This window comes from Stenotrophomonas sp. 82F1, from assembly GCF_056861525.1.
In genome coordinates this window covers 315,257-427,999 of record NZ_JBSPUD010000002.1, presented here as the reverse complement: position 1 = coordinate 427,999, position 112,743 = coordinate 315,257, and the positions used below count along the sequence as shown (strand labels likewise).

The 112,743-nt window shown below is 66.8% G+C and carries 102 protein-coding genes (2 of these 102 only partly in view); 65 read left to right on the top strand and 37 right to left on the bottom strand.

The annotated features are described in order from the left end of the window. Window positions 1–2,103 carry the 5' portion of a TonB-dependent receptor plug domain-containing protein gene (locus AC13GI_RS04315; RefSeq protein ID WP_482995600.1) on the bottom strand. 57 nt of this gene lie to the left of the window's left edge, so the window shows 2,103 of its 2,160 coding nt (coding positions 1–2,103); the start codon lies at window positions 2,101–2,103; its stop codon lies off the left edge, out of view. A 196-nt stretch (window positions 2,104–2,299) separates the two neighbouring features. Beyond that, complete coding sequence (gene fabR, locus AC13GI_RS04310; RefSeq protein WP_033831321.1) at window positions 2,300–2,956, bottom strand: HTH-type transcriptional repressor FabR; 657 nt, start codon at window positions 2,954–2,956, stop codon at window positions 2,300–2,302. 92 nt (window positions 2,957–3,048) lie between these two features. Between fabR and AC13GI_RS04305 the strand changes: the two genes are divergently transcribed. Beyond that, window positions 3,049–4,119, top strand: a complete 1,071-nt coding sequence (locus AC13GI_RS04305; RefSeq protein WP_482995599.1) for a ferredoxin reductase — start codon at window positions 3,049–3,051, stop codon at window positions 4,117–4,119. A gap of 13 nt (window positions 4,120–4,132) precedes the next feature. After that, window positions 4,133–5,281: a fatty acid desaturase family protein gene (locus AC13GI_RS04300; protein WP_100552731.1), complete on the top strand. Its 1,149-nt coding sequence runs from the start codon at window positions 4,133–4,135 to the stop codon at window positions 5,279–5,281. 3 nt (window positions 5,282–5,284) lie between these two features. Here AC13GI_RS04300 and AC13GI_RS04295 read toward each other — a convergent pair whose 3' ends face one another. From AC13GI_RS04295 to AC13GI_RS04275, 5 genes are all read right to left on the bottom strand, one after another. Further along, window positions 5,285–5,623 (bottom strand): tetratricopeptide repeat protein, encoded by a 339-nt coding sequence (locus tag AC13GI_RS04295; RefSeq protein WP_482995598.1) that lies wholly within the window; start codon window positions 5,621–5,623, stop codon window positions 5,285–5,287. Then, entirely contained in the window at window positions 5,623–6,198 is a 576-nt protein-coding gene (locus tag AC13GI_RS04290) for a flavin reductase family protein (protein ID WP_099818708.1), read from the bottom strand. The genes AC13GI_RS04295 and AC13GI_RS04290 overlap by 1 nt, the downstream gene beginning before the upstream one ends. After that, entirely contained in the window at window positions 6,195–6,824 is a 630-nt protein-coding gene (locus AC13GI_RS04285) for a superoxide dismutase (protein ID WP_482995597.1), read from the bottom strand. Before AC13GI_RS04285 ends, AC13GI_RS04290 begins: the two co-directional genes overlap by 4 nt. Window positions 6,825–7,045: 221 nt before the next feature. After that, window positions 7,046–8,569 carry a thioredoxin family protein gene (locus tag AC13GI_RS04280; RefSeq protein WP_482995596.1) on the bottom strand — a complete coding sequence of 508 codons (1,524 nt, stop codon included), beginning with the start codon at window positions 8,567–8,569 and terminating at the stop codon, window positions 7,046–7,048. 99 nt (window positions 8,570–8,668) lie between these two features. Then, window positions 8,669–9,148 (bottom strand): GNAT family N-acetyltransferase, encoded by a 480-nt coding sequence (locus AC13GI_RS04275; RefSeq protein WP_482995595.1) that lies wholly within the window; start codon window positions 9,146–9,148, stop codon window positions 8,669–8,671. 54 nt (window positions 9,149–9,202) lie between these two features. Between AC13GI_RS04275 and AC13GI_RS04270 the strand changes: the two genes are divergently transcribed. From AC13GI_RS04270 to AC13GI_RS04230, 9 genes are all read left to right on the top strand, one after another. After that, window positions 9,203–10,138: a TIGR03571 family LLM class oxidoreductase gene (locus tag AC13GI_RS04270; RefSeq protein WP_482995594.1), complete on the top strand. Its 936-nt coding sequence runs from the start codon at window positions 9,203–9,205 to the stop codon at window positions 10,136–10,138. 134 nt (window positions 10,139–10,272) lie between these two features. After that, window positions 10,273–10,602 carry a DUF3817 domain-containing protein gene (locus tag AC13GI_RS04265; protein ID WP_265953239.1) on the top strand — a complete coding sequence of 110 codons (330 nt, stop codon included), beginning with the start codon at window positions 10,273–10,275 and terminating at the stop codon, window positions 10,600–10,602. Between the two features lie 152 nt (window positions 10,603–10,754). Next, window positions 10,755–11,951 carry an MFS transporter gene (locus tag AC13GI_RS04260; protein WP_482995593.1) on the top strand — a complete coding sequence of 399 codons (1,197 nt, stop codon included), beginning with the start codon at window positions 10,755–10,757 and terminating at the stop codon, window positions 11,949–11,951. Then, the gene (locus AC13GI_RS04255) at window positions 11,948–13,141 is read left to right on the top strand and encodes an isochorismate synthase (RefSeq protein ID WP_482995592.1); all 1,194 of its coding nucleotides are present in this window, start codon (window positions 11,948–11,950) and stop codon (window positions 13,139–13,141) included. Before AC13GI_RS04260 ends, AC13GI_RS04255 begins: the two co-directional genes overlap by 4 nt. Next, the gene (locus tag AC13GI_RS04250; RefSeq protein WP_482995591.1) at window positions 13,138–14,790 is read left to right on the top strand and encodes a (2,3-dihydroxybenzoyl)adenylate synthase; all 1,653 of its coding nucleotides are present in this window, start codon (window positions 13,138–13,140) and stop codon (window positions 14,788–14,790) included. Before AC13GI_RS04255 ends, AC13GI_RS04250 begins: the two co-directional genes overlap by 4 nt. Beyond that, on the top strand, window positions 14,790–15,422 hold the full coding sequence (locus AC13GI_RS04245) for an isochorismatase family protein (RefSeq protein ID WP_482995590.1): 633 nt from the start codon (window positions 14,790–14,792) through the stop codon (window positions 15,420–15,422). The genes AC13GI_RS04250 and AC13GI_RS04245 overlap by 1 nt, the downstream gene beginning before the upstream one ends. Continuing rightward, window positions 15,422–15,679 (top strand): phosphopantetheine-binding protein, encoded by a 258-nt coding sequence (locus AC13GI_RS04240; RefSeq protein ID WP_099818699.1) that lies wholly within the window; start codon window positions 15,422–15,424, stop codon window positions 15,677–15,679. Before AC13GI_RS04245 ends, AC13GI_RS04240 begins: the two co-directional genes overlap by 1 nt. Next, window positions 15,676–19,554: an amino acid adenylation domain-containing protein gene (locus tag AC13GI_RS04235; RefSeq protein ID WP_482995589.1), complete on the top strand. Its 3,879-nt coding sequence runs from the start codon at window positions 15,676–15,678 to the stop codon at window positions 19,552–19,554. Before AC13GI_RS04240 ends, AC13GI_RS04235 begins: the two co-directional genes overlap by 4 nt. Then, entirely contained in the window at window positions 19,545–20,309 is a 765-nt protein-coding gene (locus AC13GI_RS04230; protein ID WP_099818697.1) for a 2,3-dihydro-2,3-dihydroxybenzoate dehydrogenase, read from the top strand. Before AC13GI_RS04235 ends, AC13GI_RS04230 begins: the two co-directional genes overlap by 10 nt. A 97-nt stretch (window positions 20,310–20,406) precedes the next feature. Here AC13GI_RS04230 and AC13GI_RS04225 read toward each other — a convergent pair whose 3' ends face one another. From AC13GI_RS04225 to AC13GI_RS04195, 7 genes are all read right to left on the bottom strand, one after another. Then, window positions 20,407–21,891, bottom strand: a complete 1,485-nt coding sequence (locus AC13GI_RS04225; protein ID WP_482995588.1) for an esterase-like activity of phytase family protein — start codon at window positions 21,889–21,891, stop codon at window positions 20,407–20,409. Window positions 21,892–21,913: 22 nt separating this feature from the next. Beyond that, complete coding sequence (locus AC13GI_RS04220) at window positions 21,914–24,232, bottom strand: TonB-dependent receptor (protein ID WP_482995587.1); 2,319 nt, start codon at window positions 24,230–24,232, stop codon at window positions 21,914–21,916. A 306-nt stretch (window positions 24,233–24,538) separates the two neighbouring features. Next, complete coding sequence (locus AC13GI_RS04215; protein ID WP_482995586.1) at window positions 24,539–25,063, bottom strand: YrhA family protein; 525 nt, start codon at window positions 25,061–25,063, stop codon at window positions 24,539–24,541. Window positions 25,064–25,255: 192 nt separating this feature from the next. Further along, window positions 25,256–25,705, bottom strand: coding sequence for a DUF2894 domain-containing protein (locus AC13GI_RS04210; protein WP_243379834.1), 450 nt, complete (start codon window positions 25,703–25,705; stop codon window positions 25,256–25,258). Next, a complete protein-coding gene (locus tag AC13GI_RS04205; RefSeq protein WP_482995585.1) occupies window positions 25,623–26,261 on the bottom strand; it encodes an OmpA family protein in 639 nt (212 codons plus the stop codon). Before AC13GI_RS04205 ends, AC13GI_RS04210 begins: the two co-directional genes overlap by 83 nt. Further along, on the bottom strand, window positions 26,258–28,522 hold the full coding sequence (locus tag AC13GI_RS04200; protein ID WP_482995584.1) for a DUF802 domain-containing protein: 2,265 nt from the start codon (window positions 28,520–28,522) through the stop codon (window positions 26,258–26,260). The genes AC13GI_RS04205 and AC13GI_RS04200 overlap by 4 nt, the downstream gene beginning before the upstream one ends. 10 nt (window positions 28,523–28,532) lie before the next feature. Then, on the bottom strand, window positions 28,533–29,186 hold the full coding sequence (locus AC13GI_RS04195) for a DUF3348 family protein (RefSeq protein WP_482995583.1): 654 nt from the start codon (window positions 29,184–29,186) through the stop codon (window positions 28,533–28,535). Between the two features lie 144 nt (window positions 29,187–29,330). On the opposite strand from AC13GI_RS04195, the gene AC13GI_RS04190 reads away from it, so the two are divergent. After that, entirely contained in the window at window positions 29,331–30,248 is a 918-nt protein-coding gene (locus AC13GI_RS04190) for a M14 family metallopeptidase (protein WP_482995582.1), read from the top strand. A gap of 124 nt (window positions 30,249–30,372) precedes the next feature. Here the strand turns inward: AC13GI_RS04190 and AC13GI_RS04185 are convergent, their stop codons facing one another. Further along, the gene (locus AC13GI_RS04185; protein ID WP_482995581.1) at window positions 30,373–35,313 is read right to left on the bottom strand and encodes a putative Ig domain-containing protein; all 4,941 of its coding nucleotides are present in this window, start codon (window positions 35,311–35,313) and stop codon (window positions 30,373–30,375) included. Between the two features lie 421 nt (window positions 35,314–35,734). Here AC13GI_RS04185 and AC13GI_RS04180 point away from each other — a divergent pair, with 421 nt between their 5' ends. Genes AC13GI_RS04180 through AC13GI_RS04165 form a run of 4 tightly spaced genes read left to right on the top strand, consistent with a single transcriptional unit; the run spans window position 35,735 to window position 37,943 of the window. Then, the gene (locus AC13GI_RS04180) at window positions 35,735–36,259 is read left to right on the top strand and encodes a phage tail protein (RefSeq protein WP_482995580.1); all 525 of its coding nucleotides are present in this window, start codon (window positions 35,735–35,737) and stop codon (window positions 36,257–36,259) included. A 29-nt stretch (window positions 36,260–36,288) separates the two neighbouring features. Next, window positions 36,289–36,819, top strand: coding sequence for a phage tail protein (locus tag AC13GI_RS04175; protein WP_482995579.1), 531 nt, complete (start codon window positions 36,289–36,291; stop codon window positions 36,817–36,819). Window positions 36,820–36,856: 37 nt separating this feature from the next. Continuing rightward, window positions 36,857–37,390 carry a phage tail protein gene (locus tag AC13GI_RS04170; RefSeq protein WP_482995578.1) on the top strand — a complete coding sequence of 178 codons (534 nt, stop codon included), beginning with the start codon at window positions 36,857–36,859 and terminating at the stop codon, window positions 37,388–37,390. A 4-nt stretch (window positions 37,391–37,394) separates the two neighbouring features. Further along, the gene (locus AC13GI_RS04165) at window positions 37,395–37,943 is read left to right on the top strand and encodes a GNAT family N-acetyltransferase (protein ID WP_165787232.1); all 549 of its coding nucleotides are present in this window, start codon (window positions 37,395–37,397) and stop codon (window positions 37,941–37,943) included. 43 nt (window positions 37,944–37,986) lie between these two features. On the opposite strand, the gene AC13GI_RS04160 is transcribed toward AC13GI_RS04165, so the two are convergent. From AC13GI_RS04160 to AC13GI_RS04140, 5 genes are all read right to left on the bottom strand, one after another. Continuing rightward, a complete protein-coding gene (locus tag AC13GI_RS04160; RefSeq protein WP_099818684.1) occupies window positions 37,987–38,283 on the bottom strand; it encodes a DUF6916 family protein in 297 nt (98 codons plus the stop codon). Window positions 38,284–38,393: 110 nt separating this feature from the next. Further along, window positions 38,394–39,842, bottom strand: coding sequence for an efflux transporter outer membrane subunit (locus AC13GI_RS04155; protein ID WP_243379832.1), 1,449 nt, complete (start codon window positions 39,840–39,842; stop codon window positions 38,394–38,396). Further along, a complete protein-coding gene (locus AC13GI_RS04150; protein ID WP_099818683.1) occupies window positions 39,839–40,723 on the bottom strand; it encodes an HlyD family secretion protein in 885 nt (294 codons plus the stop codon). Before AC13GI_RS04150 ends, AC13GI_RS04155 begins: the two co-directional genes overlap by 4 nt. After that, complete coding sequence (locus AC13GI_RS04145) at window positions 40,720–40,935, bottom strand: DUF1656 domain-containing protein (protein WP_099818682.1); 216 nt, start codon at window positions 40,933–40,935, stop codon at window positions 40,720–40,722. Before AC13GI_RS04145 ends, AC13GI_RS04150 begins: the two co-directional genes overlap by 4 nt. Before the next feature lie 4 nt (window positions 40,936–40,939). Next, on the bottom strand, window positions 40,940–42,880 hold the full coding sequence (locus AC13GI_RS04140; protein WP_099818681.1) for an FUSC family protein: 1,941 nt from the start codon (window positions 42,878–42,880) through the stop codon (window positions 40,940–40,942). 77 nt (window positions 42,881–42,957) lie between these two features. On the opposite strand from AC13GI_RS04140, the gene AC13GI_RS04135 reads away from it, so the two are divergent. Next, the gene (locus AC13GI_RS04135) at window positions 42,958–43,773 is read left to right on the top strand and encodes an AraC family transcriptional regulator (protein WP_099818680.1); all 816 of its coding nucleotides are present in this window, start codon (window positions 42,958–42,960) and stop codon (window positions 43,771–43,773) included. A gap of 23 nt (window positions 43,774–43,796) precedes the next feature. On the opposite strand, the gene AC13GI_RS04130 is transcribed toward AC13GI_RS04135, so the two are convergent. From AC13GI_RS04130 to AC13GI_RS04120, 3 genes are all read right to left on the bottom strand, one after another. Then, window positions 43,797–44,327, bottom strand: coding sequence for a hypothetical protein (locus AC13GI_RS04130; RefSeq protein WP_099818790.1), 531 nt, complete (start codon window positions 44,325–44,327; stop codon window positions 43,797–43,799). A 38-nt stretch (window positions 44,328–44,365) separates the two neighbouring features. Further along, window positions 44,366–44,734, bottom strand: a complete 369-nt coding sequence (locus tag AC13GI_RS04125) for a YbbD-related protein (protein ID WP_243379830.1) — start codon at window positions 44,732–44,734, stop codon at window positions 44,366–44,368. Between the two features lie 117 nt (window positions 44,735–44,851). Beyond that, entirely contained in the window at window positions 44,852–45,472 is a 621-nt protein-coding gene (locus tag AC13GI_RS04120) for a hypothetical protein (RefSeq protein WP_243379827.1), read from the bottom strand. A 770-nt stretch (window positions 45,473–46,242) separates the two neighbouring features. Between AC13GI_RS04120 and AC13GI_RS04115 the strand changes: the two genes are divergently transcribed. After that, window positions 46,243–46,563: a hypothetical protein gene (locus AC13GI_RS04115; RefSeq protein ID WP_099818678.1), complete on the top strand. Its 321-nt coding sequence runs from the start codon at window positions 46,243–46,245 to the stop codon at window positions 46,561–46,563. A 183-nt stretch (window positions 46,564–46,746) separates the two neighbouring features. After that, window positions 46,747–46,881 (top strand): DUF6984 family protein, encoded by a 135-nt coding sequence (locus AC13GI_RS04110; protein WP_482995577.1) that lies wholly within the window; start codon window positions 46,747–46,749, stop codon window positions 46,879–46,881. A gap of 45 nt (window positions 46,882–46,926) precedes the next feature. Here the strand turns inward: AC13GI_RS04110 and AC13GI_RS04105 are convergent, their stop codons facing one another. The 3 genes from AC13GI_RS04105 to AC13GI_RS04095 form a co-directional block, all read right to left on the bottom strand. Beyond that, window positions 46,927–47,742, bottom strand: a complete 816-nt coding sequence (locus tag AC13GI_RS04105; RefSeq protein ID WP_099818677.1) for a hypothetical protein — start codon at window positions 47,740–47,742, stop codon at window positions 46,927–46,929. Further along, window positions 47,739–48,239, bottom strand: coding sequence for a hypothetical protein (locus tag AC13GI_RS04100; protein WP_099818676.1), 501 nt, complete (start codon window positions 48,237–48,239; stop codon window positions 47,739–47,741). The genes AC13GI_RS04105 and AC13GI_RS04100 overlap by 4 nt, the downstream gene beginning before the upstream one ends. Before the next feature lie 211 nt (window positions 48,240–48,450). Beyond that, a complete protein-coding gene (locus AC13GI_RS04095; protein ID WP_099818675.1) occupies window positions 48,451–48,825 on the bottom strand; it encodes a hypothetical protein in 375 nt (124 codons plus the stop codon). 558 nt (window positions 48,826–49,383) lie between these two features. Here AC13GI_RS04095 and AC13GI_RS04090 point away from each other — a divergent pair. After that, window positions 49,384–49,713, top strand: a complete 330-nt coding sequence (locus AC13GI_RS04090) for a hypothetical protein (RefSeq protein WP_099818674.1) — start codon at window positions 49,384–49,386, stop codon at window positions 49,711–49,713. On the opposite strand, the gene AC13GI_RS04085 is transcribed toward AC13GI_RS04090, so the two are convergent. Beyond that, a complete protein-coding gene (locus AC13GI_RS04085) occupies window positions 49,707–50,111 on the bottom strand; it encodes a ribonucleotide reductase subunit alpha (RefSeq protein ID WP_099818673.1) in 405 nt (134 codons plus the stop codon). The genes AC13GI_RS04090 and AC13GI_RS04085 overlap by 7 nt on opposite strands. 194 nt (window positions 50,112–50,305) lie before the next feature. Here AC13GI_RS04085 and moaA point away from each other — a divergent pair, with 194 nt between their 5' ends. From moaA to AC13GI_RS03990, 19 genes are all read left to right on the top strand, one after another. Beyond that, the gene (moaA, locus tag AC13GI_RS04080; RefSeq protein WP_099818672.1) at window positions 50,306–51,286 is read left to right on the top strand and encodes a GTP 3',8-cyclase MoaA; all 981 of its coding nucleotides are present in this window, start codon (window positions 50,306–50,308) and stop codon (window positions 51,284–51,286) included. An 8-nt stretch (window positions 51,287–51,294) separates the two neighbouring features. Further along, the gene (moaCB, locus tag AC13GI_RS04075; protein WP_482995576.1) at window positions 51,295–52,293 is read left to right on the top strand and encodes a bifunctional molybdenum cofactor biosynthesis protein MoaC/MoaB; all 999 of its coding nucleotides are present in this window, start codon (window positions 51,295–51,297) and stop codon (window positions 52,291–52,293) included. Continuing rightward, the gene (locus tag AC13GI_RS04070) at window positions 52,290–53,543 is read left to right on the top strand and encodes a molybdopterin molybdotransferase MoeA (protein ID WP_099818670.1); all 1,254 of its coding nucleotides are present in this window, start codon (window positions 52,290–52,292) and stop codon (window positions 53,541–53,543) included. Before moaCB ends, AC13GI_RS04070 begins: the two co-directional genes overlap by 4 nt. Further along, the gene (locus tag AC13GI_RS04065) at window positions 53,543–53,803 is read left to right on the top strand and encodes a MoaD/ThiS family protein (RefSeq protein ID WP_049463966.1); all 261 of its coding nucleotides are present in this window, start codon (window positions 53,543–53,545) and stop codon (window positions 53,801–53,803) included. Before AC13GI_RS04070 ends, AC13GI_RS04065 begins: the two co-directional genes overlap by 1 nt. Before the next feature lie 3 nt (window positions 53,804–53,806). Further along, a complete protein-coding gene (locus tag AC13GI_RS04060) occupies window positions 53,807–54,286 on the top strand; it encodes a molybdenum cofactor biosynthesis protein MoaE (RefSeq protein ID WP_099818669.1) in 480 nt (159 codons plus the stop codon). A gap of 93 nt (window positions 54,287–54,379) precedes the next feature. Beyond that, window positions 54,380–54,928 carry a molybdenum cofactor guanylyltransferase gene (gene mobA, locus AC13GI_RS04055; RefSeq protein ID WP_279324030.1) on the top strand — a complete coding sequence of 183 codons (549 nt, stop codon included), beginning with the start codon at window positions 54,380–54,382 and terminating at the stop codon, window positions 54,926–54,928. Further along, on the top strand, window positions 54,925–55,290 hold the full coding sequence (locus tag AC13GI_RS04050) for a hypothetical protein (RefSeq protein WP_099818667.1): 366 nt from the start codon (window positions 54,925–54,927) through the stop codon (window positions 55,288–55,290). The genes mobA and AC13GI_RS04050 overlap by 4 nt, the downstream gene beginning before the upstream one ends. Before the next feature lie 144 nt (window positions 55,291–55,434). After that, on the top strand, window positions 55,435–56,853 hold the full coding sequence (locus AC13GI_RS04045) for a NarK family nitrate/nitrite MFS transporter (RefSeq protein WP_099818666.1): 1,419 nt from the start codon (window positions 55,435–55,437) through the stop codon (window positions 56,851–56,853). A gap of 69 nt (window positions 56,854–56,922) precedes the next feature. Further along, on the top strand, window positions 56,923–60,666 hold the full coding sequence (locus tag AC13GI_RS04040) for a nitrate reductase subunit alpha (RefSeq protein WP_482995575.1): 3,744 nt from the start codon (window positions 56,923–56,925) through the stop codon (window positions 60,664–60,666). Beyond that, window positions 60,666–62,210, top strand: a complete 1,545-nt coding sequence (gene narH / locus AC13GI_RS04035) for a nitrate reductase subunit beta (RefSeq protein WP_099818664.1) — start codon at window positions 60,666–60,668, stop codon at window positions 62,208–62,210. The genes AC13GI_RS04040 and narH overlap by 1 nt, the downstream gene beginning before the upstream one ends. Further along, the gene (gene narJ / locus AC13GI_RS04030) at window positions 62,210–62,890 is read left to right on the top strand and encodes a nitrate reductase molybdenum cofactor assembly chaperone (RefSeq protein WP_099818663.1); all 681 of its coding nucleotides are present in this window, start codon (window positions 62,210–62,212) and stop codon (window positions 62,888–62,890) included. Before narH ends, narJ begins: the two co-directional genes overlap by 1 nt. Next, complete coding sequence (gene narI / locus AC13GI_RS04025; protein ID WP_089235844.1) at window positions 62,887–63,594, top strand: respiratory nitrate reductase subunit gamma; 708 nt, start codon at window positions 62,887–62,889, stop codon at window positions 63,592–63,594. Before narJ ends, narI begins: the two co-directional genes overlap by 4 nt. Window positions 63,595–63,597: 3 nt before the next feature. Then, window positions 63,598–64,497: a peptidylprolyl isomerase gene (locus tag AC13GI_RS04020; protein ID WP_482995574.1), complete on the top strand. Its 900-nt coding sequence runs from the start codon at window positions 63,598–63,600 to the stop codon at window positions 64,495–64,497. A gap of 24 nt (window positions 64,498–64,521) precedes the next feature. After that, window positions 64,522–65,853: an MFS transporter gene (locus tag AC13GI_RS04015; protein ID WP_089235842.1), complete on the top strand. Its 1,332-nt coding sequence runs from the start codon at window positions 64,522–64,524 to the stop codon at window positions 65,851–65,853. Window positions 65,854–65,950: 97 nt separating this feature from the next. Beyond that, a complete protein-coding gene (locus tag AC13GI_RS04010) occupies window positions 65,951–67,165 on the top strand; it encodes a coproporphyrinogen III oxidase (protein ID WP_482995573.1) in 1,215 nt (404 codons plus the stop codon). A gap of 11 nt (window positions 67,166–67,176) precedes the next feature. Further along, window positions 67,177–67,953 carry a helix-turn-helix domain-containing protein gene (locus AC13GI_RS04005; RefSeq protein ID WP_482995572.1) on the top strand — a complete coding sequence of 259 codons (777 nt, stop codon included), beginning with the start codon at window positions 67,177–67,179 and terminating at the stop codon, window positions 67,951–67,953. Between the two features lie 35 nt (window positions 67,954–67,988). Next, a complete protein-coding gene (gene modA, locus AC13GI_RS04000) occupies window positions 67,989–68,717 on the top strand; it encodes a molybdate ABC transporter substrate-binding protein (RefSeq protein ID WP_482995571.1) in 729 nt (242 codons plus the stop codon). A gap of 3 nt (window positions 68,718–68,720) precedes the next feature. Next, window positions 68,721–69,404, top strand: a complete 684-nt coding sequence (gene modB, locus AC13GI_RS03995; RefSeq protein WP_208083345.1) for a molybdate ABC transporter permease subunit — start codon at window positions 68,721–68,723, stop codon at window positions 69,402–69,404. After that, window positions 69,394–70,062 (top strand): ATP-binding cassette domain-containing protein, encoded by a 669-nt coding sequence (locus tag AC13GI_RS03990; protein WP_482995570.1) that lies wholly within the window; start codon window positions 69,394–69,396, stop codon window positions 70,060–70,062. The genes modB and AC13GI_RS03990 overlap by 11 nt, the downstream gene beginning before the upstream one ends. 151 nt (window positions 70,063–70,213) lie before the next feature. On the opposite strand, the gene AC13GI_RS03985 is transcribed toward AC13GI_RS03990, so the two are convergent. From AC13GI_RS03985 to AC13GI_RS03970, 4 genes are all read right to left on the bottom strand, one after another. Continuing rightward, entirely contained in the window at window positions 70,214–71,749 is a 1,536-nt protein-coding gene (locus tag AC13GI_RS03985) for a diflavin oxidoreductase (protein WP_482995569.1), read from the bottom strand. Further along, window positions 71,746–72,174, bottom strand: coding sequence for a PAS domain-containing protein (locus AC13GI_RS03980; protein ID WP_032128130.1), 429 nt, complete (start codon window positions 72,172–72,174; stop codon window positions 71,746–71,748). The genes AC13GI_RS03985 and AC13GI_RS03980 overlap by 4 nt, the downstream gene beginning before the upstream one ends. A gap of 187 nt (window positions 72,175–72,361) precedes the next feature. Then, window positions 72,362–72,676 carry an AzlD family protein gene (locus AC13GI_RS03975; protein WP_033831264.1) on the bottom strand — a complete coding sequence of 105 codons (315 nt, stop codon included), beginning with the start codon at window positions 72,674–72,676 and terminating at the stop codon, window positions 72,362–72,364. Continuing rightward, a complete protein-coding gene (locus tag AC13GI_RS03970; protein ID WP_482995568.1) occupies window positions 72,673–73,407 on the bottom strand; it encodes an AzlC family ABC transporter permease in 735 nt (244 codons plus the stop codon). Before AC13GI_RS03970 ends, AC13GI_RS03975 begins: the two co-directional genes overlap by 4 nt. Window positions 73,408–73,531: 124 nt before the next feature. Between AC13GI_RS03970 and AC13GI_RS03965 the strand changes: the two genes are divergently transcribed. The 15 genes from AC13GI_RS03965 (at window position 73,532) to AC13GI_RS03895 (ending at window position 99,853) form a co-directional block, all read left to right on the top strand. Next, window positions 73,532–73,996 (top strand): Lrp/AsnC family transcriptional regulator, encoded by a 465-nt coding sequence (locus AC13GI_RS03965; protein ID WP_482995567.1) that lies wholly within the window; start codon window positions 73,532–73,534, stop codon window positions 73,994–73,996. A 149-nt stretch (window positions 73,997–74,145) separates the two neighbouring features. Next, window positions 74,146–74,826 (top strand): STN domain-containing protein, encoded by a 681-nt coding sequence (locus AC13GI_RS03960; protein ID WP_482995611.1) that lies wholly within the window; start codon window positions 74,146–74,148, stop codon window positions 74,824–74,826. Between the two features lie 16 nt (window positions 74,827–74,842). Beyond that, window positions 74,843–75,373 carry an RNA polymerase sigma factor gene (locus AC13GI_RS03955; RefSeq protein WP_089237960.1) on the top strand — a complete coding sequence of 177 codons (531 nt, stop codon included), beginning with the start codon at window positions 74,843–74,845 and terminating at the stop codon, window positions 75,371–75,373. 69 nt (window positions 75,374–75,442) lie between these two features. Then, window positions 75,443–76,423 carry a FecR family protein gene (locus tag AC13GI_RS03950; protein WP_099818654.1) on the top strand — a complete coding sequence of 327 codons (981 nt, stop codon included), beginning with the start codon at window positions 75,443–75,445 and terminating at the stop codon, window positions 76,421–76,423. 53 nt (window positions 76,424–76,476) lie between these two features. Continuing rightward, window positions 76,477–77,028: a hypothetical protein gene (locus tag AC13GI_RS03945; RefSeq protein WP_482995566.1), complete on the top strand. Its 552-nt coding sequence runs from the start codon at window positions 76,477–76,479 to the stop codon at window positions 77,026–77,028. Between the two features lie 119 nt (window positions 77,029–77,147). Beyond that, window positions 77,148–77,732, top strand: coding sequence for a hypothetical protein (locus AC13GI_RS03940; RefSeq protein ID WP_482995565.1), 585 nt, complete (start codon window positions 77,148–77,150; stop codon window positions 77,730–77,732). 57 nt (window positions 77,733–77,789) lie between these two features. Further along, window positions 77,790–78,227, top strand: a complete 438-nt coding sequence (gene gspG / locus AC13GI_RS03935) for a type II secretion system major pseudopilin GspG (RefSeq protein ID WP_089235831.1) — start codon at window positions 77,790–77,792, stop codon at window positions 78,225–78,227. Between the two features lie 54 nt (window positions 78,228–78,281). Further along, on the top strand, window positions 78,282–79,142 hold the full coding sequence (gene gspK / locus AC13GI_RS03930) for a type II secretion system minor pseudopilin GspK (protein ID WP_482995610.1): 861 nt from the start codon (window positions 78,282–78,284) through the stop codon (window positions 79,140–79,142). Then, window positions 79,139–80,305 carry a type II secretion system protein GspL gene (gene gspL, locus AC13GI_RS03925; RefSeq protein ID WP_482995564.1) on the top strand — a complete coding sequence of 389 codons (1,167 nt, stop codon included), beginning with the start codon at window positions 79,139–79,141 and terminating at the stop codon, window positions 80,303–80,305. Before gspK ends, gspL begins: the two co-directional genes overlap by 4 nt. Next, on the top strand, window positions 80,302–80,829 hold the full coding sequence (gspM, locus tag AC13GI_RS03920) for a type II secretion system protein GspM (RefSeq protein WP_482995563.1): 528 nt from the start codon (window positions 80,302–80,304) through the stop codon (window positions 80,827–80,829). The genes gspL and gspM overlap by 4 nt, the downstream gene beginning before the upstream one ends. Further along, a complete protein-coding gene (gene gspD, locus AC13GI_RS03915; RefSeq protein WP_482995562.1) occupies window positions 80,826–83,201 on the top strand; it encodes a type II secretion system secretin GspD in 2,376 nt (791 codons plus the stop codon). Before gspM ends, gspD begins: the two co-directional genes overlap by 4 nt. Then, complete coding sequence (gene gspE / locus AC13GI_RS03910; RefSeq protein WP_380653331.1) at window positions 83,198–84,640, top strand: type II secretion system ATPase GspE; 1,443 nt, start codon at window positions 83,198–83,200, stop codon at window positions 84,638–84,640. Before gspD ends, gspE begins: the two co-directional genes overlap by 4 nt. A gap of 7 nt (window positions 84,641–84,647) precedes the next feature. Further along, the gene (gene gspF / locus AC13GI_RS03905; protein WP_380653328.1) at window positions 84,648–85,847 is read left to right on the top strand and encodes a type II secretion system inner membrane protein GspF; all 1,200 of its coding nucleotides are present in this window, start codon (window positions 84,648–84,650) and stop codon (window positions 85,845–85,847) included. Between the two features lie 227 nt (window positions 85,848–86,074). Next, window positions 86,075–87,265: a substrate-binding domain-containing protein gene (locus AC13GI_RS03900; RefSeq protein ID WP_380653325.1), complete on the top strand. Its 1,191-nt coding sequence runs from the start codon at window positions 86,075–86,077 to the stop codon at window positions 87,263–87,265. 201 nt (window positions 87,266–87,466) lie between these two features. Further along, a complete protein-coding gene (locus AC13GI_RS03895; RefSeq protein WP_482995561.1) occupies window positions 87,467–99,853 on the top strand; it encodes a filamentous haemagglutinin family protein in 12,387 nt (4,128 codons plus the stop codon). Between the two features lie 321 nt (window positions 99,854–100,174). On the opposite strand, the gene AC13GI_RS03890 is transcribed toward AC13GI_RS03895, so the two are convergent. From AC13GI_RS03890 to gspH, 3 genes are read right to left on the bottom strand one after another with little or no spacing between them, the layout of a single operon-like run. After that, window positions 100,175–100,789: a prepilin-type N-terminal cleavage/methylation domain-containing protein gene (locus tag AC13GI_RS03890; RefSeq protein ID WP_482995560.1), complete on the bottom strand. Its 615-nt coding sequence runs from the start codon at window positions 100,787–100,789 to the stop codon at window positions 100,175–100,177. Next, window positions 100,786–101,148, bottom strand: coding sequence for a type II secretion system minor pseudopilin GspI (gene gspI, locus AC13GI_RS03885; RefSeq protein ID WP_099818639.1), 363 nt, complete (start codon window positions 101,146–101,148; stop codon window positions 100,786–100,788). Before gspI ends, AC13GI_RS03890 begins: the two co-directional genes overlap by 4 nt. Next, window positions 101,145–101,591 carry a type II secretion system minor pseudopilin GspH gene (gene gspH / locus AC13GI_RS03880; protein ID WP_099818638.1) on the bottom strand — a complete coding sequence of 149 codons (447 nt, stop codon included), beginning with the start codon at window positions 101,589–101,591 and terminating at the stop codon, window positions 101,145–101,147. The genes gspI and gspH overlap by 4 nt, the downstream gene beginning before the upstream one ends. A gap of 116 nt (window positions 101,592–101,707) precedes the next feature. Between gspH and AC13GI_RS03875 the strand changes: the two genes are divergently transcribed. Beyond that, on the top strand, window positions 101,708–102,166 hold the full coding sequence (locus AC13GI_RS03875; protein ID WP_099818636.1) for a general secretion pathway protein: 459 nt from the start codon (window positions 101,708–101,710) through the stop codon (window positions 102,164–102,166). A gap of 7 nt (window positions 102,167–102,173) precedes the next feature. Here the strand turns inward: AC13GI_RS03875 and AC13GI_RS03870 are convergent, their stop codons facing one another. After that, window positions 102,174–102,515, bottom strand: coding sequence for a hypothetical protein (locus AC13GI_RS03870; RefSeq protein WP_099818635.1), 342 nt, complete (start codon window positions 102,513–102,515; stop codon window positions 102,174–102,176). A gap of 201 nt (window positions 102,516–102,716) precedes the next feature. On the opposite strand from AC13GI_RS03870, the gene AC13GI_RS03865 reads away from it, so the two are divergent. The 6 genes from AC13GI_RS03865 to AC13GI_RS03840 all read left to right on the top strand — a co-directional run bounded on the left by AC13GI_RS03865 (window position 102,717) and on the right by AC13GI_RS03840 (window position 109,490). Then, window positions 102,717–104,333 (top strand): ShlB/FhaC/HecB family hemolysin secretion/activation protein, encoded by a 1,617-nt coding sequence (locus tag AC13GI_RS03865; RefSeq protein ID WP_099818634.1) that lies wholly within the window; start codon window positions 102,717–102,719, stop codon window positions 104,331–104,333. 37 nt (window positions 104,334–104,370) lie between these two features. After that, on the top strand, window positions 104,371–106,155 hold the full coding sequence (locus AC13GI_RS03860) for a DUF2341 domain-containing protein (RefSeq protein ID WP_482995559.1): 1,785 nt from the start codon (window positions 104,371–104,373) through the stop codon (window positions 106,153–106,155). A 10-nt stretch (window positions 106,156–106,165) separates the two neighbouring features. After that, entirely contained in the window at window positions 106,166–106,579 is a 414-nt protein-coding gene (locus AC13GI_RS03855; RefSeq protein WP_089235818.1) for an ExbD/TolR family protein, read from the top strand. Window positions 106,580–106,582: 3 nt separating this feature from the next. After that, on the top strand, window positions 106,583–107,281 hold the full coding sequence (gene tolA / locus AC13GI_RS03850) for a cell envelope integrity protein TolA (protein WP_099818631.1): 699 nt from the start codon (window positions 106,583–106,585) through the stop codon (window positions 107,279–107,281). Window positions 107,282–107,323: 42 nt separating this feature from the next. Beyond that, complete coding sequence (locus AC13GI_RS03845; protein ID WP_099818629.1) at window positions 107,324–109,063, top strand: putative porin; 1,740 nt, start codon at window positions 107,324–107,326, stop codon at window positions 109,061–109,063. A 97-nt stretch (window positions 109,064–109,160) separates the two neighbouring features. Next, a complete protein-coding gene (locus tag AC13GI_RS03840) occupies window positions 109,161–109,490 on the top strand; it encodes a hypothetical protein (protein ID WP_482995558.1) in 330 nt (109 codons plus the stop codon). Window positions 109,491–109,563: 73 nt separating this feature from the next. Here the strand turns inward: AC13GI_RS03840 and AC13GI_RS03835 are convergent, their stop codons facing one another. Next, complete coding sequence (locus tag AC13GI_RS03835; RefSeq protein ID WP_205407013.1) at window positions 109,564–109,962, bottom strand: OsmC family protein; 399 nt, start codon at window positions 109,960–109,962, stop codon at window positions 109,564–109,566. A 339-nt stretch (window positions 109,963–110,301) separates the two neighbouring features. On the opposite strand from AC13GI_RS03835, the gene AC13GI_RS03830 reads away from it, so the two are divergent. Genes AC13GI_RS03830 through AC13GI_RS03815 form a run of 4 tightly spaced genes read left to right on the top strand, consistent with a single transcriptional unit; the run spans window position 110,302 to window position 112,594 of the window. Beyond that, entirely contained in the window at window positions 110,302–110,643 is a 342-nt protein-coding gene (locus AC13GI_RS03830; RefSeq protein WP_099818625.1) for a type II toxin-antitoxin system prevent-host-death family antitoxin, read from the top strand. Window positions 110,644–110,646: 3 nt separating this feature from the next. After that, window positions 110,647–111,300 (top strand): ATPase, encoded by a 654-nt coding sequence (locus tag AC13GI_RS03825; protein WP_099818624.1) that lies wholly within the window; start codon window positions 110,647–110,649, stop codon window positions 111,298–111,300. Window positions 111,301–111,335: 35 nt separating this feature from the next. After that, complete coding sequence (locus AC13GI_RS03820; protein ID WP_482995557.1) at window positions 111,336–111,956, top strand: hypothetical protein; 621 nt, start codon at window positions 111,336–111,338, stop codon at window positions 111,954–111,956. 38 nt (window positions 111,957–111,994) lie between these two features. Further along, a complete protein-coding gene (locus AC13GI_RS03815; protein WP_099818620.1) occupies window positions 111,995–112,594 on the top strand; it encodes a hypothetical protein in 600 nt (199 codons plus the stop codon). A gap of 49 nt (window positions 112,595–112,643) precedes the next feature. On the opposite strand, the gene proP is transcribed toward AC13GI_RS03815, so the two are convergent. Beyond that, window positions 112,644–112,743, bottom strand: partial view of a glycine betaine/L-proline transporter ProP gene (gene proP, locus AC13GI_RS03810; RefSeq protein WP_482995556.1) — the 3' portion only. The gene runs 1,388 nt beyond the window's last position; 100 of the gene's 1,488 nt are visible here — the last part of the coding sequence; the start codon falls outside the window, past its right edge; it ends in the stop codon at window positions 112,644–112,646.

The following is a 112,743-nucleotide window of genomic DNA, read 5'->3' as shown; positions in this document are numbered from 1 at the left end:
GTAGTCGCTGTCGCGCAGCGCGCCGCTTTCCAGATCCTTCTGCCGCTGGTCGAACACGTTCTTGACCCCGGCCGCCACCGACACTTCCTGCTGTGCCTGCGCGCCCAGGTGGCGATGCCAGCGCGCGCCGAGATCGGTGACCAGGAAGGCGCGGGTGCGGTGCAGCTCGCCCAGCCGGTTGTTGAGCACCGGCATCGATCCGGTGTGGCGCAGCGCCAGGAACGTCTCCCAGGGTTCGGCCGGCATCCAGCTGAGCTGGGCCACGCCGGTCCAGCGCGGCGTCTTCAGGTAGTCGCGGCTGTCGATCACCGTATCGCCGCCGTCGGCGGTGTCATCGAAGATGCGTTGCGGCTCGCGGAACCGCGAGCGGTACCACGACGCACCGGCCGTCAGCCGCCATTGCGGAGAGGGCTGCCAGCCGACGTTGGTTTCCATGCCCAGTACGTTCGAGCCGGACGCGTTGTAGCGCAGCTGTGTCAGCTGGCCATCATCGCCACGCTGGATCTCGCCCAGCGCAAAGGTATCGCGGATGCGTGCGTAGGACACGGTGGCATCCCAGCTCCATACCGGGTCGGCCGGGTCCGAGCGCCAGTCGAACCCGAACAGCGTGGTCAGTGCGCGCTCCTCCTTCAAGCCACTGGTGTTGCGCACGCGCACCTGCTCGCCACCGAGGGTATCGACGTGGACATCCTCGACGAAGATTTCCGGCGCACGGAAGCCGGTGGCGATGCCCGCACGCCATTTCAGCCGGGGAGTCGCCTGCCAGGCGAGGGCGATACGCGGTGAGAACACGGCGCTGTCCAGTTCCGAACTTTTGTCCACGCGCGCACCCAGCACCAGGTCGACGTCATCGCGTACGCTCCATTCGTCCTGCACGAACGCGCCGAGGTTGTGGAAGGTTGCATCCTCGAGCACGGCCAGGCGCTGGCCGGCGCCATCGCGGTTGTCGTCACGCAGGCCCTCATGCTTGTACTGCACGCCGAACGCAAGCGTGTGTGCACCCAGCCGCCAGTTCAACTGGCTGTCGATGTAGTGCAGCGGGTTGTGGGTGCGCCCGTACTGGCGCCACGAGCGTGATGCGGCACTGCCGGGCACGCTCGGGTCCAGCTGCGAAGGGTCGTAGCCGGGCGCCGATGGATCGGTGACCACATCGCCAAGACCGCCATAGAAGCTGTCGCGGTCGATGTCGGCGAAGGCGTAGGCCAGACGGAAGTCGACGTCGCTGTTCACTTCCTGGTCCCAGGACAGGCTGCCGCGACGGTAGTTCGTATCCAGCGATTCGGCGATGTTGGCCAGGTGTTCGGGCTGGTCGAGACGATTGCCACCGCGACGGCTCTCATCGGTCACCTGCAGGTCCAGCCGCAGGCGCGTGCCCGGATTCGGTGCATACCAGGCCTGCAGGCCACCCACCTTGAGGTTCTTGCGGGTGATCTCGGTATAACCGTCGCCGTTGTAGTCGATGCCGCTGTTCCAGTTGCGCTGGGCGATCACCGACAGTCCGGCATCGGCTTCGCTGGCGACCAGATCCAGACGCACGTCGGCGTTTTTCTGCGGCGTGCCCTTCAGCACATCCACGCCGGCCTGTATATGGCCACCGCTGCGTGCAGGCAGTGGCGGAATCAGATTGATGACACCGGCCACCGCGCCCGGCCCGTACAGCGACGAACCACCGCCCTTGACCACTTCGATGCGGTCGACGAAGCCGGCGGGAATCTGTTCCAGCCCGTACACGCTGCCCAGCGTGGACAGCAGTGGAATGCCATCGAACAGCAGCTGGTTGTAGGCACCGGGAAGGCCCAGCAGCTGCACCTCGCTGGTGTTGCAGTTCTGGCAGTTGCTTTCCACGCGCAGGCCGTTGATCAGCTCCACCGCGCGGGAGAAATCGGTGGCCGCGCGCAGGGCGATGTCTTCCTTGCGCAGTACTTCGGTGCGGATCGGTACGTCCGACAGCAGGCGTTCGCTGCGGGTGGCCGTGCTGACTTTCACCTGCACCCGGTCCAACTCGGTGGGTGAGGGCGGTGCAGCGACTGCGGCCAATGGCAGCGCGGCGGCGATACCGGCAGCCAGCGGCAGCCGACGAAGAAGGGAGGCAGCAATGCGCATGAGGGCGTCGTCCTTGGGGAGGGAGGGCGGCGAGGGCGACCTGGCTGGCGCACAGGAAAGCAGAAGCTCATCAACATAGCAATTGCTATATTGCCGTTTCAGCTTCCGGCGGGACCGGGGTCTTTACTCGAATTCGAGTGTTATAACATTACACAATGCGCACAAAAGCGTGCCGGTGGTCATGCACCGGAAGGGGTCAGCCGCGGCGGAAGGCGGCGGGAGTGCGCGCGCCGACGATGATCATGCGGATCATCGTGGAGATCTGTTCGACCAGTTCCGGGTCGTTCTCCGGGGGCTGGTCCATGGCCGAAGCGCCCATCGCAAACACCAGCCGGGTGATCGCCATCGACACCAGCTCCGGCTTGTACAACACCGCGCCATCCAGTGCGGCCAGGCGCACCAGGTCGTGCTGCAGCTCTTCTTCGAAGTAGTGCAGTTCGCGTTCGACCGCGTGCTTGAAATCATCCGAGCCGACCGCGCCTTCGCGCAACAGCACGTGCAGCAGCTTGTCGTCGGCGCGCAGCTGTTCCATGAAGGTTTCCACCGACACGCGCACCACGCTGGTGGCGCTGGACGTAGCGCGCTGGCGGGCCTCGCCGATGATGGTGCGCAGTGAGCGCCCGGCGACGTCGATCAGGGCGACGGCCAGTTCGTCCATGTCGCGGAACTGGCGATAGAAGCTGTTGGGTGCGATGCCGGCCTCGCGGGCGACTTCGCGCAGGCTGAGGGTGGACAGGCTGCGATGCGGGCCGATCAGTTTCAACGCGGCGGCCAACAGATCCTCGCGGCTCACCGTACGGCGGGCCGGGCTGTTGGCATCTTCAGGCGGAGACAGAACGGTGGCGGCGGCCATGGCACTTCCGGAGGGGCAAGGCTGAATCATACCCAATCCGGTGCAATATACACATGTATACACAGCTGTGTGTGCGGCCGTATAGTGCGCCCATGAGCGCTGTCGTCCGACCTTCCCTGCTTTCTCCGTACCGCTGGCTGTCGCCGTCGCTGTTCGACTTCTGGGCGGGCCAGCTGAATCCGTTGTGGACCCTGCGTGAGCCGATGGCCAGCCTGGTGCGGCGCGAGCCGGCCGGCGAGGGCGCCGCGACCCTGGTCCTGCGCTGCAACCGGCACTGGGCCGGGATGCGCGCCGGCCAGCACGTCACCCTCGGCGTTGAGCTTGAGGGGCGTGTATTGCGCCGCAGCTACAGCCCGACCCGCCTCGGCCGCCGCGAGCTGGCCATTACCGTCAAGGCGGTGGAAGGCGGCAAGGTCAGCCAGCATCTGGTCGCACATGCCAAGCCGGGCGACCTGTTCCGGCTGGACGCGGCCTTCGGTGATTTCCACATGCCTGCTGCCGCGCCGGTATTGCTGCTGGCAGCCGGTAGCGGCATCACGCCCATGCGCAGCCTGCTGCGCGACGCCTGCCAGCGCCCGCTGGCGGCGCCGGTCGATCTGTTCTACTGGGAGCGCAGCACCGCGGCGTTCCAGTTCCGCGATGAACTGCTGGCCCTGGCTGCGGCGCATCCGAACCTGCGCGTGCACCTGCTGGCCACCCGCGAAGGCGATGTGCCGGCTGCGCGTATCGACAGCCACACGCTGGCCGTACCCGGTGACGACACCCCGCTGGCGCAGCGCCATGTGCTGACCTGTGGCCCGGACGGTTTTGTTGCCGCCGCGCGCACGCGGCTGGCCCAGCACGTGGCCGGCTTCCAGGCGGAAGCCTTTACCCCACCGGCAGCACTCAGTGATGCCGACAGCCTGGGCGAGGTCGCATTGACCCTGGCCCGCAGCGGCCGGCGGCTGATCGTGCCGCGTGGCCGCTCGCTGCTGGAAAGCCTGGAGGCGCAGGGCATCGCGCCCAAGCACGGCTGCCGCATGGGCATCTGCAACAGCTGCACCTGTGAACGCGTCAGTGGCACCACCCGCCACCTGCGCACCGGCGACACCCAGTTCGAAACGGCCGTGCCGGTGCGGATCTGCGTGAGCGCGCCGACCACCGACCTGACCCTGGATCTCTGAGGACCCCGCTGCCATGACCCGCGCTACCGACCGTGCCCTGAGCCCTGCCGAGATGCAGACGTTTGGTGAGGAACTCGATGCGATCCGCGACCGTGTGATCGGCAGCCTCGGCGCGTCCGACACCCGCTACATCCGGCGCGTCGCAGCGGCTGTGCGCTGGTCGGGCGTGCTTGGCCGCAGCCTGCTGTTCCTGGGCGCGTTCTCGCCGTTGTTCTGGGCGCCGCTGCTGTGGCCGGCCTGCATCGCCGGCACCCTGCTGCTGGCGCTGGCCAAGATCCTGGAAAACATGGAGCTGGGCCACAACGTCATGCACGGCCAGTACGACTGGACCGGCGACCCCAAGCTCAACGGCAACACCTACGAATGGGACATCGTTGCCACTGCCGACAACTGGCGCAAGACCCATAATTTCCGCCACCACACCTACACCAACGTGCGTGGCATGGACGATGACATCGGTTATGGCCTGCTGCGCATCTTCCCGGAACAGCGCTGGAAGCCGTTCTACCTGCTGCAGCCGATCATCGCACCGATCTTCGCGCTGCTGTTCCAGTGGGGCGTGGCTGCGCAGGATCTGCGCCTGGGCCGCTGGTTCAAGGGCCGCATCAGCAGCCGCGCGATGTGGCTGCAGACCCGTCCGGTGGCACGCAAGATGATCCGCCAGGTGCTGAAGGACTACGTGTTCTTCCCGCTGCTGGCCGGTCCGTTCTTCCTGCCGGTGTTGCTGGGCAACATGGTGGCCAACGGCCTGCGCAACATCTGGACCTACGTGATCATCTTCTGTGGGCACTTCACTGCCGAATCGGAAACGTTCCCGAAGGAATGCCTGCGCAATGAATCGCGCGGCCACTGGTACCTGCGCCAGCTGCGCGGTTCGTCCAACATCAGCGGTGGTTTCGTGATCAACGTGCTGTCGGGCAACCTCAGCCACCAGATCGAGCACCACTTCTATCCGGATCTGCCGGCCAACCGCTATGCGGCGATCGCCAAGGAAGTGAAGGACATCTGCCGTCGTTACGGCCAGCACTACAACAACGGCTCGCTGCCGCGGCAGTTCACCCAGGTGGTCTGGCGCATCCTGCGCCACGCGTTCCCGAGCAAGCCGCGCCGCCTGCCGATGCCGGACATCATGCCGGCACCGGCGTCGGCCAACGCCGGCTGAGTTTCAGCCGGCCTTCGCCAACAGCGCAGGCGACTCGCGGTCCAGCCTGCGCAGGAACACCTGCATTTCCTTGCGGGCCTGCTGGTCGCCCTTGCTGCCGGCCACGCTGAGCCCGCGCTGCCACGCCTCGCGCGCCGCCTGCGGCTGGCCACCGGCCAGCCATGCCCTTCCCAGCAGTTTCCACGCTGCCGAATAATCCGGGTCCAGCACCACGCAGCGCCCCAGATGGGTGGCTGCGCGCACCGGATCGCCGGCGTCCAGCCAGCTTTTGCCCAGGCCGAAGCGCAGCAGCGCGCTGTCCTTGCCAGCGGCGAGCATGTTTTCCAGCGTGTCGATGTCCATCACCGCACCTCCACCAGGGTTTCCACCGGACCGGCCTGGAAGCGGCCGCGATGAAACAGCAGCGGTGCGCCGCCTTCTTCCTGCACATCGACGATGCGCCCGGCCAGCAACAGGTGATCACCGACCGGCCACTGCGCGTGGCGGGTGCAGGTGAGGTGGACGACGGCACCGGCGATCCGCGGTGGCGCGTCCTCGCCGTCGTCCAGCAAGGGCACATCGGTGAATCGATGGCGCACCTGCGGGTCGGCAAAACGGCGCGCCAGCGCTTCCTGTCCGGCGCCAAGCACGCTGATCGCGAACTGGGTGGCGCGCTGGAACGTGGACAGGCTCTGCGCATGCAGGGCCAGGTTCCACAGCACCAGTGGCGGCTGCAGCGAGATCGGCACGAACGAATTGATGGTCAGGCCCTGCGGCTTTCCCTGTGCATCACGCGCGCACACGATCGCCACACCGGTAGGGAAATGGCCGAGCAACCGGCGCAGCGCACGCGGCGGCAGGCTGACCGACGGCACCGGTGCCGGAGCGGGGAAGACCCCTGCCCACGGCCCGGCGTATGCGCCAGAGTCCGCGTTCATGCGGCCCTGGCCTGGCGGTAGCGCCGGCCGACTTCGGCCCAGTTGATGAGGTTGAAGAACGCGCCGATGTATTCCGGGCGGCGGTTCTGGTAGTGCAGGTAGTAGGCGTGCTCCCACACATCCAGGGCAAGGATCGGGGTATTGCCGGAGGCACCCGCCGCGGCGCCCATCAGGGGGCTGTCCTGGTTGGCGCTGCTTTCGACCTGCAGGCGGCCGTCGCGATCGACGGTCAACCACGCCCAGCCACTGCCGAAGCGGGTCTGCGCGGCCTTGCTGAAGGTCTCTTTGAAGGCGTCGTAGCCGCCGAGGTCGCGATCGATGGCGGCGGTAAGCTCGTCATCGGCGGTGCCGCCAGTGGCGCTGAGCACGGTCCAGAACAGGCTGTGGTTGGCGTGGCCACCGCCGTTGTTGCGCACCGCGCCGCGGATCGATTCGGGCAGGGCATCCAGATCGGCGATCAGGGTCTCCACCGGCTGCGCCGGCAGACCCGCCTGTTCCAGCGCAGCATTGAGGTTGTTGACGTAGGTCTGGTGGTGCTTGCTGTGGTGGATTTCCATCATGCGCGCATCGAAGTGCGGTTCGAGGGCGTCGTAGGCATAGGGGAGGGCGGGAAGCGAGTACGACATCGAGACAGTCTCCGTGGGGAAGGCCAGGGGTGTGGCCATGGGGAGACTGTTATCGCACCTCAACATTGGTTGAGGTCAAGCAGCAACGAAGCTTCAGTCGCGCCCGCCCAGGGCGGGCCGCTCCATACACTCCGAGCTGCCAGCCATGGGCTGGCACTACTGAACCCGCTTTTGGAACCCTCACCGGCACTACCTGTATCCGTCGAATCCTGCGTCTGGCGTCAGCTCAACCAATCCTTGCAGGCGCTATCAACCTGATCACCACAGGCGATCTGCATCCGCTGCTGCAACCGTGCCAGCGTCTCCGCACCCTTGTGCTTCGCGCTCCACGCCTGCAGTTGTCCGGCCAGTCGTTCGAAGCGCTGACGCGTGCGCTGGTGGTAGCCGGACGGCTGCTTGTCCAGCTCGGCGATCAACGCCTCGGTGGCCTGCTCGATGCGCGGTGCATCATCGGGCGCCAGCCGCAGCAGGCCTTCCACGTACAGCACGCCCCATTGCACGCGCGTGGCAGGCCCCTGCGCGCCTTCGTAGGCACGCTTCAACCACTCCAGGGCGCCGGCAGTATCACCGCGCTGCTCGGCCAGTTCGGCCAGCTCCGGCATGTAGTAGTAAGGCTGCTCGCTACGCTTCAGCTCGGCCAGCAGCAAGGCCTCGGCGCCCGCATCGTCATCGACCTGTCGCAGCGCGTAGACGGCACTGCTGATGGTGGCCTGGCGCGAATGCGCGTCGGTGGCGGCGGCATCGGCGGCGGCCACGCGCTGCTTTACCCGCTCAACCAGGGCTGCCGGCAGCGCGCCTTCGGGCTGCTGCTGGCGGGCCAGCGCCAGCTCGGTCAGCGCGCGTGACAAGGCATCGTCAGCGCGATCGCCGCGCGCGGCATCGGCGCGTTCCAGCGCGGCCAGCAGCTGCTGGCCGAGGGCATTGCTGCTGGCCGGACCGGCGCTGGCCTGCTTGACCAGCCCGGCGCCGGTATACCCCAGCAGCTCGCGGTTGCGACGTACTTCCGCCGGTTGCGCCAGCACGGCCTGCAACAGCTCGCGTACCTGGGTGGGCGCTGTCGTCGGTTTCCCGGCTGTAGCCAAGGCGAGCAGCGCGAAGCGACGCTGCAGCGCAGGTTCGGGTGCGGCCTTGGCCAGCTGCTGCAGCACATCCTGCGTGCTGCGCTTGCCGGCCAGGCGGTTGGCATCGACCTCCCAGCCGTAGTCACCCAGCACTTGCCAGTCTTCGGCGCCAAGCTTGGCCGGCGTGGCCAGCGCGGTCGCGAGCGTTTCAGCAACGGCGCTGCGGCGGCTGGCGGCGACGGTCAGCGCCCGCGTCAGTTCGGCTGCGTCGTTGCCGCCGGCCACGCGGGTGATTTCGTTGCGCTGCGGGTCGAGCACGATCAGGGTCGGATAGCCGCGCACGCCGAAGCGCTCGCCCCACGCCTGCGCGCCTTCCTCGTCGCCGTCCAGGTACACCGGCACGAATTTGCCGGTCAGGGCGATGAAGGCCGGATCCTTGAACAGCCCGGCCTTGAGCTGGTTGCACGGCGGGCACCACACCGCGCCCCAGTACAGCAGCACCGGCTTGCCACTCTCGGCGGCTTCGTTGAAGGCATCATCCACATCGCCCTGGCGCCAGGCGATGGCAGAGGCCGGGGCAGTGGCTGCCGCCTGCGCCGTCGGTACCGGAGCGGAAGCGGGAGAGCAGGCGCTCAGGGCCGAGGCCAGCAGCAGCATGGAAAGCGCGACACGCATCGGCAGCATCTCGAAGGACAGGGTAGTGGGCCATTGTAGGAACGGTCGGGGTGCTGGCTGATGCAGTTTGCTTATGTCGCACGAGCAGCAAGGCATGTGGGCTGGAGATCAGTGCGGACCAAGGTGCGCACCCATCGAAGCGGGCACCGTCAACACCAGTGGTTGGTAGATCAGGCCGTTGAACTGGCCGACGTCACCATCCAGCACGAATCCATAGTGTTCGTAGGCGGGCACCGCGTTGAGCGAGGCGCGCACGGTCATCTGCGGGCCACGCACCTGCGGCAGCACCGCCTGCAGCAGGGCACGACCAATGCCTTGCCCCTGCAGTTCCGGCGCGACGAACAGCATTGCCAGATGCTGGCCGGCCTTCAGTTCCACCACGCCGACCACCCGGCCTTCCTGTTCGGCCACGAGGATGTGGTTGTCGCCCTGCAGGCGTTCGGCGAACGCGGAGGCGGCAGCCACCGTGCCGAATGTGGCGATGCCCTCGGCGGTGAGCATGGGCGCAACGGCCGCAGTGAAGGCGGCCATGCACACCGCGCTGATCGCGGGCAGGTCATCGACATGGGCGGGGCGGATCCTGGTCATGCGCGGTACTTCCTGTGGCGGGACGACATCAAGGCCCCACGCTAAGCTGGCGGCATGACTGATTTCAATCCCGCCCATGCCCGCCTGTTTCCAGCGCAGGGCCTCAGCCTTGGCGTGATGACGCCGGTGGCCGCACACGGCCTGGCCGATCCACATGAGGCACGACGCATCGCGCGGCTGGCCGACGATCTGGGTTTCGCCGCGCTGTGGACCCGCGATGTGCCGTTGATGGTGCCGCAGGGGCCGGATGCGACTGCCAGTGCGCTGGATGATCCGTTCCTGTGGCTGGGCATGCTGGCCGCGGCGACCGAACGTATCGTGATCGGCACGGCGGCCATCGTGCTGCCGTTGCGGCAACCGCTGCAGGTGGCGAAGTCGGCACTGACGCTGGACCGGATCAGCGGTGGACGCTTCGTGCTGGGCCTGGGCTCGGGTGATCGACCGGAGGAGTTCGCGGCATTCGGCGAGGATCTGCAAAGCAGGGCAGCGACCTTCCGCGAACGCTGGTCGCTGCTGCGTGCGGCGCTGTCGCCCGTATTGTCCGAGCGTGCGCCGGTGTTGCAGGCAACCGGTGGATACGACGTACTTCCCGCGCCGGCCAGGCGCATTCCGATGCTGGTGGTCGGTACTGCACGGCAGAGCCTGCAGTGGATCGCGCGCGAAGCCGAAGGCTGGGCGACCTATCACCGCGAAGAGACCGCGCAGGAAGGGCGCATTGGTCTGTGGCAGCAGGCCCAGGCCCAGCGTGGCGACGCGCCCAAACCGTTCGTGCAGTCGATGCTGCTGGACCTTCAGACCGACCCTGCTGCGCCGGCAGAGCCGCTGTCGCTGGGCCTGAAGGTGGGCCGCGATGGCCTGCGCGACTACTTGTTGCGGGTGCACGCGCAGGGCGTGGCGCATGTGATGTTCAACCTGGTCGACAACGGCCGGCCGATGGAAGAGGTGCTGCGTGAGATCGGCGAGCAGATCCTGCCGGATACGCCTCGGTAGGTGTCCACCTTGGTGGACACAGCTCTAACGTTCGCCTCTACCGTTCGCCGGGCTTGGCCCGGCGCTACCCTCGGTGTCCGGAATGTTCGCATCTGCGTATCATTCGCATTTGATATCCACTGCTGGAGCCCTGCGTGACCCACCGCAACCCGCTGCATCCGACCGGACGCCTGTTCGCGATCGTCGCCTTCATCGAGGCCATCACCTGGGCCGGTTTGCTGGCCGGCATGTGGCTCAAGTACGGCCCGCAGGCCAACGTGGCGCTGGTGAAGCTGTTCGGGCCGCTGCATGGCGTGGCGTTCATGGTCTATGTGGCGGTGACCCTGTTTGCGGCCCTGCGCCTGCGCTGGCCGTGGTGGGCAACGGGGCTGGCCTTGCTGGCCGCGGTTCCGCCGCTGGTGACCCTGCCGCTGGAGTGGTGGTTCAAGCGTCGCGGCCTGCTGTCGGTACGCGCAGGGCAGTGATGCACCTGCGGGTGCATGCCCGTTAAGCGAATGGGTATCAAATGCAAATGCGAGCCGTTATCATTTAAGGGTGGCGTCGCCGCCTGACAGGGCGACGTCGCGCGGGGTGCGGAAGCGCCCGGCGTCCCCTCCTTGGTTACGGTTGGTGTTCCATGCATGCACGTCCCGTGGTTCCCGGCTTGCCGGCGCTGGTGTTGGCTGCCCTGATCGGCACCATGGCGATGATGTCCTTCGTCGCCGTCATCGGCCCGGTGGTGCGCCTGCTGGGCCTGTCTGAATGGCATGCCGGTCTGTCGGTCACGGCCGCGGGTGTGTTGTGGATGCTGGCCGCTCGCCCCTGGGGCCAGTTCAGCGACCGCATCGGCCGCAAGCGCGTGCTGGTGCTGGCGATGAGTGCCTACACCGTGGTCTACATCGCGTTGGCGGTGTTCATCGATGTCGCGCTGCAGACGATACCGCCGGTGCTGGTCTCGGTGCTGGTGCTGGTCGGCGCGCGCGGGCTGGTGGGCCTGTTCTATGCGGCCGTGCCGCCAACCGCCGCTGCGCTGATCGCAGACCAGGCCCCACCGGGCCAGCGCACCAAGTTCCTGGCACGGCTGGGCAGCGCCAATGCGCTGGGCATGGTGCTGGGCCCGGCGGCGGCTGGTTGGCTGGCTTACAAGAACCTGCCGTTGGCGCTGTACGTGGCGGCGCTGTTGCCGCTGCTCGCGCTGGGCCTGCTGGCCTGGCGCCTGCCGGCCACGCCCCCGGTGGCTGCCGCACAGAACCGCAAGCGCATACCACTGTCGCGCCTCGACCCGCGCCTGCGCCTGCCGCAGATGGCCGCGTTCGTGGCGATGGTGTCGGTGACCATCGCGCAGGTCACGGTGGGCTTCTTCGCCATCGATCGCTTCGGCCTGGATGCAGCCGAAGGCGCGCGCATGGCCGGCATCGCCCTGACTGCAGTGGGTGTGGGCCTGATCCTCGCGCAGGGGCTGGTGATGAAGCTGGACGTGCATCCCCGGCGCTGGATCATCCTCGGCGCACTGATCGCTGGCATCGGTTTCGCCTCGGTGGCCGCGGTGCAGCAGACCTGGCAGTTGCCGGCGGCCTACGCGCTCGCGGCGTTCGGCATGGGCTTCGTGTTTCCCTCGTTCCAGGCGTTGGCCGCCGATGCGGTGCAGGCGCACGAACAGGGTGCGGCGGCCGGCACGGTCGCGGCGGCACAGGGCCTGGGCATGGTGGCCGGGCCGATGCTCGGCACCCTGTTGTATCGCGGTGGCGCCAGCCTGCCTTACCTGTTGGTCGGTGTATTGCTGCTGATGCTGTGCGTGCTGGCCGCAGCGTATCGGATGAAGGAGACCCCATGAACGATTCCCTGATGCAGGGCGCGTGGCCGGAGGCTGCGTCGATGCTGCCGGAGCCCACCGCCGAAGCGTCGCTGTTCCTGCTGCGGCAGGCCGATCAGCAGATGCACGCGCGGGGCTGCCGCGCACCCTTGCCGGCGGGCGCGCTGGCCACCCTGGCCGAGCGCGTGGCGACGTTCTTCGCGCAGCAGCGCGGTGGGCCGGGCCTGTTGGTCGGCGCGGTGCCGTTCGAGCCGCGTGCCGATGATGCGTTGTACCAGCCCGAGCGGCTGCTGCCAGCATTGCCTGTGCAGTCACAGGCAGCGCCAGCGCTGTCCGGAGCGCTGACCGCCGAGCCATCCGCGCAGGACTATGCAGTGGCAGTGGCCGACGCGGTCAGCGCGATGCGCACACCCAACCCCGCGCTGCACAAGGTGGTGCTGGCGCGCAGCCTGTTGGCGCACACGCAGCAGGTGCTGTCGCCGGAAATGCTGCTGGCCCGCCTGGGCACCGATCCTTCGGTGGCGACCTACGCCGTGCCGTTGCCGGTGGACGTCGGCCAGGCGCCGGCGTGGCTGGTGGGGGCGACGCCGGAGCTGCTGCTGCGCAAGCGCGGTGCGCAGGTACTGTCGCATCCGCTTGCCGGTTCGGCCCGGCGCAGTGCCGATCCGGTCGCCGACGAGCGCGCCGCGCAGGCATTGCTGGGATCGGCGAAGGATCACGACGAACACCGCCATGTGGTGGAGGCCATCGTCGATGGCCTGTCGCCCTGGTGCAGCCACATCGAGGCGCAGCCGCGCCCGGTGCTGCACGCTACCGCCAGCATGTGGCATCTGGGAACGCGCATCCACGCCACGCTGAAGGACGCTGCTACGTCGGCGGCGACCCTGCTGGCCGAGCTGCATCCCACCCCAGCCGTCTGCGGTACCCCGCGGATGGAAGCACTGCAGCGCATCCGTGCGCTGGAACCGGTGCCGCGCGGCTTCTATGCCGGTGCCGTGGGCTGGCTGGATGCACAGGGTGACGGCGACTGGTACGTGGCGATCCGCTGCGCGCGGCTGCAGGGCACTCAGCTGCGCCTGTATGCCGGCGCCGGCATCGTCGCCGACTCGCAGCCCGCCGCCGAGGTCGCCGAGACCGCCGCCAAGTTCGCTGCGCTGTTGAACGCACTGGGCGTGCAGGACCCGCTGCCCCTGATCGAGGTATACGCATGACGCCGTCCGCCGTTGACTCCCGCCTGCCGCTGCAGCAGCAATGGCCCGAAGCGCTGGTCGCGCGCTATCGGGCTGCCGGCCATTGGCGCGGCGAGACCTTCCCCGGTTTCCTGCGCGAACGCGCCGAGCGTCATGCCGATGACATCGCGGTGGTGGCTGGCGATGTGCGCTTGAGCTATGCGCAGCTCTGGCATGAGGCCGGGCGCATCGGTGCCGGCCTGCTGGCGCTGGGCCTGCAACCCGGTGAGCGCGTGCTGGTGCAGCTGGGCAACACCGCCAGTTTCATCAGCACCATCTGCGGGCTGTTCCGCGCCGGGCTGGTGCCGGTGTACGCGCTGCCGGCGCACCGCATTACCGAGTTGGCGCACTTCGCCCGCAAGGCCGAGGCCAGTGCCTATATCAGTACCGATGTACATGAGGGTTTCGACCATCGTGGCCTGGCGCGTGCGCTGCAGGTGGAGGTGCCGGCGGTGCGCCACGTGTTGATCGATGGCGACGCAGCCGAATTTGTTGCGCTGGACTCGCTGCAGGGCGACCGCAGCCAGCTGCCGGCCGATCCTGACCCGCAGTCGGTGGCGTTCCTGCAGATCTCCGGTGGCAGCACCGGGCTGTCAAAGCTGATTCCGCGCACGCATGACGATTACATCTACTCGTTCCGCGCCAGCAACGAAATCTGCGGCATCGACCGCGACAGCGTGTACCTGGTCGCGCTGCCGGCGGCACACAACTTCCCGATGAGTTCACCGGGTTTCTTCGGTGCGCTGTACGCCGGCGCCCGCGTGGTGCTCAGCCCGGGCCCCGGCCCGGATGCGGCATTCCCGTTGATCGCGCGCGAGAAGGTGACCTGCTGTGGTCTGGTACCACCGCTGGCACTGCTGTGGGCGCAGGCGGCGGCCACCAGCAAGCACGATCTGTCCAGCCTGCAGGTCCTGCAGGTTGGTGGCGCCAAGCTGGTGCCGGAAGCCGCGCGGCGGGTCATCGATGGCCTCGGTTGCACGTTGCAGCAGGTGTTCGGCATGGCCGAAGGCCTGGTCAACTACACCCGGCTGGATGATCCGCAGGAACTGATCGTCGCGTGCCAGGGCCGGCCGATCAGCGCCGATGACGAAGTACGCGTGGTCGATGACCATGACCAGCCTGTTGCCGAAGGCGAGGTCGGCCATCTGCTCACGCGTGGCCCGTACACCATCCGCGGTTACCACAATGATGCGGCGGCGAATGCCCGCTCGTTCACCGACGATGGTTTCTATCGCACCGGCGACCGCGTGCAGCAGCTGCCCGGGGGTCACCTGGTGGTGCAGGGCCGTGCCGGCGACCACATCAACCGGGCCGGCGAGAAGATTTCCGCCGAGGAGATCGAAGACCATCTGCTGGCCCATGCCAGTGTGTTCGATGCCGCCGTGGTCTCCATTCCGGACGACTATCTGGGGGAGCGCAGCTGTGCCTTCGTGATCCAGCAGGGCGAGGCGATCAAGGCGCCGGCGCTGAAGGCGTGGATGCGTGGACGTGGCCTGGCCGCGTTCAAGGTGCCCGACCAGATTGTTTTCGTGGACAGTTTCGATACCACGGCGGTTGGCAAGATCAGCCGCCGTGAACTGCGCGCGCAGCTGCGTGCGCGTCATCTGCAACAGACAGGAGGAACGCGCTGATGGCGCTGCCCCGTATTGCCCCGTATTCCCTGCCGACCGCCGCGGAACTGCCGCAGGCGCGTGGTGCCTGGCGTCCCCAGCGTGATCGTGTTGCCTTGCTGGTGCACGACATGCAGCGCTATTTCCTCGCCGCCTTTGATGCGGGAAGCGCGCCGCTGCGGCCGGCAGTGGACAACATCACGCGACTGCTGGGACATTGCCGTACGCACGGCATTCCGGTGTTCTACACCGCCCAGCATGGCGATCAGGACCGCCGTGACCGCGGCCTGCAGGCAGACCTGTGGGGTCCCGGCATGGGCCGTCGTGCCGACCACGAGCCGATCATCGACGCACTGGCACCAGCGCCGGGCGAGCATGTACTGGTCAAGCATCGCTACAGCGCGTTCCAGCGCAGCAATCTGGAAACGCTGATGCGCGTGCGTGGCCGCGATCAGCTGCTGATCACCGGCGTGTACGCGCACATTGGATGCACCGCCACGGCGGTGGAGGCGTTCCAGCGCGACATCGAAACCTTCATCGCTGCCGATGCCGTGGCTGATTTCTCGCGTGCCGACCACGATCAGGCGCTGCACTGGATTGCCCGCACCTGCGGCGTACCGATGACCACCGACAAGCTGCTGGAAGCATTGTGATGAACGCGACGACCGAAACCTTGACGTTGGAACGCATGCGCGCCGACGTCGCCCGCGTACTGGACTGCCAGGCGGCCGACATCGGTGACGATGACAACCTGATCGATCTGGACCTGGATTCGATGCGCATGCTGGGGCTGGTGCTGGCCTGGGGCAACACCGGGCTGCCACTGGAATTTTCGCAGCTGGCCGAACACACCACGCTGCGCCAGTGGTGGGCAGTGGTGCAGCAGCTGCAGGCTTCGCAGACGGCATGAACGGATCGCCGCTGCCGCTGACCGAGGCGCAGGCCGGGCTGTGGTTTGCCCAGCGGCTGGCACCGGAAAACCCTGCATTCAATACCGCGCATGCGGTGTGGATCGAGGGTCCGTTGGATGTAGTGGCGTTCACTGCCGCCGCCAATCAGGCCGCGGCCGAGGCCGAGGCGCTGGCCTTGCGTTTCGCCGAGGCCGAGGACGGCCAGCCGGTGCAATGGCATGAATCCACGCGGGTGCCATCACTGCAGCTGCGCGATGTTGCTGCTGCGGCCGATCCGCAGCAGACGGCACGCGCCGCGATGCAGGCCGATCGCTCCAGCGTAGTTGATCCGACCCGCGATCGACTGAGCCAGCAGGTGCTGTTCAACCTGGGCGGCCAGCGCTGGGCCTGGTACCTGCGCGTGCATCACCTGGCCACCGATGGCTATGGCATGGCGCTGTTTACTGACCGTGTATGCGCACTGTATGCGGGCCGCACCGGTAGCGCGTTGCCAGCGCTGGCGGGCGTGCTGGCCGACGATGCCAGCTACCGCAGCGATGCGCGCCGCGACGCCGACAGGCAGTGGTGGCTGCAGGCACTGCAGGGCGCGCCGGCCTCCACCGGCCTGGCCGGAACCGCCGCTGCCAGTGACGATGCCGTGCGTTGGGTGCAGCCGGTGGACCCTGCTTTCCGCGACCGCCTGCTGCAGGTTTCGGCATCGTGGCTGCAGCCGTGGCCGGATGTGCTCGCTGCATTGGCCGCCGAGTATGTGCGCCGCATGAGCGCGTCCGGGGAAGTCGTGCTCGGCGTGCCGTACATGGCGCGGCTGGGCAGCGTCGCGGCGCGGGTGCCGGCGATGGTGATGAACGTACTGCCGCTGCGGGTGGCGGGCGGCGAGGACAGCGTCGAGGAATTCTGCCGGCGCATCGGGCGCCAGCTCAGCCAGGGCCGCAAGCATGGCCGCTACCGGGGCGAGCAGTTGCGTCGTGACCTCGGGCTGGTCGGCGCACAGCACCGCCTGCATGGGCCGTTGATCAACGTACAGCCCTTCTACAAGCCGCTGGCGCTGCCGGGTGTGCAGGCCTCGCTGGAGGTGCTGAGCACCGGGCCGGTGGACGACCTGACGCTGGGCTTCCGTGGTGATGGACAGACCCTGCTGGATCTGGAGATTGAAGCGAACCCCGCCCTGTACGATCTGGACGAGGTGAAGGCGCACGCCCGGCGGTTGCTGCATTTCGTGTCGGCGGCGCTGCAGGCCGAAGACATCGCGGCGGTGCCGCTGGTCACGCCGGAAGAATCCAGGCAGGTCCTGCTTGGCTTCAATGCCACCACGCATCCGCTGCCTGACACTACCCTGGTCGAACTGCTGCAGCAGGGCATGGACCGTGATCCGTCGGCACCGGCGCTGGTGTTCGGCGATACGACGCTGGACCATGCCACGCTGGAGGCGCGCAGCTTCGCACTGGCCGCGCAGCTGCGTTCGCTGGGCGTGGGGCCGGGTACCGTCGTCGCCGTAGCACTGCCTCGCTCGTTGGAACTGGTGGTTGCGCTGCTGGCGGTACTGCGCGCAGGTGGCGCCTACCTGCCATTGGACCTTGCGCATCCGGCTGAGCGCCTGGCGCGCATCCTGGCATCGGCGCAACCGGTCTGCGTACTCGCAGAGGACAGCGTGCAATCCCGGTTGGCAGACGTACCGGTGCTGTCGCCGGAGCAGTGGACCGATATGAGCTTCGCCGCACCCTGGCCGGGCCCGATGGGCGACGATGCGGCCTATGTGATCTATACCTCCGGTTCGACCGGCGAGCCGAAGGGCGTGGTGATCGAGCACCGCGCCATCGTCAATCGCCTGCTGTGGATGCGCGAGCACTACGGCTTCGGCGCCGACGACCGGATTCTGCAGAAGACCCCGGCAACCTTCGACGTATCGGTGTGGGAATTCTTCCTGCCACTGCTGTGCGGCGCGACACTGGTGCTGGCGGGGCCGGACGCACACCGCGACCCGACCGAGCTGGCGCGATTGATCCGCGTGCGTGGCATCACCACCGCGCATTTCGTACCGTCGATGCTGGATGCGTTCCTGGCGGCACCGGCCTCACAAGACCTGCGACTGCGGCGCGTGTTCACCAGTGGCGAGGCGCTGGATGCCGCCCTGCGTGACCGCTTCCACGCGAGAATTCAGTCCGAACTGCATAACCTGTACGGGCCGACCGAAGCTGCCGTGGATGTGAGCTGGTGGCCGGCGTCGGACGATGACCGCTCGCGCCCGGTGCCGATCGGTTTTCCGGTCTGGAACACCCGGCTGTACGTGCTCGACGCACGGATGCAGCCCGTGCCGGTGGGCGTGGCGGGTGACCTCTACCTCGGCGGTGTGCAGTTGGCGCGCGGCTATCTCGGCCGCGACGATCTGACGGCCGAGCGCTTTCTGGCCGATCCGTTCCTGCCGGGTGAGCGCATCTATCGTACTGGCGACGTGGCGCGCTGGCGGGCCGACGGTGCTGTCGAATACCTGGGGCGCAGCGACCATCAGGTGAAACTGCGCGGCCTGCGCATCGAGCTTGGCGAGATCGAAGTGGCATTGCGCGAGCTGCCTGGCATGGACCGGGTGGAAGTGCTGTTGCGCGATGATCTTCCCGGTGAGGCGCGGCTGGTCGCCTATGTGCCGTGGACTCAGGCGGATGCAGCGGTGCTGCGCAGTCATCTGCTGACCCGGGTGCCGGACTACATGGTGCCGTCTGCGTTCGTCGGCGTGGATCAGTGGCCGGTGACCGCCAATGGCAAGTTGGATCGGGCTGCGCTGCCGAAGCCGCCGCAGCAGGAAGTCGCAGGGCAGGCGCCACGCACGCCGCTGGAACAGGAACTGGCCGGGCTGTTCGCGCAGGCGCTGGGGCGTGAATCGCCGGTAGCCGTCGATGTGGATTTCTTCAGTCTCGGTGGCGACTCGCTTTCGGCCGTGCACCTGCTGCTGGCCATCGAGCAGCGCTGGCGTTGCGAGCTGGGTCTCGGCGCGCTGTTCGCGCAGCCGACCGTTGCCGCGCTGGCGGCACGCATTGCCGAGCCGCCCGCACGCGCCGATCACGCGTTGGGACCGGTGATTGCGCTGTCCGCGTCCGACGAGTCAACCGTGGCGCCCTTGTTCGTGCTGCACCCGGCCGGGGGCATTGCATGGAACTACCGCGCGCTTGCCCGTGCGCTGCAGCCGACGCGCGCGGTGTACGGGCTGCAATCACCGGCACTCGATCCCACGCAACCGCTGCCAGGCAGCATCGAGGCCATGGCCAATGACTATGTGCAGCGGGTGATCACGCTGCAGCCTCAGGGGCCGATCCATCTGCTCGGCTGGTCGGTGGGCGGCATCCTCGCGCAGGCGATGGCGGTGCGCCTGCACGACATCGGCCGCGAGGTCGGCGAACTGGTGCTGCTCGATGCCTATCCCAGCGAGTGCTGGCGTGCCGAACCGGAGCCCGACCCGATCGCGGCGCTGCGGGCGCTGTTGGCCATCGCCGGGCACGATCCTGACGCGCATCCCGAGCTGGACGACCGCGCGCGCATCCTCGCCTTCCTGCGGCGTGGCGGCAGCGCGCTGGGCAGCCTGCCCGAGGTGGTGCTCGACGGTGTGGTGCGGGCGGTGACCGGAACCAATCGACTGATCCGCGAACACCAGCACCGACCCTTCGTGGGAACGCTGGCGCATGTGCGCGCCGGACGCGATCATCAGGCACGGCCGCAGTTGCAGTCCGCACTGTGGAAGGCCCATGCGCTGCAGGTGGATGCCATCGAGCTGCCGTTCCTGCACGCCGAACTGACCGGGCGTGATGCCGTGGCACAGCTGGCACCCTGGCTATCGGCGCGTCTGCAGCAGTGGGACAGGCAACAGGAGAATGCAACGTGCAGTTGACGGGTTTTGAAGGAAACGTGGCGCTGGTGACCGGCGCAGCCGGCGGTATCGGCGCGGCGCTTGTGGGGCAACTGCTGGACGCAGGATGCCGGGTCGTGGCGACCGATCGTGAGCGGCCTGCGCCGGCGGCCGACGATGGGCGCGTGCAGGCCTTCGCACTGGATGTCACCGACGGCGCGGCCGTGGACGCCCTGGTCGACCAGGTGGAAGCCACGGTGGGGCCGATCATGCTGGCGGCCAGCGTGGCCGGCGTGTTGCATGTCGGCGAGGTCGTGGACACCAGTGACGCGGATTGGCGCAGGGTGTTCGCTGTCAATGCCGACGGTGTGTTCCATGTCGGTCGCGCATTGGCGCGGGTGATGTCGCCGCGCCGGCAAGGCGCCATCGTGACCGTCAGCTCCAACGCGGCGGGCGTGCCACGGCATGGCATGGCCGCCTATGCGGCCTCGAAGGCGGCGGCGACGATGTTCACCCGCTGCCTGGGCCTGGAGCTGGCGCCACTGGGCATCCGCTGCAACATCGTGGCGCCGGGCTCCACGTTGACCCCGATGCAGACCGGCATGTGGGAAGACGAGCAGGGCGCGGCGCGGGTGATTGCAGGCAATCCGGCGACCTACAAGGCTGGCATCCCGTTGCGCAAGCTGGCCACGCCGGAGGACATCGCACAGGCGGTGATGTTCCTGCTGTCCGAGCAGGCTGGGCACGTGGCGATGAGCGATCTGTACGTGGATGGCGGCGCCACGCTGCGCGGGTAGGCATGCACTTTGTAGAGCCGAGCCCATGCTCGGCTTATTACGCAATGCGGGAACATTCCGTGCAGAGCAGCCGAGCATGGGCTCGGCTCTACAGAATCTATCGCGGCGTGACGGGTAGTGGCTGCGGCAGGGTGAGCCGATAGACCAACACCCGGTTGTCGTTGTCGTACGCGCTGTCGCAGTGCTCGCCCTGCATGCGGCAGCTGCGGGCGATGAAGTCGTTGTCGTTGCCGATCAACAGCAGTACGTCGTTCGGGTGCTCTGGATCAAGCGCCGGCAACACGTCCATCGCCTCCCATTTCTCCGACAGCAGCCCCGGGTGCGGGCCGCGCCCTGTATCCAGATCCAGCCCGGCCCGGGCCAGCTGAGTCCGGTCGAGCAGGTTCAGCACCTCTTTGACCTGGGCGGGCACGATACCGGTCTTCAATACCGCGTCGGCCGGATCGGCCAGCACCGATGCCGTGCCGGTCTCATATTCCGTATCCACCAGATTGGAGGCCTGCGCCACGTTCACCAGCAGCACCGATTTATAGACGATCGGGTCATCGCCATCCTTGCCCAGGCCATTGCCATCGCGCGCCAGCATCAGGAATCGCGCGTTGTCCAGCGCACGCAGCTCGCTCTGTGCAGCGGTACGGTCGAGCTTGCCCTTGCCGTCATGGGCATGGGCGGGCAGGACCATCACGTGATGGCCGACCGGCTGCGTCGGCGTCGGGTTGGCCGACACGTCGTAGACCAGCACGCGGGTATTGATGCGGCCGGCGGCATTGCCCACCGCGCTGTCCTGGATCAGCGCACTCTGTAGGGCAACAAACAGCCGGGTGCCGTCGGGCGACAGGCTCATGCCTTCCACGCCCTGGTTGTTGCGGCGCCCGGTCTGCGGCGCGGCCAACGATCCAAAGGCAGGCTTGCCATCACGTTGTGGCCGGATCGCCAGCGGCGGCACGATCACGCCCTGCAGCCGGCCCTGTGCATCGAAGTAATAGACGTTGGCGGTGTACTCGTCGCCGATGTAGAAGTGGCCGTCGGCAGTGAACTGCAGGGATTCCGCGTCGAGCGCGACCTTGCCGGCCCCCGCGCCCACGGCGGGCGAGGGCAGCACCACGCCACGCTGGTTGATCGTGTGCTCACCCGGGTCGGCACCGGTGAAGGGCTGGCCGTTGTAGTCCTTCAGTACCAGCCCCTTGTCGGGCGCCATCGTCACCACGCCGAAGCCCTGGGACGTCCCCTGCGGCCAGTCGATGCGCAGCTTCATGCGCTCCAGGCGGCCGGCGTAGTCGTAGAACAGGCCGGCCTCCGGATCGTTGCGGCCGCGGTCGGGCAGCGTCCACAGCACCCCCTGGTAACCCCGCGCGGTGCGCCGCCACGTGCCCGGCTGTATCGCCAACGACGAGAACGAGCCCAGCGTATCGCCGAGGAAGTCCACGGTGCCTGCCGGCAATCGCCCGGCGGCGACCAATCCCTTGTCCACGTAGGTGAAGCTGCCCACGTCCACCGCGCGTGGTGGCATGCCGCGGGCTTCATGCGGTGCGTTGTAGCCGCTGACCGAGAGCGCGGCCAGCAGCAGGGCAGTAGCGGACATCGATGGACTCCTCGGCCGGCGATCAGAAGCGGACGTCGATGGTACCGAACACCTGGCGCGGTGCCGACGCATGGAACACATACAGCTTGCCCGACGGGTCGCTGGGTGCGAACACGCTCGAATCCAGGTTGCTGGCGTAGCGCTTGTCACCCAGGTTGGTGACGTTCAGCGACAGGCGCATGCCCTTGGCGAAGCCAACCTGGCCGAAATCGTAGCCACTGGCAAGGTCGAAGACGGTGAAGCCGCCGAAGCCCTGGTCGTTGGTATAGGTGTAGAAGCGCTCGCCGGTGTACTTGCCGCGCAGGCTGGCAAACCAGCCGTTGTCGCGCCAGGTGATCTCGGTGGCCAGCAGCTGCTTGGGCGTGTCGGTCTGGATCTTGCCCTTGATCTGCTGCTCGACGCCCGCCTGGATGTAGTTGGAGGCATACGTCGAGCGGTTCAGCGACGCGGAGGTGTACCAGCTGAAGTGCTCGTTCGGTGTCCACAGCACGGTCAGTTCGGCACCGCGGCTGTCGACGCCGCCGACGTTGTAGAAGCGGTTGCCGCAGGTCGGTCCGACCGGCTGCCGCGAGTCGCAGGGGTTGTACTGCAGCAGGCGGTTGTCGAAGCGCACGCTGTAGGCAGCGACCGATGCCTGCAGGGTGTCGGTGACGAAGCGGTAGCCCGCTTCCAGCGAACGTGATTCTTCCGGCTTCAGGTTGCCTTGCGCGTTCCAGGTGGCCTGGCTGACCGCCTGTGGGCCCAGCTTGAAGCCGCCCTGGAACATGGCGATGTTCTCGGCATAGCTGGCGAACACTTCGTGATGCTCGCTGAGGCGGAAGTTCGCACCCACGCTGGGCAGGAAGTTCTTGCTGGCCTTCAGCGAACCGGTGGCGAACTGGTTGTTCGAGCTCGGCGAGATCGGTGTCTTCGCATCGCCGGGCAGTGCCTGCGCGTCGGAGGTGGCATGCGGGCTCTTGGCGCCGAACTCCAGGGTCAAACGGTCGTCAAGCAGGCGCCAGGTGTCCTTCAGGAAGAACTGGTGGGTCTTCCAACGCGTACGCTGGGCGAACACACCCACATCCGAGGGCAGGGTGTTCATGCCGCTCAGGTCGCGTGGGCCGTCCACTGCGGTCTGGTAGCGTTCGGCGCTGCTGGTGTTGCGTTCGTACCAGACGCCACCTTCGATGCGGTGTGCACCCAGCTCCCAATCGAACGACAGCGTGCCGCCGTCGCGGTCGATGGTGTAGATGGTGTTGCGGAAGATGATCGGGATTTCCTGCGCAGTGCCCTTGTTCGACCAGGCGCCGCTGTTCCAGTTGTGGCCTTCGCCACGGTCGTCGTGGTGGTAGGCCAGCGCCCGCAGGGTGAAGCCGCCGGCGAGGAAGAAGTCGCCGGCCAGGTAGTACAGGTTGTCATCGCGCAGGATCTGCCCGGCAGTGAAGGCGCCGTCGGCGTCCTTGTCCGGACCGCTGTTGTCGCACTTCTTCGCGTTGAGGCTGGCGGTGTTGCAGTAGGCCTTGGCCACGGCCTTGTTCCAGTCCGGCGCGTAGCCGCCCCAGTCCCAGCCCAGGCCGCGGGACATCTCGTCCTTGGACAGGTAGAAGTAGTCGGCCTGGCTGGTGCGCGAGGTGTCGACGAAGCCGGTGATCTGGCCGCCGCCGAAGTTCCACACGCCCTTGGCGTTGAACTGCCTGGTGGTGGATTTGTTGTACGCGGTCTGGTCGTTCCAGAGGTCCGAGACCGCGTTCATGCCCGACACGTAGCCGGAGAATCCGTTGTACTCGCCGCTGTCCACGCGCACGAAGGTGCGGCGGTTGGCATCGCTGCCGAAGGTCTGCACCACGCGGCCGCCCAGTTCCTGCGCCGGGCGGTCGGAGGTATAGGAAATGGTGCCGCCGAGGTTGCTGGTGGACGGCGTGCCGAGGCTGCCGATGCCCACGGCCAGCTCGGCGCCGGCCATGTTCTCGCTGATCAGCGCACGGTTGATGGTCAGGCCGTTGTAGTTGTTGTACGCACCGTCGCCCAGCGGTACGCCGTCCAGCGTGTAACCCAGCCGGGTGGCGTTGAAGCCGCGCAGGCTGAGGGTCATCGACTGTTCGTTGGTACCCAGCGCGTCGGCCGACTGCGCGTTGACGCCCGGCAGCAGGTTCAGCGTTTTCTGCAGGCTGGTGCCGGGCGGCAGGATGTCCAGGTTCTCGCGGGTGATGCGCTGCACCTGGCGCGCCTCGCCACTGCCGATGACTGAAACGGCATCGAGGTCGGTGGCGAAGGGTGTGCTGGAGGTCGGGGCAGCGTCCTGCGCCCAGGCCGTGGGAGCGAGCGCGATCGAAAGCGCGGCGGCCAACAAAGTCTTCGTCATGTTACGGACACTCAGGCAGGCACAAGCCACCGCACGGGCGCGGAACTCATGGAGTTTGAAAGGGGAGACAGCCGATGCGACCGGCAGGCGCTGCGGGCGCCGTGGGTCAACGTGAAAATGGTGCGCTAGACAGATGACTGTCTGGTGACATGTTCATCTGCGTCGGTGACTGGCCCGCGTGGCGGTATTGCTTTGCACGTCAAACGGCCGGCGTACTGGTGTGGTAGATGCCAACCTTGGTTGGCATGCGCGGCGTCGAATGGATGCAGCGCCCCTCTGTTGGAATAGCTCCAGCCCAGGTTGCCGTCAACAGTGTTGTTCGATCAAATCGAGTATGTGGGAGAGAAGTCCGTCGAAGGAGACGAACTCCTCATATACGTTATCGAACGCTACTTTGTCGCGGACCTGGTACCGATCGGTTCCTGATTCGAAGATGTAGCAATCCATATCGCTCTCTCCGAGCTCTATAAAGCCGTCCATGAATCCCGCGTCGCGTGCGAGGAGATTCATTTCCACCAGCGCGAGGGCTGTCCCGCCACCGGAATAAGGGCGTGGAATGCTCGAGTAAAGGAAGACTCCCTCTGCTACCAGACCGTCGTGGCTTGAAAGGAAGTCCAGATAGGACTCTGGCAGGGCGGTGCCTAGCGTAGAACGCGCCGAGCTTTGAAGTGCTTCGATGCCAGAACGTCCAAGTGGAGGGCCAAGGTACATCTCGGCTTCGTTGAGGTTCGCGCGGAGTTTAAGAAGTCTGGTTTCAGCTGAAGGCTGCATCTGCAGAGGTTGGAGCTCGCGGGCGAGGGAGGCAGGCAGCCAGACATTGGCTGGATTCACCATCCGACGTCAATGCAAGGTAGTCCATACAGGCCAAGGCAGCCAATCAATGACGTGGTTGGCACTCGGCGTCGATTGGACAGCAGCGCGGTTGGGAAGAGAAAAGCGCCAACCAAGGTTGGCATCTACCAGAAGCGCGGATCGAGATTGCCGTGTCCAGAAGTGCCGATCGAGTTCGGCGTCAACGCGCGCTCAATCCGCTTTGCGTGGCTTGCGCGTGCGCTTGGGCTTTGCTGCGTCACCGCTGCTGGCGGCGCCATCCTGCAACGCCTGCAGCCACGACAGCGTGTCGACATAGTCGATGAAGTGGCGCAGATACCCGGGGCTGGTAGCCTGCATCGTGTCCAGCATGCGCTGCACCAGCACTGCCGAGTTCAGTGGGCCGCCGTCGGCGGGGGCCTCGGTACGCAGCGAGCGGCGCACCTGCAGTTCGCTGCGCAGCTCCGACCACTCGCGCTGCACCTGCTGCAGCATCGGCACCTGCGGGTAATGCGGCAGCGAGCGCGACCCCGCATCGAGATCGCGCACCAGTGCGCGCAGGCCCTCCAGCGCGGGCGGCTTACTTGGCATCCGGGGCCTTGGGCTTGGGAATCGGCGCGATCTCCACGCGGCGGTTGCGCGCGCGGCCCTCTTCGCTGGCATTGGAGCTGACCGGCTGCTCGCTGCCGAAGGCGGCGGCGAACACCGCATCGGCCGGTACACCGTCGGCGATCAGGGTCCGGGTCACCGTCAGCGAGCGCTGCGCGGACAGCTCCCAGTTGTCGGCGAAGCGGCGGTTGCCTTCGCGCACCGGTGCGTCATCGGTGAAGCCGCTGACCATCAGGATTTCTTCGCGCGAACCCAGGTACGCCGCCAGCGGCCCGGCAAGGCTGCGCAGCAGCTCCTGGCCTTCCGGCTGCAGCTGATCGGAGTTCAGCGCGAACAGCACGTTGCCGCTGATGCCGATGCGACCGTCCACCAGCGTCACCCGGCCGGCGGCAAGCGGGCCGGCCAGCGCCTGTTCCAGGGTCTGCAGGCGCTTGGCCTCGGCTTGGCGCTGCTTGACCTCCTGGTCCAGCCGCTGCGACAGCTCCAGCTGCACGGCAACCACGCCGACGAGGATCAGCACGAACGCACCCAGCAGCACCGACATCAGATCGCCGAATGCCGCCCAGATCGGGGCGTGCGAGCCGCCATCGACCTCCAGCTCGTCGCTCATGCGCTGCCGGCCTTGCCGCGGCGCGCGGCCAGCTGCTGCAGTTCTTCCATCACCTGCTTCTGCGACAGCAGGCTGAGGTCGACCACCTCGCGCGCCTGCGCCACGTAGTACGCCAGCTGCTCATCGCTGCGCGCGAGCGAGGCATCCAGTGCGCTACCGATCTGTTCCAGGCGTCCCGACAGCTCCGCCGAGGCGGTACCGAACTGTTCGACCGCAGACCCGAAGGTGCCGGCCAGCTGGCCCACCTCGCCGGCACTGCCGCTGAGCAGGGTGGCGATGCCATCGAGCTTGCCGGTCTCGGCCGTGATGTGGTCGGTGAAGCGGTTGCCGACGCGTTCCAGCAGTTCGGCCGAACCACCGACCAGCGCGTCCACGGCCGTGCGCTGTTCGTGCGAGGCGTGGTTGATCGCCTCCAGCAGGGTCTGCACGGTGGCGAGCAGGTGGCCACGCTCCTCCAGCATCGCGTTGTCGCGCACCAGGCTTTCGGACAGGGTGCTGCGCAGTTCGTTGATGACCTCGGCCGCGGCCTTCGGCGCCTCGGCCGCGGTCTGCAGCAGGGTGGAGACTTCGGCCAGCGTGGCGCTGGCCTGGGCGCGGCCGTTCTCGCCGATCTGTTGCGCGGTCTGCGCTAGCGCGTCGCACACCTGTTGTTGCTGCGTGGACAAGCGTTCGCCATCGGCCTGCAGGCGCGCGGCAAGGTCGGTCGAAACGTTCTGCAGTGCGTCGCTCCAGCGCTGCAGGCGCTGTTCGTCCGCGGCCACCAGCTGGGCCTGCAACGCGGCATGCGCCTGCTGCAGCTCGGTACTCACCGCGTCCCAGCGTTCCTGACGCTGCTGCTCGCGCGCATCCAGGCCGGCCTGCAGCTCGGCATGCGCGGTGGCGATGGCGGCCTGTGCAGCCTGCCAGTCCTGCAGGCGCTGTTGTTCGTGGTCCTGCAGCAGCGACTGGCCGGCGGCGTGGCGCTCATCCAGCGCCTGCAGCAGCGCCTGCGCACGTTCGTCCAGGTGGCTGCTGGCACGCTGCAGTGCCTGCTGCTGACGCTCGACCAGTTCACTGTTCAATGCATGCTGCTGTTCGGCAGCGGCACGCCAGGCGTCGGCGTTGCCGCTGGCGTCGGCCTGCAGGCGCTGGCCGATGCGCACCACCAGCGCTTCACTCTGCGCGCTCTGGCCTTCGCTGAAGGCCTGCAGATGCTGGCGCAGTTCAGACACCAGTGCCTGCTGCGCGCCAGTCTGCTCGGCCACGACGTTGGCCCAGCTGGCCTCGGTGGCCACACGGCTGCGCTCGAAGCCTTCAGTGAGGCCGTTCAACTGCTGCTGCACCGCGTGTTCGACGCGCGAATGCAGCGCCTGGCCGTGGCTGGCCAGACCGGCCAGCGTGGCTTCGGCCATCGGCTGCAGGGCGCCCCCGATGGCGGCGGCACTGGCTTCGGCGCCTTCGCGCAGCGACTGCTGCAGCGAGGTGGCCAGGCGTTCCTGCAACGCCTGGCTCTGCGCCAGGAATTCGGCCTGGCCGGCCAGCAGGCGCTCATTGGCGGCCGCGCTGTGCTGTTCGAAGGTGCTGGTCATCGTCTGCAGGCGATCGACCAGCGCAGGCAGCGCAGCGGACTGCGACTGCAGCAGGCGCAGCGACTCGGCGCGCTGCCAGGCTTGCGAATACGGATGCAGGTCAGTGGCGATGGCGCGGTCCAGCTGCTGCACCACCTGCAGGCGGTCGCGGCGCAGCAGCGCCGACAACAGGCCCAGCATGGCCGAACTGGCGACACCGGCGATGGACGTGCCGAACGCCACCGCCAGGCCCTGCACTGGCGAGGCCAGCGAGCCGCGGATGGCGGCCATGTCGGTAGCGCTCTGCAGGGCCAGGCCCGTGCCGCGCAGGGTGTCCATCATGCCCAGCAGCGTGCCGAGCATGCCCAGCAGCACCAGCAGGCCCACCAGATAAGGGGTCAGCACCGGCGAGGGCAGGGTGGTGCGTTCGCCCTCCACGCGCAGGCGCACCGCATTGCGCAGGCCCAGCGGCACACGCTCCAGCCACGGCGCCAGACTGTCCTTGGCCAGCGAAACGTCATTCAGCGCGGCGCGCAGGCCATTGCTGGCCTGCCGGTAACGGTACAGCTCCACGCCACCGGCGATGTAGCAGGCCGCGATGATCGCGGCCACGGCCGCACCCAGCGGGTGCACCGAGACGTAGCCGACACCGATCCAGCACACGGCCAGCAGGCCAGCAAGGAAGACAAGGACGTGGAAAACAGTTCTGGACATGGTGTTCCGGTCAGTGTGAGCGCAGGGCGGCAAGCAGCCCCTGGATCGGGTGGAAGCGCAGTTGCAGCTCGGCGAGCAGCAGCGTGCGCATGTCGTGGCGGAAGGACGCGCGCCAGCCGGGCTGGCCGTGCACGCGTTCGAATCGGGCACCCAGCACCGCTGGGGCGGTGGCAAGCAGGCTGTTCTCGCGCGGGCTCAAGGTCTGTTCCATCACCGCATCGACCTCGGCCAGCCGCGCCAGCTCGGGTGAGGCCAGCATCAGCTGGTCGCGCAGGCGGCCGCGCAGGCGACCGGTGGCGGTCTGGATGGCCTGTTGCAGCACCCGGTAACGCTGCCGCAGCGAAGCGAAGTTGGGTGCCGCAGCGGCCTCGGCCAGGTCCAGCAGGCGCTCGGCCTCGACGTCCTCGCTCAGCGAGGCCAACAGGCTCGCTTCGGCCTGGGCGCAGTCGGCCAGCAGATCATCAAGGGCCTCGGCAGCCTCGGCCGGTTCAGCCAGGCGGCCATCCAGCGCCCCCGCAAGGGCCACGGCACGGCTCCAGTCCACCCACTGACCGAGGCGATCGGTCAGGGCGGGACTGGAGGCCGGCATCGCGCCGTCGCTGAGACGGGCGAGCAGACGGAGGAAGTCCGGTCCACCCAGGACCGGCTGCGCTGCGTTCGCCATCAAGGGGGTGGGGGCCAAAAACCGTTGATTTTACAACCAGATGAAGCCGGCCGTATGAAGGCGGGGCGCGGGGGCAGCAACGATCGGGCCACAGGGCTTAAAATGGTCGGCTGTACCACCGCACCCCGACTTCTGGAGCTTGAGATGACCGTTGCGCAGTTCTACCCGATCGGCACCCCCGGACAGCCCTGGGGCGACGCCGAACGCGCGCAGTGGCGGGCCCGCCAGCAGCGGCAGCGCAGCTACCATGAAGACGTGGTGACCGCGCTGGAGCGGCTGGACGAGCGCTTCGACGTGGTCCAGTACGGCCAGCTTGACTACGCCCCGGACCACTACCCGCTGTTTGCGGTGGTGAACCACGACTGGAACCCGGCCCTGCCGACCGCGCTGGTCACCGGCGGCGTGCATGGCTACGAAACCAGCGGCGTGCATGGCGCCCTGCAGTTCCTGGAACAGCACGCCGAGCGTTACCTGGGCCGCTTCAACCTGATCGTGGCCCCGTGCGTGAGCCCGTGGGGCTACGAGCGCATCCAGCGCTGGAATCCCAATGCCATCGACCCCAACCGCAGCTTCCGTGACGGCGGCCTGATCGAGGAAGCCGCCTCGCTGATGCGCTGGGTGGCCGAACGCAAGCCCAACATCCGGGTCCACCTGGACCTGCACGAAACCACCGACAGCGACCTGCACGAATTCGACCCGGCCCGTTGCGCCCGCGATGGCAAGCCGTTCGAGCGCGACACCATTCCCGATGGCTTCTATGTGATCGGCAACAGCGAAGACCCGCAGCACGAATTCCAGAAGGCGCTGATCGCCGCCGTGGCCCCGATCACCCACATTGCCCCGGCCGACGCCGAGGGCAATCTGGTGGGCATGCCGCTGCAGTCGCTGGGCGTGGTGTGGGGCGAGTCGCGTTCCATTGGTGCATGTGCCGGCTTCACCGATGCGCTGTATGCCACCACCACCGAGGTGTACCCGGACAGCCCGCGCACCAACCCGCAGGAATGCAACGACGCCCAGGTGGCTGCGGTGTGTGCAGGGTTGGATTTCGCCCTGGCCAATTGACGGCTGTGTCGTAGCGCCGGGCCCATGCCCGGCTGCTGCGGTCGGCGGCAGGTTCAGCCGATGCTTTCGACATGCACGGCCGGTGTTGCCGGGAGGGTGGGGCGCGTCGCCGCGCCCCACTTGATCAGTACTTCTTTTCCAGGTTCAGCTGCACGCCGTGGTCTGTGTCTTCGCTGCTGCCGAACAGGCCGCGGTACTCGATCCGCAAGCTGAGGTCGCGCTCGGTCTGCAGCACCGCCCCCAGACCGAACACGAACCGGTTGCGCTTGAGCCCGTCGATTTCGCCGCGGTAGAACGGACCGCCCGGCAGATCGGCGTAGCCCATCGTCACCGAGCTGGCGTCCTGGAAGTCGTGCTGGTACTCGAACCGCACCTGTGGCGACAGCGTGCCGAAGCGCACCGGGAAGCGATAGTCCATGCGCACGCCCAGGCTGGCGGTGGTGGTGTCCACATCCTGGTCCTCGTAGTGCAGGGCATAGATGGCATCGCCGCGTTCGGTATAGCCGTTCAATGTGGCGCGGGCCAGATCCAGGCGCGCGTACGGGCTCACCGACAACCGGTCGTGCTGGTAGTCGCCACCGACCGACAGCGAGGCGAACCACTGCTTGCCGTCGCGGTCACCTTGCACCATCGCACCATTGGCAGTCACGTAGCGGCGGGAATCGAACGACAGCAACTGGTAACCCAACAGGCCATCAACGAAGAAGTACTGGCCCGGGTGATAGCTGGCGTACGCAGCCAGGGTGTAGCTTTCGCCGTGGCTGCGGGTGTCGTTGTGACCGACGTCGGTAGTGTCGCGGCCGTAGCCGATACCGGCGCCGAAGGCGAACGACTGGTTCACGCGGGTATCGGCACCAGCACTGATGCCACTGGTCTGGAAGTCGAAGCCGGCGCTGCCCGAGCGACCATCGCGATCACCGCTGTTGATCGAACCGCCGGTCCACAGGGTCAGGGCGCCTTTATCGCCATTGCCGCTACGTTTGCCGCGATCCCCGCCGACGGGCGCGACAGCAACGTCGTCCCTCAGCACAGATTCGTCCAGCGCGGTGACCTGGCGGCAATCGCCGCCGGGCATGCGTCGCACCTCATCCTGGCAGCGACGGTCGCGGTCGACGCCGAAGCTCAGCCCGTTCTCGAAGCGCTCCCCTCTGCCAGCACCATGCAGGCCTTCCATGCGGCGCTGGAAGTTGCCGATCTGCGCAGTGGCGAAGCGACGGGTGGAAGCGGTCTGCGCGCCCAGCAGGCCCATCACTTCCGCGTCCAGGGTCGGGTCCGGTCGGCCGATTACATCAAAGTCGATGGTCGCCGGCGCCGAGGTCGCGAATGCGTTGGCCAACGTGAAGGTGGCCGTGGCGATACCGGCGAAGGTGGCCGCCGGGGTGAAGGTCAGGCGATAGCCCGCGCTGGCACCGCTGCCGGAAGGTGCGATGGTGGCCGTGCCGGCAGTCGCCGGCGACAGCGATACCAGCGTGGCCGCAGTGAACGGGCCGCCGGTGGCGTCGGTCGTCAGCTCGACCACCGCCGCAACACCCGCATTGGCACTGACCCGGCGCGAGACCGCCACCGGCACCTGGTTGATGGTGATCGTGGCGGTGATCGGAGCCGATGCGCCGTAGGCGTTGTTCAAGGTGTAGACGATGCTTGCGGTGCCCGAGGCGGTGACCAGTGGGGTGTAGGTGATGTTGGTACCGGTCACCGTCGTGGTGCCGGTGGCCGGCTGCGTCACCAGGGTCACACCGATGAACGGACCGCCGGTGGCACCCACCGTGGTGTCGATGGTCACCGGCTGCCCTGCCACGGTGGCGACAGCCGCGCGCGGCTGCCCCGCAGGCACCGGCAGCGCGTTGACGGTGATCGACACCGTGGCCGGGGCCGAGGTGCCGCCCGGGCCGGTGGCGGTGTAGGTGAAGCTGTCCGCGCCGAAGTAGGTGCCTGTTGGCGTGTAGACAATGCTCATTCCGCTGGCCGTTGCGGTACCGTGCGCCGGCGCGCTGACCACGGCGATCGAGGTGATCACGCCGCCGTCGTTCGCCGTTACCGGAATCGTCACCGGTTGCTGCGACGGCGTCGCGGCGCTGTCGTCCACTACTACCGGCACGGCGTCGGCGATGACGATGCTGTAGCTCTGGGTGGCGTTGTAGCCGGCGTCGTCGGTGGAACGCACCACTGCGGTATAGCTGCCGGCCGTGGTCGGCGTACCGCTGAACACACCCGCCGAACTGAAGGAAATGCCGGGGGGCAGGGCACCGGAGGCGATCGCATAGGTATACGGCGCGATGCCACCGCTGCTGCTCAGGCTCTGCGAATAGGCCGTGCCCACCGTGCCGCTGGGCAGGGTGGCGGGTGTCAGTACCACAGTCGCCGGAGTGATCGTGAAGGTGTACACGCGGCTGCCGGTCTGGCCGTTGGAATCGGTGGAGCGCACCGTGGTGCTGAAGTTGCCATCCGATCGGGGGATGCCGGTCAGTGCGCCAGTGGAGGTGAAGGACATGCCGATCGGCAGCGCACCACCGAGCAGCGCGTAGCTGTACGGCGCTACGCCACCACTTGAACTGAGCTGCGCGTTGTAGGCCACGCCTGCGCTGCCGTTGGGCAGGCTGGGCGGATCGATGGCGATTGCCGGCGTGGCAACGACGAGGGTGTAGTTCTGCTGCAGCGAGAACGGCGCTCCCGCGCCGGTGCTGGAGTCGGTGGTGCGCACGGCGATGTTGTAGTTGCCCGGCACGGTCGGCGTACCGCTGAGCACACCGGCCGACGTCAGGGTGACCCCCACCGGCAGCGTACCGGCGACCAGTGCGTAGCTGTACGGCGCGGTGCCGCCGTTGCTGGCGAAATTGATGGTGGTGGCCACGCCGTAGTTCATCGGCAGGTTGCCCGGCGCCGGGGTCATGCCCAGGGTCGGCGCGCCAACGGTCAGCGTGAAGCTCTGGCCGGTCGTGAACGGCCCGTTGCCGGTACTGCTGTCGGTGGCAGTGGCAACGAGGTTGAAGCTGCCCGCCGCGCTCACCGTGCCGCTTACGGTCACGCTGGTGGCGGTGGTGCCACCGATGCTGAGGCCTACTGGCAGGCCGGTGACAGTGAATCCGCTATAGGGTGCGGTGCCACCATTCCAGGTGAACGTCTGGCTGTAACTTGTGCCGACCTGGGCGCTCATCGGGCCGCCCGCAGTCACGGTGATGGTCGGATTGCCGACCGTGATGCTGACCGTTACGGGCGCCGACGTGCCGGCAGTGTTTGTTGCGTAGTAGGTAAAGCTGTCCGGGCCCGCGTAACCCGCGGTGGGCTGGTAGGTGACGGTGGTGCCGCTGGCGACGGCACTGCCGTGAGCCGCCGCAGTGCCGATGGCCACCGAGGTCGGCACGCCGCCAGTGATGTTCAGCGTGATCGGATTGGCGCTGCTGTTATAGGCCACGGTCGCCGACACCGGGTTGGCCACCGGCGGGCTGTTGAGGATCTGCAACGTATAGCCGCGCGGTGTCGAGGTGTATGGCCCGCTGCCGGTGCTGCTGTCGGTGGCGGTTACCGCGAAATTGGAGGTGCCCGCTGATGTGGGCGTGCCCGACAGGGTGCCCGTGCTGGAGAGCGTGATACCCGGCGGCAAGCTGCCGGCGGTGACTGCATAGGTGTATGACGGGGTACCGCCGCTGGCAGCATTGAGCGTGGCGGTGTATGCCACGCCTTGGGTGCCGTCGGCCAAGGTGGTCGCTGGCAGAGTGATGGTCGGCGCAGAGATCGACATCGAATAGGCGCGCGAACCGGTGTGCGGCGCGCCGGCGCCGGTGCTGCTGTCGGTGGCGGTAAGAGTGAAGTTGAAGGTGCCGCCCGCGGTCGGCGTACCGCTGAGGCTGCCGGTGCTGCTCAGAGTCAGGCCGGCCGGCAACGCGCCCGCAGTGATCGTATAGCTGTACGTCGCGATGCCACCGCTGGCACTGACCCCTTGGCTGTACGCTGTCGCCACCGTGCCGTTGGGCAGCGTAGTCGGCGCGATCACGATCGTCGGCGCTGCCACCACCAGGGTGTACGCGCGGGAGCCGGTGAAACTGTTGGCGTCGGTCGCGGTCACGGTGAAGTTGAAGGTGCCAGCGGCGGACGGCGTACCGGTCAGTGTGCCGGTGCTGGTGTTGAGGCTCAGCCCTGCGGGCAGTGTGCCTGCGGTGATGGCGAAGCCATACGGTGCAGTGCCGCCGCTGGCGCTAAGGGTCTGGCTGTAGGCCACGGCGACGGTTGCGCCCGGAACGGTGGACGGGCTGATCGAGATGGTCGGCGGCGCAACCACCTGCAGGGTCACGGATTTGACCTCGGCATAGCTGCCGGTGCCGGTGCTGCTGTCAGTGACGCGGATGCCGAAGGTGTAGCTGCCCTGGGTAGTGGGCGTGCCGCTCAGGGTCGCGCCGCTCAGGCTCAGGCCGGGCGGCAGGGTGCCGTTTTCATACGCGAACGTGTAGCCGGGCACGCCACCGCTGGCAGTGAAGGTCACCGAGTAGGCAAGGCCCTGCGCCGCAGAGGGCGTAGCCGGCGCGATGGTAAGGGTTGGGTTGGCTGCCGAACCACTGAAGCTGCGCACGCCGCTGGCAGAGGCGCTGTCGGTGGCGCGGATGGTGAAGGCGTAGGCGCCGCGCTGGGTCGGCGTACCGCTGATGGTGTTTCCGCTCAGGCTCAGCCCCGGCGGAATGGAGCCGCTGTCCAGGCTGTAGGTGTACGGTCCGGTGCCGCCGCTGGCACTGAGGCTGGTGCTGAAAGGCACGCCAACCGTCAGGTTGACCGCAGGCGAGGCGGCGAGGGTGATGGCTGATGCCGGAGCGATGGTTACGGTGACGGTGATGTCACCGTTCGAGTCGTCCTGGATGACGAAGGTATCGCTGGTCGCGCTGTCGCCGTTGTGGGTGTACGTCAGCGGCAGGTTGGCACCCGACTGCACGCCGACGGTGCGGCTGCCGTGCGGGGTCGCCGCAGTGCCCGCAGAGATGCCGAAGCCGCCGTGGCAACCGTTGACGTTGATCGTCTGCGAGCCACCGTTGGCTACCGACATGCTCAGCGTCGGGCAGAAGGCCGATGGCACTGCCATCGCCACCTGCGGCCACAGGCTTCCCGCGCACAACAGCGCGACGGCAATCCAGGAACAGAACGAGGAAAAGAAAGCGTGCGAACGCGCACGCGGCGTCCCCACGCGGTGCGCTGATGACTGATGCATGTTCTGCCCCTGTTGGCACCGCACAGGCTCGATCGTCCCGAGGACATCGAGCCAGAACGGCGAGACCGTACCCCTGTCCGCGGACGCCGGGCTGGACCCGGTACCGCACCCCTTGCGAACTGCTGGCGATCATTCAAGCAGGATTCAGGGTGAAAAAGAAAGTGCCTATATATTCATGAACTATTAATGTTGCGCCCGCACAAAAATTTCGCTTGTACGGCGTGCGGAGTGTGAGCGAGAGTAGCGGCGGCAGCGGACATGACGTCCGTGCCACCAACCTTTCGGGGGAAAAGGTATGACCGAAGTCTTCCTCGGGCAGATAATGCTCACGGGGTTTGCGTTCGCGCCCAGGGGATTCGCCCTTTGCAACGGACAGCTGCTTTCCATCGCCCAGAATCAGGCGCTGTTTTCTCTGCTGGGAACCATGTACGGCGGTGACGGCAGAACCACGTTCGCCTTGCCCAATCTGCAATCGCGTACCCCGGTGGGCGCCGGTCCTTCGGCGGATGGGGGCTGGAACCCTGCGGCTTACGTCCAAGGGGAAGTGGGCGGTGTGGAGAGCGTCACCCTGCTGCCCACTCAGGTTCCGGCCCACAGTCCGGTGGTCAACGGCACCACCACTGCAGGTACGGCCCGCAACCCTACCGGGGGCCTGTATGGCACCAGCGGCAGCGCCATCTTCGGACCGGCCAACGGCACCCTGGTTCCGCTGCAGGGGGTGGGACCGGGCGGCGGCAACCAGCCGCACCCGAACCTGCAGCCCTACACCGTGATCAATTTCGTGATCGCGCTGAACGGCATTTTCCCGTCGCGCGACTGATTCTTCCGACGCCCATTACAGGAGTTCCCATGAGCACCCCCTACATCGGAGAAATCCGCATGTTCGGCTTTGCGCGCGTGCCCAACGGCTGGTTCGCATGCGACGGTTCGCTTCAATCGATTGCCGAGTACGAAGTGCTGTACACCGTGATCGGCACCACTTACGGCGGCGACGGCATCAATACCTTCGGTGTACCTGACCTGCGTGGCCGCGTGCCGATCCACCAAGGCCGCGGACAGGGATTGAGTACCTACGTGATCGGGCAGAAAGCGGGCAGCGAAAGTGTCACTCTGCTGCAGACGCAGTTGCCGCAACATACGCCGTCGCTGATGGCCACCACCGTCCTGGCAACCACCGGTGCGGTTGGCACTACCGTAGTGCCGGCAGCGTTGTCAGGCGAGACCATGTACGTCACCGATATCTCCGGGGCCAACGGCGCGACCCTGTCGCCCAATGCGATCGTCAGCCAGGGAGGCAACCAGCCACACGACAACGAGATGCCCACGCTCACGGTGCAGTTCTGCATCGCTTGGGCCGGCATCTATCCGTCGCAAGGCTGAGCCGCCACTCGCGCATATCCGCTTCCAGGACACGACCATGACCGAACCTTTCATCGGCGAAATCCAGTTGTTCGGCTTCAACTTCGCGCCATATGGCTGGGCCAGCTGCAACGGCGCCACCTTGGCTATCCAGCAGAACACGGCCCTGTTTTCGCTGCTGGGCACCCAGTACGGTGGCGACGGACGAACGACATTCCAGCTGCCCAACTTCGTCAACCGCGCGGCCACCGAGCAGGGCCAGGGCGCGGGGCTGTCCCCGCGCAGCATCGGTGAAGCCTATGGCAGTAGTTCGGTGGCGTTGACCCAAATGGAAATGCCGTCCCACAGCCACTCCCTGACGATCTACAACCAGCCCGACCAGTCCAAGCGCACCAGCACCCCGGTAGCGGGCAACTACCTGGGCCTGCCGACGTCGGGCTCACCCTTCGTGCCCGGCAACACTGCCAACACGCAGTTCAGCCCCATGATGATCGCGCCGTCCGGCGGTGGCCAGCCGCATGAAAACCGTCAGCCCTACCTCGCGACGAACTTCTGCATCGCGCTGGAGGGTGTATTCCCCAGCTTTGGCTGACGACATGCAAGCAACGTCGCAGCTCACTTCGTTTCCGGCAGGCCGCAACGACCACCTGGCCGTCCCCGCGCTCCTTGGCGAGCGCGGGTACGCTTTGCGGCCCCTGTGCGACGATGACCTGAGCTGGCTGCGCGAACTGTACGCCAGCACCCGCGCGGAGGAACTGGCACCAGTGCCTTGGCCCGAAGCGAGCAAGCGCGCGTTTCTGGATAGCCAGTTCGCACTCCAGCACCAGCACTACCAGGCGCACTACAGCGACTCTGATTTCCTGGCCATCGAACGCCACGGCGTGGTGGTGGGCCGTTACTACCTGCAGCGCAGTGCGCCGGATCACCTGATCGTCGATATCTGCTTGTTTCCCGGTGAGCGCGGTCACGGTGTGGCCGCGGCCCTGATTGCTCACAGCCAGGGCGAGGCCGCCGCGCTGGGTCGCGGCGTGACCCTGCACGTGCAGGCTGACAACGTCGCTGCGCAGCGCCTGTACCGGCGTGCGGGCTTTGCCCTGATCCACGATCAAGGCTCGCATCTGCTGCTGCGTTGGGCACCGGGCTGAGCCGGCGACACGCTGTCGTACGCCCGCCGGAGCGGGCACACCGTCAGTTGAAGATCGCCTGATACAGGAACCCCGCCTGCTCGCGCGCTACCGGCACCAGGAATATGCCCACCTCACCGATGTCGTCATGGCGCATCTGATAGATCTGCTGCGGGAACAGGAAGGCCGAGCCGTTGCGGAACAACAGCGAGAACGGAGTCCGTGCCGCGCCGGGCGGCACTTGCGATGGGTTCAGGGCTCGCGCCTCCACAAGCACAAACGGAACCTCGCCGTCGTTGATGACCGCCGAGAAGGTCTGATCGACGTGGCGGGCGAAATGGTCGAGCGTCAGCAGTTCCATGCAGAGTTCCCCTAAACCGAACCGCATCGTCGCCGCGCGGTACGTCCGATGCAAGTGTGTTGCGGAAGTTTCCGGCAGGCATGGTTGGCTGCACGTGAACCGCTCGTCCATCAGTCCTGTGTACCACCCGGGGCGAGTGTCCGATTGCCTGTCTCGGCCCAACCCCCGCCCAGCGCCAGGAACAGATCCACCTGACGGTCCACCCGCTGCGCACGCGAGGCTGCGAGTGCGGATTCTGCATCGGCCAGCGCGGCTTCGGCTGACAGCACATCAAGGAAGCCGATCCTGCCGAACCGGTACAGTTGCCCGGCCTGGCCGCTCGCACGTGCCGCGTCGTCGCGGGCGAGGGCAAGGCTGTGCTCGCGATCGATCTCCTGCGCATACGCCGACAGCGCGGTTTCGGTCTGCCGCAACGCATCCAGCACCGCGCCATCGAACGATGCCAGCGCAGCATCGGCGTTGGCCCCGGCAGCGTCGATCCGTGCGTGGGTTGCGCGGCGGTTCGGCCAGCGCCACGACAGCAGCGGTCCGATGGACGCGCCGATGCTGTCGCTGCCCAGCAGCTTCTTGAATGAACCTGCCATGCCAGCGGACGCGCCGATGCTCACCTGGGGATATAGTGCCGCCGTTTCCACGCCGATCATCGCAGTGGCGGCCGCCAAGCGGCGCTCCGCCGCACGGATATCCGGGCGACGCTGGATCAGCTGGCTGCCATCGCCGACAGGAATCAGCTGCTGCAGGCGCGGCGGTTGTTGGCAGTTGGCGACGTCCTGCGGGTAGTCCGCTGGCAGTCGGCCCATCAGCGCTGCCAGTTCGAACAGGGCCGCCTGCCGCTCGGCAACCAGATGCGGCACAGCCGCCGCGCTGCGGTTGTGCGCCGCGCGCGCCCGGCTCACGTCAAATTCGGTTCCGCGTCCGCCGGCCGCCAAGCGGGTGGTGGCGTCCAACGTGGCGCGCTGCGTATCGAGCACCCGTTGCGTCGCCGCCAGGGTAAGGTTGGTCGAACAGATGCCGACATAGGCGCGGGTGACGGCGGCGGCGACAACCACCCGCACCTGGTCACGTGCCGCAGCGACGGCCTCTGCATCCGCGTTGGCGGCCTCGATGCCGCGGCGGATGCCACCGGCCAGATCCAGCGGGTAGGACAGGTGGATGCCGAGCGCGTACACCTGCGGTGGCGAGGAAGGGGAGGTGTATCCCCCGGCGCGGGCCAGCGTGGCCGATGCGTCGGCGTCGGTGCCTACCGAGCCCTCGGCCCGGGCCTGCAGCACCAGCGCCGTGGCGCGGCGCAGGTTGGCGTCGGCCGCGCGCAGATCGGTGTTGGCCCGCAGCGCTTCGCTGACGTAGGCATTGAGCCGTGGATCGTCGTACAGCTGCCACCAGCGATCTGGCGGCTCGGCCTGTGTGTAGGCCGCCTCGGGCCCCGATACGAATGCGCGGCGGGCAGCCGGGGCGGCGGCGACCGCGCTGGCGGGAAGTGTGTAGTCAGGGCCGGACACGCAGCCGGCCAGCGACAGCGCACAGGCGAGCACGCCCGCGCGTGATGCGGTGCCGATCACTTGCAGGCCCCTTGCACGCGCGGAGTGATGGTCACGCTGGCGGTTCTGCCGACGATCAGGCGGGTGTCCGGGGCAACGTCATCCAGGCGGATGCGGACCGGTATCCGCTGCGCCAGCCGCACCCAGGTATAGGTCGACGCGACCGACGGCAGCAGGTTGTGGGTGCTCGAGCGCTGGTCGTCGGCGATACCGGCGGCGATGCTCTCCACATGCCCATGCACGTTGCGGCCATCGCCCATCAGGCGCGCGACCGCAGCATCGCCTTCGCTGATGCAGTTGAGCTTGGTTTCCTCGAAATAGCCCTCGACCCTCAGGCTGCTGCTGTCGATCAGGGCCAGGGCCTGGGCACCCGGTTGCAGGAAGTCGCCCGGGTGCAGATCGAGGTTGGTGACGGTGCCAGCGGCGCTGGCGCGCACTTCGGTGCGCTGCACGTTCAACAGTGCCACCCGCCGCTCCGCACGGGCCTGCGCCAGACCGGCCACTTCGGTATCGACCTTGGCCGCATTGCGCTCGCGTGTCTCCGAGGCGACCAGGTTGCCCAGCGCCAGATCCCGCTTCGATTCACGGCGGGCGAGGGTGAGCGTGGCCTGCGCGCTGCTCACCGCAGCATCCGCCTTCTCCAGCGCGGCGGCGTAGCGCGGCTGGTCCAGCACCAGCAGCAGCTGCCCGGCTTTCACCCGCTGGTTGTCCTGCACCAGCACCTGGGTCACCAGTCCGCCCATGTCCGACGCCACGCGGATCACATCCGCGCGCACCCGGCCATCGCGCGTCCAGGGCTGCGTTTCGTATCGGCTCCACAGGGACAGGGCCGCGATGACGGCGACGGCGAACAGGCAGAGCGTTGCGCTCCAGCGGCCAAGGACACTCAGCACGTGTTTCATTTCAGTTTCTCGAACAGGGGCGCGAGCTGGATCAACAGCTCCGCCAGGATCACGAACAGCGAAAGACCCACCAGCGGGCGATAGGCGAACAGCCGGTACAGCCCGAGGCTTGCCAGCAGCCGCGAGGCCATCATCGACAGGGCCAGCGCGATGAGCGCCACCGCCAGCAGGCCGGGAACGAAGACGCCATCGATGGAGATATCGGAGAACATCGCATCAGGCCTCATGAGCGAGCAGGTCGCGGCGCAGGCCGGAAAGCAGTGCAAGAACATGCTCGGTTCCGGGCGCGCTGCCAGTGCTGACGGCGTCGCGTGTGCGTTCGAGCGATTCCAGCAGCGGCGCATTCACCAGGCGGGGAGCGGGAGTGCGGAAGTGGGCGATGGCCCTGTGCATCAGCAGCGCATGCCACTCGCGGCTGCTCCGGTCCTTGAGCGTCCTGCCGATCACACGCAATTCGGCCACGGCACTGGCCGCGCGCATGTCTGCAAACATCGTCCGCAATGTGCGGGCCGCATCCGCACGGCCGCGCAGGCGAGGAGCAAGCAGCGCAAGCCGATCCACCATGCGGCTGGTCCAGTCGCTGGCATTTCGCACCTGCCCGGCCGCTCGACGGGCGATGTCCCGCCTGATCACATCCTGCAGGCGCGCGCGGCTGCGATTGCTGTCCAGGGTCTGCAACAGCGACATGCTGCACAGCGCCGCCGCCGTGCCGACGAACAGCGCGACGCCGCTGTTGAGCGCACCCACGATGTTGCTGGCGTTGGTCGCGCCCAATCCTGCAATAAGCGGGAAGGTGAGCACTACCCCCAACGCCGCCATGATGAACGGCGGGCGGGCGAGGAACGAGCCACACAGCAGCAGCGCGGGCGCCAGCGTCATGGCCAGGCCGACGAAATCGGACAGGCCCGGAAAGATCACCAGCGCGTAGAACAGCCCAATGACCACGCCGATGGTCGACCCGATCAGGTAACGCATGACATGCCCCGCAGGTGCCTCGGCGGTCCCGAACAACACGCAGGCCGTGCCGATGATGGAGACGGCGGTTGCACCATCGGACCACGCGGTGGCGATCCACAGCGCGCAGCTCAGTACGATGCCGACGAAAGCACCCAAAGCGCTGCGCAGGGCGATGCGGTGATCACGGTGCAGCACGTGGCCATTCGCCTTGCTGGCAAGGTGCACGGGCACACGCCGGCGCCAGTCCGGGCGGGCGTCGTGCAGCTGCTCTTCCAGCAGCCGGCAGTCGTGATGCGCAGCATCGAGTTCGGCCTGACGTGTGCAAAGCGCTGCACGCAGCAGGTCCGGCCATGCTGTGTCTGTCGTGCCAACAGGCTGCGCGCGCAGCTGGGCCATCGATTCGTCCACCGCGCTGGACAGCATCAGCACATCGAGCATCCGGTCATGCAGTGCGCGCAGGATCTGCACCTGGGCAACGCCGTGGGCGCTGTCGAACGGCAGGTGGATGGACAGCGTGTGCAGTTCGAGCAGGTCCGCGGCCACCTTGGAGCGATCCTCCGCAAGTACCGTCTCCTGGGCGCCTGCGCGCATGTCCTGCGTCCAGCGTTCCGCATCGCCGAGGATCGACGCCACACGCGCGTGCACACGCGGCGAAACCCGGCGCGGCAGCACCAGCCCGTGGACCAGCGTTGCCGCAAGAATACCGATGGAGATCTCCTGCACGCGGGTGATGGCAATGGTGAAGACGTCACCGGGCACCATCACCGCCGGGAAACCGATCAGGCTGGTGGTGTACCCGGCCAGCAGGAAGGCATACGCACGCGGTGTGCGGTCGAGCATGGCCAGGTACAGGCACAGGCCCATCCAGGCCGCCAGCACCACGCTCAGCACCAAGGGCGCGTTGGCGAACCGCGGCACCAGCAGCACCGTAGCAACCGCACCGCCGACGGTTCCCAGCAGGCGGAACAGGCCCCGGCTGAGCGTTGCGCCGGACATCGGCTGCGACACCAGATAGACCGTGCCGATCACCCAGAATGGGCGGGTCAGGCCGATGCGCAGCGAGACATACAGCCCGAGGATCGCGGCGAGCAGGCACTTGAGCGAGAACAGCACCGCTTCGCGGTCGACCTTCAATGCGGGCGACGTCAGCAGCGCGCTCGGGCGCGAAAGCCAGGGGCGGGTAGGGGCGGGAATCTGCATGCCGCCATCGTATTCAGCGAGGCCTGCAGCCGAATTTCGCTAGAATGCCAGCCTATCGCTGAATCTGGTCATTGAGAATGACTCGCATCTCGTTGCCTGGCTTTGATCTGGACCCGGACGCGACGGATCGGCCGGCAGTGGCCAGCCGCCTGCAGGTGGCCGACCACGATGCTGAGATTCCGGTGCACGACCACCGCAAGGGACAGCTGATCCTGGCGCTTCATGGCGCGGTAACCTGCGAGGTGGCCAATGCCCTGTGGATCGTGCCACCGCAGTGCGGCGTGTGGATTCCCGGCAGCCTGCCGCACAGCAACCGTGCGACCGCCAACGCGCGCCTCTGCTACCTGTTCGTCGAGCCGGGCGTCGTCGACCTGCCGCTGCACTGCGTGACCCTGTCGATCTCACCGATGGTGCGCGAGATGATCCTGCACCTGGCCGATGTGCCGCAGGACTACCCGCGCGGCGGGCACACCGATCGGCTGGCGCGTGTGCTGCTGGACGAACTGGTGCAGATGCCGGCCGAGCGGTTGTACCTGCCGGTGAGCGATCACCCCAAGATCCGTGCGCTGGCTGCGGCGCTGTCGGCCAATCCGGCCGACCGCAGCACCATCAGTGGATGGGCCAAACGCCTGGCACTGGGCGAGCGCACGTTGACTCGGTTGATTGATCGGGAAACCGGTCTGTCGTTCGGGCGCTGGCGGCAGCAACTGCACCTGCTGGTTGCGATTCGCGAGCTTGCCGGCGGCGCGGCGGTGCAGCGGGTTTCTGAAACCCTGGGCTACGAGTCGGTGACAGCGTTCATCACGATGTTCAAGAAAGCGCTGGGGCAGTCGCCTACGCGGTACTTTGCGGCGCGGCTGCGGAATCAGGATTCTGCTACTCGTGGCGATTGACGTTGACTGGCTGAAAGGAAGTATCAGCTCTCCGCGGAACTGCGTTTGTCGCGTATCGAATAGATCACTGAAAAGATCTTCCAGCCTTGCTCGGTGCGGACCAGCTGCCACATTTCCCTGCCCCAGTTTTCTTTCGCGCCATTGGCGTGGAAGCTGTAGTCGAACGACACCGATGCCACATCGCCGTCTGTGTCGATCTTCGTGTTGAAGAACTTCTCCTCTCGTGGCTCTGCAGTGGCCACGGCCTCATCGATGAGCGAGATGAAGTTGTTCGATGGGATATTTCGTGCCTTGATCGCATCGGGCTTGGCCCTGCGGATGTCCGCCAATCGCCGGTCCTCGGACACCAACTGCCAGCCAATGTCTTCCGGCTTGTCAGAGAAGAACAGCGCCATGTAGGTCGGCTTGTCTTTGTTGATCAGCGAGGTGCGGAAGGACTCGATCACCTGTTCGATCGCTTGCACATCGGCAGGCGTGCTTTGCTCTGCGTAGGCCGGAAGGCAGGGCAACAGGCAAAGGGCGAGGGTGGTGAGGACCGTTCCTGGAATGTGCATCTGTAGTGTCGGGTTGAAGGGGAGGGCGGGCATGCGCATCAGCGAGCGTACGTGCGCCAGAAGAGCACGCGATTGCCTGTGCTGCTTGTTGCGACGAAGATCGACTTGCCGAATTCGGGCTCGCAACGAAAGAAGGTATAGGAGCGCTTCAGAGCGGTCTCACTCGGCCACCAGCTTCGATTGAACAGCGCCGGCTGGGTAGCGCTGTGGTCGACGGGCCGGCAACCGGGCGGCAACAACAACTGCTTGCTGCGTGGTTTGCTGAAGGCAAGCGCGCTCACGTTTGAATCGAGGTCGTGCACCTCACGCAGGTCGGTCGCCTCCTCGGGCACCCACGCGGGAATCCAGCCCTTGGCAATCATCTCGGCGTCGACGGCTTCCTGCTTCGTGGCGTAGGAGCTGTCCATCACCAGATCCAGATCGCAGGAGGCAAGTATCAAGCAGAGTGCGAAGAGGAGGAGCAGCCTCGTGCTGCTTCTGGCAAGTTGTCGGAACGTCATTGCTGCCATGCCTTGCCTCGCGACCTACTGGGTCAAGGCCTGGAAAAGACGGTTTCGATCCGCATCGGTCATCGACCACGATTGACCGGCCGGCGCCATGCGCACGGTTTCCACCCGGCCGCAGGCCCGGTACTGCCAAGTCTCCGAGCCGTCCGCTTGCGTTGCTACATCGATCCCGTCCAGGCGCGCGCATTGCAGCCTTGCCAGTGCCATCGGCGTGAAATGGAACATGTAATGCTGCACTCTCTCGGCCGGCATTGCCGAGCCAGTCGGCAGGGGATGGGCCGGCGAATACTCGCCCAGAAGGCTGATGCAGGTCGCGGCGGCAGACAGCGTATTGCGGCCAAAGGCTCGGGAGGCATCACGTTCGACCTCATTGCCGAGCCTCTTTCCCTCCTTGCTGGCAGCGTAGGCCTGCGCCACCTGAAGCTGCGCGGGATCGAAGGTCGACAGCCAACGTTCGCGGCCGTCCTGCAACTGTAGTTTCAGGCCAGGCAGGATCTTCTGGCAGCGCGCCGAGATCGCCTGTGTCTGCACGAAGTCCTGGGCCCGATCGCTGGGAGTTGCGGCCGGCGGTGCTGCCGTCGCGTCCGCCGCCAGGAAAGCGGAGGTGATGACCAAGGCATATCCAATCCTGCTGCGCATCCTTGCACCTGTTGGAGACTGTGATGGCGCACGCTATCACGGATATTGGGTGGGGCACATTCTGGAAAGAGGATCTGACCCCGAACAGGATCGGCAACCGCTTCCATTGTCTATACTCGTGGCTATATGGGGAATCCGTCTTCATCCGCACGGAATGTCGTCCAGAGAGGGTTGTCCAGTGTGGGATGTACGCTTCGAAGGAGCGGCAGGCAATGCGATGCACTCGGCTACTGATCACCCTCCTGCTCGTCCTGGCCCAGCCGGGGTGCCGGGACGAGGTGGAGAGTTCAACGTACCCCATGGGTCAGACGGGAAAGACCTGCACTGCCTACAAGGGCTTTGATCGCCACCCTCCTGAAGTGGTTGTTGCCGAGCTCGCCAGACGGGGGTTGGATGGTCGCAGGTTGATTCATAAAACAGTCTGCGGCTCGATCACCAACTGGGAGATTCTTCCTGCGGGATCGTCGATCAATCGCATACCTCCGCCAGATTCGTATGTGAACGTCTGGATGGGGGAGGACGGCTCCGTTTCCGTCAGTACAGATCGCCCATGATGTTGGAGCATCAGCTGACGATCGAACATCGTGTCAGCGCCAATGCATCGTATGATCGCTACATCGGCGTGCATGGATTCATGCCGGCGGTGGAAAGAGGTGTTGACCGTGGCTTGCCAAGGCGCAGCAAACGGTTTCATCGCGCCAGAGAAGGTCTGGCCAAAGTGCGGCGAGCACGGGGTGCGTGAGCGCTGAAGTTTCCGCAGGGGAGGTGGGATGACTTGGATGTTGGTTGTTTTCTATGCGGCCCTCTCGGTGCTCGCGTATTTCGCAATGGTTGGTAGAACTCCCACCAGAAGGCTCTTCTCCGCGATTGGAATCATTGCGGTTCAGATGGCTTCGCTTGTCTGGATTCAGATCATTGCCAGAGCGCTGGGCTCGCAGTCCAATCATGGTTCGTATTCCGTGGGAGTCGGTGAGCTCTACCTCGCCATACGACCGATTCTCTTGTTCAACGTGACAGTGTGCATCGCGCTTGTTCTGATCTTCCTGGTTGCTCTATCCGGAAAGAAGGATGCCCGATGTCCAGATTCCTAATCTCCGGCGAGGTGCCCCTCATCCAGAGACTGCCTGATAGGTTCGAACTGTCCGAACGATTGTTGAAGGATCTCGTGCTCGCCCAGGTGGCGTGCGTGGATGTCGTCGGATTCGGGGGCGTGTTGTTGCTGTCCAGCACGACTTAGGTCTTAGGCTGTGACATTGCCGTTGTAAAGCTTGCCGATGCCGATGCCGATGCCGGTGAGAGTCACCCTGTGTCTGGACAATCACGATCAGCTCTTCGAGCTGGAGCTGTGCAAGGTGGACCTCTCACCGATCATCGGCGTCGATCTGAGGAGCGCTTTCAGCGAGCACTGACGCCTGCTGAAAGCGGTCTTCGCTGAAGGGCGTAGCGCATGGCATTCACCCTTCGGAATCGGACAGGGCCTGGCGCTGCGCTTCGGCAGCCATCCGGATTGCCTGCAGTTTCGCGTGATTCGGCGAGACGTAAGCTTCGAACGAATTGCTGCCATCTGGATAATAGAAGATCGTGCTGTTGCCTTTGGCTTTGACTTTAGGTCCCACGGATCGCGTGAGGAACTGCGAATGTAGGATGGGTTCGAAATGGACATTGCGGGCATCAGGTGCCTTGTAAGTTAGGTAGTAATCCCCGTTCGTGATCAGGCTCATTGACTTTGTATGGCCTCCAAGGAACCTCTCACTGAGCCATGGGTAGTAGTCCCGCACAACTGTCAGATCTCCGTCGACTTTGATATCCCAGCGGCCGTTGGGCGAATTGTTGTCATAAAAAATGACAGTCATGCCGGCAGGAAGGCCGGATGCAATGCCCTCGCCAAACGCGGAGGTGTCTTTGTACTCCGCGCCGAAGGTGATATTGCTCAGTTCCCAGTTGCAGGCACCACCTCCATTCACCGGCACTTTAGCCTCGAACAGTCTGCTCTGCTCCTGCTGGATGGGCTTCAAGTCCATCCGCTGATAGCCATCTCGATCATAGGGAATTCCGGAGGCAGTATGATCGGTGAAGGTGCAAGTCTTTGATCGGTAAATGACTCGCATTTCCATCGTATCGAGCTCCGTGGGGACCTTGATGGTCACATTGACCACGCCTGCATCCGTGGTGGGCGACAAGCCTCGGTCCGGTAACTCCCTGCCCGGGGTATGGCGGCAGCCGCTGAGAAGCAGGAGGGCGAGGATTGATGCCGGGATGGGAAATTTCATCTGCTGTAGTCGGGGCATGCTGATTTCTTCTGAATGCTGAGAGCTCCGTCGGCATCCGTCTTGAGGCAGAATGTGGCTTCATAGATTGCGGTATGAAAGTACCAGAGATTTGGAATGTATCGGATTGCTTGAAAGTAGTAGGTTGTGTTCAATTTCAATTGAACATTCTCCCTGTTGTCTTCTGGCCCATCCCGCTCGTAGCCGTCTGGCGTTGAGCCGTATGAAATGCAATTGCCAGGCCTTAGCTTCGTCGGCTTGGCGTCGTCCTTCAGGCTGATGGCCCAGCTTTCGTGTTGGAGTGTGTAGTGCTCCATCAGTAGCAGGTTGGCCACCGGGAACGACCGCCTCGCTTTTTGCGGGATGCAGATCGCGGGTGTGCCATCTATGAGCCTGACATCGGCCTCTTCTCTGACCAGCTGGAACGCGTGCGCCATGTTTGGGGCCACGCTGCAACCGGTGGCCACGAGCAGCGCCAAGGTGCTCTTGAAATTCTGCATTGGTTTTCTGATGACTCCGTCTGCGCAACTCTGAAAGGGCGAGCGATTCAATTGCCCTGATCGCCTTTGCCAGCATTGTCGTACCGCCAGAACGATGGGGCGTACGGCAGTCTGGAGTGGCCATGGCACGGGAGGTAATGAGAAGGGCGTCGCGTTTATGCGGGTAAAAGACGGGCCGAAATGAGGCCAGAGACGACACCCGTAGAAGCGATCACCCGCTCACCTGCAACCGCCCCACAGCCTGCGCACTCAACGCCAGGCACGCCAGCATCAGCCCTTCCATCACCCGGTCGCCCACATAGTCCTCGGGCTCGCCGTTCTGTCGGGTCCGCTCTGCCGCCAGCAGCATCTCCTGCACCACCCGCAACCCGGCCAACGCGCAATCCGCATCGGCCAGTGCCATGCAGCGCCCGGGTAACTGGTGCCGCTCCGGCCAGGGCTGCCCGTCGGCCGCAGCGCCTTTGCCGATGCGCTTCAGGTTGGCAATCAGGGTATTCGCATCCACGCAGGGCACAGCCTCTGCCAGGTCATCGGCGTTGGCCGGGTCGCTGTAGGCGTGCAGATGGGGCAGGTCAGATCCGTTCATGGCGAGGCTCCGTGCAAGGCAATCGGTAGCCGCCACACAGAGGTGGCGGACGGTACGAGGTTCGAACACCGGGTTGATCCCAAGCCGGCGGGCACGGGGCCCCCACGTACCGCCCGCCATAGCCGGCAGACGGATTGCCAGCCGGCGCCACGCAAGGTGACGCCGACTGGCAAGCGTAATCACTCAGGAACAACACGGGTGTTCGACGCCCGACCACCCGTTTTCGGTGGCACGCCATCTCAGCCCGCGTCGCTATGCAATGCCAATCAGAAGAGTTGCAAATAGCTCACGATTGGAGACGCTTTCGGCATTGAACCACGCTGTTAAGTACTGGCAGTGCTGGCTGCCGCGTTGGTCCAGCGCGACCAGGCAATCTGCGACAGGTGTCGTGGTTGTGGGCATGGAGTGAGCAGGGTGGCCGGGGCGAAGGCGACATCACAGTGAACCCGGATGCATTCCGCCGGGCACGGCCCGGCGCTACCATTCCGTCGTGCCTTGACGTTCCCAGCCACCAAGCGCAGGCTTGCCCAGCACGTTTCCTAAACACCAAGGAGACTTATGACAGCCACCGCGTCTCTGCACCCCGCGCCCGACACCCAAGGCCGTTCACGCCTCTGGAACGTCTTCTGGCTGCAGGGGGTCATTCCCAGCAACATTCTCTGGGCTGTTGCCCTCTGGGCCCTGGCCAACCAGCGCACCACGCTGGTGCTGGCGATGTTCGCCGTGCTGCTGCTCTATACCGGCTGGATCATTCCGGCGGTGTGGCGGGCGGCACCCACCGCGCGCACTCCGAATCTGGGCGTTGCTGCGCGCGGGTTGACAGTGGCCTGGGGCCTGAACACGGTGCTGCTGATCTTCTTCCTGACCCTGCAGCTGGTGGCTCAATAGAACTGGATCGGCTCACCGCTGCGGTCGAAGGCGGCGAAGCGGCCGATCTGGCCGTCGTTGATGGCGTTGACCATCAGCCGCAGCGGGCGGGTGGCCTCGTCGGTGGTCGGGGCAAAACCCGCACGGCCGTCCATCGCCGCCACGAACACCATGTCCCACTCCACGCCGGTGGTGCTGGACTCGCTGGCCAACGCCTGGAAGCTGGGCACCTCGGCCGGCAGCTTGTCCACGCACAGCACCGGCGACAGGGTGCCGCCTTCGCGGCGGTCATGTCGGTCACGCTGGTCGTCGGTGGGCGATTCGGGCAGGTCGGCGCGGGCGAATACGAACAGCAGGCGTTGCGGTTCGGCCTGTTCGCCTGCGGCCTGCAGCAGGTGCTGGAAATCGTTCATCATCATGATGGCTGTCACACGCACACGGCACGGAAAGCCGCATGCTGCCACAACGCCTGCGCGGCGTGGCCGGCGGCGATTGATTTAAGTCATCCCGTTGTCAATGCCTGCCGCGTAGGCTGGCGTCAGTCTCAGCAGGCGAGGGTATCCGGGCCGTTCCGGGCACAGGCAAGACGGTGGAACAACAAGGTGGACCAGCCATGAGCCAACTCACCGACGGATTCGGGCGCAGCTTTCCCTACCTGCGCCTGTCGTTGACCGAGGCCTGCAACTTCCGTTGCAGTTACTGCCTGCCCGATGGCTACCAGGCCGATGGCCGCCCGCGCTTCCTGGCGGTGGACGAGATCGCGCGCCTGGTGCGCGCGTTTGCCATGCTGGGGATGACCAAGATTCGTCTTACCGGTGGTGAGCCCAGCCTGCGCAAGGACCTGGACGAGATCATTGCCACGGTGGCGGCCGTGCCGGGCATCCGCAAGGTGGCCATCACCACCAATGGCACGCTGCTGCCGCGCCGCCTGCCGGGCTGGCACCGCGCCGGCCTGACCGCGCTGAACGTGAGCATGGACAGCCTGCAGCGCGAGCGCTTCAGCACCATCACTGGCCACGACCGCCTGCCGGAAATCCAGCAGGGGCTGGAGATGGCGCAGGCACTGGGCCTGCCGGCCATCAAGCTCAACGCGGTGCTGCTGCGCGGCCTGAACGACGACGAGCTGCCGCAATGGATGGACTTCCTGCGCGACCGTCCTTTCAGCGTGCGCTTCATCGAACTGATGCGTACCGGCGACAACGAAGCCTATTTCCAGCGGCACCACCTGCGTGCCGAACACGTGATCGACCAGCTGCATGCCGCCGGTTGGCATGAGCGCCCGCGCGCGGCCGATGCCGGCCCGGCGCGTGAGTTCAGCCACCCGCAGCATTGCGGCACGGTGGGCATCATCGCTCCGTATTCGCGTGACTTCTGCAAGGGCTGCAATCGCCTGCGGGTCACCGCCAAGGGCGACCTGCGGCTGTGCCTGTTCGGCGAATTCGGCGTGCCACTGCGCCCGCTGCTGCAGAGCGACGATGACCAGGACGCGCTGCTGGCACGCATCACCACACAGCTTGGCCTGAAAGCGGCCGGGCACGGATTGCATCAGGGCCAGACCGGGTTGACCCCGCACCTGGCGTCGATCGGAGGATGAGGAACACGATGAGTGGTGAATTGACTGCGGCCTTCCACATGGCCGATGTGCGCGACAAACGCGTTACCCGCCGCCGCGCGGTGGCGGTGGGCGAACTGCATGCCGGACCGGTGGCCTACCCGCTGATTGTCGAGCGCCGCCTGCCCAAGGGCGATGCGCTGGTGATGGCCGAGATTGCCGGCCTGCAAGGCGCGAAGATGGCCTCGCTGCTGATGCCGCTGTGCCACCCGCTGCCGCTGGAGCTGGTGCAGGTGTACTGCGCGCCTGTGCCAGAACGGCAGTCGATCCGCGTGTGGTGCGAGTGCGCCAGCGAGGCCCGCACCGGTGTGGAGATGGAAGCACTAGCCGGGGTGAACGCCGCACTGCTGACCCTGTACGACCTGAGCAAGCCGGTGGAGCCGGCGCTGCGTATCGAGGGCATCCGCCTGCTGTTCAAGGAAGGCGGCAAGCGCGGCCTGTGGCTGCACCCTGATGGCATGGACGATGGTGAGCGCGAGCGCTTCAGGCCGCGCCCGCCGAAGGGCTTGAACGGTGCGGCCTGCGCGGTGATCACCCTGAGCGATCGCGCGAGCGAGGGCACGTATGCCGACGAGTCCGGGCCGAAGCTGGTGAGCGGGCTGCAGTCGCTCGGTGGCGAGGTGGTGGCTGCCGAAGTACTACCCGATGGCATCGAACCACTGGCGGGCCGCCTGCGTGCGCTGGCGGGCGAGGGCGTACGCCTGTGCCTGTGTACCGGCGGCACCGGGCTTGGCCCGCGCGACCTGACCCCGGAAGCGCTGCGTTCGTTGAACGCGCGCCCGGTGCACGGCCTGGCGCAGATGGTGCGCGCGTTGAGCGCGCAGCACACGCCGATGGCCTGGCTGAGCCGTGCCGAGGTGGTGCAGCTGGATGACATGCTGGTATTTGCACTGCCGGGCAGCCCTCGTGCGGCCGCGCAGTGTCTGGACATTCTGGCGCCGGTGCTGGGCCACGCGCTGGCGATGGTCGATGGCGGTGGCCACGCATGATCGCCTACAGCGAAGCGCTGCAGCACTTGATGGAGGCAGCCACACCGCTGCCGGCCGAGCGGCTGACGCTGCATGAGGCGGGTGGTCGCATCCTGGCCACGGACATCATCAGCGGGCAGTCGCTGCCGCCGTTCGACAATTCGGCGATGGACGGCTTCGCGCTGCGCGCCAATGGCACGCCCTTCGAAAGCGGTACCGGGTTTGCGGTGCAGGGCTGGCAGGCCGCAGGCGATGCCGGTGCCGAGGGCGGCGAAGGTGCCTGGGAAATCATGACCGGCGCGCGCATGCCGGTTGGGCTGGATACGGTGGTGCCGATCGAGAACGTGGAGATCCTCGCCAGCGAGGATGGCCGGCCGACCCGCATTGCGTTGAAGAGCGCGGTGAAGCCTGGCCAGAACGTGCGCCTGCGCGGGCAGGACGTGGAAGAAGGCGAGCGCGTGCTGCAGGCCGGGCAGGCGCTGGACATCAATGCGCGCACCCTGCTGCATGCCATCGGCGTGGCCGAGGTCGCGGTGGTGGCACGGCCGAAGGTCGCTGTCATTGCCACCGGCAAGGAGCTGGTGACCGAAGCGGCGCAGGCGCTGGACTCCGGACAGATCCGTGACAGCAACCGGCCCTATCTGATCGGCCGCCTGCAGGCCGCCGGTGCCGAGGTGGTGTGGCAGGGCACGGTGGGCGATGAGGTGGCTGCCTTCGATGCCGTGTTGGATGACGCGCTGGCGGCAGGGGCGCAGGTGCTGGTCAGCACCGGTGCGGTGTCGGCGGGCCGCTACGACTTCATTCCCGATGCGTTGCGCGCGCGTGGCGCCCGCATCGTGTTCCACAAAGTGGCGATCCGCCCGGGCAAGCCGCTGCTGTTCGCGGTGCTGCCGGGCGGCGCGCTGTATTTTGGCCTGCCCGGCAACCCGGTGTCGGCGGCAGTGGGGCAGCGCTTCTTCGTGGAACCGGTGCTGCGGCGCCTGCTGGGTCTGGCCGCCGAGCCGCTGCTGCAGCTGCCGTTGCAGGCCGACGTGCGCAAGCCGCCGGGCCTGCGCTTCCACGCGCGGGCGCGGGTGGAAGTGGACGCGCAGGGGCGCTTGAGCGCGCGCGTGCTGGCGGGCCAGGAATCGTTCCGTTTGAAATCCATGCTGCAGGCCAATGCCTGGGTGGTGCTGGAGGGCGAGGGTGACCTTGCCACGGCCGGCACGCCGGTGCGCGTGCAGGGCTGGGGCCATCAGGACCCGCTGCAGCTGGCGAACCAGGAGTCATGATGAAACAGGTGAATCTGCAGTTGTTCGGTGCGTTTTCCGATCTGGATGCCAGCCGCGAGATCGCGCTGGAGGTGGCCGGTGGCACCGTGGCCGATCTGCGCCAGGCGTTGCGTGAGCTGTTGCCGGTGCGCTTTCCCGGCTTCCGCGCCGGGTTGCTGGACTATTCGGCCTTCGCCGACCAGCAGCGCGTGCTGCGTGACCACGAGGCGCTGCCCGCCGATGGCAAGGTGGCGATCCTGCCGCCGGTGAGTGGGGGCTGAGCCATGAGCAACGTGACTGCGAAAGTGGTGGACCGCGCGCAGCGCGCCATCGATCCGGCCGAAGGCATCGCAGCGGTGTCCGACCCGGCATTCGGCGGCATCGATGTGTTCATCGGCAAGGTACGCGACTTCAATGTGGGGCGGCCGGTGACCGGCATCACCTATGACCTGTTCGAACCGCTGGTGCTGAATGAGATCCAGCGCTTGGCGGCGGAGATCGAGGCGACGTTCGGGCCGAAGCTGAAGTTGTACGTGGCACATGCCAAGGGCCGTCTGGGCATTGGCGATGTGGCGGTGGTGGTGGCTGCGGGCAGCCCGCACCGTGATGAAGCGTTCCGCGCGTGCCGGCAGCTGATCGAGGCGGTGAAACACCAGTGCCCGATCTGGAAACAGGAACATTACGAAGACGGCGACAGCGAGTGGAGCGAAGGCTGCACGCTGTGTCACGCGGACAGTGAACCGGCACATGAGCACCACCATTGACCCCAGTAGATCCACGCCATGCGTGGATGGAGCCTTCCCCTCGCGCCCGGCAGGGGCAGCCACGCATGGCGTGGCTCTACTGGGGTTTCCCGCGTGAACACGACCATCGCCGGCATCGTGCTGGCCGGTGGCCTGTCCAGCCGCATGGGGCGCGACAAGGCGCTGCTGCCCTGGCAGGGGCGCGCGCTGCTGGAGCACATGCGCGGCACGTTGCGGCTGGCCGGGGCAGACCGCGTCTGGGTGAGCGGACGTTACCCGGCCTTCGGCGGCGTACCCGACCAGATCACACGGTGCGGGCCGCTGGGCGGCCTGTTCAGCGTGGCAATGCAGATGCCCGATGGCCCCGCCTGGGTGGTGCCGGTGGATACGCCCCGTCTGACCCCGGATCTGCTGCGGCAATTGCGTGACGGGCATCGCAGCGCTTGCACGATCTTTGACGGGCATCCGCTTCCGATGCTGTTTAATGTGGACAATGAAAGTCGCACGATCCTCGAAAACATGATCCACGATCCCCTCGGTCCGCGTTCCCTGCAGGCCCTGCAACACCGGCTGGACGCGCAGACCCTGCGCCTGGCCCAGGCTGATGAAAGCGCCCTGGTCAATTGCAATACCCCCGCCCAATGGGAGGACGTTGCCTCATGAAGGTGCAGTTGCACGAACAGACGATGCGCCTGCGCCTGGACGAGGCCGAGCTCGCGCAGCTGCTGGCCGGTGAAACGGTGGAAAACGTGACCCGGTTCGGTGGCAGCGGTGGTTGGGGTACGGCCGTTTCGCTGCATGGTGGCGAATCGGCCGTGCTGCTCGACAGCGGCACCGATTGCCGCCTGGTGCTGCCACGGTCTTCCGTGGAGGACCTGGCCGGGCGCCTGCCGTGCCGTGATGGCCTGGCCTTTGCGCTGTACCTGGACGACGGCACCACGCTGCAGCTGCAGTTCGATGTGGATGTACGCGACAGCGTGCGCCAGCGCGGGGCGACCCGCCGCAGTTCCGCATCATCGGTTTGACATTTGTCAGGGGCAGGGGGGAAACCCGCGCCTGATTGATCCAGATCAACCCCGTCGTTACTGCGGCACGGCCTAATGGCTGCATGACGACGGGTTACAACTTGAAAGCAGTACCCACGTCATTCCACAGCCTTGGAGCCATGTATGACCGTCGGTAGCGATCCTGTTGTCCGCAGCACTGCCAGTCCTGGTCGCGTCATCAGCGACTGGACGCCGGAAGATCCCGGTTATTGGGAGCGCACCGGCAAGCGGGTCGCCACCCGCAACCTAGTCATCTCCATCCCCTCGCTGCTGCTGGCCTTCTCGGTCTGGGTACTGTTCTCGGCGGTGACCATCAGCCTCCCGAAGATCGGCTTCGGCTTCAGCACCGATCAGTTGTTCTGGCTGGTGGCACTGCCCAGCCTGTCCGGCGCGACGCTGCGCATCTTCTATTCGTTCGTGATTCCGATCTTTGGCGGTCGCCGCTGGACGGCGCTGTCCACCGCATCGCTGCTGGCCCCCACGATCTGGCTTGGCTTTGCGGTGCAGAACCCGGCGACGCCTTACTGGGTGTTCGTGGTGATCGCGATCCTGTGTGGCTTTGGTGGGGCGAACTTCTCCTCGTCGATGTCCAACATTTCCTTCTTCTACCCCAAGCAGAAGCAGGGCTTGGCGCTGGGCCTGAATGCCGGCCTGGGCAATGTCGGCGTGTCGGTGGCACAGGCGGTGATTCCGCTGGTGATCACCGTGGGCGTGTTCGGTGCCCTCGGTGGTGCGCCGCAGCCGGTGGTGGAGGGCGGTACGCCGTTGTACCTGCAGAATGCCGGCTTCATCTGGGTGCCGGCGATTGCGATCTGCGCGGTGGCGGCCTGGTTCGGCATGAATGACCTGACCAGCGCCCGCTCCTCGTTTGCGGAACAGGCGGTGATTTTCCGCCGCAAGCACAACTGGCTGATGTGCTGGTTGTACATCGGCACCTTCGGTTCCTACATCGGTTTCTCGGCCGGCTTCCCGATGCTGGTGAAGAGCCAGTTCCCCGCCGTGAACCCGCTCGCCTACGCCTTCATCGGCCCGCTGCTGGGTGCGCTGATGCGCTCGGTCGGCGGCAGCATGGCCGACCGTTGGGGTGGTGCGCGGCTGACGTTCTGGGTGTTCGCGTTGATGATCGCGGCGGTGTTCGGCGTGCTGCATTTCCTGCCCAGCGATGGCCAGGGCGGCAATTTCTACGGCTTCCTCTTCAGCTTCATGGCGCTGTTCGTGCTCAGCGGCATCGGCAACGGCACCACTTTCCGCATGATCCCGGTGATCTTCCGCACGCTGCATGAGCGCCTGTCGGCAGGTGCCAATGCGGAAGGCAAGGCCGCGTCGGCGCACCAGGCCAGCATCGAGTCGGCCGCGGTCGTGGGCTTCTCCGGTGCGATCGGTGCCTACGGCGGCTTCTTCATTCCCAAGAGCTACGGCTCTTCGATCACGTTGACCGGCAGCCCCGATATGGCGCTGTACGGGTTCGTCGTTTTCTATGTCACCTGCCTGGCCGTGACCTGGTGGTGGTACTACCGGCGCGGCGCAGAGACGCCCTGCTGACATGAAAACGCACCGCAGCCAGATGACACACACAGCCACGATGCAGATGTCCGCAAAGGGAGACCCCCGATGAGTTATTTCCTTGATCGCTTGCAGTTCTTCAAGCGTGACCCCCAGCCCTTTGCCGATGGCCATGGGTTTGCCAAGAGCGAAGGCCGTGACTGGGAGAACAGTTATCGCCAGCGCTGGCAGTACGACAAGATCGTGCGCTCCACCCACGGCGTGAACTGCACCGGTTCGTGCAGCTGGAAGATCTACGTCAAGAATGGTCTGGTGACCTGGGAAACCCAGCAGACCGATTACCCGCGCACGCGCCCGGACCTGCCCAACCACGAACCGCGTGGCTGTCCGCGTGGCGCCAGCTACTCCTGGTACCTGTACAGTGCCAACCGCCTGAAGTACCCGCTGATCCGCGGCACGCTGCTGCGCCTGTGGCGCGAAGCACGCAGGACCCAGAGCCCGGTGGATGCGTGGGCCAGCATCGTGGAGGACAAGGAAAAGGCGCGCTCGTACAAGACCCGGCGCGGCATGGGCGGTTTCGTGCGACTGAACTGGGAAGAGGCCAACGAGATCATCGCGGCCTCCAACCTGTACACGGTGAAGCAGTACGGACCGGACCGCGTGGTCGGTTTCTCGCCGATTCCGGCGATGTCGATGGTGTCCTACGCCGCCGGTGCGCGTTACCTGTCGCTGCTGGGCGGCGCCTGCCTGTCCTTCTATGACTGGTACTGCGATCTGCCGCCGGCTTCGCCGCAGGTATGGGGCGAACAGACCGACGTGCCCGAATCGGCTGACTGGTACAACAGCCGCTACATCATCGCCTGGGGCTCGAACGTGCCGCAGACGCGTACGCCCGATGCGCACTTCTTCACCGAGGCGCGCTACAACGGGACCAAGACGGTCTCGATCTGCCCGGACTATTCCGAGCTGGCAAAGCTGACCGATCATTGGCTGCACCCCAAGCAGGGCACCGATGCTGCGCTGGCGTTCGCCTTCGGCCATGTGATCCTGCGCGAGTTCCATGTCGATTCGCCGTCGCAGTACTTCCAGGACTACTGCCGCCAGTACTCGGATATGCCGATGCTGGTGCGTCTGGAGCGTCGCGCCGATGGCCGCCTGGTGGCCGGGCGTTTCCTGCGCGCCAGTGAGCTGGGTGGATTGGGCGAGGCCAACAACCCGGACTGGAAGACCCTCGCTTACGACGAGACTAGTGGCCAGATCGTGGTGCCGAACGGTTCGATCGGCTTCCGCTGGGGCGAAAAGGGTCGCTGGAACATCGAGGAGAAGGCCAGCAACGGCGCGGATACGCGCCTGCGCTTGAGCCTGTCCGATTTCAACGATGGGATCGAGGCGGTCAGCTTCCCGTACTTCGGTGGCATCGAGAGTGACGGCTGGACGGCCGCCCCGGCCGAGGAAGTACTGGACCGCAACATCCCGGTGCGCCGCCTGGCCACTGCCGATGGCAGCGAGACCCTGGTGGCGACCGTCTATGACCTGCTGCTGGCGCAGTACGGCGTTGACCGCGGTTTCGGCGGCGCCAATGTGGCCAAGAGCTTCGATGAGAACGTGCCGGGCACGCCGGCCTGGCAGGAACGCATCACCGGCGTGCCGCGTGGCGAGGTGATCGAGATCGCCCGCGAGTTCGCGCGTACCGCCGACAAGACCCATGGCCGTTCGATGATCATCGTCGGCGCGGGCATGAACCACTGGTTCCACAACGACATGAACTACCGAGGCCTGATCAACATGCTGATCATGTGCGGTTGCGTGGGCCAGACCGGCGGTGGCTGGGCGCACTACGTGGGCCAGGAAAAGCTGCGCCCGCAGACCGGCTGGCAGCCGCTGGCGTTCGGCCTGGACTGGAGCAAGCCGCCGCGCCATATGAACGGCACGTCGTTCTTCTACTTCAACACGGGGCAGTGGCGCTACGAGAAGCTGCAGGTGGATGAGCTGCTGTCACCGCTGGCCGACGCCAGCAAGTACAGCGGCAGCCTGGCCGACCTGAACCTGCGCGCCGTGCGCATGGGCTGGTTGCCATGCGCGCCGCAGCTGGACCGCAATCCGCTGCAGCTGGTGCGCGAGGCCGAAGCGGCCGGCGTGGCCCCTGCCGACTACGCACTGGGCAAGTTCAAGGACGGTTCGCTGGACTTCGCCTTTGCCGATCCGGACGCGCAGCAGAACCACCCGCGGATGATGTTCATCTGGCGCTCGAACCTGCTGGGTTCGTCGGGCAAGGGCCACGAGTACATGCTGCGGCACCTGCTGGGTACCCGCCACGGCCTGCAGGGCAAGGACCTGGGCGAGATGGGCGCGGTAAAGCCGGAGGAAGTGAAGTGGCGCGACGAGGCGCCGGAAGGCAAGCTCGACCTGCTGGTGACGCTGGACTTCCGCATGTGCACCACCGCGCTGTATTCGGACATCGTGCTGCCGACGGCCACTTGGTACGAGAAGGACGATCTCAACACCTCGGACATGCATCCGTTCATCCATCCGCTGTCGAAGGCGGTGGACCCGGCGTGGGAATCGCGCAGTGACTGGGACATCTTCAAGGAGGTTGCGCGCACCGTGAGCGAGATGGCGCCCGGCGTGCTGGGCGTGGAGAAGGACCTGGTGCTGGTGCCGACCCTGCACGACACCCCCAACGAGCTGGGCATGCCGTTCGGCGTGGCCGACTGGAAGAAGGGCGAGTGCGAGGCCATCCCCGGCCAGACCATGCCGTCGATGACGGTGGTGGAGCGCGATTACCCGAACCTGTATCGCAAGTTCACCTCGCTGGGGCCGCTGCTGGACAAGCACGGCAATGGCGGCAAGGGCATGAACTGGGACACCAAGCACGAGGTGGAATTCCTCGGCAAGTTGAACCATACCGTGCACGAGGAGGGCGTCAGCCAGGGCCGGCCGGCCATCTCGACCGCCATCGATGCGGCCGAAGTGATCCTGCACCTGGCCCCGGAAACCAATGGCCACGTGGCGGTGAAGGCGTGGGCGTCGCTGGGCAGCTTCACCGGCCGCGAGCACACCCATCTGGCGGTCGGCAAGGAACACGAGGCGATCCGCTTCCGTGACATCCAGGCGCAGCCGCGCAAGATCATCTCTTCACCGATCTGGTCCGGGCTGGAAGACGACAACGTCAGCTACAACGCCGGCTACACCAATGTGCACGAGCTGATTCCGTGGCGCACGGTGACCGGTCGCCAGCAGTTCTACCAGGACCATGAGTGGATGATCGATTTCGGCGAGGCCTTCATGAGCTACCGGCCGCCGGTCAACACCCGCACCATCGAGCCGCTGCTCAACCAGCGCTCGAACGGCAACAAGGAGATCGTGCTGAACTGGATCACCCCGCACCAGAAGTGGGGCATCCACAGCACCTACAGCGACAACCTGATCATGCAGACGCTGTCGCGCGGTGGTCCGATCGTGTGGATCAGCGAGGACGACGCGCGCAATGCCGGCATCGTCGACAACGACTGGATCGAGCTGTTCAACGTCAACGGCGCGATCGCCGCGCGAGCGGTGGTCAGCCAGCGCGTGATGCCGGGCATGGCGATGATGTACCACGCCCAGGAACGCATCATCAACGTACCGGGTTCGGAGATTTCCGGTACCCGCGGCGGCATCCACAACTCAGTGACCCGCATCGTGCTCAAGCCGACCCACATGATTGGTGGCTACGCGCAGCTGGCCTACGGTTTCAACTACTACGGCACCTGCGGCACCAACCGCGACGAGTTCGTGATCGTGCGCAAGATGGACAAGATCGATTGGCTTGATGGCGAGGCCGTACCGGCCGTTGCCAAGGAGGTGGTGTGATGAAGGTCCGTGCACAGATCGCGATGGTGCTGAACCTGGACAAGTGCATCGGCTGCCACACCTGCTCGATCACCTGCAAGAACGTCTGGACCTCGCGCGAGGGTGTCGAGTACGCCTGGTTCAACAACGTTGAAACCAAGCCGGGCATCGGCTATCCGAAGGAATGGGAGAACCAGGAGAAGTGGAACGGCGGCTGGGTGCGTACCGGCAGCGGCAAGCTGGTGCCACGCGCTGGCGGTCGCTGGCGGATGCTGGCCAAGATCTTCGCCAACCCGGACCTGCCGCAGATCGACGATTACTACGAGCCGTTCGACTTCGACTACCAGAACCTGCACACCGCCAAGGACAGCCAGCACCAGCCGACCGCACGGCCGCGCTCGCTGATCAGTGGCGAGCGCATGCAGAAGATCGAGTGGGGCCCGAACTGGGAAGAGATCCTGGGTTCGGAGTTCAGCAAGCGTTCGCGCGACTATAACTTCAATGAAGTGCAGAAGGAGATCTACGGCGCCTTCGAAAAGACCTTCATGATGTACCTGCCACGCCTGTGCGAGCACTGCCTGAACCCGGCGTGCGTGTCGGCGTGCCCATCAGGCGCGATCTACAAGCGCGAGGAAGACGGCATCGTGCTGATCGACCAGGACAAGTGCCGTGGCTGGCGCATGTGCGTGTCGGCATGCCCGTACAAGAAGATCTATTACAACTGGAAGAGCGGCAAGTCGGAGAAGTGCATCTTCTGCTACCCGCGCATCGAGATGGGTGAGCCGACGATCTGTTCGGAAACCTGTGTCGGCCGCATCCGCTACCTGGGCGTGATGCTGTACGACGCCGACCGCATTGCGGAGGCCGCATCGGTGGCCGCCGAAAAGGATCTGTACCAGGCCCACCTGGACATCTTCCTGGACCCGCATGACCCGGCGGTGATTGCTGCTGCACGTGCGGAAGGCATTCCGGACAGCTGGCTGGAATCGGCCAAGCAGTCGCCGGTGTACAAGATGGCGATCGACTGGAAGCTGGCGCTGCCGCTGCACCCGGAGTACCGCACGCTGCCGATGGTCTGGTACGTGCCGCCATTGTCGCCGATCCAGTCGGCCGCCGAACGTGGCCGCATCGGCATGAGTGGCGAACTGCCGGACGTGGCCTCGCTGCGTATTCCGGTGCGCTACCTGGCCAACATGCTGACGGCCGGTGACGAGGCACCGGTGGTGCGGGCGCTGGAACGTCTGATGGCGATGCGCGCCTGGCGCCGGGCCAAGAACGTGGACGGCGTGGAAGACACCGCCGTGCTTGATCAGACCGGACTGACCGTAGCCCAGGTTGAAGAGATGTACCGCTACCTGGCGATTGCCAACTACGAGGACCGTTTCGTGATTCCCAGCGCTCACCGCGAGTACGCCAACGACGCCTTCGGCGAACGCGGCGGCTGCGGCTTCACCTTCGGCAACGGCTGCAACGGCGACAGCCCGGCCGACCTGTTCGGCCAGCGCAAGAGCACCAGCTTCGTGGTGAACAACGGGCCCAACCACCGCCGCAAGGAGGTGGTCTGATGAGCGTTCTGAAGCTGGTGGGGGTACTGCTGGATTACCCCCGCGAGGAACTGTGGCAGCACGGCGAGGAACTGCTGGCGGCCTGTGACGAGGTGGCACTGACGCCGACGCGGCGCAGGCAGCTGCGTGGCTTCGTGCAGCAGCTGCTGGACAGCGATCCGTTGGATGCGCAGGCCGCGTGGCTGGCAACCTTCGACCGCGGCCGTTCGATGAGCCTGCTGCTGTTCGAACACATCCACGGCGAATCGCGTGACCGCGGCCAGGCCATGGTCGATCTGGTGGAAACCTACCGCAAGCACGGCTTCGAGCTGGATGCACGCGAACTGCCGGACTACCTGCCGCTGTTGCTGGAATTCCTGGCGCATCGTCCTGAGGCAGAGGCGCGGGAGTGGCTGCACCACATCGGCCACATCGCCGGGATGCTGGCCGCGCGCGCCGCCGAGCGCAAGCTGCCGCATGTGCCGCTGCTGGAGATTCTGGTGGAGGCCGGCGACGGCAAGGTCAACCTGGAGGCGCTGCGGCAACGCGCCAGCGAAGAGCCCCGCGACGATACGGCCGAGGCGATGGACAGGCTGTGGGAAGAGGAAGCCGTGCGTTTCGGCGCCGAAGCTCCTGCCGAAGACTGCAAGCCACCGACACGCTCACCGGCCCGCCCTGTGCATCGAGAGGTCCAGCCATGAACTACTACCTGCATCAATTCGCTTTCCAGTACTACCCGTACATCGCCGTGGCGGTGCTGCTGATCGGCAGCTGGGCGCGCTATGACAAGGCCATGTACACCTGGCGCACCGGTTCCAGCCAGATGCTGTCGGACAAGGGCATGCGGATCGGCAGCAACTGCTTCCACATCGGCATCCTGGCCATCCTGGGTGGTCATCTGGTCGGCCTGCTGACTCCACACGCGGTGTACGAGCACTTCATCACCTCCTCGCAGAAGCAGATGCTGGCGATGGTGGTGGGCGGCGTGTTCGGTGCGTTGTGCTTCATCGGTATCAGTATCCTGCTGGTGCGCCGGCTGACCAACGCCCGCGTGCGCGCCACCGGCAGCTTCGGTGACACCCTGGTGCTGGTGCTGCTGTTCGCCCAGCTCTGTCTTGGCCTGTACAGCATCCGGGTGTCGGCCGGACATCTGGACGGTGGGGTAATGGTGCAGCTGGCCGAGTGGGCGCAGCACATCGTGACCTTCCGTGCCGGTGCCGCCGACTACATCCAGGGCGTCAGCTGGGTCTACAAGATGCACATCTTCCTGGGCCTGACCCTGTTCCTGATCGCGCCGTTCACCCGTCTGGTGCACGTCTGGAGCATTCCGGTCAGCTATCTGTGGCGGCCATACCAAGTGGTGCGCCGTCGCCAGGCGGCGCTGCGTTACGGGCCGCGGGAGTAAGCCATGGGCAGCCTGCCGAAGTTCCTGCCGATCACCGTGATCGATTCCACCCAGCCTGTTCCGGCCGAGGCCCACCAGCACCAGCATGACGGGGCAGAGCAGGGTCCGCGCTCGCTTGGGCAACCGGCACCGTGCCGGTTGTTCGTGGAGGACACGGCGATCAGCGAGGCCGACATCGCCCGCGAGATGCAACACCATCGGGCGCTGCGCCCGGAACAGTCGCGTGCCGAGGCGGCACGCGCACTGGTGGTGCGTGAACTTTTGCGATTGGAAGCACAGCGCCTGGGCCTGCTGGCGCCAGCCGGCGGCCGGGTCAGCGATGAGGAGGTGCTGATCCAGCAACTGCTGGAAGACGCGATTGAAGACCGGGTGCCGACCGACGAGGACTGCCAACGCTATTTCGAACAGAACCCGGAACGATTCCGCTCGCCGGACCGCGTACGCCTGCGCCATATCCTGCTGGCCGCGCCGGCCGATGATGTGGCCGGGCGCCTGGAGGCGCGCACCGAGGGCGAGCGCTTGGCCGATGAACTGAAGGAAGCGCCGCACCTGTTCGCCGACTTCGCCCTGCGCCATTCGCGCTGCCCGTCGAGCAGCGAGGGAGGTGACCTGGGTTGGCTGCAGCGTGGGCAGACCACGCCGGAGTTCGATCGCCAGGTGTTCCGCCTGCGCGAGGGCCTGGCCGGCTTCCCGGTGGAATCACGCTGGGGCTACCACGTGGTCAGCATCGATGGGCGCGAGGAAGGGCAGCCGCTGCCGTTCGACGCGGTGTTACCGCAGATCCGTGACTACCTGGAGCTGCAGGTGCGCCAACGCGAGGTGCAGGCCTACCTGCTGCAGCTGCAGGAGCGCTACCCGGTACGCGGGCTGGATGAGATCGAAGCCGAAGCCGAAATCGGCTGACCCACTCTTGAGGAAGGAGGTTGCATGAACCAGGCCCTTGCCCCCGCCAGTGCCGGGCAGCAGCAGCGTGCGCTGTGGCTGAGCACGTTCGCGTTCACCGTGTGCTTTGCGGTGTGGATGATCTTTTCCATCATCGGTATCCAGATCAGCGAGCAGCTGGGCCTGACCGACACCCAGTTCGGCCTGCTGATCGCCACCCCGGTGCTGACCGGCTCGGTCAGCCGTGTGTTCCTGGGCATCTGGTCCGACCAGTTCGGTGGCCGCAAGGTCATGGCTTTGGTGATGCTGTGTGGCGCGGTCGCCACCTGGATGCTGACCTATGCGCACACCTACCCGCAATTCCTGTTCGCCGCGTTGTGCGTGGGCATTGCCGGTGGCAATTTCTCGGTAGGCGTGGCCTACGTGTCCAAGTTCTTCCCGGCCAGCAAGCAGGGCACCGCGCTGGGCATCTTCGGTGCCGGCAACATCGGTGCGGCAGTCACCAAACTGCTGGCGCCGATGGTGATGGTGGCGGCGGGCTGGATGATGGTGGCCAAAGTGTGGGCAGTGGCACTGGCGATCACGGCGGTGCTGTTTTTCCTGTTCAGCAAGGAAGACCCCTCGCTGGAGCAGCGCCGCCGTGACGGGGTGAAGCCGGTGCCGTTCGCCGAGCAGATGGCACCGTTGAAGAATCTGCAGGTGTGGCGGTTCTCGTTGTATTACTTCTTCGTGTTCGGTGGCTTCGTGGCCCTGGCGCTGTGGCTGCCGCATTACCTGGTGGGTGCGTACGGCATGGACGTCGGCACCGCCGGCATGCTGGCCGCGTGCTATTCAATCCCGGCCAGCCTGTTCCGCGTGGTGGGCGGCTGGATGTCGGACCGGATGGGGGCGCGCCGGGTGATGTACTGGACCTTCGGTGTGTCGGCCATCTGTACGTTCCTGCTGGCCTACCCCGATACCGAGTACGTGGTGAAGGGCATCCATGGTCCGATCCACTTCCACCTGGCCATTGGCGTGGTGATGTTCACCGTGCTTGTGTTCGTGCTGGGCTTCTTCATGTCGCTGGGCAAGGCTGCGGTCTACAAGCACATCCCGGTGTATTACCCCAGGCACGTGGGGGCGGTGGGCGGCGTAGTGGGCATGATCGGTGGCCTTGGTGGCTTCATCCTGCCGATCGTGTTCGGTGCATTGAACGACGCGCTGGGTATCTGGAGCAGCTGTTTCATGCTGCTGTTCGTGGTGGTGTCCGCCGCGCTGGCATGGATGCATTTCGCCATCCGCAGGATGGAGCGTCGACACTTCCCGCAGATCGATCGCGAGACCGACCTGCCGGAGGCCATCGATGCGGCGGCGGTCGATCGTGCGCGCGGCACCTGAACGGTAGTGCCGGCCGCTGGCCGGCACCAGCAACGCAATGCGCCACGCTTGATTTCAATCAGGGCTGTGCGAAGAGGAACGCGCGAGGATGACCGTCATGAGCTTCCATGTTGATGCGAGCGAGGACACGGCGCTGCAGGCGGCATTGCTGCGGCAACCCCGCCACGTGCTGTTTCCGCCGCCCGACCAGTTCAGTGCCGGCTTCGGTGAAAGCGGCTGGCGTGCCGCCATGCGCGCCAGCAACGAGCACCTGATTCCGCGTGGGCTGACGCTGGGTTTCCAGACCGGCCGCATGGGCCGCGACGTGCCGGCCGAACGCTATCTGGACACGTTGCTGGCCGCGTTGCAGTTGCAGGCAGATGCTCTGGCCGAGGACCGTGAGGTGGTGGCGATGGTGCTGCAGCTGGGCCTTGCCGAAGCACTGCCGCCAGCGCTGCTGGGGCAGTTGCTGGATGCAGTGCCGCGGCACCTGCGCACCGTGGCCCGGCCGCAGGTGGAGGTACGGCTGGATGCCGGCAGCGCCGTGGCGCCGGCACAACTGCGCGCGGTGGGCTGCACACGGCTGAACGTGATCGATCGCGCCGATGCACCGGGCCCGGCAGTGCTGGCGCAGGCGCGCGACGCGGGCTTTACCGCGCGCTACTACCAGTTGCGTGTACCTGCGGCGGAGGATGCTGGGTTCATCGGGCGATTGCAGGCCGTGCTGGCAGATGCGCCCGAGCGCGTGCTGCTGCCGGCGCCATGCGCGCTGCCTGAGCATCCCTCATCGGAACGCTGGTTGCAGGCGTGGCGATTGCTGCGCGAGGCGGGCTATGTGGGTATCGGTGGCGACCATCATCAGCGCGGCGACCTGCCGGATCCGAACGGCCCGGGCGACGGTCAGCGTCATTGCGATCTGGCCGGCATACCGCGCCGCGATCGCAGCGATTTCATCGGCATCGGCTTGGCGGCGTGCAGCCAAGTCGGTGAGGTGTTCTACCGGACGGAGGATGACCTGGAGTGCTGGCAGGCCCGCCTGCAGGCGGGGCATGTGGGCGTGGCCGCGGGCCTGATCCTGTCCGAGCAGGAACGTCTGGCCGCCGAGGTCGCGCAGAGCATCGCCTGCGACCATGCGCTGGATGCTGCCGCCTTCGAGTGGCGCAATGATGTTCCGTTCGATGAATGCTTCGCCGAGACCCTGCCCGCACTCGCACCGCTGCTCGCGCGTGGCTGGGCGCGCTGGGACGGCCGCGTGCTTCGCCTGGCCGAGGAAGGGCGGTTGCTGTGGCGTATGATGGCCGCATGCTTCCGGCCGGCGGCCGCCATCGCTTGAGTGCTGTCCCGATGTCTTCCACTCCGCCTTCCCAGGCCAGACCCGGCCGCACCACGCCGAATCCCGCCGCCGCCGATGATGGCGATGCGCTGCATTTCTGCAGCACCTGTGCCTTCTCCGATGCGTGCATGTCGCAGGGCTATGACAAGACGGCGCTGGGCGAACTGCATGTGCTGGTTGACCACGTAGGGCCGTTCCATGCGGGCGACTACATTTTCCGCGCGGGAGAGGCTTTCGATTCCATCGCGGCGGTGCGCGCAGGCATGGTCAAGACCTTCGTCGATGACAGCCAGGGCAACGAACAGGTGCTGGGCTTTGCGCTGCCGGGCGAGGTGATCGGGCTCAACGCGATTCATGGCTCGCGCTTCCCCTGCAATGCGGTGGCTCTGGATACGGTGCACCTGTGCCGTATCTCGTTCCCCAAGTTGAGCCTGCTGGCCACCCGCATGCCGGGGCTGCAGGCAAAGCTGTTCAGCCTGCTCAGTGCGGAGATCGGCAAGGTTGCCACGCTGGCGGCCAACCACCGCACCGAAGAGCGGATGGCCGCGTTCCTTCTGGATATGTCGGCCCGTTATGCACGGCGTGGTTTTTCTGCGACCCGCTTCAACCTGACCATGGCCCGCACCGAGATCGCCAACTATCTGCGGATGGCGCCGGAGACGGCCAGTCGGGTGCTGCGGCGGTTGAGCGATGACGGCGTGATTGCGGTGAAGCAGCGCGAGATCCTGCTGTTGCAACCCGAACGGCTGGCGGCGCTGGCCGTTGCAGATGAGAACGACCCCGATTGAACCTGGCCTGGGAGGCGACGATGAAGCGATGCGCAATGGTGTTTCTGGGTCTGCTGGTCACGCTGCCTGCGTGGGCCGGCAACCTGACCGTGTCGGCGGCATCCAGCCTGACCGAGAGCTTCCGCGAGCTGGGCGTCGCCTATGAGAAGGCGAACCCGGGCAGCAAGGTCGACTTCAATTTTGCTGCGTCCGGCGTACTGCTGCAGCAGATCGCACGGGGCGCGCCGGTGGATGTATTCGCCTCGGCCGATGAAACAACGATGGACCAGGCGGCGCAGCAGAAGCTGCTGGCAGCGGGTACGCGTGCGGTCTTCGCAGTGAACGCGCTGTGGGTGGTGGTGCCGCCGCAAGCGAAGGCGCCGCCGCGCGCACTGGCCGATCTGGCGGGTGCCGGCGTGCAGCGCATTGCACTAGGCAACCCGGACAGCGTGCCGGTGGGCCGCTACGCGCAGGGTGCGCTGCAGGCCGCAAAGCTGTGGCCGGCCGTGCAGGGCAAGGTGATCAGTACGCAGAACGTGCGGCAGTCGCTGGATTACGTGGCACGGGGCGAGGTGGATGCGGGCTTTGTCTACGCTACCGACGCGCAGGCGATGCCGGATCGCGTGCGGCGCGCGTTCGACGTTCCGGTTGCCGGACGCATCGCCTATCCGCTCGCGGTGGTGCAGGCCAGCACGCAGCCGGTGGAAGCCAGGCGCTTCGCGGCGTTCGTGCGTTCGGCGCAGGGCCAGGCGATCCTGCAGAAGCACGGGTTCGGCAAGCCCTGACGGATGGACCTGGACTGGAGCGCACTGGGGTTGTCGTTGAAGGTGGCTGGCTGGGCCACCGCGATCAATCTCGTAGCGGGCGTGGCACTTGGCGCGCTGCTGGCGCGACGGCGCTTTCCCGGCCGGGAACTGCTGGATTCGATACTGACCCTGCCGATGGTGTTGCCACCGACGGTGCTGGGCTACTACCTGCTGGTGCTGATCGGGCGCAATGGCCCGATCGGTGCCTGGCTGCAGTCGTGGTTCGGCATCAACCTGGTCTTTACCTGGCAGGCAGCGGTGATTGCCGCGGCGGTAGCGTCGTTTCCGCTGGTGTTCAAACCGGCACGCGCTGCATTCGAGGAAGTGGATGGCCAGTTGGAGCAGGCCGCACGCACGCTGGGCGTATCCGAAGCGGCGGTGTTCTTCCGCGTCACCCTGCCGCTGGCCTGGCGCGGGATTCTGGCTGGTCTGCTGCTGGCATTCGCACGGGCGATGGGTGAGTTCGGCGCCACGCTGATGGTGGCCGGCAGCATTCCCGGCCGTACGCAGACCTTGTCAATCGCCATCTATGAAGCGGTGCAGGCGGGGCAGGATGGCAAGGCCAATGCGCTGGTGATCCTGACGTCGGTGGTATGCATCGTGATCCTGCTGCTGGCCGCACGGCTGGTGGGCGGGCGCCGCCGGGAGCTGCGCGATGTGGCTTGACCTGCAGGTGCAGCGACGATTGCAGGCGTCCGGCCAGACCTTTGAACTGGACGTGGCACTGCAGTGCACGCAGCGGCAGGTGGTGCTGTTCGGGCCCTCGGGTGCCGGCAAGAGCCTGACGCTGAAAGCGGTGGCCGGCCTGTTGCGCCCGGAGCATGGACATGTGCGCCTGCACGGGCAGGCGCTGTTCGATGCAGGTGCTGGGATTGATCTGCCACCGCAGCGTCGTCGCCTGGGATATGTGTTCCAGGATTACGCGCTGTTCCCGCATCTGAGCGTGCGTCAGAACGTGGCGTTCGGGCTGCAGCGAGGCTGGTTGAATCCGCAGCACAGCACTCGTTTCGATGCAGTGGAGCAGTGGTTGCAGGCGTTCCGTATCGAGCATGTGGCCGATCTGCTCCCGTCACAGGTATCCGGTGGCCAGCGCCAGCGTACGGCGTTGGCAAGAGCACTGGTGACCCGCCCGCAGGCCTTGTTGCTGGACGAACCGTTCGCAGCGCTCGATCACGACCTGCGCCAGCACCTGCGTCAGGAGCTGGAAACCGTGCTGGATGAAACCGGTATTCCGCTGCTGCTGATCAGCCACGATCCGCAGGATGTGGCGGTGTTCGGCCAGCAGGTGGCGCGGGTAGTGGACGGGCGCATCGTCGGCGATTGACCTGTGATGGTAGTGCCGGGCCATGCCCGGCAGAGCCTGGCGCGTTGCATACTCATGCGCCGGAGCGGTGGTAGTGCCGGCCGCTGGCCGGCAACCACGGAATCCGGAGCAGCCGGCCAGCGGCCGGCTCTACCATTGGGCGAGGCTCCCCTCAATACAGCTCGCAGTGGGTGCGGCCCTCGCCGCGCAAGGCGTCCCAATGGCCTTCACCGCCGATCGCGTCGATGGCTTCACGCACCGCGCCTTCCAGGTGACTCTTGTTGCCACACAGGTAGATGTGGCCGCCACGGGCCAGCACATCCTGCATCTGCGCGGCCTGCTGCTGCAGCACATGCTGCACATAGACCTTCTGCGCCGCATCGCGCGAGAACGCGGTGTGCAGGCCAGCCAGCACGCCACGCGCCTGCCAGTCCTGCAGTTGCTCGCGGTACAGGAAGTCGTGCTCGCGGTGCTTCTCGCCGAACACCAGATGGACCTCGCGTGCATCGCCGGTAGCCTGCAGTTCCTGCATCAGGCCCATCAGCGGCGCGATGCCGGTACCGGTGCCGACCAGCAGCAGGGGCGCGTTGCCGCTGTCGGGCAGGTGGAAACCCGGATTGGAGCGGCAGTACACGCGGGCGGTGTCGCCGCCGTGCAGCAGGCTGCCGGTGGCAGTGCCGAATCGTTCGCGGCCACGCAGGGTGTAGCGCACTTCGCGCACGCACAGGCTCAGCTGATCGTCGTGCGGATGCGAGGCGATGGAATAGGCACGGGGCAGGCGTGGTGACAGGATGTCGCGCAGGCGGGCCAGCGGCACGCTGTCTGGGGTGGCGTGATCCTGCAGCACGTCCAGCAGGTCCAGGCCATGCAGGTAGGCATCCAGTTCGCGCTTCTGGTTGATCTTCAGCAGGCCCTTCAGTTCTTCGCTGCCGCCCAGCTTTGCCAGCTCGCGCAGCACGCCCTTGCTGAGAAGGCGCAGCTCGCGATCGCGCAGGGCGTCGACGGCGCTGGAATCGCCATACCAGTTGGCCAGTGCCTGCAGCAATGCCGGATCGTTTTCCGGAACCAGATGCAGGGTGTCGCCGGCCCGGTAGACCATGCCGCTGCCGGCGATGTCCAGCTGCAGGTGCCAGGCCGCAGGGCCACCATGGCTCAGGCGTCGCCGTTCGACGATGCGGGCGTTGAAGGCATTGTCTTCGCCGTAGGCCGTCACCTGCAGGCGCAGATCCTGGCCTGCGGCCGCATCACCCTCCAGTACCTGACCCAGCACCGGCCGCCACTGCTGGAAGAACTGCTCGTAGCCGAGGTCGGCGTCGACACGGTGCAGCAGTGGCTGTGCCTGACGCTCGATCAGCGCTGCATCCAGCGCCTTGGTGAAACCGCAGAAGCTGGGGTAGCCGGTATCCCCCAGGCCGAACACCGCGTAGCGCAGACCGGGCAGAGCGGGCGCCTGGCGCAGCGACTCGAAGAAGCGCTCGCCATTGGCCGGCGGTTCGCCGTCGCCGAACGAACTGGAGATGGCCAGCAGCACATCGCCGTGACCGAGGCTGGCCACATCGATGTCGTTAAAAGGCAGGACCTGCGGCCCATGCGGCTGCAGGTCCGGGTCCGCGCCCAGGCGCTGGGCCAGGGCGCGGGCGTTGCCCGACTCGGAGGCGAAACCCACCAGCAGCCGGCTGATGGGCGTGCGTGTGGGGAGGGCGTTCACGCAGCCTCGTAGAAGTCGTCGAACTTTTCCTTGCTGAACTCGACCAGGTCGTAGTTCTGCATCAGGTCGTTCACCACGCGGCGGATGCTGATGTACGAGGTGATGTTGCCCTCGGCATCGAACAGCGGCTGCACGGTGGTGTCGACCACGTAGAGCACGCCGCCCTTGCCCAGGTTCGGCACGATGCCGGTCCAGGTCTTGCCGGCCTTGATGGTGTCCCACATGTCCTTGTAGACGGCCTTGGGCACGTCCGGATGGCGGACGATGCTGTGCGGCTGGCCGATCAGTTCCTCGCGCGCGAACCCGGTGAGCGTGCAGAACAGGTCGTTGGCATAGGTGATGTTGCCCTGCAGGTCGGTGGTGGAGATCACCATCACGTTCTGCATGGCATTGAGCAGCTGGGCGTTGTCGGGGGTGTAGCTCATCGCAGGTCCTTTGGATGCCGGTGACGCCGGCGTGTTGGGTTCCTGCATAGAGATACGCGCCCGTGGCGGTGGGCGGATTGATATAGGTCAAGCGTGTGCCGGGAGGGGGCTGCGACCGGCTGTCGCAGGCCGGGTGTTGATGGGTCTGCAAAGCCGGATGTGGGCTCGGCTTTACAGGAAATCCTGCTCACCCCATCACATACCGCAGCACACCCGCCGATACCACGCCGATCAGCACCGTCGGCAGCATCGACAGCCGCGTGGCAGCCAGCAGCGTGATGGCCAGCGCGGCCAGATCGGCCGGCTTGTCGGCCACGAAGTCCGGGGCGATCACCGAGATCAGCACGCAGCCCGGCGCGGCTTCCATCACCGTCACCGCGCGCTTGCTCAACGTGCGGTTGCGCAGTGCCAGAAAACCGATGATGCGGGTGAGATAGGTGGCGGCGGCCATCAGGATGATGGTCAGCACCGAGGTCCAGTGGATCAGGCCGTTGAAGATCATGCCGCGTCCTCCGCCAGCAGCCATGCGGCGGCGAGGCCGGCCAGCGCGCCGCTGGCCACGTACCAGGCGCCGGGCACCAGCAGGTAGGTGCCCGCTGCCACCACCAGGCTGACCAGCCATGGCCGGGCGGCGCGCATGCCTTGCCACATGCCACGCAGCAGCACGAGGAACACGGCGGGGAAGGCCATGTCGAAGCCGTAGGCATGGATATCGCCGAGCAGCGGGCCGACGATCGCGCCCAGCGCGGTGCACAGCACCCACACGGTGTACAGGCCGGCTGACACGCCGAGGTAATAGGCCAGGCTGAAGCCCAGTGCGCGACGGCGCGCATCGGCCACGCCCAGTGCCCAGCTTTCATCGCACATGAAGAACAGCGCCGGCAGCACGCGACGGCGCGGCAGGTGCTGCAGCAACGGTGCCAGGCTGGCGCCCATCAACAGGTGGCGGCTGTTGACCAGCGCGGTGATCGCCACGATCAGCGCGATGTGCGGCGGCGAGGTCCACAGCTCGACCGCGGCGAATTCAGACCCGCCAGCGAAGTTGAGGCCGGTCATCAGCGGCACTTCCAGCGCCGACAGGCCCTTCTGCGCGGCCTGGGCGCCGAGCACCAGGGCAAAGGGAACGAAGCCGATCATCACCGGTACGGCGGCGCGCAGGCCGCGCAGGAATTCAGCGCGTGGTGCGGTGTCGCAGGCGGGATCAGGCAAGGGCAGGGTGGTTCGGGCGTCCATGGATCAACAACGAGTGGGGGTGACCCATGCTAACGGTCCGATCACGAAATCGGGTTGCGTTGATGCCATTGATTTGCCGGAATGTGCAATATTATGCGGTGATCCGGTCAAGGAGTGGAAGTCCATGCAGTACAAGCTCGACAATCTGGATCGTCGCATCCTGGACGCCCTGCAGCGCGATGGTCGCCTGCAGAACCTGGAGCTGTCCCGCCAGGTGGGGCTCTCGCCGTCGGCCTGCCTGCGCCGGGTTCGCCTGCTGGAAGAGGGCGGTTACATCGATCGCTACGTGGCCCTGCTGAATGCGGCCAGGATCGGACGGGGCTTCACCGTGTTCGTCCGTGTCTGGCTGCGCGGCCAGGACGAAGACACCACCAATCACTTCATCAACAGCATCAAGTCCTTCCCGGAAGTGCTTGAATGCCATCTGATGGCTGGCGACTGTGACTTCCTGCTGCGGGTGGCGGTGGCCGACCTGGATGCGTACCGGCAGTTCCAGATCCAGCACCTGAACCGCATCGCCGGGGTGCAGAACACCAAGACCGAGATCCCCATGCAGCGGATCAAGCAGACCACTGAACTGCCGGTCTGAACCGGCCCGGCGCGTCCCCTGCGCGCCGCCGTCATCGCAATGACACGTGACGCCGCTACGGTGTGACCCGCTTGCCGGCCGTGTGCAGGCCGACCCACCTGGTCGTGCCGCGCTCCGCCGCTGCAGCTGATGTCGCTGCCGAGGGTCATGTGTTCTACGTCAGGGGGCTGAATGGACAGCATGCGATCAGACGTTGGAGGGTGGCTGCCGCCGCCGGGTTGCTGTTCGCCTTCGCTGCTGCCGCACAGGACGACATCCGTTCCTATGACATTCCCGCGCAACCGCTGGAACAGGCGGTCGAGCGCTTCAGTGTCGTCAGCGGGTGGTCGGTGATGTATCCCGGCGATCTCGGTACAGGCCGCAGCAGCCATCCACTGCAGGCCAGCCTGCCGCCCCTGCAGGCGCTGCAGGTGGTGCTGCAGGACACGGGCGTCGAGGCCGAGCTGATCGGTGCGCAACGCGTGGTGCTGCGCCGCGGTGCACACGCGGGCACCGGATCCTCCCCGACCGATGTGGCCGCCGACCTCGGGCAGCGTCGCCGCTTCGGCGACCTGCAGCAACGGCTGCGCGCCGCGTTCTGTGGCGACCCTGAGCTGGCGCCGGGTGCGTATGCGGCGACGCTGCGCTTCCGCATCGCCAACGATGGCCAGGTGCAGGAACCCGAACTGCTTGCCGGTAGCGGCAGCACACGCCGCGATGCGCGCCTTCTGCAGGCGATGCAGGCCCTGCGGCTGGGCGCCGATGCTGCCGCGCTGCCCCAGCCGGTGACTCTGCAGATCCGTCCTTCCAGCGCGGGCCACGACTGTGGCCGGCGCCCGCCCCAACCATGACGTCAAGGAATCGAACATGAGCAACAGCACGGCTGGGGCGGTAGACCTGATGGACCATCTGCTGGGCGCCTACGACGAACTGAAGCGCCGGCTGGTGCGCAAGCTGGGCTCGGAAGAGCTGGCCGGCGACGCGCTGCAGGACACCTGGATGCGCCTGAGCACGCGCCGACACCGCCTGGACCCGGTGCAGAACCCCGCGGCGTATCTGCTGCGCATGGCGATGAACACCGTGATCGACCGCCAGCGCGCCGACCATCGCCTGCTGAGCCTGGAAGAAGTGGATACGTTGATGGACATGGCCGATCCCGGCCCGGGGCCGGCACAGGCGGCCGAGCAGGAGATGGCGCTGGAAGACATGGTCGGCCTGCTGCAGCGGATGCCCGAGCGCCGCCGCCGGATCTTGCTGGCGATCCGCGTGGACGGCCTGCAGCAGCGCGATGTGGCCGAGCACCTGGGGGTGTCGCTGCGGCTGGTGCAGCGTGAGCTGAAAGCCGCACAGGATTACCTGGCCGAACGCAGTGGGCAGGGGCGGCAGGTGCGGTTCTGAGGCACGGCATCCGTCTACACTTTGACGCCGAGCAGAACCCCGCAGCGTGCGGGGACGGCAAGAGCCCTCATGGACGCTGACGATCAACCGCACCGCCCGCTCGACGCCGTGGAGCGCCAGGCCCACGCGTGGGTGGTGCGGTTGACCTCGGGCGAGGCCACGGCGGCCGATGGCAGGAAATTCCGCCAATGGTGCGAGGCCGATCCCGGCCATCGGCAGGCCTTTGCCCGCGCGAAGCGGCAATGGGAACAGGTACGCCTGGCCGGCGAGCAGCTGCCTGCCGCCGCACGCCAGCCGCAGGCGGCAACCCCGGCGCAACGCTGGAGCCGGCGCGCATTCCTGGGGGCGGCGGTGGCGGCACCTGCGAGCCTGGCCGTGGTGGCTGCGCTGCACCCGCCGTTGGGCCTGTGGCCTTCGGTGACGGCGATGACGGCCGATTTCCATACCGGTACCGGCGAGCGGCTGATGATTGCGCCGACGCCACATCTGAAGATCGAACTGGATACGCAGAGCAGCCTGCGCCGGCGCAGCGACGCGCAGGGTGAGGGCTTCGAGCTGGTGCAGGGACAGGCGGCGATCGACGCCGCAGCGGGGACGCGCCTGGCACTGTTCGCCGGGCCGGGCTGTCTTGTTGCCGACGAGGGCGCAGCACGCCTGGATGTGCGCAACACCGACGGCCAGGTGCGTGTGACCTGCCTGCGCGGCAGCGTTCGCATCGAGCATCCGCAGGGTCGCCTGCAGCTGCAGGCCGGCCAGCAGACGGTGTATGACGAGCGCCTCAGCGGCGTGGTGGCCGAAGCGGTGGCGGCCGAAGTGAGCGCGTGGACCGAAGGCATGCTGGTGTTCCGCCGCGCGCCGCTGCGTGAGGTGGTGGCCGAGATCAACCGGTACCGGCGCGGCAAGGTGCTGCTGGGCGAATCGGCACTGGCGCGCGCCCCGGTCAGCGGCCGCTTCCGCATCGATGATCCGGATGCTGCGCTGGAGCAGCTCGGGCAGACGATGTCTCTCGGCCTGCGTCGCTTTCCCGGTGGAATTGCCGTCTTGGGGTAAGACCCTGGCTGCGCGCGACGCGCACGGCCGCTGCATGCATGGAGAGGCCAAGGATGCGCAACGAGACCATCGGTGTGTTGGATCTGCGCCGCAATCTGTCGGCGCTTCTGGAAACCACCCAGCGGCGGCCGCTGATGGTGCACCGGTATGGCGCGCCGTGGGTCTGCGTGGTGTCCGACGCGCAGTGGCGACAGCAGGCGGTGCTGCTGGAATTCGAGCCGCAGGACCATCCGCTGGCGATGCTGTTGCGGTTGCAGCGGCAGGCGCTGCCGCTTTCGGAATCGGGAACGTTGCCTGCCGCTGTACTGGCGCGCGCGCTGCTGCTGATGGCCATGCATGGCATCGAGAGTCTTGCGGCCCTTCACGATCACGTGCGCTACCACCGGTTGTGGCACTGGTTCGTGGCCGCCAGCGATGCGCAGATGGAGGGATGGCAGCTGCCGTTGCTGCAGGCCTCGATGTCGGCACTGTTGGATGACCCGGATGCGATGCACGCACTGGCCGCATTCGCACAGCGCAGCGACGTTACCGTGCTGGCCCGACGCTGCGGTGGAGATGCTCCGCGCCTGGACCTGGAAGCCTGCAGGCGGATGACGCTGCGGTGACACTCCCGCGATGCTGCCACGCACTGCTCAACATCGCATTCGTGCTGTCGCTTCGGCTGCCTTGCCGACGTCTTTTGCAGAGTACGACGCTCCCGCGTCGCGGAGCGCAGGCGACGCCGATGAACGACAGTCGCAGGATCAGCATGCTGGAGCTGGATCGCCACCTGAGCCAGTCGCTGGAGCAGGCACGGCATGCACCCGTGAATGTGCAGCGCTACGGACAGCCGTGGGTATGGATGCTGTCCAGCAATGCCTGGGCCGACGCCGCAAGGTGGTCAGCGTTGGATGCCAGCGGCCATCCGTTGATGCTGCTGCGGCAGGCGTTGGACGCGCGCCTGCAGCCGTGGCCGGAATCGGCCATGGCCAGTCTTGCGCAGGAGTACGGGGAGGTGCGCATGGTGCAGCGTGCGGTGCTGCTGGTCGCACTGCGCGCTCCCGCCAGCGTGCAACGCCTGCACGACGATCTTCGCTATCACCAGGTGTATCGGCAGTTCATCGGCTTCGACCATGGCATGGCCTGGTCGCCTCTGCAGTGCATGCGCCTGCTGCAGGCGTGCGCCACGCCACTGTTGCAGCACTGCGTGGACGACACGCTTGCGCGTGTTCCTTCGTCGCTGCTGGATGCCGCCTGCATGGCGAACGCACGTCGCGTGGGTGATCGGCTGCAGGAACAGCGGATTTCCGCAGGATGTTTATCGTACTGACACATGCGCCGCTGACCATGGGGCAGCGGTCTCTTCCAGGATGATGAGGGCGGAACAATGGCAACGCAGATGGGTGGTCGCAGGGCTCGGCAGCAGGGCTTCAGCCTGATCGAGATCATGGTGGTGGTGGTCATCATCGGCATTCTGGCTGCGCTGATCGTGCCCCGCCTGATGGATCGCCCCGACCAGGCCCGCGTGGTGGCGGCACGCCAGGACATCGCCGCGCTGATGCAGGCGATGAAGCTGTATCGGCTGGACAATGGTCGCTACCCCAGTGCCGAGCAGGGACTGCAGGCGTTGGTGAAGCCACCGCAGGGCAGTGCTGCGATGCCGGTAACGCCGTATCTCGACCGCCTGCCGGATGACCCGTGGGGGCACCCCTACCAGTACCAGAACCCCGGCACGCACGGCGATATCGACGTGTTCTCACTGGGGGCCGACAGCAAGCCCGGCGGTGAAGCCGGCAACGCGGACATCGGCTCCTGGCAGCTGTGAGGCCAGACGATGGCACGCCGGAACATTCCAGGTGCGTGTGCCCGCCAGCAGGGCATGGCGGTGATCGTGGCGATGCTGGTGGTGGCGCTGGTGGCGGTTATCGCCACGGCGCTGCTGACCCGTCAGGCGGCGCAGCTGCGTGCGGTACGCAGCGATCAGCTGCGCATGCAGGTGCGCATGGCGGTGGACGCCACCCTGGAGCGCGCGGCGCAGCAGTTGCGTGACGACGCGCGCGAGCAGTTGACTACCGTGGGCAGCGGACGCTGGGCGCGCCCGCTGCAGCTGCAGGTGCCACTGCCGGTGCATCTGCAGATGGTGGACGCGCAGTCGAAGTTCAACCTGCGCACGCTGCTGGCCGACGGCCAACCTGCAGCGGAGGCACTGCGTGCGTTCACCACCCTGTGTGCCGGGCAGGGGCTGCCTCGCGCCGCCTGTGCCAGCGCCGCAACACAGATCCAGTCGCGCCTGCGCGATGGCGAGCGACAGGCGCGTGCGCCGTTGCCGCGCGAGTCGCTGATCGAACAGGTGCTGGCCGGCGCCGATCCGGTGGCGGTACAGGCATTGGAACGGCGCACGGTGGTGCTGCCTGCGCAGACCCTGGTCAACGCCAATACAAGTGATATCGCGGTGCTGCAGGCGATTGCACCCGGGGTGGATGCCGGGCGCCTGCAGGCGCTGCTGGGCGAGCGCGATCGTGGCCACTGGTTGCTCAATCGCGGAGACATCGCCAACCGGCTGCAGCTGAGCAACGAACAGATGGCGTTGATGCCGCTGGGTATCCATAGCGAATGGTTCCTGGCGGTCGGCCAGGTAGAGGCCGACGGCGCATCGGTGGATTTCCGCGCATTGATCTGGCGCGAGTACCGCGACGACAGCGTGCGTGTGCAACGGGTATGGACAAGGATCGGTGCATGAGCACGCAACTGAGAATGCGCCTGCCGGCGCTGGAACGATTGGATAAGGACAGCGCGGTCGAATGGGCGCAGCTGCACAAGGAGCGTGTGCTGGCAACGGGCAGTGACCGCCTGTCGACGCTGGGCCAGCGCTTTCCACAGGTGAAGGTGCATGCGAGCCTGGACCCGCAGGACCTGATCCTGTTGGAGCTGCAGCTGCCGCCGCTGTCCGGGCGCCGCCTGCAGGCGGCCCTGCAGGGCGAAGTGGAAGCGATGCTGCTGGATGATCTGCAGGAGGTAGCGCTGGGCCATGGCTCGCAGGCCGCTGATGGCATGGTGGCGGTGGCATGGCTTGGCCTGCAGGCGATCGCGCGCCTACAGCAGCAGATGCAGGACTGTGGGCTGCAGTTGCACGCGCTGCATCCGACGCCCTTGCTGCTGCCGTGGTCGGTCGGGCAGGCCACCTTGCAGCTGTGTGGCGAGCATGTACTGGTTCGCTGCGGCCGTGATCGTGGCTTCGTGCAGTGGTGCAGCGGGCGCGACCTGGGCTCGGTGATGCATTCGCTGGCCGTGCGCTTGCAGCAGGCCGGGGTGCAGGCGGTGCAGTGGATCGATGCCGTGCCGCCTGCCTGGGCCGAGCGCCTGCCAGCCAGCGTGCTGGCGCAGGCGCTGCAGTCCAGCGGTCCGCTGCCTGGCTGGTCGCTGCCGTTGCCGGCCATGGGTGCAGGCGCGCCGCGGCTGGCCATCGGTCTTGCGTTGGCGGCGGCGGTGCTGGCTGCGCTGGGGCTGCAACTGCAGGTATCGCACTGGCAGGGCGAGGCTGAAGCCTTGCGGCAGGACATGGCGCAGGGCTTCAGCACGCACTTCCCGGAGATCCACGATGTGGTCGATCCGGTGCTGCAGGCACGGCGGGCGCTGGCGGTGCCGGCAGCGCCACGGGCACTTCCTGCCGTGCAGCTGCAGGTTGCCAGCGTGCTGCAGGCCATACCTGAGTTGGCGGGCCAGGTTCGCAGCCTGCGCTATCAGCCGGGCCAGCTGGAGATGGAGCTGGATGCCGACGCGCAGGCGTTGGCCGAGGACGCGCAGCGGCTGGAGCGCTGGCAGCAGGCGACGCAGGCACAGGGGCTGCACCTTGCGCGCGAAGCCGGTGGCCGGTTGCGGATCAGCAGCGGGGCTGCGCCGTGACCGCAGCCGGGTTGCGCCCAGCGGATTCCCTGCGTGGACTGCAGCACCGTTGGCAGCGGCTGGCGGCGCGCGAACGCGCGATGCTGCTGTTGATGGCTGCCGCGATAGTGGCGGCCGCACTGTGGCTGGGCTGGCTGCAGCCGCTGCTGAAACAGCGCAGCCATTGGCAGGCTGAACTGCCACGGCTGCAGGCGCAGTCGGCGGCACTTGCACCGCTGCTGCGCGCCCGTGAACAACAGCGGCAGGCACACGGCCAGCAGCCGACGCTTGCCGGGCTGCGCCAACAGATCACCGCTGCGGGCCTGGCCGGCAGCCTGCATATCGAACCGCGTGACGGGCGCTGGCACCTGCGGGTGCAGAGCGTGCCCGCCGATGCGCTCTGGAACTGGCTGCTGCCCTTGCTGGCCGACCCGGCCATCGAACTGCAGCAACTGCAACTGCAACGCACAGGGGACGCGAACATGCCGGCGGCACGGATTTCCGGAAACATCGTGATGGCCGCCAATGGCGGTGGCCATCCATGAAGGCGATGCGCAGCCTGGGCTGCAGCGCGGTACTGGCACTGGTGGTGGGCCTGGCCCATCTTCCGGCGGCGGTGCAGGCGCAGGACGCCAGTGGCGAACCGGTGCAGCTGAACCTGGTGGACACCGATATCGGTGGGGTGCTGCGCATGGCGGCACGCTTCACCGGCCGCCAGTTCCTGGTCGATCCACGGGTGACCGGCAAGATGACCGTGGTCTCCGATGGGCCGGTCAGCCGTGTGCAGGCTTACCAGCTGCTGCTGGGTGCATTGCGCATGCGCGGGTTTGCGGTGGTTGAAAGTGGAGGCGTCAGCCGGGTGGTGCCGCAGGCCGACGCCAAGCTGCTGGGCGGTCGTGTGGGTGCCGGCGGTGCGGGAGGCGAGATAACCACGCGCACGTTTGCCCTGCGCTACGAAAGCGCAGCGGCGCTGGTGGCGGTGCTGCGGCCGATGATCACCGCGGACAATCCGATCACCGCGAACCCGGGCAACAACACGCTGGTCATCACCGACTACGCCGACAACCTGGAGCGCATCGCGCGGGTGATCGCCAGCGTGGATACGCCGGCCGGCATGGACACCGACGTGGTCAAGCTGCAGCAGGGCATTGCCGTGGACGTGGCGGCGATGGTCGCACCGTTGCTGGATGCGCAGGGCGCGGAGCCGGCGCAGAAGGTGGTGGTGATGGCCGACCCGCGCAGCAACAGCGTGCTGCTGCGCTCCAGCAGCCCGGGCCGCACGCGCCTGGCGCGGCAGCTGGTGGAGAAGCTGGACAAGGCCCAGGATGAGTCCGGCAACCTGCATGTGGTGTACCTGCGCAATGCGCAGGCCACCCAGCTGGCGGGGGTGCTGCGTGGCGTGGTGGCAGGGCAGAGCGATGCGCCGGCGATGGGCAGCAGCGACGGCATCACCGCACTGCCGGGCGAGACCAACCGCAACGCCAGCACGCCGGCGCAACCCGCACAGGGCAAGAGCAAGGGCAATGCGCTGGAATCGCCGCGGCTTGACCCGGGTCGTCGTGATCCGATCGATGCCGGCAGCACCGGCTTCAGCCAGAACGGCATCTCGGTGCAGGCGGACATCGCCACCAATACCCTGCTGATCTCCGCCCCGGAGCCGGTGTACCGCAACCTGCGACGGGTGATCGACCAGCTCGACCAGCGGCGGGCGCAGGTGCTGGTGGAGAGCCTGATCGTGGAGGTCAACCAGACCGATGCCGCTGAACTGGGCGTGCAATGGATGCTGGGCAATGGCCGCACGTTCGGTGGCACCCACTTCGGTGGCACCACCGGTGGCAGTGGCATCAGCACCACTGCGCGCACCACGCTGGATGTACTGCCGAAGGACGGCCTGAACATCGGCGTGATCGACGGCACGATCAACCTGCCGGGCGTCGGCCAGATCCTCAACATGAAAGCGCTGGCCAACGCCCTGCAGAGCAAGGGCGGCGCCAACATCCTCTCCACGCCGAACCTGATGACGCTGGACAACGAGGCGGCCAGCATCATGGTCGGGCAGACCGTGCCCTTCGTCAGTGGCCGCTATGTGACCGACGGTGGCGGTGGCAGCAACAACCCGTTCCAGACCATCGAACGCGAGGACGTGGGCCTGAAGCTGCGGGTGCGCCCGCAGATTTCCGAGGGCGGCACGGTGAAGCTGGACATCTACCAGGAAGTCAGCAGCATCGATGCGCAGAGCTCGGGCAGCGCCGGCATCATCACCAACAAGCGGGCGCTGGATACCAGCGTGCTGCTCGATGACGGCCAGATCATGGTGCTGGGCGGCCTGCTGGAAGACAGCGTCAGCCATGGCCGCGATGCCGTGCCGGGGCTGGGGAAGATCCCTGTGCTGGGCGCGCTGTTCCGCAGCGACACGCGCAAGCGGGCCAAGACCAATCTGATGGTGTTCCTGCGCCCGCACGTGGTGCGCGACCCGGCCGCCGGACAACGCTTGACCCGCGACCGCTACGACTACATGCGCAATGCACAGGCCGCTGCGCAGCCCGTGCAGAGCTGGGCGCTGCCAGCACTGTCGGCACCGCAGCTGCCGCCGCAGGACCTGTCCGTGCTTGGCCAGGGCAATGCGCGGGACGGACAGGGCCAGCCGTTGCAGAACGGCAGCCTTGCGGCGTTGTATCCGGCCAACGAGGGCAATGTGCAGGTGGTGCAGTTCGCGCAGGGGCTGGATGCGGCGCGTGCGACCCAGGCCGTGGCACAGGTGCGCGCGCTTGGCCTGCAGGCCTATGCCGAGACCACGCCGGGTGAAACGGGACAGCGTCTGCGGGTGCGGGTGGCGCGCGACCCGGCCACGCTCGACCCGGCGCTGCAGCAGCTGCGCGGGCTGGGCTACACCCCGGAACTGGTCATCGGCCCATGAGCACGCCCGTGCCGTTGCCACTGCTGCCGTATGCCTGGGTGCGAAGCCACGGGGTGATGCTGGCCGAAGCAGGGGGCGCGCCGGTACTGCTGGGGACCACCGAGACCGCCGCCTGGGCGGTGGCCGAGCTGCGCCGCCGGCACGGGCCGCTGCCGTTCCAGGTACTGGAAGGGGCAGCCTGGCAGCAGCGCCTGGGCGAGCAGTATCGTGACGGTGGCGACGCTGCTGCGGTGGTCGGCGCGGCCGAAAGCGAAGTCGATCTCGACCGGCTGATGCAGGACATGCCCGAGGTGACCGATCTGCTGGATGCGCAGGACGATGCGCCGGTGATCCGCATGATCAACGCGCTGCTGGCGCAGGCCGCGCGCGATGGCGCCAGCGACCTGCACATCGAACCCTTCGAAACCCATTCGGTGGTGCGCTACCGCGTCGATGGCACCCTGCGTGACATGGTGCAGCCACGGCGTGCGCTGCATGCGGCGCTGGTATCGCGCATCAAGATCATGGCCCACCTGGATATCGCCGAGAAGCGCCTGCCGCAGGACGGGCGCATCGCCATCCGCGTGGGGGGCAGACCGCTGGACATCCGTGTGTCCACGGTGCCGACCGGACATGGCGAGCGCGCGGTGCTGCGCCTGCTGGAAAAAGACGCAGGGCGACTGCAGCTGCAGCGGTTGGGCATGGCCGACGATACGCTGGCCACCTTCACGGGGTTGATCCGCCAGCCGCATGGCATCGTGCTGGTGACCGGGCCGACCGGTAGCGGCAAGACCACCTCGCTGTATGCGGCACTGGGGCAGCTCGACAGCAGCACCAGCAACATCCTCACCGTGGAGGACCCGGTGGAGTACGACTTCGCCGGCATCGGCCAGATCCAGGTCAACGCGCGCATCGGCATGAGCTTCGGCACGGCATTGCGCGCGATCCTGCGCCAGGATCCGGACACCATCATGATCGGTGAGATCCGTGACCTGGAAACGGCGCAGATCGCGGTGCAGTCGTCGTTGACCGGTCACGGCGTGCTGGCATCGCTGCATACCAACGATGCGATCTCGGCGGTGACTCGCCTCGCCGACATGGGCGTGGAGCCGTTCCTGCTGGCCTCGTCGTTGCGAGGTGTGCTGGCACAGCGATTGGTGCGCAGGCTGTGCCTGCAGTGTCGGCGCGCCGAACTCGCTACAGAGGGCCGCACCGTGTGGCGGGCGGTAGGCTGCGCCGCCTGCGCGAACAGCGGCTACCGTGGGCGCACCGGCATCCATGAGCTGTTCGTGGTGGATGAGCGCGTGCGCGCGTTGATCCATGAAGGGCAGGGCGAACCCGCGCTGCGCGAGGCGGCGCGGCGTGCCGGCATGCGCAGCCTGCGCCAGGACGGGCAGCGCTGGGTCGACAGCGGGGTGACCACGTTGGAGGAGATCCTGCGTGTGACCGGCGACGACTGAGGCGCGCATGGCACTGTTCGACTACCAGGCCGCCAATGCACAGGGGCGCATCGAGAAGGGACAGCTGGACGCCGATACCGCGCGCGGTGTGCGCCAGCAACTGCGTGGGCGTGGGCTGACACCGGTACAGGTATCAGCCGCACGCACTGCCGGCAGTGGCTGGGGCACGCGCAGACTATCGGCCAGCGAACTGGCCTGGGCCACGCGGCAACTGGCCAGCCTGCTGGCCGCCAGCCTGCCGCTGGAAAGCGCATTGAGCGCGGTGATCGAGCAGGCCGAACGCCCGCACGTTGCGCAGGCGCTCACCGCGGTGCGTGCCGATGTGCGCGCTGGCCAGCGGTTGACTGTGGCGCTGGCAGCGCGGCCGCGCGACTTTCCCGCGATCTATCGTGCCCTGGTGGCGGCCGGCGAGGATTCCGGCGATCTGGCGCGGGTGATGGAACGCCTGGCCGACTACATCGAAGAGCGCAACGCGCTGCAGGCGAAGGTGCTGACGGCGTTCATCTACCCGGCAGCGATCAGCCTGGTGTCGGTGGCGATCGTGATCTTCCTGCTCAGCTACGTGGTGCCGCAGGTAGTGACCGCGTTCGTGCAGGCACGGCAGACGCTGCCGATGCTGACCCAGGTGATGCTGGCGGCCAGTGCCTTCGTACGCGCGTGGGGCATATGGACGGGGTTGGGCATCGGCGCGCTGGTGGTGGGCTGGCGGCTGGCACTGCGGCGGCCGGATCTGCGCCTGCGCTGGGACAGCCTGCTGTTGCGCGTCCCGATGGTGGGTCGTTTCGTGCTGGGCGTGAACAGTGCTCGCTTTGCATCGACACTGGCAATCCTGCTGGATGCCGGTGTGCCCCTGCTGCGTGCACTGGACGCCGCACGACAGACACTGGGCAACGCGCTGCTGGCGCGCTGTGCCGATGATGTGGCCGCACGCGTGCGCGAAGGTACTTCGCTTGGCGCTGCGCTGAAGGTGCAGAAGGTGTATCCGCCGATCCTGGTGCACCTGGTGGCCAGTGGCGAGAAGACCGGTTCTTTGGCACCGTTGCTCGACCGCGCTGCACAGACCATCTCGCGCGAGATCGAACGCCGCGCGATGGCACTCACGGCATTGCTGGAGCCCACGATGATCCTGGTGATGGGCGGGGTGGTGCTGACCATCGTGCTGGCCGTGCTGATGCCGATCATGGAAATGAACCAGTTGGTGCAATGACGTGCATCCACGCATGGCGTGGATCCACCGACGCCCGGATTCTCCACACAATCCTCCACACCTTTTTCCGATCTTCCACAGGTTTCTTAAGCGGCCTGTCATCGGCAACGACCAGCATGACCCTGTCGCCGCAGAGTGGGCTGGGAGGCCCTCGGCGGCAGCAGGCGTGTAGTGACCGTTCCTCCCTTGGTGTTTCACCTTCGCAGTAAACCCTTCAGGAGAAGATCATGAACAAGTACAAGACCCTGGCCGCGCTGGTTGCTACCGCGCTGCTCGCCACTGCCGGCGCCGCGTCGGCGCAGACCGTTACCGGCGGCGGCGCTTCGCTGCCGGCCGACCTCTACAAGGGTCAGGCCGACAGCATCCTGCCGAGCAACTTCAGCTACGCCGTGACCGGTTCGGGCACCGGCAAGAAGGCCTTCCTGCAGAATGATTCGCAGCTGTTCTCGACCACCGGCACCGTGCACTTCGCCGGCAGCGATTCGGTGCTGAGCTCGACCGAACTGAGCACCTACACCACCACCTACAACCAGGCCAGCAATGCCAACCGCTATGGCAACCTGATCCAGGTGCCGTCGGTGGCTACCTCGGTGACCATTCCGTTCAACAAGGCCGGTTCGGCGGTTGACCTGAGCGTGGCGCAGATCTGTGGCGTGTTCTCCGGTGCGATCACTGACTGGTCGACCATCGATGCCAACCGCAGTGGCCCGATCCAGGTGGTCTACCGTCCGGAAAGCAGCGGCACCAGCGAAATGTTCACCCGCTTCCTGACCGCCGCCTGTGCGCCGGAAGTGGCCGCCACCTCGAACCTGGTCGATGGCAAGTTCGCCATCAAGTCGACCTTCGCCGATCTGTACAAGCGTGATGCCAACAACAACCTGCCGGCCTTCCTGGTGGCCGCGCCGGCCACCGGCGGCACCTCGCTGTACAACGCCGTGTACGCGCAGGCCGGCCGCATCGGCTATGTGGGCCCGGACGTGATCCCGAGCCTGACCGATGCCACCAAGGTTGCCAAGGTCAAGGGCTTCTCGCCGGACCAGGTGAGCGTGCAGGCCACCCTGGAAACCGTCGCTCCGCCGACCGGCACTGCTGCCGAAAATCCGGCCAACTGGGTGCCGGTGTTCGGCAATCCGTCGGCTGGCTATCCGATCGCCGGCTACACCAACCTGGTCATCGGCCAGTGCTACAAGGATTCGACCGTCGCCAACAGCCTGCGTGGCTTCCTGATGCGCCACTACGCCACTGACTACACCGCCACCCCGGCGCTGGTGGCCCATGCCAAGGCGATCACCGACCACGGTTTCATCCCGCTGACCAAGGTGTGGCGCGACGCGATCCGCAACCGATTCGTGCTCGCCGGCAACTCCGCTGGCCTGAACAACCCGAGCACCTGCGCCGGCATCGGCCGTCCGCTGTAATCGCGTCCGGTAGTTGAAATCTGCGTTACCCGACGCCGGCCCTTTGGGCCGGCGTCTCCTTTTCCGGCGACGGTGCGGGCCAGTGCAGTGCATTGCTGTCGGCTTCATGTCACGTGAACCGTCTATCAGTGGCAGGGCATGCGTTGCGCGTGCCTCCCGATCGCTGCCGCAGTTGCGGCCCACCAGGTTGATGAGGTTCCGATGTCGCTCCCGCACACGTCCGCTGTTCATTCGGCTGCGCCGATGCGCCGCAACCACCCGATGGCCTGGGCCATCGCGGTGGCGTTGGGAACCCTGGCTGCCCCCGCCAGCCACGCGCAACAGGCGTTCAGTCCGGGTTGGTTCGCCGACCGCGGCGCGGCGCAGGGTGCGGCCGCACAGAGCGGTCGCATGCCCAATGGCGTGCCCATCCAGTTCCAGTTGCCCGCGCAGCAGCAGGACGCCGCGCGGCAGAAGCTGCAGCAGTCGATCGACAACCTTGGTACCGCGGCGCAGGCGATCGCTCTGCAGCAACGCATGCAGGAACAGGCCCGGCAGTCGCGTCGCGAGGCCGGCTTCGTGGTGGCCGATGGGTTGGGCAAGGATGGTCTGAAGGTCGATGAGAACCCCCTGACGCGCGGCTGGGTGAATGCGCGCGAGGCGATCCAGTCGCAGGGCAGCGATGGCCGCGTACAGGTCAGCATCGAGCAGACGGCTGACCAGGCGATCCTGAACTGGGAATCCTTCAACATCGGTGGCAACACCACCCTCAACTTCCTGCAGAACCCCGACTGGGCGGTGCTGAACCGGGTGAATGATCCGGACGCGCGACCCAGCCAGATCCTTGGCCAGCTGAAGGCCAACGGCACGGTGTTCGTGGCCAACCGCAACGGCGTGGTGTTCGGCAACAACAGCCAGGTCAACGTCCGCAATCTGCTTGCTGCTGCAGCACGCATCAGCGACGCGCAGTTCCGTGACAACGGACTGTACAGTGCCGACGCGAACACCTCGGCCCTCACCGATGCCGTGGGCAAGGTCATGGTTGAACGGGGCGCGCGCATCACCACGCATGAACCTACCAGCGCAACGCGTGGCGGCGGCTATGTGCTGCTGGCCGGCCACAGTGTGGAGAACGCGGGCCAGATCGAGACGCGCAAGGGCCAGGCCCAGATGGCGGCCGGCGACAGCTTCGTGATCCGTCGCGGCGTGGGTACGGCGGCCAATACCGCTTCGACCACACGCGGCAACGAGATCGCGCCTCGCCTGCTCACCGACAGTAGCGCCGGCAGCGTCCGCAATACCGGCCTGCTGCTGGCCCGCGAGGGCGACATCACCCTGGCCGGGCGCAGCGTCGAGCAGGCCGGTGTGGCCGTGGCCAGCACCACGCTGGGCCAACGCGGCACCGTGCACCTGCTGGCCTCGGCCAGTGACACCCGGGCCAGGGTCACCCTGGCCGAAGGCTCGACCACGGCGGTGCTGATCGAAGACGATGGCAAGGCCAGCGCACTGGATACCCAGCGCGATGCACTGCTGAAGGAGTCGGCCGAACAGGATGCGCTTCGTGCAGCATCGCGGACGACGACCTTCGACAATCTGTCCCTGCACAGCGATCGACGCGACCAGTCGCGGGTGGAGATCGTTTCCGGGGGCGACATCCATTTCCAGGCCAACTCGCTGACGGTGGCCACCGGCGGCCAGGTGATTGCCGATGCCGCTCGCCGCAGCCACCTGGACAACGCCGCGCGTGTGGATGTCTCCGGCGCGGTGGGTGTAAAGGTGGCGATGGAAAGCAACAACGTACAGGTCAAGGTGCAGGGCAATGAACTGCGCGATTCGCCCGACAACCGCGACAGCGGCAAGCTGACCAGCAGCGAAGTCTGGATCGACCGTCGGCAGCTGATCCACGTGCCGGCCGGCACTGGCGGCTACGAGGGCGATCGCTGGTATGCCGCCGGCGGGTTGCTGGAAGTGGGCGGCTATCTGGACAACCAGGGCCACTCGATCAGCGAATGGGCGGCGCAGGGCGGCACGGTGCTGCTGGGCGGCAGCGAGGTGGTCACCGGCGCAGGCTCGCGGATCAATCTGGCGGGCGGCAGCCTGGACGTGCAGAGCGGGGCGATACAGCAGAGCTGGTTGCGCGGTGTCGACGGGCAGGTATACCGGCTGGACGACGCGCCGGCGGAGATGCTGTTCGATGGTCTGTACAAGGGCTACGAGGTAAAGCAGGAGCGCTGGGGTGTCACCGAGGCGTTCCGCAACCCCATCGTTTTCGCTGCGCAGCGGACTGACAACGGCTACACCGTCGGCCGCGATGCCGGGCGCCTTGTAGTGTCCGCGCCGACCGCAGTGCTGGACGGCCAGGTGGAGACCACCACCTTTCAGGGCGCGCAGCAGGGGCGACGGCCCGATGCTGCGTTGGAAGGCTATGCGCAGGCGCAGACGGCGGTGGCGCGGAACGCCGGGCTGTATCTGGGGCGCTATGACGGCCTGGGCCGCAATGGCGCGTTCGATACAGATGTGCGCGTGCAGGGCGGTACAGCGATCCCCGGCCTGACGCTGCAGTCGCCGATCGGCAGCGAGCGGCGCGACACCGTGTGGCTTGATGCCGGGCTGCTCAACGCGCAGCAGTGGGGTGCCATCGACCTGGCTACCGCCGGCCGCGCCTCCGTCGATGCGCCGCTGACGCTGCAGGCTGGCGGCGCACTCAACCTGATCGGCAGCACCGTCAACCTGGCCGCTGACATCCACATCGTGGGTGGCCGGCTGCAGGCGGGCAATCTGCTGGATGTGCTGGGCCGGCCGACGGCGCTGCTGCGCAACGGCCGCGCCGACGTTGCCATTGCCGACGGTACCCGGATTGATCTGGCCGGTGGCTGGAGCAATGCGGCGCTTGGCATCGGGCTGGACAGCGGCGCGGCGTGGACCGAGGGTGGCAGCCTGCGCCTGCAGAGCAGCCATGACGTGACGGTGGGCCGCCAGGTCGCTGTCGATGTCGACGCCGGTGCTGCGCTGGACATGCAGGGCAAGGGCCGCATCGGCAAGGGCGGCAGCGTAAACCTGCAGGCCAACACTGCCGAGGTGGCGGCAGATGGCAGTGGTCGCGTGCGATTGGGCGAAAGCAGCTATTTCAGCGGCCGTGGCGAGGGCGGTGGCACGTTCGCGCTGGGCACCGGCGGCAAGGTTGCGGTCGGCACAGCCCTGCAGGACGCGAGCGCACTGCAGCTGGACACGGCGCTGTTCGGCAGTGGCTTCACGCAGTACGACATCAATGCCCATCAGGGCCTGGATATCGCCGACGGCACCGAGCTGATCGTGCAGACGCCGGGTCTGCGCCTGGCCGAAGACGCGCGCACGGCGCAGGATCGGACGAGTGCGCTGCAGGCATGGTCGGCGCCGTTGTACGCGGCTGATCCGCAGAACGGGCGCATCCGCCAGCGCAGCGGCGCCAGCATCACCCTGCGTTCGGACCGCAACAGCGTGGGCGGCGACCTGCGCGTGGGACGCGACGCGCGTATCGCCGTGGATCCGGGCCAGGCCATCTCGCTGCTGGGCGCGGGCAACATCGACGTGGAGGGCACGCTGCAGGCACGCGGCGGCCGCATCAGCATCGACGATGTGCGCCCGGACACGGCGCTGTACGCCGGCCAGCGCAGCGAGCGTACCTGGCGGATCGGTGACCGGGCGGTACTGGACGCCAGCGCCGATTCGGTTTCGATGGTCGATGCTGCTGGCCGGCTGCGCGGCCAGGTGCGGACGGGCGGGCGCATCGAGATCGGTGGCGCGCTCGACTGGGAGACGTCGGCCTTCGTCGACAACCGGCCGCCGGAAGCCTTCGTCGTAGTCGAACGCGGTGCACGCCTTGACGCGCGCGGTGCCTCGGCCGAGCTGGATATTGATGGACAGGGCCGTACCCGGGTCGACAGCGACGGCGGCCAGATAGTGCTGCGTTCGGCCAATGCGCTGTACCTGCAAGGGGCGATGGATGCGGCGGCCGGTGGCAGTGGGGCGCGTGGTGGCACCCTGGGCCTCGCCTTTGGCGGCAGCGTGCATGCACGCGGAGCAACCGAGGAGGTGCTGCGCGAACGGGCGATCACGCTCAGCCAGCAGACCGCGGCCGAGACGTCGCTGCCAGCGCGGCTGGACTATGGGCATGCCGCACTGTCGGTGCAGCAGATCCAGGCCGGCGGATTCGACAATTTCTCGGTCTTCGGCGACCTCCGCACGCTCGGCAATGTCGACCTGCGTATGGCCGAGTCCCTGCGCATCTATGGGCAGGGGCAGTCCAGCCTGGGCGTGGCCACAGGCGCAAGCGCAAGCACGCCCAGCGCGATCTCGCTGTCGGCCCCGTATGTGCGCCTGGCGCAGGCGCGCTGGAAGCAGTTGTCGGGCGAGAGCCTGCAGTTCACCCAGGGTGCGGTATCAGCGACTGCGGGCGATCATGCGCTGGCGGTCAATGGCGATCTCATCGATCTTCGCGATGTCACCTGGCTGCCCAGTTTCGACCATCTCTCGTTGAACAGCCGCAGTGATGTGCGCCTTCTTTCCAGCATCGCCAGCAACGCGGCGGTCAGTTCGCTGCTGGCACCGGGCTCGATCGACCTGACCGCGGCGCGCCTGTATCCGACGTCCGGGGCGGTGGGCCGGGTGGTGGCGGGTGCATCGGCGCAGACCGTGGACACCGTCGACTACTGGGCGAACCCGGATGCGGTGCTGCGCATCCAGGGTAACGGCACGGCAGCGGGTGTCCCTGCATCGGCGTTCGGCTCGCTGCGACTGGTGGCCGCTACCGTGCAGCAGGGCGGTGCGGTGTGGGCGCCGATGGGAACCCTGCAGCTGGGTGGTCTGGCCATGGGCGGTACGGCCGGCGGCCGGGTGGAACTGCTGCCCGGCAGCATCACCTCCACCAGTGGTGCCGGCCTGGCGCTGCCCTATGGCGGTACCGCCGATGGGGTCACCTGGCGCATCGGCAGCCGTAGCGTGGATTCCTTGACCGCCGGTGGCATCACCTCGATGGGCGTCACCCTCAAAGCCAACCAGGTGAACGTGAGCCCGGGCGCGCTGCTGGACATGTCCGGTGGCGGCGACCTGACCGGTGCAGCATTCATCTCCGGTCGGGGTGGTTCGGTGGACGTGCTGCGCACCGCGTTGGCCGATGCCAACCCCCGCTACGCGTTCAGTGCCTCGGGCAACCCGGTGTATGCCATCGTGCCCGGCTATACGGGCGCATTCGCGCCCACCAGCACCGACGGCTTCGCCGCGCCCGGCATCGGTCAGCAGGTCAGCGTGCCGGCGGGTGTTCCCGGGTTGCCGGCGGGCACCTACACGCTGCTGCCGGCCAACTTCGCGCTGCAGCCCGGTGCGTTCCGTGTCGAGCTTGGCGCGACCGGTGCGTCCGGCGTTTCGCAGCCGCTGCCGACCGGCACCGGCACCTGGCGCGTGTCCGGCCACCAGCGTGGCGGTCTGGGCGGTGTGCAATCGCCGCTGCTGACCGACCTGCTGCTGACACCGGCGGCGGTGGTGCGGCGGCATTCGGGTTACAACGAAACCAGCTACAACGCCTTCGTGCAGGCAACGGCCGACCGCCGCGGCGAATCGCGCGGCTGGCAGACCATCGATGCGCTGGGCCTGACCCTGGCGCTGGGTGAGGGCGCCGGACGCCAGGGTGCGGCGGCAATCGACTTCGCCGGTACCGCGCGGTTTGCCGCGGCCAACGACAAGGGGCGGGGCGGCACCCTGGTGGCTTCGATGGCCAATCCGGCCATCGGCACGCTGGAGGTCATCGCTGCCGATGGCGTTGCGCAAACGCGCGACCGAGGCGTGACCTTTACCGACCAGGCCCTCAATGCATTCCAGCCGGCGCGCATGGTGATCGGTGGTCAGATCAACCAGGTGGCGTCGCAGGTGACGGTGAACGGCCAGGCCCGCAGCGTGGCGATCCGTTCCGGGGCCACGTTGCAGGCACCGGAAATCCTGGTGGCGGCCGCCGCCGGTGGCGCCGGCATTCTGGTCGAAGCCGGGGCGACCGTGAACACCTTGCCGTACGCACGCGCCGGTGGCGACGCCGTCGACACGCTGCCCTACCAGGTCACGGGCGGCCTGCTGGCGGTGTCCAACCAGCGCCTGAACCTGATCACCGGCACCACCGGCGTTGCCGCCGGCCCGGTGGCGATCGATATCGGCGGCTGCCAGGACGCGTGCGAGGGACAAGCGCGGCTGGTGTCCGACGGCAGCATCGCCGTCGCCACCGATGGCACCCTGCAACTGCGCGATTCGGCCAGCTACGGCACGCGCCAGCTGGGCGTCAGCATGGCTGCATTGAACCTCGGCAGCGCCGAAGCCATCGCACAGGCGGCGGCAGCGGGTGCACTGCCCGCCGGCATGACCATGAACCAGACGGTGCTGCAGCAGCTGCTGCGTGGCAACGCGGCTACCGGCGCACCCGCGCTGGACACGCTGAGCCTGGTGGCGCGTGATTCGGTGAATGTGTTCGGCAGCGTCGACCTGGATGCGCGCGACAGCGCCACCGGCGTTGGCAGCCTGCGCACCCTGGTGCTGGGCGCGCAGGCGATCCACGGCTATGGCAACGCCAGCGACCGTGCGCGCATCCTGGTGGATACGCTGGTGTGGGATGGTGCGCTGGCGGCCACGCAGGCCACGGGCAGCAACGCGGCCGTGCCGCCGGCAGAGCCGATGGTGGATCGCCTGGGCGATGGCCAGCTGGATATCGTCACGCGCACCCTGACGCTGGGGCGTGCGCCGTACAGCAGGCCCAGCTCCGAGGTCGCGGCCAACCGTCAGGTACTTGGCTTCAGCGCGTTGAACCTCGGGGCGTCGGAACAGATGGTGTTCTCGGCGAAGGGAACGCTGGATGCGTACCAGCAGCGCGGCGAGTACCTGGCCGACAAGGGCTGGCAGTACAGCGGTGGCAGCGTGGTCATCAGCACGCCCCTGCTGACCGCAGACCCGGGCGCGCAGCTCGCCCTGCGCACCGGCGGCAGTTTCGCCCTGCACGGGGGCAACGGCAGGGCTGGCGGTGATGCGCTGGGCAGTGAGCTCAGCATCGACGCTGATCGCATCCTGCTGGACAGCACGATCGCGCTGGCCTCCGGCCGCCTGTCGGCCAGTGCGCGCCAGGGCATCGGCGTGGGTGCGCATGCGGCGCTGGATCTGGCGGGTCGCAAGGTCAGCCTGTTCGACGTGGACAAATACAGCTGGGGCGGTGATGTGCTGCTGTCCAGCGACAGTGGCGCGGTGACCACCGATGCCGCCTCGCGCATCGATGTGTCGGCGCGCAACAACCGCGGTGGGCGATTGACGGTCAATGCCCTGGCCGGTCGCGCGGACCTGGCCGGGCGTGTGGACGGCGCGGCCAGCGGCCGCTACGACGCCGGTGGCACCGTGGTGCCCTACGACGCGGGCGAACTGGTGGTGCGTGCACGCCAGCTGCAGGATTTCGCAGGGTTGAACCAGCGGCTGAACAGCAGCGGCGTGACCGGCGCGCGCACCTTCCAGATCGGCGAGGGGGATCTGCAGATCGGCGACGAGGTGAAGGCGCGACGGGTCGACATCAGCGTGGACAAGGGCAGCCTGACCGTGGCCGGGCGCATCGACGCCAGCGGCGAGCAGGTCGGCAGCATCCGCCTGTACGCCCGCGACGCGCTGCAGGTGAACGGCACGCTCGACGCGCATGGCAGTGGCCTGCGCGTGGACAGCTACGGCAAGATCATCGACAGCCCCAACCGGGCGACGGTCGAACTGGGCAGCGCCGCAGGCCAGGTCAGCATCGGCGCCGGCGCCGCCATCGACCTGCGTGCGGGCAGCGGCGTCGCCGTGGGCAGCCAGCCCGGGCAGAACGACGGCGCTGCGCGAGGCACGCTGAAGATCGACGTGCCGCGGATCGGTACTGATGATGCGGCCATTGCCGTTGCCAACGGTATGCGCATCACCGGTGCGGCCGACATCCAGGTCAACGGCGTGCGCCGCTATGACGATGCTCCGCTGGCCTCCAGCGTGGATGTACACGGCAACCGGCCGCAGGTGGTCACCCAGCAGTGGCTGGACCAGATCGTCGATCCGGACAACCGCACGTGGATGGACGGGGCGCTGGCCAATGCCGATCTGCAGCAGCGCACCGCAGCGCTGGGCAGCCACCGCCTGCGTCCGGGTGTGCAGGTGGTGGCGCACCGTAGTGCGGACAACCCCGGCGGCGACCTGACAGTTTCCGGCGACATCGACCTGTCCGGTTATCGCTACGGTCCCGACGCCGACCGTCTCGACGCGGCGCGGCGCGGGTTTGGCGAATCGGCCTCGCTGGTGCTTCGGGCCGAAGGCAACATCAACATCCATGGCAGCATCAACGATGGCTTCGCACCACCGCCCGCCAACCCGGATGAAGCAGGCTGGGAACTGATCGAGGGTCGCAGCAGCGGCGGCGCCAACACACCGTTCGGTGGCGGCTTGGTGGTGCCGGTGGATGGCGTGCAGCTGCAGCCGGGTACCGAATTCCCGGCGGGCACCACGCTGAACTATGCGGTGCCGGTGGAATCGACCGTGCTGCCCGCCGGTACCGTGCTGCCCGCAGCGATGACACTGGCCGACAGCCTGCGACTGCCTGCCGGCACCGTGCTCGGTGCGGCGGTTACCACCCGTGATGGGCAGACCTTCGCCGCGGGCACCCTGCTTGACCAGCCGTTGCAGCTGGAGGCAGGCGCGCGCTTGGGCGGCGGCTTCCGTCTGCGCAGCAGCGTGCAGATGGCCGCACAGGAGTGGCCGGCCGGTGCCGTGCTGCCGATCGCGTTGCGGCTGGCACGCGCGGTAGACCTGAAAGTGGGCGCATACATTCCCTCCATGACCAAGGTGGAGCTGGCCGGCGATGCACCGGTGAAGCTGCGACCTGCCGATGCCAATGGCAACCAGGGCCGCAACTGGGCGCTGGCGCCGATGCTGGCGGAAGGCACGACGTCGTGGGACCTGACCGCCGTGGCCGGCGCGGACAGCGACGCTGCCGATCCGCGCACGCGTCGCTGGGGCAGTGACGGCAGCGTGGTGCTGGCCGATACCCATCAGGGATCGGTGGGCACGGTGAAGACCGAGATCATTTTCGTGGGCGACCGCGTGCTGACCGAGCAGGCCTCGCTGGACTGGATGGGCGATACCTCCTATGCCGGTCGACCGATCGCCGAACTGGCCGATATCTTCGGCTACACCGAAGAGGAGTTCTGTGCGCTGGCAGACGGCTACTGCGGCCCCGCACCGCGCCAGGTGGCCGCACAGGGCTCGCTGGATTTCTGGGGCGATGAATCCTACGTCGGCACATCGGCCAAGGACTTCGCGGCGATCTTCGGCATGACCGAAGACGAGTTCTGCGGCTCGGCGCCCACCTATTGCTTCGGCGGAGGCACGCAGACCGAGGTGACCACCTATGGCCAGCGCCCCGGCACACCCGCGTGGAGCGTGCTGCGCACCGGCAAGGGCGACCTGGAACTGCTGGCGGCAGGCGACGTGGTGATGAAATCCGGATTCGGCGTCTACACCGCCGGCACACCCACCTCGCTTGGCAACGGGCGTGATGCGGCCTTCAATTCGCCGCGTGCGCCGGCGCCCTGGAACAGCGCTCTGCTCGGCAAGGACGTGGTGCCCGGCAGCTACGACGCTGCACTGGCGGGCTACCAGGCGTGGTATCCCGACCATGGTGGCAACCTGCGCGTGGAGGCCGGGCGGGACATCGTCGGCGATGTGTGGACCGCGCGCGCCGAATCGGGCAGCAGCGACCGCGACATGGCACTGCATGGCAGTGCCGCCGTGGGCAACTGGCTCTGGCGGCAGGGTACCGGCAGCACCACCGGGGTGACGCCGGTGCCGACCAGCTGGTGGGTCAACTTCGGTACCTACACCAACGTCTCGGCCACCGCAGACAGCACGCCGCGGATGGTGGGTTTCACCGGTTTCGGTACGCTCGGTGGCGGCAATCTCACGCTCGATGCCGGCCGCAACGCCGGTGTGCGCGAGGCGATGGGCGATGCCTTGGGGTTCATGACCGCGCCGCACTCGGGTGCGATCGTTGCCGCAGTCGGCTCGACCGGCCGGGTCAGCGATGGCCAGCTGCACCTGACCGGCGGCGGCGATCTGCGCCTGCGCACCGGCGGTGTGCTGAATCCGCAGCTGACCGCCACGTTCTCCAGCCTCAACACGGCCAGGGCCGCGCAGGACCTTGACCTCAACGGCACCTTCAGCAACCTGCGGGGCAGCCTGCTGCTGGAGGCCGGCCGCATCGGTGGCATGGGCGTGACGCTGGAGAACTACGGCACGCTCGGCCGCCAGCGTGCGGCCGACCTGTTCGCCGCCGACAGTGCACGCGCGATGGGCGGTCCGGTGCTGGTGCTGGGCGATGCCACGGCATCGCTGCAGGCGCGCGGGGATGTGGTGCTGGGCGGTGTTGGCGATGCCGGCCGGGTAGCGGTGGCCAACTACAGCGGTGTGACCCAGGACAACGGCAGCCGCGCCGCAGGCACCACCTGGTTCTCGCTGTGGACCGCATCCACCGCCGTGGACCTGTTCAGCGCCGGAGGCGATCTTTCGCCGGGCGTGTCCGGCCCCCTGAATCTCAGCGGCAGCAACCTCGCGCCTGAGCAGGTGCAGCTGCAGGCCGGCGGGCGCGATCTGCTGCAGTACTGGCTCTATCCTTCGCGGTTCAGCGCGGTTGCCGCGCAGGGCAACATCACCTTCGACCGCTTGAGCATGCAGGACAACACCCAGGACGTACTGCTGCTGGCACCCTCGGCCAGTGGCCGCCTGGATGTACTGGCCGGCGGCGGCATCTTCGCCCAGCCGGGTGCTACCCAGATCGCACGTTCGGCCGCGGATACACGCGTGCCGGGGCCGTTCGATCCGGCCTTCATGGCCCAGGTGGGCGATGGCAGCGGCAGCCTTACGCGGCCGCACCACAACCTGTCGGTGGATGGCCATTCGGCGACGCCGGAGGCGGCATTGCCGCTGTTCGCGTTCGGTCCCAATACACCGTTGTCGAATCTGCCGGGTGCGCTATCGCCCAGCCGCTTCTATGCCGTGGGCGGCGACATCATCGGCCTGAAATCGGGCGCGCAGCGTACCTTGGAGCGCTCCGGCAGCCAGCGCACGCAGTTTGCTCTGTTCGAGGCGGCCGGTGCGGTGCAGATGCGCGCCGGGCGCGACATCCTGGGTGTTTCGCTGACCGCCCTGAACAGTACGGCCACCGATATTTCGGTGGTGGAGGCAGGGCGCGACATCGTGCACCTGGATGCCGTGGTGGCCGGTCCCGGCAATCTGGAGGTCAGTGCAGGTCGTCAGCTGCGGCAGGAGGACGTGGGCAGCATCGTGACGCTGGGCGGTATCGTGCAGGGCGATACCCGCTCCGGGGCGAGTGTCGGCCTGACCGCCGGCAACCAGCAGATCGACTTCGTCGCGCTGCGTGCGCGCTATCTCGACCCGGCCAACCTGGCCGCCCCGGCACAGTCGCTGGCCTCGCAGCCGGGCAAGGCGGTGAAGATCTACGACAGGGAACTGAAGCAGTGGCTGCAGCAGCGCTTCGGCAGGGCTGCCGACGGTGCCGAGGCGCTGGCCTTGTTCGATGCATTGCCGAAGGAGCAGCAGCGTATCTTCCTGCGCCAGGTCTACTACGCTGAACTGCGCGAAGGTGGTCGTGAGTACACCAATGCAGAAGGGCCACGTTTCGGTTCCTACCTGCGCGGGCGCGAAGCGATCGCCACGCTGATGCCGGACAAGGATGCCAATGGCGCAACCATCAACCGTACTGGCGATATCGTGATGTACGGCGGTTCCGGTGTGCGCACCGAAGCGGGTGGCAACATCGAGCTGATGGCACCGGGCGGGCAGCTCGTGGTGGGTGTGCAGGGCGTGGCGCCTCCGGCCAGCGCGGGCCTGGTCACCCAGGGCCAAGGCGATATTCGCCTGTTCAGCCAGGACAGCGTGTTGCTGGGTCTGTCGCGGGTGATGACCACCTTTGGTGGTGACATCCTGGCGTGGTCCGAGCAGGGCGACATCAATGCCGGCCGCGGTTCGCAGACCACGCTGCTGTACACCCCGCCGCGTCGCGTCTACGACACCTGGGGCAACGTGATTCTGTCGCCACAGGCACCTGCCAGCGGCGCCGGCATTGCAACGCTGAACCCGATCGCCGAAGTGGCGCCGGGCGATGTCGACCTGATCGCACCACTGGGCACCATTGATGCAGGCGAGGCGGGTATCCGTGTGTCGGGCAACATCAACCTGGCGGCACTGCAGGTGCTCAACGCCGCCAACATCCAGGTGCAGGGCGACAGCAAGGGCCTGCCGGTATTGGCCTCGGTGAACGTCAACGCGCTGGCGTCGGCCAGCGCTGCGGCCAACAGCGCCAGCCAGGCCGCACAGGACGTGATGCGCAAGAGCCAGGACGATGCGCGGCGCAACCAGCCGTCGGTGATCAGCGTGCAGATTCTCGGCTTCGGCAGTGCCAGCAGCAGCATCGACCCGCCAGCACGCGGAAACACGGCCGCCGCCGCGGGCTACGACGTCAACAGCGCCTTCCAGTTCCCGCAGGCAAGGGCAGAGTCCGGCAAGCAGCCGACCCAGTAGATCCACGCCATGCGTGGATGAGGAACGGTGCGGACCAAGGTCCGCACCCACCACGCGCAGAACAGAGGATCGGGCCAGCTGCCAGGGAGCGGTGGCGGCCCCAGCCAGGACGGCACGGAGGGCAGGGAGCAGCCATCAGCGGTGAGGACCACCGACACGGCGTCGCCGGGCGCGGGACAGCGCCCGGCGACCGGGGCAGTAGATCCACGCCATGCGTGGATGCAGTCCAGTAGATCCACGCCATGCGTGGATGCAGTTCAGTAGATTCACGCCATGCGTGGATGCAGTTCAGTAGATCCACGCCATGCGTGGATGCTCCTCTCAGAGCGCCAACACCCGCCGGTAACTCAACGGCCCGCGTCCATCACGCAACCCCAACCGCAACTCCAGACCGGTCGCCGGCAATACCTCGCCCTGGCTCGGCAGCATCGTCCAACCCACCCCCGGCTGCCATGCGCGCACCTCGAAGCGCTGTACATCACGCGCCACCAGCAGCCCGCGCGTCGGCTCAGGCGCAGGCAGCGGATAATGATCGGACGGCGCACCGCTGGCACGCCACAACGTGCTGCCTTGCCGCCACCAGCGAACGCGCTGCCACTGCAGCCCATCACTGCCGACACTGCGGGTGATCTCCAGGGTGAAGCCACCATCGGGGTGGCGCTCACTGGTCAACGACGGCGGCAGCAGCCGCGCGGGTTGATCGGCCGGGCGCACCGCACCGTTCATCAGCGCATCGTCGGCCCGCATCTCGATATCGCGCTGGAACTGCTGCAGCACCCGCATCGCCGTACTGGTCTCGGCATCGGCCTGGCGCAGGCGCTGGTCAGTGTTGGCCACGCTGTCCAGTGCGCGCCAGCAGATCACCGCCAGCACGCCCATGATGGTGATGGCGATCATCACTTCGATCAGGGTGAAGCCCCGCGCAGCGCGTTTCATGGCGCCGCCGTCCATGGCAGCTGCAGGCGCGCCAGCGACTGCTTCGGTGCATCTTCGGCCACCACGCCCAACTCCAGCTGCGGTTGCCCGTCGGCGCCGCTGCCCAGGTGCTGCTGCACCAGGAAACGGGTGCGCCCCTGCAGGCACAGCAGGCGTGCATCGCCGGGTGGTTGCGCGGCCAGGCGCAGCTCCTGCCAGCGGTCCTGCGCGCACAGCAGGGCCAGCCGACGGTCACGCAGACGCGACTGGTCATCGGTCGCCACCGCCACCGAGCGCATCACCGCTGCCAAGGCGATGGCCACGATGGCCAAGGCGATCAGCACCTCGATCAACGTGAATCCGTGTTGCGTCCGCTTCACTGCATGACCTGCAATTGTCCGCTGCCATCATCACGAAGACGCAGTCGACGGCCGTCCAGCGACAACGCCAGCTCCCACGGCACGCCGATCCATTCGGGGCTCAACTCGATGGCAGCCTTTGGTTGCACTTCAATGCCGCGGGTCTGCCATTGCTGGGGGCGCAGCAGGTCATCGCGCCGCAGCTCGACCCAGCCCTCGCTGTCGCGGCGGCTGAAGCGATAGCCTTCTGCGCTGGCCTGCCAGCGGATCGGCCGACCATCGATGCGTGCTTCATCGCGCGCGACCTGCAGGCGCTGCGCCAACCGCTCCGATTCCTGGCGCAGCTGCCGCGCAGGGTCGAGCAGGCTGCCAAGGCCAAGGCCGATACCCGCCGTGCAGATGCCGATGATGACCAGTACTACCATCAGTTCAATCAGGGTGAAGCCGCGTGGCCTGCGTTGCATCGGACATCGCCTCCCGTCCTTGCCGATACCTGCCAGCGTAGGTGCGGATGATGAAACAAAAGCGTCAGCGACAGCTGCTAGCGTGGCCGCACAGGACCCTGGCGAAGGTGCGGAACATGGACGGCAGGCGTTGGGATCGCAATCGCACGTTGACCCTGCTGGCGGCCATGCTGCTGCTGGCCGTGGCGGGATACTGGGGCATGGCCCTGTTCATGGCGCCGGCTCGCGTGGCCGCGGCCGCGGTGCAGGTTACCGTACCCGCTGCCCCGGCCGTCGACGACGCTGCCAGCGCACCGCTGGTGCGGCTGCTCTCGCCCGGCGCGGTGCAGACCGATGTGAGCGTGCTGGGCGTAATGGCTGGGCGGCAGGCGCCGCTGGCGCTGCTGTCGGTGGATGGGGCGCCTGCGCAGGCCTATGCTCCAGGCCAGCGGCTGGGTCCATCTACCGTACTGGCAGCGATCAGCGCCAACGCGGTTGAACTGCAGCAGGCAGGACAGCCGCGCTCGCTGCCCGTGCCCGAACTGCCGCCCCTGCCCACCGATGGCATCGTTCCCGCCGCGCTGGGGCGGCACTGAACACGGCTCAGCGCGCCGGGCGCTGTGGCACCACCGAACGCCCGAACGCATCGCCCATGCGTTGCCGCGTGCCTTCCAGGTTGTACTGCAGCATCTGGTTGCCGGGCTTGCGCATCACGCGTTCGGCTTCGGGAAGAGCAGGGCGGGCGGCTGCGCTCTCCGTCGGCGCCAGCTTGCGTTGCAGGCAGTCCCAGGCGGGGATGCGCTCGCCATTGACCTGTACTTCGATGCATGGCGCTGCGTCTGCCTGTTTGGCGGCCTGGTCGGCCCGCGCCCAAGGCGAAGCCAGCCCCAGGACCAACGCCATACAGAGGGCACGGCGGTTCGGCGTAAGCAGGGTGGCGTGCATCTTGAATCTCCCGAGGCAGCAGGCGCTCTGCAATGAAGACGTGCACCAGGCGAAGTGTCCGCCTGCGCCTGTTTCAGCATCGTCAACAGATGACAGTGCTGTCACAAAACTGTTGGCGGTTTTGACGCGGCCTGCACGTCCTGTTGGTAGACCCACGCGCCGCTCCCTGGCCATTCCCTTCGATACGACGCGATGCCTTCGATGACTCCCGTTCCGTGCCGTGCCGTTCGCCTTCCGCTGCGCCTGCATCCTTTGTTGCTGGCCCTGGCGTCGTTGCCCTTTTCAGTGCTCGCGCAGGACGCCGCGCCAGCGCCCACGGTGAACATCAACGAGTACATCGTGCGCGGCAACACCGTGCTCGATGCGCGCCAGATCGAACGCGCGGTCGAACCGTTCCTCGGCCCCGGAAAAACGCTCGCCGATGTCGAGAAGGCGCGTGATGCAGTCAACGCGCTGTACCAGCAGGCCGGCTACCAATCGGTCTATGTGGAGCTGCCCGAACAGCAGGTCAACGCGGGCGTGGTGCTGCTGAAGGTGCAGCAAACGCCCATTGGCCAGCTGCGCGTGGTCGGTGCCCGCCATGACTCACCCGAACGCATCCGCGAGCGGGTACCGGCGTTGGCTGAGGGGCGGGTGCCGGACTTCGACCAGGCGCAGAAGGAACTGACTGCGCTGAACGAAGGTGGTCGTCGCCAGGTGCTGCCGCTGGTGCGCGAAGGCCAGGTGCCGGGCACCATGGATGTGGACCTGCAGGTGGAAGAGAAGTCGCCGTGGCGCGCGAGCGCGGCACTCAACAACGATCACAGTGCCGACACCGAGAAGCTACGGCTTAGTGCATCGCTGGCCCACGACAACCTGTGGCGGCGTGGACACAGCGCGAGCATCGGCGTGTTCATCGCGCCGGAAGACACCGACCAGGCAAAGGTGTTCTCTGCGTCCTACACGGTCCCCTTCGAGGGCACGCCGTGGAGCCTGGAGGCATCGGGCTACAAGTCCGACAGCCGCGTACTGAATGCAGGCGGGCAGGTCGGTACCGGCACCGGCACCAACGTGATCGGCAACGGTCATTCCATTGGTCTCAAGCTCAACTACCGCCTGGCCGGCAGCAGCCAGTGGTGGCGCCAGCTCAGCCTCGGCGTGGACTTCAAGGACACCGAAGAAGACACGCAGATGGGCAAGGACAGCCTGAAGACGCCGTTGAAGTACGCGCCGATCACCCTGGCCTTCGTCGGTGTGCGCCAGGGCGAGAACGATCAGCTGAGCATCAACACGCAGCTGGTGGCGGGAACCCGGCGCCTGTTCGGTTATGGCAGCAACGCCACCGATTTCGGTCAGAAACGCTACTGGGCCGACCCGAGCTTCGTGGCGTTCAAGGCGGATGTCTCCAATACGCACACCTTCGGCAACGACTGGCAGTGGTATGCGCGTGGCTCGCTGCAGGCGACCGATGCACCGCTGGTCTCGGCCGAGCAGTTCGCCGCCGGTGGCATGTACACCGTGCGTGGCTACCTCTCGGCCGAAGCGATCGGCGACTACGGTGGCCTGGCCAACCTGGAATGGCGCACCCCGGCGTGGTCGCTGTGGAGCGGTACCGACCTGCGCCTGTACAGCTTCGCTGACGCGGCCTACCTGCGCCTGCGTCAGCCGCTGCCGGAACAGCGCGACAAGTACAACCTGGCCTCGGTCGGGCTGGGCGCGCAGCTGCGCCTGGGCGAACACCTCCAGTTGCGCCTGGACTACGCCTGGCCCTACGCCGATGGCCCGGTCACGCGCAAGGACGACCCGCGCCTGCATTTCAACATCAGCACCAGCTACTGACCCTTCCCTTGAGATGCGTTCTCCGGAGACCTTTTGCATGGACCGTCTGCTTTCCCGAATGTTGCTGCTGCTGGCTGCGCTGATCGCGCTGCCCGCCGCCGCGGCCGATGCCAACTGGTGGCAGGCCGAATGGAAGTACCGCAAGCCGATCACCGTCGACGCCGGCCCACAGGGCGCGGGGTTGGCCGGTAATCCCGGGCGTACCCCGCTGCTGCTGCGCCTGCATACCGGCAATTTCGGTTTTGATGGCACCCAGGAGGGTGGCAACGACCTGCGCTTCGTTGCTGCCGACGGGCGCACCGTGTTGGCCCATCAGATCGAGCAGTTCGACCCGAACCTGGGCCTGGCACTGGTCTGGGTGGACGTTCCAGCACTGACCGCCAGCGCGCCGCAGACGATCTGGATGTACTACGGCAACGCGAAGGCACCGGCCAGCGGCAATGGCCAGCAGGTGTTCGATCCGGACTACACGCTGGTCTACCACTTTGCCGAAGCCAATGCGCCGGCGCGTGATACCACGGCCTACGGCAACACGGCCGGTGCAGTAGTGCCTGCGGCGGAAAGCACGGTGATCGGGCGTGGCGTGCAGCTGGGCGCGGGTCCGCTGCCGCTGCCGGCCAGCGCTTCGCTGGCACAGGAAGCGGGCGCGCCGCTCACCGTTTCGGCCTGGATCAAACCGGGCGCGCAGACCACCGCGCAGGCGATCTACGCCCGGCGCGATGGCAGCGCCGAGCTGGTGGTGGGCATCGACAACCGCGTGCCGTTCGTGCAGCTCAACGGTCAACGCAGCACGCCGGCACAACCGATCCCGGAAGGACAGTGGGCGCATCTCGCGCTTACCGCCGAGAAGGGGTCGCTGCAGCTGTATCTGAACGGTCGCGTGGTGGCCCAGCTCAGTGGTGAACTGCCGGCACTGAGCACCGCTGCGGTGGTGGGTGCCGATGCACCGGGCACGACGCAGCCGCTGGCCAACTTCGATGGTGCGCTGGATGAACTGCGGATCTCACGCGTGGCGCGCCCGGCGGCGCTGCTGCTGGCCGATGCCACCGCGCAGGGCGCCGATTCGCGCCTGATCAGCTACGGTGCTGACGAGCAATCGGCCGGACAGAGCCACTTCGCCTTCATCCTCAAGGCGATGCCGTTCGATGCCTGGGTGGTGGTGGCCATCCTCGGCCTGATGATGCTGTTGTCATGGGCGATCATGATCGCCAAGAGCCGTCATTTCGGCCGCACCAGCAAGGCCAATGCAGTGTTCACCGAGAGCTTCAGCAAGCTCTCCGGCGTGCCGCTGCGCACCTTGTCCGAGATGGACCGGCAGGGCAAGGTGCCGACGGCGATGCACGACGGCTCGCTGTGGCGCATCTACCAGGTGGCCATCGATGAAATGCAGCAGCGCCATCAGCGCGACGGCAACTCCGGCTATCTGAGCGCGGCCACCATCGCCGCCATCCGCGCGTCGATGGACGCGGTGATGGTGCGCGAACAGGAGGCGATGGCGCGACGCATGAACTGGCTGTCGACCACCATCGAGGGTGCACCGTATGTGGGTCTGTTCGGCACCGTGATCGGCATCATGCTGGTGTTCGTGGTGGCGGCGATGGCCGGTGCGGTGGACATCAACTCGGTGGCCCCGGGCATGGCGGCAGCGCTGCTGTGTACCGCCGCCGGCCTGGGCGTCGCGATTCCGGCGCTGTTCGGCTACAACTGGCTGGGGGCACGCGCCGAAGCGATCGGCGCCGACATGGCGGTGTTCATCGACGAGTTCGCCGCCCGCCTGGCCGAAGAGCAGGACGGACGCGGCCCGGCCGCGGTCCAGGGCTGAGGGACCGGCCATGGCCTATAAGGCGAAGTTCGGCATCAAGAAACGCGAGAAGGGCATCAACGTGACGCCCTTCGTCGACGTGCTGCTGGTGGTGCTGGTGATCTTCATCCTGACCAGCAACGCCTCCATTCCCGGCATCGAGGTCAACCTGCCGAAGGCCAGCAACAGCACCGCACTTGAGAAGCCCAAGACCAAGGCGATCACCATCGACCCCAGCGGCCAGGTATTCCTGGATGCCTACCCGGTGACGATGGCCGAGCTGGAGGACCGCCTGCGTACCGAACGCGCAACCTCGCCGGATTTCCCGGTGATCGTGCGCGGTGATGCGCAGGTGCAGTACGCGCGCGTGGTCGAGGTGCTGGACCTGCTGCGGCGGCTGGAGCTGGCCCAGGTCGGCCTGGTCACCGGCAAGGCGCAGGGCTGAGGCATGGCCGGCCATCGACCACCCCTGCAGGAGCCTGGTACGCGCGGACGCCAGTTGCTGGTGACGATCGCGCTGGTACTGGCGGCGCTGCTGGTACTGGGTATTGCCCTGTGGTGGCTGCTGTTCAAGGACACCGCCAGCACCCGCCGGCCGGTGGTGCAGCCGCCGATGCTGGCGTTGCCACCACCGCCACCACCACCGCCGCCACCGGAAAAACCGCCCGAGCCGGAGACGCCGCCGGAAGAGACCGTGCCTGAGCCGGAACCGCTGGACCAGCCAACGCCGGCCGAAGAGCCGACGCCGACGCCGGACAACGCCGACCCGGTAACCATGGACGCCGATGCGCAGGCCGGCGGCGACAGCTTCGGCATCCAGTCGGGCAGCGGCGGGGGTTCGTCCGGTGTCGGCCGTGGCGGTGCCGGCAATGCCAGCTATGGCCGCTACCTGGGCTATCTGATGCAACAGGCGATCTCGCGCGATGCGCGGGTCAAGCGCCTGGCCTTCCAGCTGCAGGTGAATGTGTGGCTGGCGCCGGATGGCCGGCTGGAGAAGGTCGAGCTGGTGCGTGGCAGCGGCAACGAGGAGGCCGACGTGGCCGTGCTCGATGCGCTGCGGCAGATCGGCAAAGTCGACCAGATGCCACCGGCGTCGCTGGATTTCCCCGCGCGCGTGCTGATCCAGGGGCGCCGCCCCGGCGCTTGACCGATGACTTCCGTGATTTCCCTTCTTTCGATGAGAACCGTGATGAACGACCACGACCGCGCTCGAACCGCATCCCGCCGCCCGCGGCCGGCCCGACGGGCGCTGCTGTGCTGCGCCGTACTGCTCAGCCTGGCCGTGCCGGCCAGTGCAATGGCTGCCGAAACCACCATGGTCAAGCTGATCAAGGGGTTGATTGCCAGTGGCGCGCTCAAGCCCGAAGACGGCCAGGCGCTGCTGGTACAGGCGGAAGCAGAAGCGGCGGCTGCGCAACGTGTCACTGCGAGTGGCGCAGCCAGCAGCGGCGGTGTGGCGCTGGAAGCCGGCGACGTGCGTGTGCCGTACGTGCCGCAGAGCGTGCGTGATGGCATCCGCGATGAAGTGCGCCAGGACGTGATGGCGCAGGCCAAAGCCGAGGGCTGGGCCGCGCCGAACGAAGTGGCCGAGTGGACCAAGCGCATCAAGGTGACCGGTGACATGCGCGTGCGCAGTGAGTCGCGCTTCTACTCCGAACGCAACAGCGACATCGAAACCAACTGGGCCTCGGTGAATGCGGGCAGCGGTTTCGATACCAACAACAACACCAACCTGCAGCTGCCGCCGCTGCTCAACACCCGCCAGGACCGCCGCAACCTGTGGCGCATCCGTGCACGGCTGGGCATCGAAGCGATGATCGGCGAGCACACCACCGCAGGCGTGCGCCTGGCCAGTGGCAGCAGCAACGGGCCGGTGTCCACCACCGAACAGCTTGGCGGCGGCCTGGGCAAGAAGGACGTGTGGCTGGACCAGGCATGGCTCGCCTACAGCCCGGCCGACTGGGTGACGGTGCGCGGCGGACGCTTCGGCAATCCGTTCTGGACCAGCGACACGCTGTTCTCCAACGACCTGAACTTCGATGGCCTGGCGGCCAATCTCAGGTACGACATTGCTGAGGACGTCGGCCTGTTCGGCAACCTGGCGGTGGTGCCGTTGGAGTACACCTCCGACAGTGCTCCCAGCCAGAGCCGGGTCAAGACCCCGAACGAGAACAAGTGGCTGTCCGGTGCACAGGTGGGGGTGAACTGGCGCTTCAACGATGACAACAGCCTGCGTGCAGCGCTGGGCTACTACGATTTCAAGAACATCAGTGGCCGCCTGTCGTCGCCGTGCGCGCTGTATGCAGGCGCGGTTGGGTGCGATACCGACTGGTCGCGGCCGGCGTTCATGCAGAAGGGCAACACCCTGATGCTGATCCGCGACATCGCCCGCAATCCGCTGGATCCGGCCAACACGCCCACACCGCAGTACGTGGGCCTGGCCTCGGCATTCCGCCTGGCCACCTTCAACCTGCGCTGGGATACACAGCTCGCGCAGGACATCGGCATGCGCCTGGACGCGGACTACATCCGCAACCTGGCCTATGACAAGCAGGCCATGTTCGCCCGGGCCAACAACGGCATCGTCAACAACTACGGCGCCGGTGGCAGCGCCAGCATCGATACCTTCCGCAGCGGCGACACCGCCTGGATGCTGCAGGCCACCTTCGGCGCCACCGAGCTGAAGGAGAAGGGCCAGTGGCAGGCCCTGCTGGGCTACAAGCGGATCGAGGCCGATGCGCTGCCTGATGCTTACAACGATCCGAACTTCCACCTTGGCGGTACCAATGCGCGCGGTTACTACGTCGGCGGCGCCTATGCGCTGGATGCGCGCAGCTGGATCAGCGGCAAGTGGATGGCGGCCAAGGAAGTGTCGGGCCCGCCGTTGTCGATCGACGTGTTCCAGCTGGAGTTCAACACCGGTTTCTGATCGGACAGCGTGATCGCAGTCACGACACGTGTGGCGGGGGCGCGGCGACGCGCCCGTCTAAGGAAGGAAGACCACGCGTTGCACAAAGGAGGAGTGGATGAGCCGTCGCAAGCTGTTCGAGAGTTCCGAGCCCGCCGCACACACACTGGGCATCGGGCCGGCCTATGTCTCGGTGGAGGGGTTGCGCCAGCACCTGGCCGAATTCCTGCTGTATGCAGGGCGCCCGGTCGTCATCATGCGCGGGCGCAGCGAGGTCGGCTATTTCCTGCCGGCACGCTGCTGGCGCCAGCGCGCGGATGATCCGCTGGCTGCCGCTGCCGCCGATCAGCTGCTGGATGCCGCCGGCTTCCAGGCCGAAGACATCCAGCAGGTCGAACAGGAGTTCAACGCCATGCGCCAGCGCACCGTGCTGCATTCACGGCGTTGACCGGTTGTGGTGGATCCACGCATGGGCTCGTGGGCTCGGCTCTGCAGTAGATCCACGCCATGCGTGGATGCGCCTATGCAGCCACCCCGCGCTCGCTGGTGATCCGTGCACCCTCGCGCATCACCAGCGTCACCGGGGTCTTTTCCACCACCTCCAGCAGGCGCTGCCACTGCGCATCACTCAGCTCGGCGGTGGCATGCAGCACGCGGTGCACGTGGAAGCGCCCGTCCGCATCGCGTTCGGAACGCAGCTCGGCGTGGAACTCGCCCAGCTCCCAGCCCTTGCGCTGGGCATACATGCGCAGGGTGATGGCGGTACACGCGGCCAGCGAGGCCAGGTACAGGTCGAACGGGGCAAAGCCCTTGCCCTGGCCACCGAGCGAGGCGGGCTCATCGGCCGCGACATCGAAATGGCCATTGCTGATGTGGTGCAGGTAGTTGTCGGCGGTCGAAACAATGCGTGCGTAGGCCATGGGAATCCCCGGTTGTAGCGCCGAGCCATGCTCGGCTGCAGGAAAGGGCGGCGCCAGCCGGAGCCGGAGCCGCCACGGAATCACTCCGTACGATCGTACGAGAACTGGATGCCGGCCGTGCCACCGCGGGGCACACTGCGGCTGGCCTACCCAATCGCACTGCTGCACGTACGCATTGGCGGCATGCTGGCTGAGCGGATGTCAGTTCCCCCTCCCGGCGGAGCCCGTTGCCAGTCGTGTGCGCGCCCGTCCGCCGGGGCGGAAGGGCGGGGGGGCATTTATCCCCAATTTGGCCAAATTGGGTATAGTGGCCTCCTATCCTTCCGCTGGAGCCGTGCCATGACCCTCCCGCTCGACCTGCCCGGCCTCGACAAGGCCCCGGCGTCCTCGGTCAAGACCCGTGGCTGGCCCAGCCTGATGCGTACCGTGCGCGAGAAGCAGGCGCTGGTCATCACCAACCACAACCACCCTGAAGCGGTGATCGTGGACATCAAGACCTACCAGGAGCTGCTGGCCAGGGCCAGTGGCAGCGATACCGACGAGCGCAGCGACGTGCTCTCGCGCCTGCGTACCGAGTTCGACCAGGCGCTGGCCGGGCTGCAGCAGGGTGAGGGGCTGGGCAAGGTGATGGGCAAGCCGATCCGCCGCGGCCACAAGGTCGCGCTCGGCCGTCCGCTCTGACTCATGGGGCGGATCCTGGCGTTGGCCGGCGTCAACGGCGCCGGCAAGAGTTCGCTGCTCGGTACCTGGCTGGAGGCCGACGGCCTGGGCTGGTACAACCCGGACAGCTTTACCCGACGGCTGGTGGAGGCGGGCTGGCCGTTGGCCGAAGCCAACGCTGAAGCGTGGCAGGAAGGCGCACGACGGCTGCGCCAGGCGATCGCCGACGGCAGCGATTTTGCCTTTGAAACCACCTTGGGCGGCAACACCATTCCGCGTCTGTTGCGCGAGGCCTGCAGCCAGCACGACGTGGCGATCTGGTTCTGCGGGTTGGCCACTGTCGAACTGCATGTGTCGCGCGTAGCGGCGCGTGTTGCTGGCGGTGGCCACGACATCCCGCAGGACAAGATCCGCGCACGCTTCGATTCCGCGCGCGAGAACCTGCTGGCATTGATGCCGCACCTGGCCGAACTGCACGTGTACGACAACAGCGCGCCGGCCGATCGCTACGGACGTGTTGCCCCCTTGCCTGTGCTGGCGCTGGATCGCAAGGGCCTGCAGTATCCGGTGTCAGTGGTGGAACTGCTGCACACCCCGGACTGGGCCAAGCCCATCGTCATGCGCGCGATGGAACTGCATGCCGACAGCACGCCGCTCGCCGGCCCGCCTGTGCGATGATCCGACTCCGCAGATTCAGTGATCGAGGAACAGGGATGTACGAGCGGAAGCACTGGCAGGCCATCGGCCTGCGCGCGCTGGTGGCGGCCATGGCATTGACGGTGGCGGCGCCGCTGCTTGCCCAGGATGCAACGCCGTCCGACGTCAAGGACGAGGCGAAGAACGAGCCGATGAGCTACGACAAGGCACGTCGTACCGCCGAGGCGTCCCTGCGCCTGCACCCGGGCACCGACAGCCAGTATGACTACCGCCCGCTGTGGGCCGGTAATGCCGACCTCGATGGCGATGGCCGCCCGGAAATCGTTTATCTCTACACCGCGACCCAGACCGGCAGCGCAATGCAGCTCAACGAACTGGTGGTGATGACCCCGCTGGCCGAAGGCGATGCACGGGGCCAGGCCGCATCGCCGGGCAAATCCGCCTATGACGACGAAACCTACGCGTTGATCCGCGCATCCGGTTACGCCGATGACGCTGCCGTGCACATTCCCGGCGAAATGGAAACGATCACCATGGACGGCGACCGTATCCGCGTCACCTTCAACAGCACCCGCAATTCAAAGCTGTGCGTGCGTGGCAAGGTGACCTGCCCACCGGAAGGGCAGCATGCCTGGGTGTACCGCTGGGCCCCGGGCAAGCTGACCCGCGCCGAGTAACCGCATTACCGGCTGCGCCATTCACCAAGGAGAACACCATGCACGGATCTGCATTTTCCCGTTCCATCCTGTTGCCTTCCGCATTCGCATTTTGGGCGCTGGTCGGTTGTGACCCGGTATTTGCGGCATCGAAGGCATCGCCACCGAGCCTGGTACAGGCGTTCCACGCAGCCGAGGCCTCGTTGCGGCGTATCCCCGGCGATGACATCGAAAGTGATTTCCGCCCGGTGTGGACCGCCGTTGCCGACCTGGACGGTGATGGTCGTGCGGAGGTCATATATCTCTATACGTCGACCTATACCGGTGGCTCGTTCGCACAGAGCAATGTGATTGCGGTGATGACGGCGCTGGCAGCGGATGATCCACGCGGCAAGGAAAACCCCAAGAGCCTGTCGCCTGTGGAGGCAGAGGACTTCGCCGCCATCCGCGCGTCAGGTTACGGCGATGATGCGGGCGAGCAGATTCCGGGTGCCGTGCATTCCATCAGGATCGAAGGTGACCGCATCATCGTCGCGTTCAAGGTCGTTGCCGGTGCGAGCACCTGCGATGTCGTGGGCTACAAGCATGTCTGCCCGCCGGATGGCGACTATGTCTGGACCCTGCGCTGGACCCCGGGCAAGCTGACCCGCGCCGACTAGCGCTGCGCAGCCGGCAGCGCCAGGCACTGCCCGGCGCTGCCCCTGGCACTTAGGCCGGGGTCACCTGTTCCGGCTCGGCCAGGTCCGGCAACGGCGGCAGGGCGCGGTCCACCGTCACCGGCGCATCGCTCTTCAACAGCGCGGCCGCC

Excerpts from the sequence above, each read along its gene's own strand:
- AC13GI_RS03870 (WP_099818635.1), bottom strand. The coding sequence starts at position 102,515 with ATGCACGCCACCCTGCTTACGCCGAACCGCCGTGCCCTCTGTATGGCG.
- AC13GI_RS04005 (WP_482995572.1), top strand. The coding sequence starts at position 67,177 with ATGTCTTCCACTCCGCCTTCCCAGGCCAGACCCGGCCGCACCACGCCG.
- tolA (WP_099818631.1), top strand. The coding sequence starts at position 106,583 with ATGGCCGGCCATCGACCACCCCTGCAGGAGCCTGGTACGCGCGGACGC.
- AC13GI_RS04130 (WP_099818790.1), bottom strand. The coding sequence starts at position 44,327 with ATGCACATTCCAGGAACGGTCCTCACCACCCTCGCCCTTTGCCTGTTG.
- AC13GI_RS04220 (WP_482995587.1), bottom strand. The coding sequence starts at position 24,232 with ATGACGAAGACTTTGTTGGCCGCCGCGCTTTCGATCGCGCTCGCTCCC.
- AC13GI_RS03830 (WP_099818625.1), top strand. The coding sequence starts at position 110,302 with ATGACCCTCCCGCTCGACCTGCCCGGCCTCGACAAGGCCCCGGCGTCC.
- AC13GI_RS04185 (WP_482995581.1), bottom strand. The coding sequence starts at position 35,313 with ATGGCAGTGCCATCGGCCTTCTGCCCGACGCTGAGCATGTCGGTAGCC.
- AC13GI_RS04020 (WP_482995574.1), top strand. The coding sequence starts at position 63,598 with ATGGGCAGCCTGCCGAAGTTCCTGCCGATCACCGTGATCGATTCCACC.
- AC13GI_RS03970 (WP_482995568.1), bottom strand. The coding sequence starts at position 73,407 with ATGGACGCCCGAACCACCCTGCCCTTGCCTGATCCCGCCTGCGACACC.
- fabR (WP_033831321.1), bottom strand. The coding sequence starts at position 2,956 with ATGGCCGCCGCCACCGTTCTGTCTCCGCCTGAAGATGCCAACAGCCCG.
- AC13GI_RS04200 (WP_482995584.1), bottom strand. The coding sequence starts at position 28,522 with ATGTCCAGAACTGTTTTCCACGTCCTTGTCTTCCTTGCTGGCCTGCTG.
- moaA (WP_099818672.1), top strand. The coding sequence starts at position 50,306 with ATGAGCCAACTCACCGACGGATTCGGGCGCAGCTTTCCCTACCTGCGC.
- AC13GI_RS04060 (WP_099818669.1), top strand. The coding sequence starts at position 53,807 with ATGAGCAACGTGACTGCGAAAGTGGTGGACCGCGCGCAGCGCGCCATC.
- AC13GI_RS04170 (WP_482995578.1), top strand. The coding sequence starts at position 36,857 with ATGACCGAACCTTTCATCGGCGAAATCCAGTTGTTCGGCTTCAACTTC.
- AC13GI_RS04095 (WP_099818675.1), bottom strand. The coding sequence starts at position 48,825 with ATGAACGGATCTGACCTGCCCCATCTGCACGCCTACAGCGACCCGGCC.
- AC13GI_RS03835 (WP_205407013.1), bottom strand. The coding sequence starts at position 109,962 with ATGGCCTACGCACGCATTGTTTCGACCGCCGACAACTACCTGCACCAC.
- AC13GI_RS03900 (WP_380653325.1), top strand. The coding sequence starts at position 86,075 with ATGAACAAGTACAAGACCCTGGCCGCGCTGGTTGCTACCGCGCTGCTC.
- AC13GI_RS04285 (WP_482995597.1), bottom strand. The coding sequence starts at position 6,824 with ATGTCGTACTCGCTTCCCGCCCTCCCCTATGCCTACGACGCCCTCGAA.
- AC13GI_RS04165 (WP_165787232.1), top strand. The coding sequence starts at position 37,395 with ATGCAAGCAACGTCGCAGCTCACTTCGTTTCCGGCAGGCCGCAACGAC.
- AC13GI_RS03845 (WP_099818629.1), top strand. The coding sequence starts at position 107,324 with ATGAACGACCACGACCGCGCTCGAACCGCATCCCGCCGCCCGCGGCCG.
- AC13GI_RS04070 (WP_099818670.1), top strand. The coding sequence starts at position 52,290 with ATGATCGCCTACAGCGAAGCGCTGCAGCACTTGATGGAGGCAGCCACA.
- AC13GI_RS03890 (WP_482995560.1), bottom strand. The coding sequence starts at position 100,789 with ATGAAACGCGCTGCGCGGGGCTTCACCCTGATCGAAGTGATGATCGCC.
- AC13GI_RS04140 (WP_099818681.1), bottom strand. The coding sequence starts at position 42,880 with ATGCAGATTCCCGCCCCTACCCGCCCCTGGCTTTCGCGCCCGAGCGCG.
- AC13GI_RS04175 (WP_482995579.1), top strand. The coding sequence starts at position 36,289 with ATGAGCACCCCCTACATCGGAGAAATCCGCATGTTCGGCTTTGCGCGC.
- AC13GI_RS04255 (WP_482995592.1), top strand. The coding sequence starts at position 11,948 with ATGAACGATTCCCTGATGCAGGGCGCGTGGCCGGAGGCTGCGTCGATG.
- AC13GI_RS03865 (WP_099818634.1), top strand. The coding sequence starts at position 102,717 with ATGACTCCCGTTCCGTGCCGTGCCGTTCGCCTTCCGCTGCGCCTGCAT.
- AC13GI_RS04225 (WP_482995588.1), bottom strand. The coding sequence starts at position 21,891 with ATGTCCGCTACTGCCCTGCTGCTGGCCGCGCTCTCGGTCAGCGGCTAC.
- gspL (WP_482995564.1), top strand. The coding sequence starts at position 79,139 with ATGAGCACGCAACTGAGAATGCGCCTGCCGGCGCTGGAACGATTGGAT.
- gspG (WP_089235831.1), top strand. The coding sequence starts at position 77,790 with ATGGCAACGCAGATGGGTGGTCGCAGGGCTCGGCAGCAGGGCTTCAGC.
- AC13GI_RS04150 (WP_099818683.1), bottom strand. The coding sequence starts at position 40,723 with ATGAAACACGTGCTGAGTGTCCTTGGCCGCTGGAGCGCAACGCTCTGC.
- AC13GI_RS04270 (WP_482995594.1), top strand. The coding sequence starts at position 9,203 with ATGACTGATTTCAATCCCGCCCATGCCCGCCTGTTTCCAGCGCAGGGC.
- AC13GI_RS04145 (WP_099818682.1), bottom strand. The coding sequence starts at position 40,935 with ATGTTCTCCGATATCTCCATCGATGGCGTCTTCGTTCCCGGCCTGCTG.
- AC13GI_RS04240 (WP_099818699.1), top strand. The coding sequence starts at position 15,422 with ATGAACGCGACGACCGAAACCTTGACGTTGGAACGCATGCGCGCCGAC.
- AC13GI_RS04250 (WP_482995591.1), top strand. The coding sequence starts at position 13,138 with ATGACGCCGTCCGCCGTTGACTCCCGCCTGCCGCTGCAGCAGCAATGG.
- AC13GI_RS04160 (WP_099818684.1), bottom strand. The coding sequence starts at position 38,283 with ATGGAACTGCTGACGCTCGACCATTTCGCCCGCCACGTCGATCAGACC.
- AC13GI_RS04190 (WP_482995582.1), top strand. The coding sequence starts at position 29,331 with ATGACCGTTGCGCAGTTCTACCCGATCGGCACCCCCGGACAGCCCTGG.
- AC13GI_RS04090 (WP_099818674.1), top strand. The coding sequence starts at position 49,384 with ATGACAGCCACCGCGTCTCTGCACCCCGCGCCCGACACCCAAGGCCGT.
- AC13GI_RS04135 (WP_099818680.1), top strand. The coding sequence starts at position 42,958 with ATGACTCGCATCTCGTTGCCTGGCTTTGATCTGGACCCGGACGCGACG.
- AC13GI_RS04245 (WP_482995590.1), top strand. The coding sequence starts at position 14,790 with ATGGCGCTGCCCCGTATTGCCCCGTATTCCCTGCCGACCGCCGCGGAA.
- AC13GI_RS03875 (WP_099818636.1), top strand. The coding sequence starts at position 101,708 with ATGGACGGCAGGCGTTGGGATCGCAATCGCACGTTGACCCTGCTGGCG.
- AC13GI_RS04205 (WP_482995585.1), bottom strand. The coding sequence starts at position 26,261 with ATGAGCGACGAGCTGGAGGTCGATGGCGGCTCGCACGCCCCGATCTGG.
- gspK (WP_482995610.1), top strand. The coding sequence starts at position 78,282 with ATGGCGGTGATCGTGGCGATGCTGGTGGTGGCGCTGGTGGCGGTTATC.
- AC13GI_RS04300 (WP_100552731.1), top strand. The coding sequence starts at position 4,133 with ATGACCCGCGCTACCGACCGTGCCCTGAGCCCTGCCGAGATGCAGACG.
- AC13GI_RS03945 (WP_482995566.1), top strand. The coding sequence starts at position 76,477 with ATGCGCAACGAGACCATCGGTGTGTTGGATCTGCGCCGCAATCTGTCG.
- gspF (WP_380653328.1), top strand. The coding sequence starts at position 84,648 with ATGGCACTGTTCGACTACCAGGCCGCCAATGCACAGGGGCGCATCGAG.
- AC13GI_RS03950 (WP_099818654.1), top strand. The coding sequence starts at position 75,443 with ATGGACGCTGACGATCAACCGCACCGCCCGCTCGACGCCGTGGAGCGC.
- AC13GI_RS03840 (WP_482995558.1), top strand. The coding sequence starts at position 109,161 with ATGAGCCGTCGCAAGCTGTTCGAGAGTTCCGAGCCCGCCGCACACACA.
- AC13GI_RS04210 (WP_243379834.1), bottom strand. The coding sequence starts at position 25,705 with ATGCCAGCGAAGAGGGCCGCGCGCGCAACCGCCGCGTGGAGATCGCGC.
- AC13GI_RS04290 (WP_099818708.1), bottom strand. The coding sequence starts at position 6,198 with ATGAACGCGGACTCTGGCGCATACGCCGGGCCGTGGGCAGGGGTCTTC.
- AC13GI_RS04180 (WP_482995580.1), top strand. The coding sequence starts at position 35,735 with ATGACCGAAGTCTTCCTCGGGCAGATAATGCTCACGGGGTTTGCGTTC.
- AC13GI_RS04040 (WP_482995575.1), top strand. The coding sequence starts at position 56,923 with ATGAGTTATTTCCTTGATCGCTTGCAGTTCTTCAAGCGTGACCCCCAG.
- AC13GI_RS04120 (WP_243379827.1), bottom strand. The coding sequence starts at position 45,472 with ATGCGCAGCAGGATTGGATATGCCTTGGTCATCACCTCCGCTTTCCTG.
- AC13GI_RS03815 (WP_099818620.1), top strand. The coding sequence starts at position 111,995 with ATGCACGGATCTGCATTTTCCCGTTCCATCCTGTTGCCTTCCGCATTC.
- AC13GI_RS04275 (WP_482995595.1), bottom strand. The coding sequence starts at position 9,148 with ATGACCAGGATCCGCCCCGCCCATGTCGATGACCTGCCCGCGATCAGC.
- AC13GI_RS04125 (WP_243379830.1), bottom strand. The coding sequence starts at position 44,734 with ATGGACAGCTCCTACGCCACGAAGCAGGAAGCCGTCGACGCCGAGATG.
- AC13GI_RS04050 (WP_099818667.1), top strand. The coding sequence starts at position 54,925 with ATGAAGGTGCAGTTGCACGAACAGACGATGCGCCTGCGCCTGGACGAG.
- AC13GI_RS03965 (WP_482995567.1), top strand. The coding sequence starts at position 73,532 with ATGCAGTACAAGCTCGACAATCTGGATCGTCGCATCCTGGACGCCCTG.
- AC13GI_RS04100 (WP_099818676.1), bottom strand. The coding sequence starts at position 48,239 with ATGCAGAATTTCAAGAGCACCTTGGCGCTGCTCGTGGCCACCGGTTGC.
- narH (WP_099818664.1), top strand. The coding sequence starts at position 60,666 with ATGAAGGTCCGTGCACAGATCGCGATGGTGCTGAACCTGGACAAGTGC.
- AC13GI_RS03955 (WP_089237960.1), top strand. The coding sequence starts at position 74,843 with ATGAGCAACAGCACGGCTGGGGCGGTAGACCTGATGGACCATCTGCTG.
- AC13GI_RS04115 (WP_099818678.1), top strand. The coding sequence starts at position 46,243 with ATGACTTGGATGTTGGTTGTTTTCTATGCGGCCCTCTCGGTGCTCGCG.
- AC13GI_RS03980 (WP_032128130.1), bottom strand. The coding sequence starts at position 72,174 with ATGAGCTACACCCCCGACAACGCCCAGCTGCTCAATGCCATGCAGAAC.
- AC13GI_RS03990 (WP_482995570.1), top strand. The coding sequence starts at position 69,394 with ATGTGGCTTGACCTGCAGGTGCAGCGACGATTGCAGGCGTCCGGCCAG.
- AC13GI_RS04260 (WP_482995593.1), top strand. The coding sequence starts at position 10,755 with ATGCATGCACGTCCCGTGGTTCCCGGCTTGCCGGCGCTGGTGTTGGCT.
- AC13GI_RS03825 (WP_099818624.1), top strand. The coding sequence starts at position 110,647 with ATGGGGCGGATCCTGGCGTTGGCCGGCGTCAACGGCGCCGGCAAGAGT.
- AC13GI_RS04280 (WP_482995596.1), bottom strand. The coding sequence starts at position 8,569 with ATGCTGCCGATGCGTGTCGCGCTTTCCATGCTGCTGCTGGCCTCGGCC.
- AC13GI_RS03860 (WP_482995559.1), top strand. The coding sequence starts at position 104,371 with ATGGACCGTCTGCTTTCCCGAATGTTGCTGCTGCTGGCTGCGCTGATC.
- modB (WP_208083345.1), top strand. The coding sequence starts at position 68,721 with ATGGACCTGGACTGGAGCGCACTGGGGTTGTCGTTGAAGGTGGCTGGC.
- AC13GI_RS04010 (WP_482995573.1), top strand. The coding sequence starts at position 65,951 with ATGAGCTTCCATGTTGATGCGAGCGAGGACACGGCGCTGCAGGCGGCA.
- AC13GI_RS04065 (WP_049463966.1), top strand. The coding sequence starts at position 53,543 with ATGAAACAGGTGAATCTGCAGTTGTTCGGTGCGTTTTCCGATCTGGAT.
- AC13GI_RS03895 (WP_482995561.1), top strand. The coding sequence starts at position 87,467 with ATGTCGCTCCCGCACACGTCCGCTGTTCATTCGGCTGCGCCGATGCGC.
- AC13GI_RS03855 (WP_089235818.1), top strand. The coding sequence starts at position 106,166 with ATGGCCTATAAGGCGAAGTTCGGCATCAAGAAACGCGAGAAGGGCATC.
- AC13GI_RS04085 (WP_099818673.1), bottom strand. The coding sequence starts at position 50,111 with ATGATGATGAACGATTTCCAGCACCTGCTGCAGGCCGCAGGCGAACAG.
- AC13GI_RS04105 (WP_099818677.1), bottom strand. The coding sequence starts at position 47,742 with ATGAAATTTCCCATCCCGGCATCAATCCTCGCCCTCCTGCTTCTCAGC.
- gspH (WP_099818638.1), bottom strand. The coding sequence starts at position 101,591 with ATGCAACGCAGGCCACGCGGCTTCACCCTGATTGAACTGATGGTAGTA.
- AC13GI_RS03820 (WP_482995557.1), top strand. The coding sequence starts at position 111,336 with ATGTACGAGCGGAAGCACTGGCAGGCCATCGGCCTGCGCGCGCTGGTG.
- modA (WP_482995571.1), top strand. The coding sequence starts at position 67,989 with ATGGTGTTTCTGGGTCTGCTGGTCACGCTGCCTGCGTGGGCCGGCAAC.
- moaCB (WP_482995576.1), top strand. The coding sequence starts at position 51,295 with ATGAGTGGTGAATTGACTGCGGCCTTCCACATGGCCGATGTGCGCGAC.
- AC13GI_RS04235 (WP_482995589.1), top strand. The coding sequence starts at position 15,676 with ATGAACGGATCGCCGCTGCCGCTGACCGAGGCGCAGGCCGGGCTGTGG.
- narI (WP_089235844.1), top strand. The coding sequence starts at position 62,887 with ATGAACTACTACCTGCATCAATTCGCTTTCCAGTACTACCCGTACATC.
- gspD (WP_482995562.1), top strand. The coding sequence starts at position 80,826 with ATGAAGGCGATGCGCAGCCTGGGCTGCAGCGCGGTACTGGCACTGGTG.
- AC13GI_RS03940 (WP_482995565.1), top strand. The coding sequence starts at position 77,148 with ATGAACGACAGTCGCAGGATCAGCATGCTGGAGCTGGATCGCCACCTG.
- AC13GI_RS03975 (WP_033831264.1), bottom strand. The coding sequence starts at position 72,676 with ATGATCTTCAACGGCCTGATCCACTGGACCTCGGTGCTGACCATCATC.
- gspE (WP_380653331.1), top strand. The coding sequence starts at position 83,198 with ATGAGCACGCCCGTGCCGTTGCCACTGCTGCCGTATGCCTGGGTGCGA.
- AC13GI_RS04015 (WP_089235842.1), top strand. The coding sequence starts at position 64,522 with ATGAACCAGGCCCTTGCCCCCGCCAGTGCCGGGCAGCAGCAGCGTGCG.
- narJ (WP_099818663.1), top strand. The coding sequence starts at position 62,210 with ATGAGCGTTCTGAAGCTGGTGGGGGTACTGCTGGATTACCCCCGCGAG.
- AC13GI_RS04195 (WP_482995583.1), bottom strand. The coding sequence starts at position 29,186 with ATGGCGAACGCAGCGCAGCCGGTCCTGGGTGGACCGGACTTCCTCCGT.
- AC13GI_RS04305 (WP_482995599.1), top strand. The coding sequence starts at position 3,049 with ATGAGCGCTGTCGTCCGACCTTCCCTGCTTTCTCCGTACCGCTGGCTG.
- AC13GI_RS04110 (WP_482995577.1), top strand. The coding sequence starts at position 46,747 with ATGCCGATGCCGATGCCGGTGAGAGTCACCCTGTGTCTGGACAATCAC.
- AC13GI_RS04295 (WP_482995598.1), bottom strand. The coding sequence starts at position 5,623 with ATGGACATCGACACGCTGGAAAACATGCTCGCCGCTGGCAAGGACAGC.
- AC13GI_RS04045 (WP_099818666.1), top strand. The coding sequence starts at position 55,435 with ATGACCGTCGGTAGCGATCCTGTTGTCCGCAGCACTGCCAGTCCTGGT.